This is a genomic window from Arthrobacter sp. StoSoilB5 (genome assembly GCF_019977235.1).
In the GTDB taxonomy this organism is placed as follows: Bacteria; Actinomycetota; Actinomycetes; order Actinomycetales; family Micrococcaceae; genus Arthrobacter.
Genome location: NZ_AP024646.1, coordinates 4134869 through 4250211, shown reverse-complemented (window position 1 = coordinate 4250211; position 115343 = coordinate 4134869). Strand labels below are relative to the sequence as shown.

Genomic DNA, 115343 nt, shown 5'->3' with positions numbered 1-115343 from the left:
GATTGTCACCATTGAGGATGCAGTGGAACTGCAGATCCAACAACAGCACGTGGTCAGGCTCGAGAGCCGGCCACCGAACACAGAGGGCAAGGGCGAGGTTACTATCCGGGAACTGCTCCGGAACTCCCTCCGTATGCGGCCGGACAGGATCGTAGTGGGCGAGGTCCGTGGGGGAGAGTCGCTGGACATGCTGCAAGCCATGAACACCGGGCACGACGGGTCCCTTTCAACTGTGCACTCGAATTCTCCCCGGGACGCCGTGGCCAGGCTTGAAACACTGGTTCTTATGGCTGGTATGGACCTGCCATTGCGCGCAATCCGTGAACAGATCGCGTCCGCCGTGAATCTCATCATCCAAATTTCACGTCTCCGTGACGGAACGCGACGCATCACCCATGTGACTGAGGTTCAAGGCATGGAGGGCGATATCGTCACCCTCCAGGACGCCTTTGTTTTCGACTATTCGGCCGGGGTCGATGCCCACGGGATGTTCCTTGGCAGGCCGGTATCTACGGGTATCCGTCCACGATTCATCGATCGCTTCACGGATCTGGGCATTCATGTATCTCCCGAGCTTTTTGCCGCTCCGCTGACGTCGACGCCAAGGACGTGAGTGCACCATGATGCTTTTCACGGGACTGGCCCTTATGCTCTCAGCCATCGTGCTCTTCGGGGTAGCTGTTATTCTGCCAAAGGCTCCCGAGGTCCCCTTGGACCGGAGGAGGCCCTACCAGTTGGGTCCAGGTTCCCACTTGACTCGATTTACCGGGTCCACAACTGATGCGCTTCATCGTGTGCTGACACAGCGAAACGTGCGGCTTTTCAACCGCGAAGAGCTGGACAATGCCGGCGTGCGAATGAGCCAGGCGGATTTCGTTGTCCTGGTGATTGCAGGCGCGGTGGTAGGCGCTTTGATTGGGCTGGTTGTCGGCGGCATTATCGGTGCCATTCTCCTCAGTGTTTTGGCACCCTTCGTGGCCCGGCTGGTCCTGAAGTTCCGGGCGGGCAAACGGCGTGACAAGTTCGATGATCAGCTTGGCGATACACTCCAGTTGCTTTCCGGTGGCCTACGGGCTGGCCACAGCATCCTGCGCGCCATCGATGCCGCTGCTACGGAATCGGTCAGCCCCACATCCGAAGAAATGCGCAGGGTCATCACGGAGACAAGTCTGGGAAGGGACTTGCAAGCCTCCCTGAACGATACTGCGGAGAGAATGCGGAACGAGGATTTCGTGTGGATAGCCCAGGCGATCCAGATCAACCGCGAGGTGGGCGGGAACCTTGCTGACGTGCTGGACCAGGTGAACGACACCATTCGAGAACGCAGCGAGATCAAAGGACACATCAAGTCCCTCGCTGCAGAGGGAAAGTTTTCCGCCTACATTCTGATGGCTCTTCCGGTGGGAATCGTCATCATGCTCATGATCGTCAACCCCGGCTATATGAATGTGATGTTCACGAATCCGCTCGGTTGGGGCATGATTGCCGCTTCCCTCATCTTTATGACCATTGGTGGTCTGTGGATGCGCAAAATCATCGACTTGAAGTTTTGAGGTGAACCTTGCACCCTTTCCTGCTTTTATCCTTATTGCTCGTTCCCCTGCCGAGTGCGTATTTCGCGTGGTCCCTTCTTTCAGCTGATCGTAGAACGCCGCGTGCAGTCCGCGAGCTGCTCTCGCGGGGTCAAATCGCCATTGAGGTGGAGCAACAAAGCAAGAGCGGGGCTTTGGAGCGCCTGGGCTACAGGCTTACCCCTGGAAGTTACGTCCAGAAACTGGACAGACTACTGTCGTTGGCCGGGCGTCCCGCCTCGCTCCCGCTTGGCCGAGTCCTCGCAGCCAAGCCGGCGCTTGGCCTTCTCGGTGCAATTTTCGGTTTGTTTATCACTACCAGCAGCCAGAGTGGACTCATCAAGCTTGTGGGAATCTTTGTTGTCCTGCTGGGATATTTCATTCCGGACCTGATGCTTTACAGCAAAGGTCAGGAACGGCAGAAGAAGATACAGCTGGAACTCGCCAACACCATGGATCAAATGCTCATTTCCGTCGAGGCCGGCTTGGGCTTCGAAGGAGCCATGGCTCGCGCGGGAGAAAACGGCAAGGGACCGCTGGCGGAGGAGCTTGTGCGGACACTCCAGGACATGCAGGTTGGTCGGAGCCGGCGCGAGTCCTATCTTGCCTTGGCACAACGGACCAATATTCCTGAACTCCGAAGCTTTGTGCAGGCGGTTATACAGGCAGACACCTACGGGATTGCCATTAGCCGCGTCCTCAAGGTCCAGGCGAAGGTCATGAGGGTTAAGCGCCGCCAGCGGGCGGAAGAGAAGGCAATGAAGCTTCCGGTAACAATTCTCTTTCCCTTGCTGTTCTTCATCTTTCCGGTCTTGTTTATTGCCATCCTGGGTCCCGCAGTCATCAACACCATAACGACGCTCAGTGGTGGATGAACCAGCGTGCTCAATTTGCGTAATAAGAAGAAACTCAACAAATCAGGAGGGGCTAAGGATTTGCTCAAGATCAGCACAAGATCGGTTTAAATCTGAGTTCAGGAAGTAGCATCGAGTTATGTTCAGTTCAGATTTCAGCGAGGTCGACGAGCGTGGGGACTCCGACCGTACCGGCCCGGCGAAGGGCTCCCCATGGATGCCCGCCGCCAGCAGGCGGCCGATACTGGACCTCGCCGAATTCCAACTGTTGGAAGATCAGGTGGGCGATCCGCGCACAGCGCGCATTTTTGCAAGCGACTTTGCGAGGCTCTGGCGAGTACGGTACGAAGCCCTCGCTGCCGCCGTCGAGCGTGGTGACGAAGCGGCAGCCCTGGACACGATCCTGAGCCTCAGGACCTCTTCCGCCATGGTGGGCGGCGTTCGCCTTTCGGTTCTCGCAGCCCAACTTGAGGAACATATTCTGAACGGTGAATTACGCGATGCCCAGCCTCTCCTGAATGACATTGCCGACTGTGGTCAGCGCACGGTCAAGGAGTTAAGGGAAAGCTACGTACTGAGGAATGAAAGTCCGGAACCGGATCCTATCTCCTAATCCGGTCTTTTTGGGGCCAGCCGATAGCCGACTCCCCGGATCGTCTGCAGAAACCTGGGATTTTGTGAATCTTCATGCAGCTTTCGGCGAAGATTGCCGATGTGAGTCTCAACAGCCCGTTCGTCGGCCTCGCTGATATAAGCGTCGTCGTCGTAATAGTCACCACGGGCAGCACGAACCAAGTCAGCCCTTGTCCGCACTTCCTCCGGGTTTCGAAGCAAATCCAACAGCAGATCGAATTCACTTCTGGTCAAAGTCAGGGGAGAACCATCAAGGGCAACAGCCCGGGACTTGTAGTTTAAGGACAATCCATTGTGTTCAATGAGGGCGTCATGCCGTCCATTTGAACGGACTAAACCACTGCTGGCGGCTTCTTCGGGCAAAGAAAGCCCAGTTCCCATGCGGGGCCGCCGCATCATCGCTGTGACCCTTGCTCTTAGCTCGCGCGGCAGAAATGGTTTCTTTACATAGTCGTCGGCACCCGTCAGGAAAGCGGTCAGTGTGTCCGGTTCATCGCGGCGCGCAGTGAGCATGACAACATACGCATCACTGAATTGCCGGATTCGCCGCAAAACCTCATGGCCATCCATGTCAGGAAGCCCGACGTCCAGTGTCACCGCCACGGCTTGATGATGTCGGACAACCTCGACGCCTTCGCGTCCAGTCGCGGCGGAATGGACTACAAATCCCGCCTCTCTCAGGATGGCGCCCACCAAGTTCCGGACGTCTTCATCATCCTCAATGACTACAGCAACCCCAGGCTCGCTCATTGATTCCCTCGAGTCGGCGCACATCCCCGCAAGCCCAGCGCAAAGCGGGAAGCGTCACCCAATACGTACGATACAAGCATTCCAGTTTTATAGCACCTAATATGTGAAATATGTGCCGTTCCCAACGTTCCGGTTTTACGCTCCGCCCCCTGCTCTTCCCGGAATCGGCGCGAAACGATATTTGGTCCGTGTCCCCCCAACGAAGGACTCTGCCTTGACTGAGCAGCCTTTGCTTCGCACAGCCGCCCGAATCTTCAGGAAACTCACGCCCAGAGCCCGGGTAGCCGTCTGCGAATTGCCTTTGACTCTGGTAGTTGCAGCATTGTTCGTCTCTGCCCCGGCCCTCTGGCCAAATCTCATTCAGAACGGGTTATTTGTCACCGGGATCCTCATGCATGGGATCCTTTTCCTGAGTTGCTTCCTGCTACCTTGGGAGCGGCTCTCGCCGGGCGCAAGCCTGGCCATCCCCGTTCTGGATCTGGTTGCCCTCGCATTCACGCGAAGTGGTGCCTACGGCTCTCTACCAGGCCTTGGGGTGCTCGCGCTTTTTCCCGTGATCTGGTTATCCGCCTCGGGTCTGCGAACCAGGTCCAGCCTCATTATCAGTTTCATGGGTCCTCTGGTCATTGCACTCCCACCCTTCATTTCGCACCTGCCTAAGCCGCCGTCCTCCGACATGTTCTCGGTTACCGTCTTGCCTCTGGTGATGTTGGCGGTGGCAATCACCATCCGGCTCTCCGGCTCGAATGCCCGGATTCAGCAACAGCGAGTCAGACAGCGCGACCAAGCCCTGCGCCAATTGCTTGCGGCCAGCAGGGACCGCGAAATGCTGCTTGCGACAATCCTGGACACGATCGACGTCGGAATTGTCGCCGTCGATTCCAAGGGCGAGACGCTTTTGACCAACACCCAACAAAAAGAATTCCATCGCGTGGCAACTCCGGCCCGGACCGGCGCAGCTCCTGCAAAGGACGAAGTCCTGATCTTTGGCCAAGACCGGCTGACGCCACTTCCACCGGAAAAGAGCCCTGTTCAAAGGGCAGTCCAGGGTGAAACATATTCCGATTACCTCGTGTGGTTCGGTACAGGAGCCGAACAGCGGGCCATTTCGACCGCCGCTCGCAGCATGAAATATGGCGTGGACGAAGGGTTCGGCGGTGCCGTCATTGTGTTCCGAGACGTGACCGACGTCGTTCAGGCCCTCGCGGCCAAGGACGAACTGGTTGCCAATGTCTCGCACGAATTCGGATCCCCGCTGACCTCGATCCTGGGCAACCTGGACCTGGTGCTCCGTGGGGATGAAGAGCTTTCCGATAGGGCAACCACCCGATTGGAAGTCGCCGAGCGCAACGCCGAGCGGCTCCGCGTCTTGGTGGATGATCTGCTCATGTCCGCCGCCGCAGTGGAGAGCATCCACTTACGGCGTACTGACGTTGCGGGCCTGGTTGAAAACAGCTTGGTCTCAGCCCATGCGCAGGCGGATTTTGCGAATGTGGGCCTCGTGGCCGATGTACCTTCACCACTGTGGGCTGATGCAGATCCGTTGAGGCTGGGACAGGCCCTGGATAACCTCGTGTCCAATGCCATCAAATACTCGCCAGGTGGCGGACGGGTTACCGTGCGGGCGGCTCGGAACGACGGATGGATCCAGCTGGAAGTTCAAGATACCGGCATGGGCATGACCACGGAGGAGACCTCCAAGATTTTCACACGCTTCTTCCGGACCGGCGCTGCCCGCCAGGCCGCGATTCCAGGGGTTGGCCTTGGACTGTCCATCACAAAGTCCATTGTGGAACGACACGGCGGCAGCATCACGTGCACCAGTAAACCGGGAAGAGGCAGCACCTTTACGGTTTCGCTTCCGGCCACCCCATCCCAGGAGAACATGAAGGCATAGGCCGTTCAGTGCATAAAGCCGCTACCGTCCCAGTCCCGATCGTATTTACCGCAACGGGTGCAGCGTCTATAACGACCGCTGCCATCTTCTGCCGACTCCACATGCCAGGCGTGACTCAAGTTCAGTTTGCACATGAGCATCTTGAGCATGGCGCTCTCCGTTCCTAAGCACGTACAACCCGCATACCGTGATTGCTTCGTGCCTCCTCAGTTTAGGCGTTGCGCCTTTTCGGTCGGTAGGACAATTGCGTTCGGGCATGCCCGGAAGATGTCCCGGAATGCCCACGATGTTCGGACCCGATGTCGTAGTCTGATGCGTAGTCGTGCCAGCTGCCGAGGAACGCGCCATGCCGGTAACTTTCATTGGGGGAATTGATGACGAATGACACGGATGGTCCGGCTTACGGCCAGCCGGACGTGCCAGCGGGGCCGCTGCAACAGTCGCAGCCCTTCGCGCAGCCAGGCTCACCTCCGTACTGGTCGTCGCAGCCCTTTGCGGCACCCGCTGCTCCGCCGACGCCACACCAGTACCAGCAGCCACCTTTTCAGTACCAGCCCTACTACCAGCAGCCCTTCCAACCTCCGTGCTTCGGGCCCCCGCCCTTCCCACAGAATCCTGCGCGGGAAAATTGGTCCAGCGGTTCCAACAAGCGCTTGGGTCCGTCCTATTGGATCGTGGGCGCATTGCTTGCCATACTTGCCCTCGCCAATGCACTGACTGGCAACGGCGAATCGATCCTGATCTTTATCGGCCTGGCAGCGTTGCTCACTGGTCTCTATTCGCTCATTTTCAAGAGACCCTCCTGGGCTGCGCTACCAAGTAAACAGGCGGCGATAGTGGTTGCCGTCGCCGGGGCGGTCTCGCTTTTCCTGGGCGTTATTGCTGCCGGAACTGAAGCGGCCCGTGATTCGGCGGCTACCGCTGCTCCGGGACCTGCGAGCACCATCCAAGACGGGACTATCCAAGACGGGACTATCCAAGATGGGACGTGGATTGTTGGGAAGGATATCGCCCCGGGAACGTACCGAACCATGAATGAAGTTACAGGCGCCTGCTACTGGCAGATCACGCGCCCGGGCAGCGGTAGTGACAGCTCCGAAGGAGCTGTGACGAGCGGGTTCCCCGTGGTGAAGTTGGTCAGGGGCCAGAGGCTGATAACAGAAGGCTGCGGAGGCTGGGCGAAGCTGTAGGTTCCGGAAGCTCGTGTCTTTGCAGCGGGACTCAGGGCAAGCATCCAAGGGAAGCGATCCCTCATGCGGGCCGCGGGCGCTTTTTCGCAGCCATCTCTTCCGGCCCGGGCAGCGCCTTGGTGGTGCGCCATGTGTCCAAGGCAATCACGGCGGCCAGCACTATGAGTGACAAAGAGACGGAAGCGAGGACGTCCGTTAGCCAGTGGTACCCCAGGTAGAGCCGGCTGATGGCCTGGGAGGCGATCCCTGCGACGGCGGCACTGAAGCCGCCAATAACGGCACCTATCCTGCGGCGCCGCGAAAAGACGAGGAATGCTCCCACCAGAAGGAAGTCGGATGCGCCGAGTACGTGGCCCGAGGGAAAGGAGTAGGTGCTGTCAGCGCCGAGCACCATGAGATCCATGGGCGGTCTTGGCCGTTCGACCAAACGCGTAATGACTTGGGCGAGGATCAAGCCGGTCAGCATAGCGCCAGCCAGCAAGAGGGGGCGCCAGAGTTTCCTCGCCCTGATTATCCAGATCCCGGTCACGGCCGCCACGATGATGGGCATCACTATGGGGCCAAAAATGGTGGCAAGGACACCCATGATCGTTGTCGCCGCCGGCGAGCGTTGGCTCACGAACCACGAGCTGACTGTTTCATCAACTGTGGCCAGATCTATTTTTTGCTTTACCTCGGCGAGGATGAGGAAGAAGGATCCGGCGCCGACCACCGCGAGGATAACCGCGATGACGTAAAGGACCTTTTGACTCCGGGGTGCAACGTATCGTTCCGGGATTGTGAGCTTGTCGTGAAGGACCCCGGATGTGTCTCCAGGGTCTCCGGGGGCGTTCGACGGCGGTCTGTCCGGGAAGGGCATATCACAGGATACCTGTTCCACCGGCGCAGGCGGTGGTCTCTCTCGGATCCAGCGACAGCCTTAGAGGTAATCCCCAACGTGGTCCCGGGCGATTTCCAAAAGAGTTGTGTGGAACGCGACCTCGGCGGGGGCATAGACCTTGTCCTGGCGTTGGGCAAGGAGCACCCGGCGCAGTGGGGCAGCAGCTCCGAGGCTCAGGACCCGGACGTCGGGGTGTTGGAGTGCGACGGCGGTTTTCGGCACCATTGCGACGCCCATTCCAACGCTGACCATGGCCTGTGCTTCCTGGTAGTCGTTGGCCAAGAATCCGATGGTGGGCTCGAAGCCGGCTTCGTTGGCCGAGCGTCGGAGGACTTCCACCACGGGGTGCGCGTCCGCACGCACGATCCAGGATTCCTTTTTCAGATCCTCCATCTTTACTTCATCGAGGTCGGCGAGGGGGTGTCCTTTAGCCACCAGGATGACTGTGCTTTCCTGGAAAACTTCGGTTGTCCGGATAGCGTCGTCATGGAAGCGATTCCAAGGGTAGTCCCAGAGCAGGCAAAGGCCGGTCTCTCCGGATTCGAGGTCCGAGACCAGTTCCTCAAAACGGGCGCTGCGGACGGACAGGCTGATGGCCGGGTATCGCTTCTTGAAAGCGCGGATCACGAGCGGCAAGAACGATCCGGCGAGGGTGGGAAACGTGCCCACTGTCAGGGACCCGCGTCGAAGTCCAGCGATCTGGTCCAGGTCGTTCCGGGCGGCGCGCATCTGTCCCACCATTTTGCGGGCGTGCCCGGCGAGCACCTGGCCGGCTTCTGTCGGCACCACGCCACGCGAGCGGCGGGTAAGAAGCGGCTGCCCTACTTCCTGCTCAAGCTTGCGCAGTTGTTGGGAGACCGCCGATGGCGTGTACAGCATCAGATCGGCCGCAGCAGTGATGGATCCTTGCTCCACCACCTCAACCAGCAGAGCCAACCGCCGGATGTCGAATAATTCCTGGCCATGATCATTAAGCATCAGTTAACTCTCCTCTTATTTTGGTTCATTCTATGCAATCCTGCGCGATTTCCCCTAGCTATTGCCCCGAAAGCAGCCAGTAGCCAAAATGTAGGCAGCCTTCAACAGCTCAAACCGCAGTGAATGAAGCATCTCTACATACCCCGTAAAATATCCAACATTGTCTTCATTTGTGATGCGGATCATTCTTCTTATAGGCCCCTGAAACCCAGAGCGGCATGAGGAGATGGACGGATTGCCATGAAGATTGAAGCGGAATGGATGCGTGGAGGCACCAGCAAGTGCTGGGTCTTCGAAGGTGAACACCTGGACGAAACCCACAAGGACCTCGACTCGTTGCTGCCCCGGCTTTTCGGCAGCCCGGACCACCGCCAAATTGACGGCGTCGGAGGATCAACCTCCACCACCAGCAAGGCCATGATTCTGCGCCGTCCCGCCGACCAGGATGTCGACGTCGAGTTCACCTTCGCGCAGGTCGGCATCGAGGAAGCGGCCGTGGACTGGGGGAGTAACTGTGGAAACTGCTCCGCAGTTGTTGGACTGTACGCGATCGAGAAGGGCTGGGTGACGCCCAGCGGTGACAACACCCGAATCGTCACGCGCAACACCAACACAGGCCAGATCATCATCCAGCGCGTTGCCACCCCCGCGGGGGCTCTGCCGATCGTCCCGAATGCGGAGATGCCCGGCGTCGTATTTCCCGGCTACCGGGTGGGCCTGGGCTTCAAGGATCCCGCCGGAAAGACGACCGGGAAGCTGCTGCCCACCGGCGAACCGACGGACACGATAAGCGCTGGCGGGACGCGCTGGACAGTTTCAATGGTCGACGCCGGAGCTCCGGTTGTGATCGTCAAGGCTGAGGAGCTGGGCCTGGACACCGCCCGCTTCGAAAGTTGGCAGGCGGGAGTAATGCTTCAGTTGGACACCCTGGACCAGATCCGGCGGCAGGCCGCAGTCCGCATGGGCCTTGCCCCAACCGTCAAGGATGCCGCCCGCGCTATCCCCAAGCTCGCGATAGTCGGTGCCCCCGGCGCGGGGGACACCGGCGATGTCAACGTCATGATGCTCTCCATGGGCAAGCCCCACCCGGCCCTGGCAATTACCGGAAGCATCGCCCTGACGCTTGCAGCAAGCACCCCAGGAACTGTCCTCAACAGCATCACGGGCAGTGAACCGCGGTCCATCCTGCGGCTTCGTACTCCTGCGGGCGTGATCGAGACCTGGAGCGAAGAACGCGACGGGTCCTTGTTGGTCGGGGTGGACCGTACGGCACGCACTATCGCCACCACTACCCTGCATCTCCCGGAACTCCTCGGCAGCGCCGTCGAGCCTTCCTTCGCATCAGCCGCCCAATAACATCCGCTGCTCAGTGAAATCAGCCCACTCAACGAGGAGTAAAGACCATGACTAAGACCGATTACCAAGCCGCCCCCACATCAGTGGATGATGTTCAGGAGGCTGGTTCCAAACGTCCCAACCGCAGCCGCCGTATCCTGCTGATAACAGCAGCCGTGATTGCTGTCCTGGGTCTGGCCGCTCTGATGTTCGGAGGCGCCATTTTCAACCCGGCGGCCACCTCGGGAACGGAGCCGACCTTGACCGCTACGCAGATCATTCCCTTGGTCATCCTCGTGGTCATGTTCGTTGTCGCTACCAAGTGGCCCCTGAACATCGGTGTGATGGGGCTGGTAGCCTCGTTCGGCGTCGGGTATTTCATGCTGGGAATGACCGATAAGGAGATCCTGGAGGACTTCCCGGCCAGCATCGTCCTGACGATCATCGGCGTGACGTACTTCTTCAGCATGGCAAACCGCAATGGAACCATCGACATCATCGTGCAGAACTGTGTGCGCCTCGTCAGGGGTAAGACGCTGCTGCTGCCGTGGGTCTTCTTCCTTATTGCTGCCGCGCTGACCTCGCTGGGCACGTTCTCGCCGGCCGCCGTCGCACTTCTGGCACCTGCTGCCATGGGATTCGCTTACGAGTCACGCATCCACCCCGTCCTCATGGGTGCCTTCGTCATCAATGGCGCACACGCCGGTGGGTTCTCGCCACTCTCGGTTGCCGGCGTCCTGGTCCACAACATCGCACATGACAACGGCTTCCCCATTTCCCAGGGCGGACTCTTCGCGGCGAGCTTCGCCATCAACCTGCTCCTCTCGGCACTCTCCCTGGCTTTGTTCGCGGTCTTGGGCAAGCTGAAGGACGGCGCCGGGGTCCAGAACATGGACCTCGAAACTCCCCGCACCACGCGGCCTCACGGCCAGCAGATCATCACGCTTCTGCTGATCGCCGTCATGCTCGTCTGCACGTTGGGCTTCCGGATGCCGATTGGCTTTGTTGCCCTTTCCGCCGGCCTGCTGCTGGCGCTGATCAACATCAAGGAACACCGGACCTTCATTGGCGGCGTTTCCTGGTCCACCGTCCTCCTGGTGGCCGGCATGATTACGTACGTCTCCCTGCTGCAGCATGTGGGAGTTATCGACACCCTTGCAGAGATGGCTTTGGCGCTCGGCGCACCGCTGCTGATCGCGTTGGTTCTCTGCTACGTGATCGGCGTCGGCTCTGCATTTGCCTCGTCCACAGCGCTGCTGACCGCCTTCATCCCGCTCGCCGGGCCGCTGCTGGCCTCCAGCACGTTGAGTGCATCCGGAACGGTCGCAGCCCTGGCTATCGCAGCAACCGTGGTGGATGTTTCGCCCTTCTCCACCGACGGCGCACTGATCGTGGCCAACGCCCAGGAGTCAGACCGTCAGCGCGTCTACAAGCAGCTGATGATCTACGCCGGTGGAGTGGTCCTGGTGGCGCCCGCTATGGCTTGGGCCCTCCTCGTTCCGACCGGCATCCTCTAAGCCGCACGTTTTCACATGACTGCCGGCAACTCCAGGTCGGTACGCGGAGGGACCCGCCCTGCATACCAACGCAACAGGTAACCCGACAGACGGGCGCAGGACTGGATGATCCCAACGCACCAGAGGCGGGGCCACCTAACAGGGTGGCTCCGCCTCTGTCGTGTCGGCAGCGAGAACGCCGACGGAGCTGGCACCGGCCCGTGCGGATGGGTGACGGCGGGCGTACTCTGGCCGCATGGAGTCAGAGGTGAGGACAATCGCTCTGCGCACCGGGATCAACGTGCCCTGTTTTGTGCAGGGTCACCTTGGTGAAGCGAACGACGACGGCGCGGCGCCCTTGGTCTTGTTGCATGCGTGGGGTGAATCCTGGCGGAGTTTTGAGCGGCTGATTGCCTCGCTGCCGTCCGTTACTCTGGTGGCGCCGGACCTACGCGGCCATGGTGGGGCCGACAAGCCAGAAGACGGGTACTCGCTGCCAGCGGTTGTGGAAGACGTAGTTGCAGTGTTTGATGCGTTGGGTTTCGCGAGGGCTCACGTCTTGGGTTCATCCAGCGGGGGATACGTGGCGCAACAACTCGCTGTGATGCATCCGGAGCTCGTGGCCTCACTGACTCTGGTGGGATCTCCCTTGAGCCTGCACGGGAAACCACCGTTTGCGAGCGAAGTCGAGGAGCTCACTGATCCAATTTCGGGGGACTGGGTCCGTGAGTCTTTGTCCTGGTACCGGCTGCTGCACACCGTGCCCGCCGCGTACATCGAGGACAGGGTGCAGGATGGTTTGGCCATGCCGGCAGCCGTTTGGAAGGCTTCCCTGCGCGGCTACTACGAGGCTGTCCCGCCATCGGAAGCCGGCACCATCTCAGCCCCGACGCTCATCCTGTGGGGCGCGCATGACCACCTGGTCCCACGACACCATCAAGAAACCCTTGCCAGCCGTATCCGTGGTGCTCGGTTAAGGATCTACGAGAAGACGGGGCACTTGGTGTTGTGGGAGTGCCCGGAGCGGGTTGCTGAGGATGTTGAGGGGTTTCTGTCGGGGGTTGCGGGGTAGGGGCGGCTGACCATTCGCTGGGACATATCGAGGTTACGAGGAGCGACTCTTAAACGACCGCGGCGGTTGCTGCGGAGGTCTTGCTTGCGGTGGCGTAGCCGGCCTTGCTGCCGGTCACGGTGACGGTGATGGTTTTGCCGACATCCCCGGTGACCGGGACGTAGGTCGCGGCAGTACCACCGGTGATGGAAACACCGTTGGCTTTCCATTGGTAGGTCAGGGTGACTGGGGATGGTCCCCAAATACCTGGTACCGCGGTGAGGGTCGATCCGACCTTGGCTGTGCCGGTGATGGTGGGTACCGGTGCCGGTCCCAGCGCTGGCAGGGCCACGACCGCCGCGGTTGCTGCGGAGGTTTGGCTGGCGGTGGTGTATCCGATCTTGCTGCCGGTCACGGTGACGGTGATGGTTTTGCCGACATCCCCGGTGACCGGGACGTACGTTGCGGCAGTACCACCGGTGATGGAAACACCGTTGGCTTTCCATTGATAGGTCAGGGTGACTGGGGATGGTCCCCACACGCCCGGTACGGCGGTGAGGGTCGATCCGACCTTGGCTGTGCCGGTGATGGTGGGCGCCGGTGCCGGGGCCAACGCCGGCAATGCAAGGACCGCGGCGGTTGCTGCGGAGGTCTTGCTTGCGGTGGCGTAGCCGGCCTTGCTGCCGGTGACAGTGACGGTGATGGTTTTGCCGACATCGCCGTTGACTGGCACGTAGGTCGCGGCCGTAGCGCCAGTGATCACGAGACCGTTGGCTTTCCATTGATAGCTCAGGGTGACCGGGGATGGTCCCCAAATACCCGGTACCGCGGTGAGGGTCGATCCGACCTTGGCTGTGCCGGTGATGGTCGGCACCGGAGCCGGCGACAACGCTGGCAGGGCCAGGACCGCGGCGGTTGCTGCGGAGGTCTTACTGGCGGTGGCGTAGCCGGCCTTGCTGCCGGTCACGGTGACGGTGATGGTTTTGCCGACATCGCCGGTGACTGGCACGTAGGTCGCGGCCGTAGCGCCAGTGATCACGAGACCGTTGGCTTTCCATTGATAGCTCAGGGTGACCGGGGATGGTCCCCAAATACCCGGTACCGCGGTGAGGGTTGACCCGACTTTCGCGGTTCCCGTGATGGTGGGTACTGGAGCCGGGGCCAACGCCGGCAGGGCAAGGACCGCGGCGGTTGCTGCGGAGGTCTTACTGGCGGTGGTGTAGCCGATCTTGCTGCCAGTCACGGTGACGGTCAGAGTCTTGCCAACATCCCCGGCTACCGGCACGTACGTGGCAGCGGTACCGCCCACCACCGCGACGCCGTTGGCTTTCCATTGGTAAGTCAAGGTCACCGGCGCGGGGCCCCAGACGCCCGGCCCCGCCGTAAGTGTGGACCCCACCTTTGCCGTTCCCGTGATCGTCGGAACCGGAGCCGGACTCAGCGCTTGGGCTGGGAAGGCCAGGTTGAGGGTCGTGGTGCTGCCGCTGACCATGGCCACAGGCTTTGCAGCAGCTTCACTTGTCACGTTCCCTGAATACAGGTCTCCCAGTTCCGGGTTCCCGGTGCTGACCTTGACCACATACTGGCCCGTGCTCAGTCCCGGAATTGAGTATTTGCCAGTGGAGTCCGTCCAGGAACTACGTGTGACGAGCGAGCCGTTGGTTGTATAGGCGTACACGGGAACACGGGCCACTGGCTTTCCAGCTTTGTCGAGAACAGTTCCACTGAGTGTGCTGCCGGCGGTCAGGGTCGCGTTGACGTTCAGGACTGGTTGTCCGGCTTGGACTGCCAGCGTGGAGGCCTGTCCTACGCCCGCCGACTCGGGTTTGTTCTGGTAGAACTGGGCTTCCTCGGTGGAGTAACCACTGGAACGGTTGAACGCCACCTTGTAGGACCCGGCGGCAAGCCCAACGACGCTGAAGTTGCCGGCCTGATCGGAATAGCCTTGCTTGACAGCTTTGCCAGTCCCGTCAAGGACCGTGACTGGTGAATAGCCTTGCCTGGACCCGGAGATCTTGCCGGCAATTGAAGCGCCGAGTTGGGCCGTGAAATTGACAGATGCCTTCTCCAGCCCTGCGGTCAGCGCCAAGGATGATGCCGTTTCAAACGAGGCTCCGCCATACCACTGGTCGGTTGCTCCGCTGCTGGAACCCTCAAGTTTTGCCTTGTAGGAGCCCGTGGGCAGACCGATGATCTTATAGCTGCCATCCGCACTGACCCTGGTCGACTCCACCGGCGAGCCGGCGTTGGTTGCCGAGTAGACGTGGACGTAGGCGTTGGCCGGAGTGATTCCGGCAGCAGCCGAGAGCTTGCCGCTGATGCTCGCACCCTTAACCAGGGTGGCGTTGACGCCGGCGAGATCTTGGCTATTGGTGAGGGTGACGGCGTTGGCCGTGGCGAAGGAGGCAGCGTTGGCGTGCCACTGGTCCAGGGCACCAGTCCCGTTGCTCGCGAACTTCAGTTTGTAGCTGCCTGCAGGAAGCCCGATGAGCTTGTAGCTGCCGTCCGAACCGACCCTTGCGGATTCCACAACGGCATTGGCCGAATCACTCTTGTAAAGCTCCACTCTCGTGTTTTGAACTGCTATGCCGGCCGGCGCGGTGATCTTGCCGCTGATGGTGGCGCCCTTGATGTAGGCGGCGTTGACAGCGGTGAGGTCCTGCCCTGTGGTGACGCTCACTGCCGTGCCCGTGGCGAAGGTAGTTCCGTTCTTGTACCAGAGATCAAGGGCACCGGTGTCGTATCCACCGAAGTTCAGTTTGTAGCTGCCGGCCGGGAGGCCAATGAGCTTGTAGCTGCCATCTGATCCGATGGATGCGTATTGCACGTACCAGCTGGGGTCGTCGGCCTTGTACGCATAAACGTAGGCGCTGGCCAGACTGACACCGGTCGGTGCGGTGATTTTGCCGCTGATCGTCGCACCCTTGACGAGGGTGGCGTTGATGCCGCTGAGGTCTTGGCCCGTGGTCAGAGTGACTGTGGTGCCGGTGGCGAAGGACGTAGCGTTTGCGTGCCACTGGTCCAAGGCCCCGGTGTTGTTTCCACCGAAATTCACTTTGTAACTTCCAGGGGGAAGCCCGATGAGCTTGTAGCTGCCGTCGGACCCGACCGAAGTGCTCGCGACGGACGAATAGGCGTTGTCGGATTTGTAGACGGCGACGCTGACACCGCCCAGGCTGACTCCGGCCGGTGCCGTAATTTTGCCGCTGATCGTCGCGCCCTTAACAAGCGTGGCATTGAGACCGATCAAGTCCTGACTGGTAGTCAGGGTGATGGACGTGGCGGTGGCGAAGGATGACGCGTTGCTGTGCCACAGGTCCTGCGCTCCGGAACCGGAACCGGAGAACTTCAGTTTGTAGTTGCCGGCCGGGAGCCCAATGATCTTGAAGCTGCCATTGGAACTGAGGACGGAGTTCGCGATCGGGTAGGACTCGGTATCGGACTTGTAGGCGTAGGCCCTGATAGTGGAAAGGCTCACGCCGGCCGGGGCGGTGACTTTGCCGCTGATCGTCGCGCCCTTGACCAGCGTGGCGTTGATGCCGGTGAGGTCCTGCCCGGTGGTCACTGTGAGAGTGGTGGCAGTTTCAAAGGAAGCGGCGTTGCTGTGCCACTGATCCAACGCCCCTGTCTCGTTTCCGGTGAACTTCACCTTGTAGCTGCCAGCCGTGAGGCCGCTGAACCTGTAGCTGCCGTCGGAACCGAGATCGGCGGAGCCCACGTTGTAGTCCTTGTTGTCTGTCTTGAAGAGCTCCGCGCGGGTGTTGGTTAGATTGACGCCGGCGGTTGCGGTGACTTTACCGCTGATGGTCGCGCCTTTGACCAATGTGGCGTTGACGCCTGCCAGGTCCTGGCCCGTAGTCAGGGTGACGATGGTGGCTGTGTCGAAGGAGGCGGCGTTACTGTGCCATTGCTCCAGGGCACCGGTGTTGTTTCCCTCGAAGTTCACTTTGTAGCTGCCTGCAGGGAGCCCAGTCACCATGTAAGTTCCGTCGGAACCGACGTACGAGTACGACGCGTAGGATCCCGGGTCATCGGACTTGTAGACATAGACCCTCGCGTTCGCAAGGTCGACGCCGGTTGGTGCGGTGACTTTTCCGCTGACAGTCGCGCTCTTCACGAGTGTGGCGTTTATACCGGTCAGGTCCTGGCCGGTAGTGACGGAGACCACCGTGGCGGTTTCGAACGACGCCGCGTTGCTGTACCACTGGGCCAAGGTCCTTGAGTCGTTACCGCCGAATCTCACCTTGTAGCTGCCAGCCGGAAGCCCAGTGAACTTGTAGCTGCCGTCGGAACCAATATAGGTGGAATCCACATACGTGTACTCGTTATCGGAACTGTAGATGGAAACCTGCAAATATCCGAGGCTGACTCCGGCCGGTGGCGTGACCTTGCCACTAATCGTCGCGCCCTTCGCCAACGTGGCGTTGATGCCTGTGAGGTCTTGGCCGGTGGTGACGGTGACCGCCGTCGCGGTTTCAAAGGAGGCCGCGCCGCTGTGCCACTGGGCGAGCGCGCCTGTGCCGCCGCCGTCGAACTCCACTTTGTAGCTGCCGGCTGGAAGCCCGGTGATCTTGTAGCTGCCATCGGAAGCAGGGTATGCGGAGCCGATGGTGGGGTAGGAGGAGTCGGATTTGTAAATCGCCACCCAGGTGTCGCGGACGTCTATGCCAGCGGGTGCTGTGATTTTGCCGCTGACGGTTGCGCCCTTGACGAGGGTGGGATTGATGCCGGTGAGGTCCTGACCCGTGACGAGAGCGATGACAGTAGCGGTGTCGAACGACGTGGCTCTTAGGTGCCACTGATCGAGTGTTCCTGTGCCATAGCCTGAGAATTTCAGTTTGTAACTGCCAGCCGCCAGACCCCTGAACTTGTAGGTGCCGTCCGGGTTGGCGTAGGCAGAGGCTACGGGAGAATAAGAATCGCTTGTCTTGTAGAGCTCTGCCCGCGTGTTGGTCAGGTCAACTCCCGCTGGCGCTGCGATCTTGCCGCTGATGGAGGCGCCCTTGACGAGAGTGGCGTTGACCCCCGTGAGGTCCTGGCCTGTGGTGAGAGTAATTGTGGTGGCGGTCTCGAAGGATGCCGCGTTGCTGTGCCACTGGTCCAGGGCGCCAGTGTTGTATCCACTGAACTTCAGCTTGTAGCTTCCGGCAGGGAGCCCAATGATTTTGTAGCTGCCATCAGAACTTACAGAAACCGACTTAACGGGGGAGCTGGAGAAGCTGGCGCTATAGGCGTACGCATACGTGTTGTAGCCCAGAGTCACTCCAGTGGGCACTGTAATTTTGCCGCTGATAGTGGCGCCCTTGATGAGGGTTGCGTTGATGCCGGTGAGGTCCTGGCCCGTGGTGAGAGTAATTGCCGTGGCGGAATCGAAGGATGTCGCGTTGCTGTGCCACTGGTCCAGGGCCCCGCTGTTGTAACCCGTGAAGTTAAGTTTGTAAGACCCGGCAGGGAGACCGATGAAACTGTAGCTTCCGTCGGAACCGACCCACGTGTAGCTATAGTACGAGCCGGCGTCGTCGGCCTTATAGAGATAAACGTAAGTATTAGGGAGGGTGACGCCGGCGGGTGCGGTGACTTTGCCGCTGATGGTGGCGCCCTTGACGAGTGTGGCGTTGACGCCAGAAGCGTCCTGGCCAGCGGTCAGGTTGATAGCAGTGGCGGTCTCGAAGGTCGCGGTGTTGTTATACCACTGCTCCAGGGCCCCGTTGCCGTTTCCTGCGAACTTCACCTTGTAGCTGCCAGCCGGAAGACCGATGATCTTGTAGGTCCCATCGAAGCCAGGGTAGGCAGACGCGAGATAGGACGATTCGTCGCTGGCCTTGTAGACGTAGATTCGCGTGCTTTGGAGGCTGACGCCGGCTGGTGCCGTAATCGTGCCACCGATGGTGGCGCCCTTGATAAGCGTGGCGTTGATTCCCGTGAGGTCCTGGCCGCCGGTTATGACAATGGCGGTCGCGGCACTGAACGACGCGGCGTTACTGTGCCACTGATCCAGCGCCCCTGTGTCACCGCCGGCAAACTTCAGCTTGTAGCTCCCAGCTTGCAGTCCAATGAACTTATAGGTGCCGTCCGAATTGACATATGCGGAGCCTACGAAGGAATTCTCCGAGCTTGCCTTGTAGAGCTCAACGCTTGCGCCGCTGACGTCGATGCCGGCAGGTGCGGAGACTTTTCCGCTGATGGTGGCGCCCTTGATAAGGGTGGCGTTGATGCCGGTGAGGTCCTGTCCGGCGGTGAGGGACACGGCGGTGGCTGTTTCGAAGGTCGCTGCGTTGTTGTGCCACTGATCCAGGGCGCCAGTGTCGTAGCCAGTGAACTTTAGTTTGTAGCTGCCAGCTGGAAGGCCGACGATCTTGTAGTTGCCGTCGGAACCAACGTACGCGGACTCGGCGTACGAGTCGCCTCCGCTGGTTGGGTAGGCCTCAACCTTGGCGCTATTGAGGTTGACGCCCGCTGGTGCGGTGACTTTGCCGCTGATGGTGGCTCCCTTGACGAGCGTGGCGTTGACCCCAGGGAGATTCTGACCGCTGGTGAGTGTGACGGCGGTGGCGTCGTCGAATGTGGAAGCGTTGCTGTACCACGTGTCCAGGGCACCTGTGCCGCTGGCCGAGAATTTCAGTTTGTAGCTGTCTGGTTGAAGTCCCGGCACGTTGTAGCTGCCATCGGAAGTGACCCAAACAGAATCGACGTAGAAGTCAGGCGAATTGGTTTCATACACCTCCACTCTCACATTGCTGAGAATGACGCCCGTGGGCGCGGTGACCTTACCGCTAATGCTGGCAGGTAAAGTTTCGGCTGCGGACGCCTGGAGGCCTCCTAAGAAAAACATCCCAGCTGCAGCAGCAAGAAGAACGGATATCCAGACACGCAGATTTGTAGCAAAGCGCAGCACAGGCCCCCCAATATGTACAAGCGGCTCCCAGAGGTGAACGAAGTCTCTGGGGCCGAAGCTCGTAATTTAGGCTTAGTGTAGCGATCGGAGCCACGTTTGCACTAAGAAGTCAAATAATGACAAAGGGGCTCGGGTATTCTTTGGCGGGGAACTGCCGCTCCTCCATTCTGAAGTTTGGATGTGCAGCTAAGCACCTTTCGCCGTGCACAGGTGTCGAATGAGAAGGCACATTCTTGGGGCGCTGCGCAGTTTGCTTAATAGAGAAGGAAACATTGGGGAAGACTGTGGGCAAAAATAAGAGTCAGCTTCGCACTTCCGTTGCAGCCTCGCGGCTTCCTGGGCTGTGTCTCGTGATGACGGCCCTTTCCATTCTGGCGTTTCAGCCTGGCGGACTCTTCAGATTCGTCTGGATCAAAATCACCGTAATGATATTGGCCGTTCTTTTCGGTGTTCTTTCGCCAGCGGGCGCCCAGGTTCCACGCTTGCTAAAGATCCTCGTGTTTTCCCTTGCGCTATGGATCCTGATAGCAATGTTTCTCTCGGGAAGCCCTTGGCCCAGCTTGGTCGGACGGTGGCCGCGGTACGAGGGCTTTCTTACTCTCGGCTTGTACTTGGCCATATTCCTGGTGGGCGCCAAGGTGCTGGGCGGAAGCAGATCCCTTCCTCAATGGAAGGCCCTGCGCCTTTCCTTGGCCGCCGTTTCTCTTCCCCTATTTGCCATTTCCGCCATGGAATCCCTTGGCCTGCGCCCTTTGGGTGGCGGCTTGGATGACCGTCCCGGTGCCACTTTGGGCAACGCAACGGATCAGGGGCTCATCGGGTTCATCATCGCGGGAGTCCTGTCCACACCGTCTTCCTCGGAGCAGGGCTGGCAATTGTGGCTGCGGCGCGCAGGGCTGGCGGCCAGCGCCGCCGTCGTCCTCCTCTCTGGGTCGCGAGCGGCTCTTGTGGGGCTCGCAATAGTTGCGTTGCATGCCGCGATCCTGTGGATGAGGAGCCGATTGTGGACAGGACTCAAGGCGGGCTTGGGTGCCGCAGCAGCCATTGCCGGCCTTGCGGTTGCCGCGCTCATGGTCCCGACCACGCGGGAGCGGTTGCTCTCTGCCGGAACCGTTGACGGGCGCTTGCTCCTATGGGAAAGAAGCCTTGCCTTGATAAGCGGCCATCCGCTATCCGGTGTTGGCCCAAGCGGCTTTGTGGATGGGTTGCCGGCATTCCTGAATGACGACTGGGCCCGAAGCGTTGGCGACACCTTCCCGACCGACTCTCCACACAACTGGATCCTGCAAGCTTTGGCCGCGGGCGGTGTCCCGTTGCTTCTTCTTGCACTGGCCTGCGCGGGGACCGCCATGTGGTTGTTCCGGGCGCGCCTCATGGAGACCCAAAATCCCGAGCTCAAGCGCTATCTGCTGGTGACTGGCGTTGCCATTCTGGCGTACTGGATTGCTCTCCTGACTCATTTCACGTCCATCGGAACCACCGCGCTGGTGGCGTTGCTGTGCGGTGGACTGGTGGGGCGCGACAGGGTCCCGGTTGCGTCCACCCCAGTCAGACCAGCCGCTACGTCGATAACGAGGTTCGGCCCCCTGCTACCGCGCGTCGGAGGGATCGTCCTCGCGTGCGTGTGCCTGGCCGTGGCGATGCCTGCCACCCTTGCGGAGTGGTCAATGAGCTCCGGCGCCCAGGCTGCCCGGTCCGGCGACCCTGAGCGGGCGGAACAGGCCTTTCGACTGAGCCACAGTCTTAGGCCGTGGGATAGCGACACGGCTTTGCTTGCGGCCCAGGCCTTTGCCGGGCCTGCAACAACGGGGGACCAGCTCTCAGCCCAGCACGCAGTTGAATGGGCGCGCCTGGCGCGGGAGGTTACCCCGCATTCCCAAGAAGCGGGGCTCGCACTTGCAATCGGCTACATCTACAGCGGCGAACTGGATGAAGCAAAGGCATTGCTGGACGAGTTGCTGGCCGAGGCGCCCTCGTCGACCAGTCTCTTCGTGCAGCGTGGCGTGGCGAATTTCGGACTTGGACGTACGGCCGAGAGCATTGATGACCTTCAAAGGGCAGCGACACTGGATCCGACGCTGGAGGAACCTTGGCGCGTTCTGTCGGCGATCTACCAGCGTATGGGCGACGATGGGGCCGCTCAGGCCGCGATGGAACGCGCTGAGACACTCAGTCCGTAAGCGTACGACGGCGTTGGACAACCTTACTGACAGATGCGCATGCGAGCTTGTCATTTGCAGCAAGTCTTCTGTCAAAAATCAGTCGATAAACCGGCAAGTCTGTGACTTCAGACTGCGAGTCGATCAGATAGACCGCAGGTTAACCCTTTGTAACTACTGTTAAGTACCCCTGCTGTGAGCAGGCCCTGAATGATATCGTCGTCCCTGGAGAGACAGCTGGGATTTCGGAACGCTATTCCATGGGGGATCTGCATCCGCAACATCACATGAATATCGTAATTCGTCTCAGGGGGGACAATTGAAGAAATCTATTGCAGCGCTTGCACTCGCAGGCATAATCGCACTGGCTGGCACCGCTCCAGCCGTGGCCACCACCTACCCGGCGCCGGGCAACGAGCAGGGCACCGTTTCCGACGGCAACATAGCTGCCGGCGAATCCATCACTTTCGCCGGAACTGGCTACATCCCCGGCGAAACAATTAATGTTTCGTTCGAGCGGACCGGCGGCAAGAAGGATTCGGACGGCGAACGGCCCGCTCCGTCCAGCTTCAGCGCTACTGCTGACGGCACCGGGGCTTTCTCCACCTCTATTACCTTCCCGGACAGTGGTAGATACACGATCAGCGCCGTTGGCGCCACGTCCGGCAACACGCGCTGGGCAGCCATCACTGTTAATGCCGGCAACGGCGGAGGCAAGGGTAACCACGGCGGAGGCAAAGGAAGCTCCGGATTCACAGGTGCTTCCAGCGTTACCGCCGTTGGCGACACCTCTGCCGATTCCAGCCTGGTCCTGTGGTCGCTGGTCGGCGGAGGCGCCCTGGCTGCCAGCGCAGCATCCGCAGCGGTGATTCGCCGCCGCGCCAAGAGCAAGGCTTAGGCTCCCGCAAGTAATACGTCTAAAAGGGGCAGGTGCCTCCCGGGAAACCGGAAAGCACCTGCCCTTTGGCTTGACCGGCTTATCGCATTTGCGAGGCGGGAGGATGCGTTCTGCGGGGTCAAGCGTGCGAGTTCAGGAAGTGACCGTTTGCTTCGTCGCTGTCGTGGAAGGGGTCGCCGTCCCCATTTGTGATCGACAGCAGCTGAGGCGCAAAATATTCGAGAGTTAACTCCCGTGCTCCGAAAGTTCACAAGAAAATTCTTAGTAAATTACATTTCTTGTGTGTAACCTTTGTAAAATCTGCCCATGACACATATGGGGAACTCTATTCGTAAAGCCGTAATTCCGGCCGCCGGGCTTGGGACACGCTTCTTGCCAGCCACGAAGGCAATGCCAAAGGAGATGTTGCCGGTGGTGGATGCGCCGGCTATCCAGTATGTCGTGGAAGAGGCCGTAAAAGCTGGCCTCACCGATCTTCTGATGATCACAGGCCGGAGCAAGCGCGCCCTGGAAGACCACTTTGACAGAGCCCCGGCCCTTGAGAGCACCTTGGAGCTGAAAGGTGACCAGGCACGTCTGGACGCTGTGCAGCACGCATCGGGACTTGGACCCATTCACTACGTACGCCAGGGGGAGCCGAAGGGACTTGGTCACGCTGTCCTTTGCGGCCGGCAACACGTCGGAGACGAGCCATTCGCGGTTCTACTTGGGGATGACCTCATCGATGAGCGCGATGAACTCCTGACTACGATGATGGATGTTCAGGCAAGAACGGGTGGATCCGTGATTGCATTGATCGAGGTGGAGCCGTCCCAGATTAGTGCCTACGGATGTGCCGATATTTCGGCAATCGAGGGCGAAGGCTTCATTCGCGTCAACAGCTTGGTAGAGAAGCCAAAGGTTGAAGATGCGCCGTCCAACCTGGCTGTTATCGGACGCTACGTCCTACATCCGGCGGTCTTTGATGTTCTGGAAAAGACGGCGCCAGGCAGTGGTGGAGAGATCCAGCTGACCGACGCGCTGCAGACACTGGCGGCAGCTGAAGGGGATGGCGAGGGCGTCTATGGCGTCGTCTTCCGCGGCCGACGTTACGACACCGGCGACAAGCTTAGCTATCTGAAGGCCGTGATTACGCTGGCGTCTGAGCGCGCCGAGTTTGGTGAGGATCTGAAGGCTTGGATGAAGGGGTTCATCGGTTAGGAATGCCTTCGGAGTAGGCGAATTTTGCGCGCCTCCTTCGGGCAACCAACAGCACTGCTGCGACCCCAATGACAGCCCCGAGTGTGTTCATGACAACGTCAACAACGCTTGAAAAGCGGGCTGTAATGAATAGTAATTGCCCGAGCTCCATGCACGTGGAAACTATGATTCCAAACCCAGCGATGACCCACCAAGCTCGTGTTGGGAAGGCCATAGAGGCAAGGATTCCGAGGGGAATGAACATAAGTACGTTCGCTGAGGATTCCACCACGTGGTAGTCGAGCCAAGACGGTACGCCGTGCCGATGAAGAAAATTCAACAACGTCGCCAGCGTATCTTGGATAGGTTGGTCCACTGGAGAAGGCCAAAAACCAACAACAGCCAAGCCCACCAGATATGCAATCAAAGCTATCCGCCAGGGGAGTGTGTTTTTCAATGGCACCTCAGGAAGTTCGGATAAGTGCCCAAGCGCTGACGCTGGCGGCGGCAACTGCCAGCAGTGCCAAGAGAACGTATTGGGGAAATTCCTGCGGCAGTGCCGGTACCCGGTATGCAGGTAAACGCAGCTCGAAATGCCTCCGTCGTCTACGCCAATGTCGCCCCATGATCATATGAATACCACAGAAGGTCTTGGATCAGGAACGCGAAAAAGAAAAGGATGGCTTGTCGACGAAACAATCTTCGTCGACAAGCCACCCCAGGTTTGAAGCGTTGTGTGTGCTAGACAGAAGCCTCGGTGTTCTTGGCGCGGCGGCGTGCGACCACCACGGATGCAGTACCGGCCGCCAAAGCGCCTGCGCCCACCAGAGACCACAGGATCAGGCTGGAGTCAGCGCCAGTGTTTGCCAGCGGAACGCCGCCAGTGTTCGCCAGACCCGTTCCCGTGCCAGAGTTTCCGCCAGTGTTGGAAAGGGCGGCTCCTCCGACGACCACGGTGACGGGACCAACAGTGTGACCTGACGTGTTGCCCCTAGCAGTCAGGGCGTATGCACCCGGAGTGTCGATGACGATGGGAGCCGCGAAGGCCCCGTTTGCATCAGCTACGGCACCCAGTGTCGAGGGCGCCAGCGGAATGCGGCCTGAGACGGAGAGGCTGCCGGCAGATACGCTGCCGCCGCTAGCTGCCGGTGTGCCGGTCGGCGTGACGGTGATCGTAATACCTTCACCAGGAGTAAAACCTGTGCCACTAAAAGTAAATGCTTCGCCCGGTGAGACGGATGCGTCGGAAACAGCTACGCTGGAGTTCGGCGCTGGGTAGTTGGTCGCGACGGCCGGAACTGCGCCGACAAGTGCAATGGAACCTGCAAGCGTAAGCGCTGCAAGAGATTTCTTCATGTGTGTCCCCCTGAGACCCGATTTGGTTACCACGTGTGTGATGGAGATTTCCGAGGCCCTGAGCGACCCGAAGGCGAAATCTCATGTGTTGCCCAGATAGAAACTTACCATTTCATTGCTAGTCGCGGCAAAGAAAATCCAATCCCGTTACAAAGGATTAACCTGCACGTCTCGGCTTATTCACAAGCCGACTCCGACGGGGCCTTGATGACATCCTTGACTAGCTGTGTTGTGGGCGTGACAACGATTTGCGGTTCAGCATGCTGGACGATGTGCCCAAAAGTGAATTCGACGTTGCTGCTTTGGCCTGGGGCTAGCTGGATGGTAGCTGTTCCGACAGCCCTCTGGCCGTGGCGCTGCGCCGCAAACGGAATTTTTGCGCCGTCTTTGACAACCATGTCAATATTCGACTGTGCCGGCCCATATGCAACTAGGTTGGTTTGCACTGATCCGGCAGGTACGCCATATGCCCCATCACCAGTCACATATGGCGGGAGAGATCTTGCAGCATCGGTCGGCGCGGTGTTGGTGTTCGTCACCCGTACCGTGATTTCGCGATATCCGTCCCGCGTACAGTCTTTGACCACTTGAACGGTGCGTTTCATCCAGTAGTCCATCTTCGCCCCGGTGCCGTCGTTGAAGTAGACACCAAACTCGGCAGGGGAAGTGGTGGTGCCGGAAATCAAACCGCCGAGTGTGTACCGGCCGATTGTGGCTTGTTCATCAGTCGACGCGGACCACAGGAGGATGCGGCGTTCCTGTACACCACGCGAGACGGCGTCCATGAGTTTCTTTGGGTCAGTTTTTCCCGACGAAAGGGCAGCGAAGATCTCTTTTGCCGCGCCTGCGAAGTAGACGTCCTGGCGATCCGGCTCGTCGATCTTCGCGTAGGAGTCCGACAACAACGTCCGCACCACGTTCTCCGCTGTCAGTTGAGCGGGGAGGCTGCGCCCGATTTCCTTCACTGCGGGGTCCGTCATTTGTACTGGGCCAGTCGCTCCCAATATGAAGCTGAGCGCTATCGGATCCAGTGACAGGACTCCATCCAGTCGCTCGCCCGTGCTCTTCTCCCACATTGCCTGCGCCGTGCTTGCAGTGGTCGGGAAGTCCGGTGTGAGGTTGACGTCTTGCATGAACTTGCCAACGCGGGCAGAGTAAATCGCCTGCTGCTCGGAGTCGATGGCCACTGGCGGGATGAAAGCTCCCAGGGCTGTCGCACTCGTTTGGGCCTCCAGCGTTAGCTTGCCTTTGTCGATATTAAGGACGGCCAGCGCGCCTGGAATTCCGCCCGAAGCCCGGGCCTCGGCGTTGTTTTGCATAAGGAGCAGATAGCGGCGTGGAGCTTCGGCGCCGAGCATCTCCGGCGCGAGCCTGGCTGCATCTGCGGCTGACTCCAAATCTCCCTGAAGTGAAGACAATTTCTCTCTTGCTTCAATGAGCGGCGCTGAAATCTGGGGAAGGAGACCGTCAACGTCTATGCCATTAAGGCGTTGCGCGGATTCTCTGACTGTGTATGCGGCTGCCTGTACCTTCGGTGCTGCGGACTGCAGTGGGGTGAGATCCATGCCTGTGGGATTGGGGGTCAGTGCATTCCAGTTGAGCGACTCAAATGCTCTCACGAGTGGAACTGCTCCTAGGCGAGCAACGTCGTCCGCGGAAGTAGCAACTTCACTGGCGGCCTGCATGTTGGGTCCCAAGAATGGGAGTACTGACGCGGCCTTCCACAGAGGATCGTTTGCAGCATCTCGAGCAGCCCCGGTGTGCATCACAAGCGCTTCAACCGTTCCAGCCGCGGACTCCGAATCATCCTTAGCGATCTGATCCTTGAGCGTTGGAAGTAATGCCGTGGCGGACTGCAACTCCGTCCTAAGTGTCGTCGCTTTGGCGCCCAGCCATAGTGCACTGCCAAACACGACAACAACAGCCGCTGCAGACCAAATGCCTGCGAGCCTGAGACGCCGTCGCAACTTGCGCCTTGAACGAACGGACTTGCCTTTAGTCTTGGAGGACATAGCCGCCACAACCTCATTTTCAGTATTCGAGTCAGGTCTTTGGTCAGTACGCGCCCGTGCTATGAAATACGGCCCTCGCTGTCCGCAGGATTATCACCAAGTCGCCCGCCAGGGACCAGTTTTCCACATAGTAAAGATCCAACCGGACGGAGTCCTGCCAGGAGAGATTTGATCTGCCGCTGACTTGCCAAAGACCTGTAAGCCCTGGCTTAACTAAGAGGCGGCGACGAACGTCGTGCTCGTAGGCCTCCACTTCGCGGGGTAGCGGAGGCCGTGGTCCCACTAAGCTCATGGACCCAGCAAAGATATTGAATAGCTGTGGGAGTTCATCCAAGCTGTATTTTCGGAGCGCACTGCCGACCCGCGTGATCCGGGGGTCATCTCTGATCTTAAAAAGAAGACCCTTACCTTCATTGCGGTGCTGTAGGTCAGAAAGCCTGGCCTCTGCGTCCACAACCATCGAGCGGAACTTGACCATTTGGAAGAGACTGCCTTCCATCCCCACACGAGCTTGCTTGAATAGGACGGGCCCCTTGCTGTCGGCCTTGACCAGCAGGGCAATGAGGCCCATTAGTGGTGCCGTCACAATGATGAGGAAGCCTGAAACAAAAATGTCAAACAGCCGTTTGGCGACGCGTTGCCCACCTTCCAAAGTTGGAGTCGTTACGTGGATCAGTGGGAGCCCAGCCACTTGCTGGGTGTGAATTCTTGGACCGGCAATATCTGTCAGAGCTGGGGCCATAATCAGCCCTATGTTCCTCGCCGCGAGTTCCCATCCGAGTTGTCGAATAGTTTGTGGGTGGAGTTGGACGCCGGCTGAGACAGCCACAGCATCGGCCCGGCACCGGTCGATTGCTTCGAGGACCGCTACTGGTTCTGTGCCGGAGCCAAGAATTGGCAAGCCCGAATTGGGTTCGATGCTTGGCTGGTCGCGAGCGCCGGGCGTATATGCGGCGACCGGCAAATACCCGGCGTGCTTCGCACCATGCAGCGTAGCAGCGAGATGTGCAACTGCGCTTGGACCACCCAGCAGAAGGAGTCTGGACATACTCCCACCGCTTTGCCGCGCAAGACTCAAATGCTGGCGCAGAAGCCATCGCGCAAGGAGGAGGCCCACCAGCCCAACGGGAAGGGCGACGCCCACGTAGCCCCGTGCCGTTTCGAACCTGAAAACGTAGGAGAATATGGCAATGAGTCCGAAAAGCCACAGCGAGGCGGCCGCAACTCTCTTATATTCATCGGGTCCCGCTCCGAGGATCCGACTCTGCCTGCTATTCCATGCCCCTAGCATGAGCCACCAAGCGGCCGCCAAAGCCACTGAAAGCCAAAAGTAGTTAGGTTCCTGACCTGTCAGGAGGAAGTCCGTCTCAACGCCAAAACGTATTACGTATGCTCCTGCTACGGCCCAGCCGATGACAAAGGCGTCAACAAACTTCAGGAGTCGCGATGTCCGCGGTCGCCAATCAGATCCCGTCCCCAATTATCGTCCCCATGAATAGATGTTTGTTCGCGCCAAGGGAGGTCCCCATCGTCAGGATACAGGCGCTCCACCAGTCATCAACATTATTGCGGTATCTGGTGCCGTAGCTTGCGCGGTCCTCCCTGGCTCTGAGTCATCGACGCGGGCTTCAACAGGATGAGCAGTTCAAACAACGCCAGCTCGATGCTCATGCGATGCGTGTCACAAACGCGTCAATTGCCTGACACGAATCGTATGCTTAGATTTGCCAGTGCCCGAGCGTGATAGGACTAGTTGATCCACCCTTGGGCCGCACTGGTATCGACTCATAAATTAGAATGGCGTCACGTGCTGTCTGCGTCAGCCGCTCGTCTCAATGGCAATGCAGAGTGTCAATAGCACTCGGAACAATGGGGAAATGTGAAAGAATCGCCTACGCCGAGCAGGGTACCGACAGTGGCCATCATAGGAACCCGCGGTTACCCGAGTTACTACGGAGGATTTGAAACGGCAGTCCGCAAACTTGCGCCGTTTCTTGCGGACAGCGGTTGGGATGTCACGGTCTACGGACGCAAAAACGTAAAGACTGATGACCGGGATCGCGATAGTAGAGTCCGCGTCGTTACAACGGGTGGAATCGAGAACAAGTCGCTAAGCACTCTTAGTTTTGGCTTGACGTCTTGCCTTCATGCAATGTGGACCCGGCCTGATGTTGCACTCGTCATGAACGTCGCCAACGGCTTCTGGCTCCCGCTGCTTTCATTGCGTGGTATTCCTACGGTTGTCAACGTCGACGGAATTGAGTGGGAACGAGCCAAATGGGGGCGCTTAGCAAAAGCCGTGTTCCGACTTGGTGCCAAGATGAGCGCTCGATTTGGAAATGTGCTGGTCGCGGACTCCAAAGAGATCGCTCGTCGATGGCAACTGGACTTCTCGCGTTCGAGCTTGTTCATACCATACGGGGGAGAGGCCGGAACCGCAGAGTCCAAGGCGGATACTCTGCCGAACCGTGGATACGTACTTGCCGTTGCGAGGTTCGTGCCTGAAAACACAATCCCGGAGTTTCTAGAGGCTGCCGGCCGGCTTGCCACCGACCATGATGTGGTTATCGTTGGTTCCTCCGGCTACGGTGGGCCGCTTGAGGACGCCGTGCGGCTCCTGGTCGACGAAAATCCGAAGGTGCATTGGCTTGGCCACATATCTGATGATCAACGACTTTTGTCCCTTTGGAAGCACTGCGGGACATATTTCCACGGCCACAGCGTGGGTGGAACTAACCCGGCCTTGGTACAGGCAATGGCGAACGGCGCCCCCACCGTTGCTCGCGATACTGTCTATAACAGGGAGGTGCTCGCGGGCGCCGGCGTATTCTGCGAACCAACACCGGATGCCATCGAAGCTGCGGTCCGGGAGGTAATGGGCTCGCCGGATATCCAGCAAAAGCTTTCTAATGCGGCATTGGCCCGAGTGCGTGACGGCTACACATGGGAAGAGGTTTGCGGAAGCTACGAGGAGGCACTCCGTGTGCAAATTCATTCGAAGGGAAAGATTAAGGTGAAACCTTGAGGATCCTAAGATTCGAGGGGCTTTCGCCGTCTGCTAACACCGTGGCTACTATGCAGATGTTTGCTCGATTGGCCCCCATGTTACTGCGCGGGGCTGCGCGGAAGCCTTGGCTGAAACAATCGCATGGACCACTCTTCGTAGGCCGCGGAGCCCGGATAAAGAACCCTCAGTTCATCTCGCACGCAGGTCGACTCGTCATTGAGGACTTTGCCGAGGTACAAGGTCTAGCAAAGTACGGGCTCAATTTCGGTCTTGACGTTTCTATCGGCCGCGGCACACAGATTCGACCTTCAAGTTACTACGGAGGAGAAGTCGGCTTTGGGTTGTGGGTCGGTGACCGTTCGAGTTTTGGAGCCGGCTGCTTCATCGGATGTTCAGGTGAGATTCGCATTGGAAATGATGTAATGCTTGGACCTGGCGTGAAGCTATTTTCGGAGAATCACGAATTCAAAGACCTTTCGCGGACAATCAAGTCTCAAGGCGTCGTGCGCGAGTTCCTTACCATTGGTGACGATACCTGGGTCGGAAGTGGCGTAACGATCATGGCCGGTGTGACAGTGGGCCCAGGAGCTGTTATAGCTGCCGGTAGCGTCGTCACCCGCGACGTGCCCGCAAACGCGGTCGTTGCCGGCGTTCCAGCCAAGGTGTTGAGGTCACGTTGAAAAACGAAGCCGACAGTACTGGATCGTATATATTTCTGCACTCCTCAAATGAAATGTATGGTGCAGACAAGATATTGCTCGAAGTTCTGCAATCGTTGCCTGAGAGGGATCGAGTTCATTCCGAGGTCTGGCTCCCGGATGATCTGCCCGGATCAGACAGAAAACTAACCGCTGAGCTGGACCTCTTGGCGATTCAGAATGGCATCGAAGCTCTGCCAGTCCTACGGCGGCGGTATCTTACGCTGCGGGGTATCTTTCCGCTCATGGGGCGAACCTGGAGGACATTCCGGGCATTGAGAAGGTCAAAACCCGAGCTTGTTTACTGCACGACGTCCGCGATGGTCTTTTGCTTACCCTTGGCGAAACTTGCAGGTGTGAAGAAGACCGTACTTCACCTTCAGGAGATATGGACCCCAAAGGAAGCTTGGCTATTGGGCCTAGCCGCTAGATTTGCAGACAATATTCTATGCATTTCAACTGCCGCCAGAGCGTCTCTTCCAGAGCCACTGAAGATGCGATCAAGCCTTCTCACAAATGCTCACCGCGAAACGAGTGCACCGATGGTTCCGCATGAATCATTGAACGGCCCGCTGCGCTTCCTTGTTGCGAGCCGCTGGAACTCTTGGAAAGGCCATGCGTCACTTCTCAGTGCATGGGACACCGCGACTAACCCTCCTGGTGACTTAATCATCTTGGGTGGACCTCCGTCAATGGGGAACGGCGTGGACGTACGCGGAATTGCTGGCGGTCTCCGCCATTCTGCATCGATATCAGTCGTCGGTGAAGTAAGTGGCATAAGCGACTACCTCGATAAGGTCGACTTCCTCGTGTTGCCGTCGGATAAGCCTGAGCCATTCGGTCTTGTACTATTGGAATCATTCGCGCGCGGCCGCCCAGTGATTGCAAGCCGAGCTGGCGGTGTTCTGGATATCGTCGTTGACGGTGCAAACGGACGGCTCTTTGAGATGGGAAACACTGCCCAACTGCACGATATCTTGGCCGGGGTAAACAGGGAAAAAGCGATTGCTCTAGGCCGGCAAGCCAGGAAAGACTTCGAGGAACGATTCTCCATTGAGTCGTATCAGGCCAGGTTCCGAAACCTTTGGAATGAAATTGTGAGGGATGGATAAATTGGTCAGCACTCCCAAAGCGAACCTCGTTTATTGGTACGGTCTGGATGAAATGCCCGAAGACGGTGGTGGGCTCCGGGCTATCGCTTGGTATAAGGCACTCAACGAGCTCGGCTTTGAAACCACCATACACCGCCTTCGATCTGTTGGTTCTGGTGTTCAGAATCTGAGCTATCTCAGAAGCCTAAAGAAGGCTCTCGTTCCAATGCCCCTTGAGACGCGTCTTGATGGGCTAACCTCAGCAGAACTGAACGTCATTACCGTTCCGTCAGTATTCAGATCTGCGGCACGAACCCTCCCCCTGTCATCCTTGGTGTTCGACTGGATGGACCTGTGGAGTGTAAATGCGCGCACAATGGGGCAGTCTAGTTTTGTGTCCAGACCTGGTGGCCTTATCCAAAGCAATTTCTGGTCTTCACGGCAACGCACGTTGGTGCGCCTACCGATGGCAAATACGTTTGCTGGCTTCGATGATAGGTCTTCCATGGGTGCCGGTATGGATGGTCTCAACTACTGGATTCCTACACCGATAAGTGCCCCAACATTGGCTAGGAAATACCCCTCCGCTGGCAGGACTCGGGTAGGATTCATTGGAAACTTTGCATATCCGCCTAATGTTATGTCCTTGCGTTCATTCTTTACGAAGTTTAATTCTAATATCTTGGACCACCAGGTCGAGATAGTAGTTGCAGGATTTGGTTCGGAAGTTGTCAAGCAGTGGAATGTCCCTGCGACAGTGGTCGGGCATGTTGCGTCGCTTTCAGACTTTTACAACAGCATCGATGCTGCGATCGTTCCCATTGACCACGGTGGCGGAATCAAAGCAAAAGCCGTTGAGGCAATGGCCTATGGAGTTCCTATATTTGGGACTCCGCACGTGTCATCTGGCTTTGCTCCTGAGTGGGCGCCTTACATTTCGGGATTAGAGAATCTATTTGTAAATCCCACGATATTTCCCCCATCTCCCCCGCGGGATGAATTTGAGAATCAGTTTAGTCAAATGGCATTTACCGATACTGTACGACAAATGCTTGTTTCCGCAGGCAAACTATAACTAGGCGAGTATTTTATGCGGTTGTATTTACAAGGCTTCAAGCTGTGGCTTGGCTTCTTGGTCGGTCGGGTTCCTGTCCATGCTTTTCGTCTCTTAATGTACAAGCGAGTATTCGGCGTGCGTATTGGTGAAAAAACTTCCGTTCACTGGCGTTTAGTTTTTTTCGCTCCCCAGGGAATTGAGCTCGGCAGCAATTCCATAGTCGGGAATGATTGTTTCTTTGATGGTCGCCTTGGCTTGACCATTGGCAACAACGTAAATATTGGTGGACATGTTCAAGTATTTACCGTCGGGCATGATCCCCAGAGCGAGTCCTTCGGCACCAAAGGAGGTCCCGTTCAGATAGGTGACAGAGCGTACATAGCGACCAGAGCGACAATCCTCCCAAGTGTTGTAATCGGTGAAGGTGCGGTTGTTGCCGCTGGCGCCGTGGTAACTAAGAATGTACCACCCTTTGCTATTGTTGCCGGAGTACCCGCGGTGGTAATTGGTGAAAGGAATCGTGAATTAGGCTATGTTCTTGATTTTCACATGCCATTTCAATAGCGGCCAAGTTCGAAACTGACAGCGAGGGAAGCAGGTTACAAATGGGCGCACGAGTTTTAGTCCTATGGGCGAATGGAGAGTCCAGCAATCTCGGCGTTCGTGTCTTGGGTGACGGCGCGGCGGCGCTGGCCCGACGTGCATGGGGAAATGATTCAACGGTCGATTTTCAGAGCTTTGAGTTTGGCCCTTTAGGGACGCAATTATCCGGAAAGATCGTATTGCGGGGCCTGCTAACGGGAAGTAGAGCACTATCGCGCCGGATGTCAATGTATGACGCGGTGATTGATACGGGGGCGGGCGACAGTTTCACGGACATCTACGGACTTAAGCGGCTTGCAATCATGTACTACACGCGACATGTGGCAAAACGTGCTGGAGTCCCCGTTGTACTGGGTCCCCAAACTATCGGACCCTTCAAGTCTTTCCTCGGACGGGCCGCTGCGAAGCGAACCCTGCGCGACGCTCGCACCGTGATGGCTCGTGACAGTACTAGTGCGACCTTCGCTGCTGAGCTTGGTAGAGACGTGGACTGCTTGGCCACTGACGTAGTCTTTTCACTTCCCACGCCTCCCGAATCGTCGGAGGCCACGAGTGACGTTGTGCTGAACGTTTCGGGGTTGCTGTGGAGTACGGATACCCACGGTTCGAGCGCGGCCTACCAGGAACTCACGCGACAGGTAATCCAAGGCTGCTTGGCAGCGAACCGCCGAGTGACTCTTATGGCGCACGTCATCGACAATCCTTCGGTTGATAATGACTTACAAGCAATACGGCCGCTAATTGCTGAGTTCGGCGATGCAGTTGAAGTCTTCATTCCGAAGGAATTGAGTGAAGTGCGTTCATTTATTTCTGGTTCAAACATTGTCATAGGTGCGCGAATGCATGCTTGCCTTAATGCGCTTTCGCTTGGTAAGCCTGCTATTCCACTGGCTTATTCCAGAAAGTTTGCACCACTCTTGGCTGATATAGGCTGGCCATACACAATCGAGCTTAACAGTGACTCTGCGATTGCCGATAGGGTGTTGGCACTTATCAGCGATGATCGACTCCTCGCTGAAGCCAAACAAGTGCGAGATAATGCCAATTCGCGTCTTGAGAATGCAGCTTCGCATCTGGCCGATCAAGTTCAGGTTTAGTCGTGGCTACGCCTCAAGAGGAATTCGACCGAGTCGTTGGATCTGTCGTGCAGAGTGGAAACTGTTCTGGGTGCGGTGCTTGTGCTCTGATCGATAGAGGCACATCCATGGAGCTTGACGACTCAGGGTTCAACCGCCCTCGCCGTCTGCTGCCGCTTCGATCGGTAGCACCGAATCCGGTCTCAGAGCTGAAGCATTCATGTCCGGGGCTAACGGTGCGGCGTCCTGCAAAGCCCCTTCCAGACGCCGACATGCAGTTCGAGCCCTCTCTTGGGAGGACAATCTCCAGTTGGCAAGCGTGGGCTGCGAACGACCAGGCGCGATATCGCGGCAGCAGCGGAGGAGTACTCACTGCATTGGCGACCTGGATGGTTGAAACCGGAATGGCGGCACAGGTCATTGGAGCGGCTGCGGACCCAGCGGCGCCCGAGCGGACTGTAGCCGTGGAGCTCAGGAACGGGAACGATCTACTGCGACAATCCGGATCCCGCTACGCACCTGTGTCCATAGCAAGTAAGGAACAAGCCTTATCCCCATCGTCCGTGGTAGTTGGGAAACCTTGCGAGGCTTCTGCTCTACTTCGAATCATGGATGGCAGGGGTCAGCGCGAACGGCCTCTCCTAATGTCCTTCTTCTGTGCCGGCGTGCCTAGCCAATTCGCCACAGAACGCCTGCTTCGTGAAATGGGCATTCCCGAAGGCGCTCCTTTAAGAACCTTGCGCTATCGTGGCCATGGCTGGCCGGGAGAGTTCTTTGTCGAGACTAACGAGGGCCTCACAGCGGCGGCTACTTACGACAAGTCTTGGGGGGAAACGCTTGGTCCTTCAATGCAGTGGCGTTGCAAGATTTGCCCAGATGGTGTGGGAGAGAGCGCCGATATTGTAGCCGGAGACTTTTGGAAAACGGATACTAAGGGCTACCCGATTTTTACAGATAGCAGCGGCGTCAGCGCATTGCTCGCAAGAACGCGTCGTGGACATGATGCCATACTTGCTGGAATTGCAGCGGGGGTAATCGTAGCGGAACCCCTGGAGCTGAGGCAGATTAGTGCTATCCAACCCCTTCAAGTAGATCGGCGAGCGACGTTATGGGGCAGGATCGCAGGACGTAAGGCCGCAGGATGGGCAGTTCCTAATTACAGCGGCTTTGGTTTGATGCGATTGGGTATACAGGATCCACTAAAGACCCTACGTTATTTCTACGGCTCGTTCCGTAGATCTTGGATGGAAAAGTACCGTGCGCAGTAGGAGTGTCGTGGGCGGCAACCGAATTAGCCGCCGATGAGGGCGGTCTTACATCTAGCTGGGAATGTGGCGCCGGTTTTGGCTGGCTTGGTAACAGCTCCACTTACGGCACGAAGCCTCGGCCCCGCAGCCCGGGGTGAACTCGCTATTGTCTTGTTGATTTCTGTCTTCGTGGGGCTGGTGGGGGCCTTGGGGCTCGGCCTCCTCGCGCGTCACGATGTTGCCGCTAATCCTGGAACTATGCACGAGTGGAGTAAGCGCGGCCGCAGAATCTCGGGTTTTTCCGTGACGGCCGCCTTGGTAGTTGGTGTTGGGTTGGGACTAGGCCTTGGCCTAGGGTCGGAGGAATTGATCGCTACGGCGGTTCTATTCACTCTGGCCGGCATGAGTGCAAGCAAGAGTGTCGACGCAAACATCCTAATCGTGTCTGGATACACTAGACAGTTCGGAACTGCGAATCTGGCTGCGTCAGCCACGATATGCCTGGGAATAGTTGGAGCATTTGTCGCAGGAGTTTTGACCCTCTGGCTAGTCATCGGACTAAATGCTGCATCACTCGCTGTGCAGATGATCCTGATTGTTGTACCCCGTGCTGAATTGCTCAAGAGGACACCGCCAGAAGGGTTGGCGCATGAGCGGTTTGGGTCACTCGTGCGGCGCGCCTGGAGAGCATGGCGCGCCCAGGTTACCGAGGCTCTCGTCATTCGCGCGGACAGCATCTTGATCATGACTCAAGCAAGTGTCCAAGTCGTCGGCTTGTACGCTGTAACAGCGCTTATTCCCCAAATCGCATACCAAGTCTTTCAGACCATGATTCAACATTCGTATGCCATCGCACCGCTTGTCCGGATAAGGGAGCGTACGCGCATTTTGTGGCAGGTTTGTATAGTCGTGAGCCTTCCCCTGTCGGCCGCGGGAGGTTTAGCTGCGTTTATTTTAGTTCCGATACTATTTGGGCCGTCCTTCATTGCTTCACTTGAGTGGTTGCTTCCGGCCTGTATGGTTGCAATCGGTTTGGCCGGGTTAACTCCAATCCTTCAGCATTTTGCCGTATCGGGTAGTGACTCGTGGTTTCCGATCGCGCTGCTGGTCGGAGCTACGGCTTCTGGGTTGTGCGGGGTCGTGGTGAACACCGCCACAGGCCTGGTTGTTCTTGCAGTCATGTTTCTCGTGACCGCAGGCATCTACGTTTATCTCGTAGCTGGGCCGAAGATGTTCTGCGTGTCTTGGCTATCGATCCGCCATCTGTTTTGGCGTGAACGATAATCAGGCTTCGAGGAGCAACGGTGTACCGTCAGAGCGATCGCGTTTGGAGTTTCTTTGAGTGGATCTGAACAAGACGTCCTGACGGTGACTTAGTATGCTGGGCGCCGAATGTGAGTCCGATGAGTAGCCACCAAAGCGTGCCCAGGCCGACCCAAGCATGAAGGGCAAGGTAGAGCCCCGAAGCGGTTACGAGAAAGGCGGCTTGACCGTAGGTGGACGCTAGCCTTTGAGGTTGAACCAACCCAAAACCCAGGGCCAAGAAAGTGACTAGCCCGATCCAGCCGAAGTCGAACACCGTGAGCGCGAGTTCAGAGTCGACGGTTTTTGCTACGTCAAGAGGGCCAAATAGACTAGCTGCAAGATAGGTTCCTTCGGGCAGACCCGATATTCCCCATCCGAAAGGTTGTTCGAACAGAGATCGAACTGCGAATGAGTAGAGGGTGGAGCGGTATTCGGCACTGGCATCGACAGCCGTGGAGCTTTCTAATTGTTCAGAACCACTGCCCAGCAGGAGTGCATAAAACGCAACAGCGGCTCCAAGGCCCACCGTCACTTTGAGAACTCGTGTAAATCCAGTTCGGAGGGCACTGAATCGAACTGTGATCCGAAGAAGTGCCCAAGTAGCAAGCAGGACGAGCGCTCCCCGACTATTGGTAGATAGGACACTCGCAACAATGACGACGTAGGCAGCGAAGCGAAGCCAGTGCCAAGGGAGAGCCTGACTTACGAAGGGCATAGCGCACACCAGCAAGACGGAAAGTACGAGGGGATGTTCGGCAAAAACGATACTTCGAATGGAGCCATCTCGAACCAGCCGGTCAGCATTTTCGTAAGTGCCCGCGACCAGGAAATTGGCTGTCAGTCGCTCAAAAATTGCTAGCAGCCCCATGAGAAGACTAACGCTTACATATGTTCGCGCTACAGTTATCTGTTTGTCTGACCCTGATATGAGAAAGCCCGCCAAAGCGGCCAGCGGATACAGGAGTGTATATCGAAATAGGGGGTCGCTCGCGGAACCGTCCAGAAGCACTTGCCCAGTCACAAAAATAACCCCGCATACTGCAACGCATCCAATGCAAATGAACTTGGCCCGGCGACTAACGTTCAGGGTGTTTTCGCAGAATAGTGCCACCACGCCCAAGACTAGGAATGACAGGAGGGCAACACGAACTGGAGCCTGGGTCTGCGCATATCCAGCGGCGTAAATGAGCGTGGTAGTGCAGAGAATACACGAAGTGAAGAGCCACCCGCGGAGCCAGACGCAGACGATCCAGATTCCTGCTACCCCCACCGCCGCATACAGTAGTACTTCACTCATGGAGCGTCCGCATGGTCCCGATAACCGCCGAAAGTCGAAGGACGCCGAGCATTGGGAACCCAAACGTCGCTCTGCGCAATTGTCTGTTGTTGCAAGCTTATTTGCGGCGCCACATACTCAAAACTCACGCATACAGAACTAAGACCTGAAGAGCTCACAGGTGTCCCTCGTTCATTTTTGTATCGCCAAGCATTTGGGACTCCCGAAAGCCGTCCTTGATCCATGATTTGGCAGCGGCAACAGCCGCGATGCTTTCTCGGGACTTTGATTGCACGCCGTCGCTCGGATGCAGTGCCATGAGTTTGCTGCGGACTGAAATGTCAGCCATGACAACATGACGGCGCCAGGTGCCCATATAACGTTCTGCAAGGATCACGCGATTACGAATTGCTAGACTTCGGCTCGGTCCATTGGCGGTTTGTTCGACAACTGCGTCAAGATTCACCAGCACTGGAATTCCGGAAGCCCGACATTTCAGACCAAGTGCTACGTCCTCCATATACATGAAAAATTCCTCAGGTACGCCACCCACCAGGCGCCAAGTTGACGTACTCATAATGAAGGCTGCGCCGTCAACCCACTGAACCCTACGAATCCCTCTCCTTGATTTCAAAGTGTCGTGCTTCGGATAGTTTAAGGGGAAGGAAAATGTTCCCCCGTTCGACCATATCGTCTCACCTCCGCTCGCCGCTTTCGTAACGAGCTTAGGAGCCACAATGTGCCCGTCCGGGTATCGGGATGCAGTTTCAAGCAGGAGGTCCACAGCACCCTTGCGGAATATTGTCTCGTGGGTGCACACCAAGACCTCGGTGATCGAAGGTATCGAGGCGACGTGCTGGAAACCGCGATTTACGCCTCCGGCATATCCGCGATTTTGTCCGTCATCCAGGATTGTTGCTAGGCGGTGTAAAGGGCTGTCATAAAGCGACGAGGAGTTATCGATAATAAATAGTCTGTTGGGTTCGAAGAATTGACTAAGATTCTCGATCGTTAGGTTCAGTGTTTCATGGCTTTTGTAGTGGACAACTACGGCCGCGATATCAGAAGGCATTCTCACGGGGATCCAATCGCTCGTTAAGTCCAGTAATGACCTGCATCGCCCTCTCGGGGGGGTGAGTCCAGAATTGGCTGTCGATTATCAGTGCTTCGATCTCCGGCGAGAACCGGCTTGCTTTGATCGGCTTTCCAGGGTTGCCAGCAACGACCGCGAAGTCTGGTACGTCGCGAGTAAGGACGGATCCTGCGCCCACGACAGCTCCTATGCCAATACGCCTGCAACCAGGGAGGAGTGTCACATTAGCCCCGATCCACGCATCATGACCGATCCAACATGACTCGCGGGTTACATCCTGATCTGCTCTGGCAAGGCCTAACGCTGGGTTGTAGAACAGAGGATGAAGTGCCGCATGATGCAGAGGGTGAGCGGCTCCGAATCTGCGCACGTTGGGGCCAATTGAGACATAATCCCCGATCTCGGTGTTTCTGTCACAATGGCCAACTGTTAGCAGCGAACCGTAGCTGTAATTACCTACTCGTATCCCGTGGTATTGCTCCAAGATATCGCGCAATGTAAGCGAGTACATGTCTCCGCCCTCGGCCGCCACCACTCTCTTGAGGAGATGCGAACGGAACGGAATCTTCGGATAGATGCCGGCGAAGGCCGAGCCGATCCAAGAGCGACGCATGGCAGTCATTCGTAGGTTTCCTCCACGGCGCAGAAACGATTTCTCGACCGCATCCGTTTGTTGTGCTTAGGCAAATCATGCGAACTGTGGGCCGCAGAGCTCACTAGGACGACCTAGCTTTGGTCGTGACGTTCGGCGGAGACCATGCGTGATCGTGACCGAGCGGGCGGTGACGCAATTTTTGAACGTTCGCCGCGTTCACCTGCGGGGGAGGTGTCATGTGAGATTGGTCGCCAGTCAGCGGATCGTGCACTCGTCAAATGGAGGTCGTCGTGGCTGTAATAAGTGTAGGAGTATGCATCGGCTCCCTTAACCGGCAACTGGTTGAGGACGATTCCCAGGACGTTTGATCCCACCATCGATAGCGCTCCCAATGACTTCTCAAGGTCTTGGGTTCGAACCTTCTGAGTTCCGGCGACTACCACGACTCCGCCCACGTGCTGCGATAGGACTGCTGCGTCAGTGACGGGAAGGAGGGGGGGAGCATCTATTACGACAGAGTCGAATGCCCCCTCCAGTCGTGTGATCAGTTGCTTCATCTCGTCTGACCCCAGCAACTCACTTGGATTCGGCGGGACTTGTCCCGATGTGAGCACGTAAAGACTGTCCGTTCCCCATGGCTGGAGCAGTTCGTCGACATCTGCCGATCCGACCAGGGCGGTGGTGAGACCCGCGTTGCGGTCGAGTCCCAAATATTCATTCACCATGGGCCGTCGAAGATCTGCGTCGACAAGGCAAACTGATTGTCCAGCCTGAGCCAAGGCTATCGCCAGATTGGTTGCGGTAGTACTCTTCCCTTCGCCGGGGAGCGAGGACGTGATGAGGACTGATTTCCCGTGTCCGGCCACATTGGCAAATTGAAGGTTCGTTCTAAGCTGTCGGAAAGACTCGGCTCGGGGACTTTGAGGCGCCGTCTGTGTCAAAAGAGGCTTCTTGGCAGCGTCTTGATCGAAAGCTATACCGCCCAGCAGAGGCGCGTCCGTGACGTTGCGGAGGTCTGCCTCTCCGCGTATGCGGTTGTCCAAGGTAGTCCGGAGCACGGCCAGACCAATGCCAAGGGCAAGCCCGACTAGGAATCCGACAATTAGGTTCATACGAGTATTTGGAGCGGAAGGCGCCGACGGTGCCTTCGCAGGTTTGATCACTGACAGCCCTACGGGCGAAGTTCCGCCTGTTTTTGGCTTCTCGAGTGAGTCCACAACCTCGATGAGGCTGTTTGCTACGGCCTGTGCAATCGCTGCAGCCTGTACCGGAGAGTGATCGGAAACGGAGATATTGATAAGTACCGTGTTTACTTCAGTGCTGGCCTTGACCCGCGGTGCCAAATCTTCAGGGCTAACGTCCAAACCCAGTGCGTCGATTGCCGGCTGCAGAACGATAGGCGAGCTCACGGTCTTCACGTAAGACTGCACACGGGCCTGACTGAACGTGTTTCCCTGCTGGAGTTCTAGCACCGAGCCCGAACTCTGGATAGCAACAAATAACTGAGTGTCTGCTGAATACATGGGCTTCGAAAGAACCGATGCGGCACCACCGATTAGGAGGCCAGTCAGCGCTGCAGCGACGATCAATATCCAGTTGCGGCGTAGGAGGCGCAGGTAGTCGCGTAGGTCCAAACCGGTTTCCCCCGTGTTGATTTCCAAGTTGGCAAACGTCGCACGCCACTGGCGTCTCAGGATGCATGGTCGTTGTCATTGTACCCGCCACATGTTTCCAATTTAGTTGTCGCGTAACGGATGTGTCTGCCCCAAGAAAGTATTCGTTGGTCTGCTCTCTTCGTTTCCGATCTTGAGGGGCGCCGCGACGGCGGTAAGGAGTTTGTTCCTCTCGGCCTAATGGCACGAATCTTGCAAGAAGCTCCCATTTCATTTCGCGATGGCGCTAGCGCGGACCGGCGGACTGGACTACAAGGAGTCTGAGGCTCGACTTCGCCGGCGACGAAAACAGTAACGCCCCTGACGGCCATCGCGGTTCTAACCGCGTATTGTCGTTCAGTGAGGAGGTAAGGCGATAGTGCTCGCTTCACGTTGCTTGCACTTTTCGATGAAACGAAGGAGGCAGGACGCGTAGCCACCGGCGGATAAGCGAGGATCTTACGAATCTGCACCCGACAAGTACTGGTTCAGCCTTACGCTTGCCAGTCCTGGACTGTATCCGGCACGGCTAATCTTGTCGAGGGTGAGAGTGCTAACAGGCGGCCTGGGAGCAGCGAGCTTACCGCGGAAATACTCTTCTGTCGTTACCCCCGATACTTTATGCGGCGACTCACCGACGATGTCGTACACGCTTGCGGCGATTTTCGCCCATGAATGCGGCTCGCCATCGTTGCTGAGGTTGTACGTTCCGTAGCTGGCGCGTGTTTCCAATAAGTGACGGATGGCGGAAGCGATATCTTCTGCAAATGTAAGCCGCCCGATCTGATCATCCACAACTGCGGGCTCAACTCCCCGCTCCGCGAGGAGAGCCATGGTGCGGACGAAGTTGCTGCCGTCACCAATTACCCAGCTTGTGCGGAGGGTGTAGTGCTTGGGCACGACGCTGACTACGGCGTCTCCGGCGGCTTTGGTTTGACCGTATACGCCGAGCGGAGAAAACGGTTCTTCCTCTGAATGTGTTTCCTGGACACCGTCGAAGACATAGTCAGAGGAGACATTCACTAGCGTTAGATCATGTTGGATGGCTAGCTTTGCGAGCCTTGCTACGGCGGAGACGTTCGTTTGCCAAGCGGCTCTTCGGCCTTCAAGGGTTTCGGCGGTGTCCACGGCGGTATACGCCGCTGCATTAATGATGGTGGCGTAGGACTTCCAGTCACGTGATTCAAATGAGTCCACGGAGTTAAGGTCGAATTCGGCGCGACCCGCAAACTCTATAGAGGCGTCGGCCTTGAACTCCTCACGAAGCGCCTTGCCGAGCTGACCGTTCGCGCCGAGCACCAGGGTCCTCTTAGGAGCCATTGCATCTACGTCACGGAGTCTCGGGTGGGCCTTGTCCTTCTCAGAGAGCTCAGCTTGGGAAAGCGGAATCGGCCAGTCGATGGCTATCGTCTCGTCAGCCAAATTCAGGAATGTGTACTGGTCTTGAGCCGAAGCGCTCCAGTGGTCATTGACGAGATAGGTATAGGCCGTGTTGTCTTCCAATGTTTGGAAGGCATTTCCGACGCCTCGGGGAATGAAGATTGCCTGGCTTGCATCGAGGGTTGCGGTGAAGGCGGCCCCGAACGTTGGGCCTAATCTAAGATCGACCCAAGCACCAAATATCTTGCCACTGGCGACCGATACGAACTTATCCCAGGGTTCAGCGTGGATGCCACGTGTTGTACCAGCCTTTTCGTTGAACGAGATGTTGTTCTGAACAGGCTTGAAGTCCGGGAGGCCCAAGGACAGCATCTTTTCTCGTTGCCAGTTCTCTTTGAACCAGCCGCGATTGTCGCCGTGGACCGGAATGTCGTAGAGGATGACGCCTGGAATCGGTGTTTCGGTGCGGCCAAGCTTCTTCGAGAACTCGATTGACATGGCTATTGCCCCTGGTTCTTGTATTTGGCCTCGGTTTGAGCCTTCTGGGGCCGCCACCATTGTTCGTTGTTCCGATACCACTCGATCGTGTCCTTGATGCCGACCTCGAAGTTGGAGAACTCCGGCCTCCAGCCGAGTTCGGTGCGGAGCTTTGTGGAGTCAATGGCGTACCGAAGGTCGTGCCCAGGGCGGTCCACAACGTGATCGTAGGCGTCACGGCTCTGGCCCATGTGTTCCAAGATCAGTTCCACAACGTCTTTGTTGTTTCTTTCGCCGTCGGCTCCGATGAGGTACGTCTCACCTAAGCGGCCCCTGTCGACGATTGCAAGTACTGCCGAGGAATGGTCGTTGGCGTGGATCCAGTCGCGCACGTTCAGCCCCCCGCCGTAGAGCTTGGGCCGGACGCCATCCAGGATGTTCGTGATCTGACGCGGGATGAACTTTTCCACGTGCTGGTAGGGGCCGTAGTTGTTGGAGCAATTGCTGATCGTGGCCTGCAAACCGAAGGAACGTACCCAAGCACGGACAAGGAGATCAGATCCCGCCTTTGTCGACGAATACGGGCTCGAGGGATTGTATGGGGTGCTTTCGGTGAAGCGCTCTGGGTCGTCCAGCTCGAGGTCACCATAGACCTCGTCAGTTGAGATGTGATGGAACCGCTTATTGTGCTTCCGGGCTGCCTCAATGAGTGTGTAGGTGCCGATGATGTTTGTATCGAGAAAGGGGCGCGGATCGCGTAGAGAGTTGTCGTTGTGAGACTCAGCAGCGTAATGAACGACTATGTCATGTGATTGGACGAGCTCTTCGACAACCGGACCGTCGGCGATATCGCCCTGTACTACTCGGACACGATTGCTGGGCAACCCCTTCAGCGACTCCAAATTTCCAGCGTAGGTGAGCTTGTCCAGGACCGTGATTTCGTGGTCTGTGTGCTCAACGACAAAGTGAACAAAGTTTGAACCAATGAAGCCGGCGCCGCCGGTTACGAGAATCTGCCCCATGACGCATAACCTTACGGGTTTGCGGATGCCCATACGAACACGGAATGATCTGACCATGCGAGGAATCATCTTGGCTGGGGGAACTGGTTCGCGGCTGCATCCGATCACCCTCGGCATTAGTAAGCAACTTGTCCCTGTCTACGACAAACCGATGATTTATTACCCTTTGTCGACTCTGATTTTGGCGGGGATCCGCGACATTCTCATAATCACGACTCCGCATGACAGCGAGCAGTTCCAACGTCTGCTGGGAGATGGGTCTCGCTTTGGTGTGAACCTAAGTTACGTGGAGCAGCCTTCCCCCGATGGTTTGGCGCAGGCTTTCACACTGGGTGCGGACCACATCGGTGGCGACACTGTGGCCTTGGTTCTCGGTGACAATATCTTTTACGGCCAGGGCATGGGCACTCAACTGCGTCGATACGCAGACGTCGACGGCGGCGCAGTTTTCGGGTATTGGGTAAAGGACCCCAAAGCCTATGGCGTGGTCGAGTTTGATCAAAACGGCCGCGCAATCTCGCTGGAGGAAAAGCCGGAGTTGCCCAAGAGCAACTACGCCGTGCCCGGGCTCTACTTCTATGACAACGAAGTGGTGGACATCGCGCGAAACCTTAAGCCGTCAGATCGGGGCGAGCTTGAGATCACGGACGTTAACAAGACGTACCTAGAGCGCGGAAAACTTCAGGTCGAGGTCTTACGAAGGGGAACCGCTTGGCTGGATACGGGAACCTTCGAGGACCTGAGCGACGCGTCCAACTTCATTCGGACCGTTGAGAATCGCCAGGGCCTGAAGGTCGGTTCACCGGAGGAAATCGCTTGGCGCTCCGGGTTCCTCACCGATGATGAATTACGTCAGCGCGCTGAACCTTTGGTTAAGAGTGGATACGGCTCGTACCTCTTGGGGCTTCTCGAAGCTAAGCAGTCCGAGCCGGAATCCGTCCCCCTTCACTAGCTTCGTCGATCCAAGCCAACTAGGCGCGTCCAATCTGGACGAGGCTCGTCATCAACCATGTCTCAGGAGCGCTGGGTAGTGGGTCACCAATATCCGAGCGAGGCCAGTGTCAACTAGGCAGGGGCTGTGTGCTGAGCAAGTAGTGCCCCCTGAAAAGACAGGTACTGACTACTCGGGTGCTTCGTTCCCAGAGTTTCTAACCTCAAAGAATGATCACTCTAATAGATCCGGGCGAGGGGTTTCCGGAGCGACCAGTGCGTCCGGCAAGCGAGGGCGTCCAAGATGCCGCGTGGACAGTACTGTCCATTACCGCCGCCCTCATACTTCTTCCAATAATCGCGGTGGACGAAACAATCCGAGCGCTCTTTCCCTCAATGCGGAGAAGCAAAGCCATCTACTGACAATGCCTGGGTCACGAGGGAGTACCAACTTCCCTGGACTCGTGAGTGGCTTCTTTGCGTTCGCACACCGTGAGGCGCCTCTTCGCTAGCCGACGAGCTATTTCAGTGCATCCAGCGTCACGAATCGCCCTTAGTCAGCACTGTGTCCTTGAACCGTAATTAGGTACGCAGGATCCGCGCCCGTAGGGTCCTCTGTGCCTTCGACTCACTGAGGACCGTCATGCCCGACTCATCGCCCCTGCTTACCATCGTCCTTGAAGAACCTGGGACCCTGGACCGTGAATCTGCAACCTACCGGCGACTATTAGCTGCCCGACTGCGCTACGAATCGCAGCTCGCCGTTATTCTTGTCGAGGAAGCACTCACAACCCACGTCGTCACAAGGCTCTGCAGCACCATCGAGAGCAAGTACGTAATGTTCATGAGGACGTCGCAGCAGCTTGCGTCCTCCTACGTGACAACCGTGATGGATTACCTCCGGCCGCGGAATGTTTATCTGGCGGAGCCGGTACTTTATGCGGGTGCCATCCCCAAGAACGTGGCATTCACCAAGCTTGACGATGCCTATCGGTATGCCCGTGACACTGACGTCTATGGAGTCGCCTTTAACACTCGTCGTCTTGCAGTCGCCCTTGAAGCCATCGGTGATGTTGACCGGTCAGCACTCTACCTGGGCTATCGGCTGTACTGGTCAATTGGGACAGTAAAACCCCTAAACACAGGATTTTCCGTAGCCTCAGATACTAAAGCGGCTATCGGCCTTCATGTTGACTCCGAAGTTGCCCGTTTGATTCCGCTGATCCCGAGCGCATCGAAGGAGATGCGTGTCTATCTGATTCGGTACTTGGCGCTCTTCTTGCGCGGCCTGCGTTCACGGAAGTTCACGCAGGTCAGCTTGGCCCACCTGAGCGAGATGGTCCGCCGTTACCGGCTGGTTGACCTTGTCAGATTCGTGGAACCACTGCAGCCGTTCGAGGCTGCATGGATTCGGTGGTTGGACGATCCGTCAACCGATCCTCACCTGTTCAAACAACTAAGCCACCGTGATTCCTATGTGCACTTCAAGGAAGGCGAGTCTGTGAGTGAAGATGCGCTGTTGCTGTACCAACTGCGCCTTGGAGCCCAAGTTCTGACCATCGAAAAGTCGTACGAGCCACGCGATCTCAGGCCTGGATATTCCCGGCCCAATAGCTACGACTTCTACAGTCGCCCCATCGGACCGAGTTCAACAATTCTCTTTTTCGACCGGCCGTTCCAAGCGGACGACAACGCCGAACACCTTTACGACTACTTCATACGGACCCATCCCGAGTTCACGGAGGCGTACTTTGCCCTCAACCCGAAAGCGGCAGACTGGGCTCGGTTGGAGGAGAAGGGATTCAAACTCATACCCATCTTCACCAAGGACTTCTATGACAAGTTCCTGATCTCCGACCTAGTGGTTTCATCCCAGATCTACAACATCAGGTACCGGGGGAAGTCCTTCGCGAACTCACGGTTCGTGTACCTGCAGCACGGCATCCAGTTGAACGACATGACTGATTGGGTCCTGTCCAAATACTTCGACGTATTTGTCGCCACGGGCAAACTCGAAGCAGACTACATGGGTGGCCTGGCCCCCGTGGAGACCCTCAATTCAGGCCTTCCACGCTTTGAAGCCCTCGCCCGGGAGAAGTCGGAAGCGTCACATCTCCTGTTCATGCCCACCTGGCGGTTCAACCTGCACCAGACCTCGGCAGAGAACTTCGCCAAGTCGGAATACTTTCGAGCAATAGACTCGGTAATTTCCGACCCCTCGCTGCTGAGATTCCTTCAGAAAACGGACCGCGTCCTGCACGTGAAACTGCATCCAAACGTGGAAAGGCGCTCAAGCCAGTTCAGATTCTCCGACCGCGTTGTGCAGTCCCATTTGGGCTATCGGGAGGCCATAGCCTCGGCAGAAATGGTGTTCACCGACTACAGTTCCGCGGTCCTCGACGCGGCTTTCATCGAGACGCCGATTGCCTACTACCACTGGGACGCAGCGGACTTCTTCCGGGACCAGCCCTACGAAGCCCGGGTGGACTACCTCGAAGACGGCCTGGGTCCGGTTTTCCATGAACACTCCGAACTGATCGATCACATCGTGCAAGAGGACTATCTATGCCCCAATGAGCAATTCAAAAAGCGCCGCGAACGGTTCTTCCAAGGTGTGAATCCAACCAGCATCAACTCAACAATCGTGGACAGGATGCTGAGCCTCTAATGAATATCACTCGACACATCAAACGCCGGTTTTACGCTCTGGGCAAGACCGCAGCTTACTCGTCGTTTGGAAACGCGACGGCTCGAACGCTACTTGCATCCCCAACAAACTCACCTGCACGGCAGTTCATCAGAGCAAAGGGCTTGGAAGGAAGCATCCGCAGAGTTGCGTCCGAAACCCTGCCCCAGGGGACGTTCTTCGCAAAACTAACCATCGGAAGATGGCAACAACACAAGGGCGTCAGCTTCCGGCTACTTCAAGGCTCGGAGGTGGTCTACGGCAATAAAATCGAACCGCCGGCTCGAGGGTTCCCACTCGAATACCGGAACATTGTGGTCACGTCCGACGATCCTTCCAAGTTCACTTTGGACATCGACGCTCCCTATGAACTGAAGATCGGCAAGGGAGCGTTCACGACACCCCAGCAGGTGAAGTACGACCAACAGTATGGAGTGAAACAGCACGGAGATGTCTTTTACTCACTTCGCGGGAACACCACCAACCCCACACGAATGCTCATTACATTCCCTGGCTTTGGACCGTCAACCACCCGGATCTCATACGCCGTCAGTTATCTCAAAGGAATCACGGACACTGACCTGAAGGACACCCTGATGGTGTGTTTCCAGGACCGCTACCTTAGCGCCGGGTCCTACATGATGGTGGACAGTGCAGGCCGGCCCCTCTATCGCCGTGTGTGCAGTGCAATAGATGGGTTGCTTCACCGGTTCAAGATCGATCCGGCCGAAATCCTCTTGTTTGGAGCCTCCAAGGGCGCCAGCATCGCCATCCATTATGCGAAGGAATACCCGGGCGCGCAGCTGCTGCTCGCCGTTCCGCAAATGAACCTGCCGTACTACTTCAGCAAGCCGTTCTTCCGGGACAACATGTTCAGGAATAAGGCACTCCGGGATATTGAACAGCCCGAGGACCGCCTGCGTCAGTACTTTGCCGAGGGTCGGAAAATTGACTACTTCTATACAAACTCGGACGAGCTCAGCAACCATTCACTGATCGAACTTGTTCATGACGTGCCGAATCTGACGAAATACAGGATCGACGGCGGTCACTCAGACGTCGCGCGCGCGGCGCTTCCGGCCATGCTGGGCATCATCCGAGGCTTCCTCCGTGGCGGCACCGACCACCAGGAATTCTTGTGCGAAGAGGTACGGGAATTCCACACGGACGGTGGTGTCCAACTCCAGTTGCGTGTAGATTCCACGGCAGCAAAAATTACCCGCGCCAATTGGTTTGTGGAGGGCTGGCTGGGGAGAACGCGGTTCATGCAGATCATGTCCGAGCACTCCTACGACTTCGTGAAGTTCACGTCCGAGAAGCAACAACTCTCCACCGCAATCGATCCAGTCCAGGAGCTGTTTTCCGTTGTTGCGAGCGGAGCCGACGGGACGGTTTCGAGGGGGACTTTGCCCGAGCCCGTCGCGCTTGGGTCCGTCGCAGAGGCTCCAGAGATCGAACCACAACACATCCTGTGCGCCGATCCGCTGAACCTAGCCGTCGAAGATCCCAAGGAGTACGTCGTTCTGGAGGGAGACCGCTTCAGCCGCTTCCGCTATCGAAGCTTCGCAGCCGATACTGGCGGCGACACTATGGAAATCCACTTTGTGGGAGATGCCGAAGCGGATGTTTCGTCCGATCCCAGTGCGTCGGGCTCGCATCGAACCTCTCATGTGGCCGTTGTAGAGCCGCTGGACGGGTGGGATTTGGCTGACCTTCTTGTACTGCGATTCGTGATTGCTGCCGGCGTCGAGCGCGTCTGCGTTGTCATTCACGAGGACGTTCCCGACCCTGGCTCTACGGACCTCTTCAACGCCCTTGATTGGCCGGAGATTTCTGTGGTGAAGAAGGCTCGGCGAGAAGCGGCGGCCCCGGTCCTGGCAGTACACTCCTAACCAACGAATACTCCCCTGCCCGGGCGAGGACGGCAAACGAAACGCCGGCGTCATCCGCCGGATGATGGCCAAGCCGAGAGGCACGCTGGACACCATTTTGTCCGCGTTGAAGAACATCGGCAGCGGCCAGCCGATCATCGTCGCGGCAATGGAGGCTGCAGCGGAGCGTGGCGCCAGGAGGCGCAGTGGCCCAACAGGAAGCAGTTGCCACCACGACTACACCCTAAGCCAGGAAGGCGAGGACATGGGCGACCATGTGGCCTTACGGGCCACTATGCAGGCCAAATATCTGGCAGGCAGTCATCCGAACGCATTTCAGGTGGGTATCCGGCGTTTGTCGGGCTGATGGCCATCCCGCCCGGATGCCGACCTGTACTTCGCTGGGCCTTCCTTTCTTGCTGACCAGACCATCCCGGGCTTTATCTGATTGGAGACTGACCGAGATGGTCAACAGACTCCTCTGTTGGTGAAGATCTGACCATCCCTCGCGTCCCTGACGACGTAAAAGTCGATGACGCAACCGCCCCTGATCGCCTTCAGGAAGCGGAGCTTACTGCCACGTATGTCACGTTCGTTGACTCGGTAGCGGGCCTGCCGTTGGTGGATAAGCACGTCATCATCAAGGTTGACCAGCCACGGATGAAATCGCTGCCATTGTTGTGGAGGACATCTAATGGCGTACATGAAAGATGACGAGGGCGACCGCCTGGACAGCATCGCCATAGCCGGGGCCAAACCGTCCACGATCGCGACACGGATCTTCGGCGGACGCACGGGCACCTTCAACAACACCACGGCCAAGACCTTCCAGATCACCACGGAACTTGCGCAGCACTTTGACGCTGTCCGCGTCTTGTTCGCCAACACAGATCTACTGATTTCCCACTCCATGCGCTCGGTAGCAGTCTCTGTGATGGCAGACAAGACCGACCTGAATAATGCCTCCGGGGCATGGGTCACTGGCAGCCGCAACAGCATGTCCCGCGTCTATGCCGAACTTTCCCCTGGTACCGGGAGGATCGCATACACCGCAACCGACTGGATCAGCATCTCAAGTCTTGCCCGCACAGATGGCGGAACTAAGCCGCTGCTTGCGGCCCGCGCCTTCATGCAGGCCAACGCCACGCCTCCCCTCTATGGCGATGGCACTGACAGCCTCACGAGCTGGGCCAGGCGCACGGACGGGCGCATATGGGCGGCGCGGCATCAGGACGGCGTAGCTGTTACATCAGGCTTCACTGACACTACGAACCGGTCACAGTCGCCTATTGTCGGCTTCCAGTACCTAGCCCGCGGCAAGGTTGTAACGGTGGCGGCTGTCGGGGACTCCATTACGGATGGGCGCGGAACACATCTCCATGAGGGCTTTGTCCTGCCCGCCATTGAGGCACTATCCAGCATGTCCGGCACGGCCTACGAATACATGAATTGCGGATGGTCCGGCAGGCCATGTCAACGTTCGGAGAACGCGCAATTGACATCCTGCACTCGGGCATCAAGCGGACGTCCTTGTTATCCCCGCGGGGTCACCTAACGATGTATCCACAACGATCACTATTTCCTCACATCAGCGCCTTCCGGGCGCAGCGCTCCCGAGTCGTTGCCGAAGCACGCAAGGTTGGCGTGCCAGGGGTCATGTGGACATGGCTCCCATCCAACACGGCAATGAACAACTACGGCGCTACCCGGCGCACGCATACAATACTGAGTGCGCACGGCATACAACACTGAGTGCGCACGGCATACAACACTGAGGTCGTCGCACAGGCTGGCCTCGGGCTGTTCATCGCAGACGCTGCAACCGCCGTGAACGGCATAGCCAGCGGCGGGCAGGTCCAGATGGGCGGCACGGTCTAGACCGACGGCATTCACCCGAATGATACCGGAAATGCGCGTGTGCGCGATGTCATCAAACCAGTCATCGCGCACACCACGAGGGCATCATGACAGTCCCTAAAAGCGACCTCCCTACGTGGGTTACGACAAACACGGATACGCACGTTTCCACGGCGAGCCGGTTGGTGTACGCGGGCACGCGCGCAGGTCATGGACCATCGCCCCAGCATCGCCCACGTCGCGCTCAAGTGACGCACAGTGGTATTGGATCAGCGTCCGAGGAACTGCCGCGCCCCTGACCCTGACCCGTTCGAACGCTGACACGTTCAACGCCGCAGCGGGGTCTCTAACCTCCATCACGATCCAGCCTGGCCATTCTGTGCTCCTGGTCCCCTCAGGATCAGCGGCATGGGAAGTCCACGGATGGACTCCCAGCCTTGCCCAGGCAGTCACCGCTTCTGCCGCGTCCACCCTCACCCTCGCCCGCGATGCCTCTGTGTACATCTTCAATGGGACAACCACGGCGTGGACGCTCCCCACGCTGGCGAACAACACGGGGCTGACCTACCGAATCAAGAACAGGGGCGGCGGCGCGATCAGGCTGCATAGGGCTGGTTCAGACCAGCTCTATGACACGGCGGCTGTCACGAGCATCACCATTGCTGCGGGCGCATCAGCGACCATCATCAGCGATGGCACCTACTGGCTGAGCCTCTAGACGATCCTGATTCGTTCCAGGATCAAGTCCAGGATCTCCTTGTGGCCTTTGTCGTTGGGGTGGAAATTATCAGACGGACCAAGCCACGTGGGAGTCTTATCTGGCCCCCACGTGTCCTTGCGTTCGTATGACTTTGTAAGGTCAACATACTGGCCCCCGTTGGCTTCACAAACCTTTTGGATTTCGAAGTCGTAGGGGTCGGTAATCGCTTGCCCGCCACCACCCCACGCGCCAACGCAAATCATCTGCACATTCGGTGAGCGCTTTACGTTCCGCACAAGGTTTGAGTAGTCCTTGTTGAACTGGTCGACGGGTGTCCGCTGTGTGTCATTGGTCCCCAGTTCGAGAATTGCCAAGTCGATTCCAGAGTCAGGAACACTCAACACGTTCCCAGCTTTGAACAAGGCGTTCGCGTCAGCTTTGGTGGCGCGCTGTTCTTTGATCTCGCCGTGCTTCCGCAGTTCAGCGTTCAGCATGGGACGGTAACCCTTGTCCTCGGTGCTGCTGTAGAGGCTGTAGCTCAGCGAGTCCGCTGCGTAGAACACTGAAAGTGGACGGTCCTTGGGGAAAGCAAGCTTGATGATCCTGGCCTCGGCAGCCGCCTCAGCGTCTGCCTTCATCTTGTCTTGGACCTGCTGCCCATACGCGTCTGCCTTCTTCTGGATGTCTGGGTCACTAGGAGCAGCGGAAGGCGTGCACCCAGTGAGCAACGCGGCAGCGACAAGGGCAAGGGCAATGCGTTTCAAAGAGTCCCCCAAAGGAAGTGGTTCAGCCGATGTTCGTGTCAACCAGAGCAGCCGTCACAAGGCGGTGCATCTCGAAGGACGCCGTCTTCTAGTCCGGTTGGCGACTGGCCTGTTCGGCCCATTGCCATGCCTGTTCTGGGCTGCATCCATCCCTGTCGCGATGGATGCAAGAGCAATCAGCATGGTTCCCCTGAAATCAGTAGTTGGCCTCATTATAGGTTGGCGATGCCGGGCTACACCCAGTTCGTGACGCGGGTAACTGGCACTGCAGGGTTGCCTGCCACCACGGTATTCGCGGGTACGTCCTTGGACACGACAGACCCGGCTGCAATCACGGCGCCGTCACCGATAGTGACGCCTTTGAGGATGATCACTCCTGTGCCAATAAGCACGTGGTTACCGATCTTGATGGGCTTGATGGGGTTGCTGGTTCGCCGGTCCTCATAGGTGAGTGAGTGGAAGTCCGAGTCGAGGATCTGGACCCGCCACGAGATTTCGCACGCTTCGCCAATTTCGACTGCACCGGCAACGTTGATGACAGATTGGGCGCCAATTCGAGTCCTGGCACCAATGCTCAAAGCCGCTGGCGATCCCTTGCCGACCACAGCCACAAGGGTGTCTTTACCGATGAAGGCACCCGGCCCAGCCGCCACGGCGCCGTTCACTGTCTTGATCTTTGCCCCGCGACCCAGCCTCAAACCGTACTTTCGGCCGCGGGCAACACTCTCAACAGCTTGGATCTTCCCCCAGATAGTCATGAGCACAATCCTAAAGGGCTAGACGGCTGGTACCTCAGCAGTTGAAAGGGATCTGATCTTGCGGGCTGGGACGCCCGCGTAGAGACTGTGAGCCTTAACATCTTTCGCTACCACCGCGCCTGCTGCGATTATCGCCCCTGCCCCGATATTTACGCCGGGCAAGATAACTGCTCCCGCCCCGATCCACGAGCCGTCACCCACAACGATAGGCGCGGACGTTGCGGCGCCGGCCCTGCGCGACGGACCGCCAACCTCGTGCGAGCTAGTTGCAAACGTGACATTCATGGCGATATCACAGTCGCGGCCTAGCGTGATTCGTGCCGTGGTGTTGAACATGCAGCCGTGATTTACAAAGCTACTCTCCCCGATGCTGACCCTTGAGCTCCCAAACCAGACGCCCGGGGACACGTAGCATCGTTCCACGTTCATCCCGTAGGCACGAAGGGCACGCCACCGTAGCGGTGTAGGAAATAGTGGGGAAGCGATAATGGAGTTCAATACAACATCCCGATAGATGCCTGGCCATAGTCGATTAATAATCCCCATGGCCCAATGATATGGGCAACATAAGACCTGTTATGCCCGTTACAACAAGCGATCGACCTTCTCGGCTGGTTGCTGGGAGGGGCCTTTTCCTTGCGCGGTGAGGACTTCGGCCGCCCGCCAATCCTGGCAAACTGAACGGGCTTAATGCCGCCACCATGATCCGGCTAAGAGCCTATGGAGAACGACGTGGATAAGCCAGCCTTGGTCTGCGTGACGGCTTCTATGATTGAGCCTGTCATGGGCTTACCAGCAACGCGACCGTATTTACGTACAGAAATTGTACAGATCTTCGGTCGAGGTTGAAGTCCTCGCGGCCCGGTTCTGTTAGCTCCCCAAGCCCTTGGCTGTCACGTAGGCTGCAAGCTTGTCCTGGCCAATGGCTGTGGCGATTTCCGAAATGGCGGCATTGTCCGCCAGCACGATCGACTGACCATCCATTGACGTGCCCACGCCCAGGTTGGGCAGGGTGAACATGATGGTGTCCTTCTCGCGGAGATCTTTGAACTGTAGAGCGAGTCCACCGATGGTGGCGGCGTCGAAGTCCTTATCAACGCTGATGTAAGGGGAGATCGCGTCCACCATGTTGTTGACCTTCACCGGGTTGGTGAGGGTGTCCCGGGAGATCGTCTTGCTGATGACGGCCTTGAGGAAGAGCTGCTGGTTCTTGACGCGCGTGTAATCGGAATCAGGGAACGACTTCCGCTCACGCACAAAAGCCAGCGCCTTCTCGCCGTCGAGCATGTTCTTGCCCGCCTGGAAGGTGACCTTGCCCTTCAGCACGCTGGGGGTGAATCCCTGCTTGATGTTGACTTCCACGCCGCCCAGCGCATCGGTCAGTCCCTTGAAGCCCTCGAAGTCCACCATCGCAACGTGGTCGATGCGCTGCTGGAAGAGCGACTCCACGGTCTGAACGGTCAGGGCAACGCCGCCCTGAGCCATGGCGGCATTGATCTTCGCTTCGCCATGACCCGGAATGTTCACCCAAGTGTCACGCATGATGGAAACTGCGAAGACGTTCTTGCGGTCCGCCGGGATGTGGACCCAGATCAGAGTGTCGGTCCGCTGGTCTGTCGGGGCGGAGTCATCCGTGTCCACTGACCTGTCCGCGTTCTTGTCCTTGCCCATGACAAGGACGTTCATGGCACCCGTGACGTTCTTGGTGGGTCGCGTCGCCTCGTCCGGGAAAGCATTCTCGATCTTGGTGGTCCCGTTGTTGAACGTCTGCGCGAGATTGTAGATATAGGCGCCGCAGACTAGGCCTATGACCACCACGGCTGCCGCGAAGCCGAGGAGTACGTTTCGAGCCGTCTTTTTGGAGCTCTTTTGACGTCGCGGACGGGAGTCTGTCGCAACGGCTTCGGTATCAAGGGGATGCGTCATGTATTCCTAGAGTTGGCAGCAGCAGAGTCGATTCTAACAAATGGACAAACATGCCAGATCCGGAGCTAGCCTTTGGTGCCCCGGGAAGACTGCTCTGTGTAGATGCGTTGCGAATAGAAAGCGTCGTTTTCCGCACCCCATTGGTTGGTGACATTGACGGTGTAGTAACGGCCGGCAGCCAGGGTTGTTTTGCCAACATTCACGAGGATCATTTCCAGTTCCGGGTTCATGCCGCTCTGGACTCCGTACGCGGTATTTGTGCTTGTGGGCTTCACGGTTTTCACGACGCGTTGCCCGCCTTTGGTGGTCCACTTCACTTGGGCGTTGCCACCTGAAAGATTGAAGCCTGTTATCCGCACTTGGCCGGTGGATGCGTCAAAAGTCGCGTCGGTAATAATTGGCGTTGCAATTCCAGCCTCCACCTGGGCTTTGAGGGGAACGCCCGCACCAACGCAGGTGTAATACGAATCCCACATGAAAGAAATGATCTTCTGCGCGTTGGAAAGCTGTTGAAGCTGCCGATCGATCCTGGCTTTGGAGCTTTGCCCGCGGAGACTGTCACCGCAAGGGTTGGAGGCTGTGGCCGGAGCCATGCCCTCCAAGTTTGCCCACAGAACTGCGCCCGTTCCGGAAATGCCCGCAGCAGCTGCCAGGAAATAATCCCGAATAGGTGCCACGTACTTACTGCTCCACGAGCCCTTACCTACGATGCTCTCCGCATAGCGGTCCACCGCCGAGTTCGCTTCGTTCGACTGAAACGCTCCTCCCTTGCCGGTTCCCATGCCGTCTTGGATGGCGATGTTCAGAATGAGTCCGCTGGCCGTTTGGGCAATTCTGCGGATCCCGTTTCGAGCCTCCGTCAGGCTGATACTGAAAGCGCTGACCCGCGCGTCAAGGTAGGGACTAATGATTGCGCCGCGCGTGGGGAAGATTCGATGGATGGCCTGGTTCTGCATCCGGTACAGATCCAGGATGGGGTCGAAGGTGTGGCCATCGGTGACGGGCATTTCTGTGCTGTGATAGAAGCCAGCCAGGCCCTTCACGTTATTTGTGGCTGCCTGATATTGAAGGAAGCGCTCGGTGAAGAGCGCAAGTGTCCCCTGATAGGAAACGTCAGGGAGGTACGCCGTATCCGTTCTCTTTACGGGCAGGGGCAGGCCGGCATAGAACTTCATGCCCAGTTTCGTGGCCGCTAAGGCGAGGGAAGCCGCTGGATCCATGCCACCGGCCGCGCCACCCCCTGCAACAACCACGTCATACTTCCCGTTCGTAGACGTGCAGCCGCTGCCTTGGGCAGGGAGGACCAGCACAACGAATGCCTTGCCTTGGCTGGTGATCCTGCGGTCCTGAGGACACTTCACGGCTTGGCTGCTCCATACGCTTCCGTCGGAGTACGTGAAATAACGGTTGACCTCCAGAGTTCCTGCAGCAGCCTTGGCGCAATTCACTCCATCGATGACACACTCCTTGGGCAGCGTTGCCAAGGTAGCTGGCGCGAGGGGCGTTCCAAAAGTGATGACAGTGTCAGCGCCTGCTGTTTTGATTTCAGTGAGCTTCTGGGTGTTTCTCGAAGTGTTGGGGGACGCGAAAACGAAATAGCCGCCAATTGGGTAGCTTGCCGGTTTCGGCGCCCGGGCAGCCGGAGTTGGCTTCGGGGCCGCTGGGGGCTGTTTATCCTGGGCTGGTGGCGTCGCCTCGGTGCCAGGGCTGGGGGCAACCAAAGCGGTTCCTCCAACTCCGGCTGTGAGCACAAGTGCTGCGAGGAGGACTTTGATGCGTGGACGGCTTCCGCGAATGAGCGTCATGAATTCCTTGGGGTCGGCATCAGCAGACGATCCTACGGAATCAAATGACTGTTATCCATACGCTAGACTAAATCGGGCTGCCCTCCTGCTGTTGGTGGCCGCGCCGACCCTCATTCAGGGTGGACGCGCTGGAACGGACGCTACTAGCGTTCTGTACGACATATCAACGGGGGGAAAGTTGGGCACCGGAATTAAAAGTGTTCAAGCCGCACTTGTGGTCATATTGATGGCTCTTCTTGGCTTTTTTGCCACCCAGCCAGCCATGGCCACCACGGTAACCAGCCCTGGCACGGACACGGAACAACCGGCCGAACCATCGCCGACGCCCGAGCCTACATTCCCGGTTGTCATCCCGCCCGTTATTGAGCCTTCTTCGCCTCCCCCCACTTTGGAACCTGTTTCTCCGGCACCTGCCCAGCCTTCCGAAGAGCCAGCTCCCGCGCCCGTGGTACCGCCCGTCGTCGAGCCCGTCGCTCCGCCCGCGGAAGTACCTCCCGTGACTCCTCCTGCTACCTCGCCCGTTCCTGCTCTTCCCACGGATGTTGCTATCGAGAACTTCGTTGTAGAGCCCGAGGTTCCCGTGGAGACCGACACGGCCACCGCCGAGGCAACCCCTACCCCTACACCGACTCCTACCAAAACCGCCGCCCCGCCAGTTGTCAGCGCAGACATCACCGGCCCGTTGAAGGTAGCCCTGGCCCCCGTCGCGGAGAACAACCCCCTAGTCCAAGGCCTGACGGTCTTGGTGTTGCTGCTGCTGGGCCTTGCATACTTCCGTGCACTGCGCTCAAAGGGGATCCGCGGACCCCGCCTCAACGGCAAGTAGTCCATGGATACCTCCCTCCCGAGGGACGCGGCTGCCGTAAATCCTCCATTCCCGTTGCGTCTAATGCTGCTCACCCATTCGTATTGGCCGGAGCACAGCCCCCCGCAGCGCCGTTGGCTGTCCCTGACCCGGGAATTCCGGAAGGCAGGCTGGGACGTCGACGTCGTCGCTCCCGTGGCGCACTATCCAAACGGCAAGCGGGATCTGCCCAGGCGAAAGGCCGGATTCGCTTTTGCCCACCAAGAAGGTCCGCACGGCGAAACTATCAGGCGCGTGCCCTACCTCCGGCACCTTGGCACATCGCCACTCGCGCGCTTCGCTGACCAACTCTTCTCCGCTGTGATGTCCGTTCCCATAGGTTTGGGCGGCAAGAAACCGGACGCGATTCTCGCCACCGCGCCGAGCCTGCCGACTCTGGCTACTGGATACGTACTTTCGCGACTTCGCAGGGTGCCTTTCATCGTCGAGATGCGGGATGCCTGGCCGGACCTGGCCCGCGACGCGCGAATCGTGCAAGGCAGCGTCAAAAGCCTGGTGGAGCGTGTGGTTGAGTTCGTCCAGCAGCGGGCGGACCTGGTTGTCACGGTTACCGACGGCTTTGCAGAGACCCTGCGGGACCGCGGCATCAAGAACGTCGTCACCGTGAGCAATGGCCTCGATCTAAACTCCATGCCTTTCCTTGAGCCCCCGGCCTTGGAACGGGACGTCTTTCATGCCGTGTACCTCGGGAATCATGGCAAAAGCCAGCGCCTGGACATCCTCATCAGGGCAAGTGCACTTCTGGGCGAGGGATTCCACCTGACATTGGTAGGTCACGGCACCAGCCGTCCGCAATTGGTGAAACTGGCCCGCGAACTCAACGCGCCCGTGACCTTCTTCCCTTCATTGCAGGGGCAGGCAGTCATGGACAAATACCGTGAAGCCGATACGTGCATCGTCTCCCTGCGAGATGACTGGAAGTCGTTCGAGACCACTGTCCCGTCCAAGACCTACGAGGTTCTGGCCATCGGCAGGCACGTCACCGCCGTGGTTCGGGGTGAAGCTGAACGCATCATCATTGAAGCCGGCGGAGGCGACGTCGTCGCGGCGAACGCAGAAGCAGTGGCGCAGCTATGGCGGGAGCTTTCCGAGGACCGAAGCAGGCTGGCCTCAGGCACCAGCGGACGAGACTGGGTCAGGGACAACGCCGACTACGCGCAGCTGGCCCTGCGATACATGGACTCAATAACCTCGTTGATCAGTCCGGAGCCAGCCGATGCTCGGGGGACTAAGTGATCCAAATCCTCAAGAACATTGCGCTGACTGCAGGAACCGTGTCAGAGCACCTCACCGAGTCGCCGTTTGTTTTGTTCCTCCAGGTCCTTCGCCGACTGCCGTCCAGGATCGTTAGGCCGCTGGCTCGCTTCGTGGCCAGGTTGGCGCCCAATTCCGCCCGTCCTCTCTTCCTGCTGGCCAGCCACGCTGCGGGGGACACTGCTGGACTTACCCGTCGGTTTGAGCATGCTGTCCGCGCCGGCCTTGATGGCGAACGCGCCCGAAGGGCTGCAGAAGTAGCCATCGCTGCCGGCCAGCCAGCGTGGGCGGATGTCTTCCTGCCCCTCGCCGCAGGGGCGACGCGGACTCCGGCGACCCTCGCCAGGCGCAAGTGGTACGACGGCGACATGAGTGGCGCCGTCGTCGTCCTCGCTGGCGAGCCGGGCGGGACTGGAAAACAGCGGCAGCGGCTTGAGTCCGAAGTCCGCGTCTTCCAAGGGTGGCGTCCGCAGCTGACTGCGTCTGCAGTGAAACCGCAACCGCGCAGGGTCCTGCACCTGCTGACGAATTCCGTGCCGCACACCGGAAGTGGCTATGCCCGGCGCAGCCACTCGATCCTCACCGCCCAACAGGACGCCGGTTGGGAAGCCATGGCCGTAACCCGCCTGGGTTACCCCGTGCAGATCGGCGCCTTGACAGCGCGCCAGTATGACGTCGTCGATGGCGTGCGCTACGAACGTCTCTTGCCTGCCCGGATGCAGCCATCCATGCATGGTCGCTTACAGCAGCAGGCCGAAGGCATCTTGTCCCTTGCCCGAGACTTCAGGCCGTCGGTTCTCCACACCACCACACACTTCGTCAACGGCCTGGTGGCCCGGGAAGTTGCAAAAGCCCTGGACGTCCCCTGGGCCTACGAGGTCCGTGGGCAATTGGCTGACACGTGGGCCTCGACGCGCGGCGAGGAAGCTCGCCGGAGTGAACGGTACAAGCTCTTTACCGAACGCGAAGCCGACGTCATGCAGAGCGCGGACCTCGTGGTGACGCTCGGCGAATCCATGAAACACAACATCGTGGCCATGGGCGTCCCGGACAGCAAAATCCTGATATGCCCCAACGCCGTGGGCGGCGCGTACCTGGAAGAACCGCTTAATCACGGCGATGCGCGGCGGGCTTTGGGATTGGACCCGGACGGGCTTTACATCGGGACAGTAAGCAGCCTTGTCGACTACGAGGGCCTCGACGATCTGGTCACTGCATTTGCGCTGCTTGCGCCACGACTGCCACAGTTGAAGCTGGTTTTGGTCGGGGACGGCACTGCCGCGCCCGCGCTTCAGGACCAAGTCCGGCGCTTGGGACTATCGGAACGGACCATCTTCACGGGGCGTGTCCCTCCGGAGCAGGCTCGCCTGTACCACTTGGCGCTGGATATTTTTGTGGTTCCACGCAAGGACTTGGCTGTTACCCGGGCCGTGACGCCGCTCAAACCTGTGGAGGCCCTGGCCGCCGGCCGGCCTGTGGTGGCCAGCAACCTGGACGCCTTGCGGGAGATAGTGCACGACGGCGTAAACGGCAGGGTGGCGAACGCTGAAGATCCCGGGGGACTGGCTGAGGTGTTGTACGAATTGCTTGATGATGACGGTTTACGGAAGCGGCTTGGCGCCGCGGGCAGGCAGGAAGTATTGGCCACGAGGACGTGGCAGGCAAATGCCCAGGCATACATCCGGGCTTATGAAAATTTGGGCGTCTAACTACGTAAGGAGGGTCAGCTGATGTCGGCGAAGAAAGCACTACTGCCCGAGCCAGCACTGGTACAACCACTGGCTGTGGACATGCGCCGCCTGACGCGCGTTGGTGCGCGCCCGGGCTTTCTGGACTATCTGGTTCAGCTCTGGGACTTCCGTGAGTTCATTTTTTATGACGCCCGCGCCAGGGTGCAGAGCGGCACGCGACGAGACCGCTTGGGTAGCGCATGGTTGCTGCTCAACCCGATCTTCAACGGCCTGACGTACTACGTTATTTTCGGCATCCTGCTCCAGACCAGCGGCGGCATTGAGAATTACGTCGGCTATCTGGTGATTGGAATCTTCATATTCCAGGGCACATCGGGAGCCATAACAAGCGGTGCCCGTTCCATCCACAGCAATAAGTCCGTGGTCCAGGCTTTCAATTTTCCCAGGGCCACTTTGCCGATCGGCATGAACATCCGGGAAATGATGTCCAACGTGCCGCTGATCCTCGCGATGCTTTTGATCATTACCCTGATCCCGCCGGTCGAGAAAATCACGTGGCTGTGGCTACTGATCATCCCGGCACTTTTGCTTCAGTCAGTCTTCAATCTTGGCGTGGGACTGATTCTGGCCCGCATCATTTCGCGCGTCCACGATGCTACCCATCTACTGCCGTTCTTCATGCGCGCGTGGATGTATGGCTCCGCAATCTTCTACTCCTACGAGAAGTTCGTGACACACCCCGACCTTCTTGCCGTTCTAAAGATGAACCCGTTGTTCAACGTCATCGACATCCTTCGGGATTGCATCCTTTACGCCGAATCACCCACCTGGCAGTCCTGGGCGACCCTGGCCGTCTGGGCATTGGGTGCACTTCTTGTGGGTATGGTCTTCTTCTGGCAAGGGGAGGAGTCCTATGGTCGCGGATGAGCAAGTCCTGGAGGTTGAAGGCCACCCGTGCGTGGTGGTTGACCGTGCTGCGATGGAATACCGTGTGGTCACAACGGACTCGGAAGCAGTTGCGCAAGAACGCCGGGACACCAGTTTCCTGAGCCGGCTGGGCCGCAGGCCAAACACCGTGACGGTACGCGCGCTTTACGAACTGTCCTTGGTGGTTGAACGCGGCGAGTCCGTGGGAATCATCGGCCGCAACGGCTCTGGCAAGAGCACTCTGATGAAACTCATAAGCGGTCAGATGCGTCCAACCTCCGGAGCGATCTTCGCTTCAAGTACACCGATCATGCTCGGTGTGAATGCTGCGCTGATGCCCGACTTGTCCGGGCACCAAAATGTGGTCCTCGGCTGCCTAGCCATGGGCATGAGCCGGCAGGAAGTCGAGGCCAAGTTCGCGAGCATCGTTGAACTCTGTGGGCTGGAAGATTCCATTTACCTGCCCATGAAGTCATATTCATCGGGCATGGCCTCGCGACTCCGCTTCGCCATCGCCGCGAGCATCGACCCCGAGATTCTTCTGGTGGACGAAGCCCTGAACACTGGTGACGCCCAGTTCGGCGATCGAAGCAAGCGTCGGATGGACCAACTGCGCGAACAGGCTGGCTGTGTCTTCCTGGTCAGCCACTCCCTGGACACCATCACCAAGATGTGCAGCCGGGTCCTCTGGCTGGACAAGGGACACCTGATCATGGATGGCGAACCGGAAGAGACCGTTCGCGCTTATCAGGACTTCACCGGTAATTTGGCCAAGGGAAACAACCTCTCCGCTGCACGTGTCCGCGACGAAGCTCGTGCCAATCTGCAAATGACTGAAGTCCTGGCAAGGAGCAAGATGCGCAGGAGCCGGGCATGACGGGTTTGATTTCGAATGTTCGTACCGCGGCATGGCATCTCCGGCATGGCGGCCTGTCACAGTTGCGATCGTGGTACCGCCGCCAGCGCGCACAGTCCCCGAGCGGCGTGCGGAACGCGCAGGGGACCATGCTCCGCAGCGGGCTTTCCTTTGCGCCCTTCGAATACCCCTCCGTACCTCCCCGCCGAGATGACCTCACAGTGGGCGTCATTCTGGATGACTTCTCCGGCAAGGCTTTTGCCTATGAGTGGAACGTGGTTTTCCTGCAGAAGGACACTTGGCTGCAGCAGGTCAAAGAACAGGCTGTTGACTTCGTGTTCGTCGAGTCGGCCTGGAATGGCAATGCCGGTTCGTGGCAGTACCAGCTCTCGGGGCCTAACGGACCCAAGCCCGAATTTCTTGAGCTGATCCGATGGTGCCGCGAGCAGGGCATTCCCACCGTTTTTTGGAACAAGGAGGATCCGCCCCACTTCGAGGACTTCCTTCCGGCGGCACGTGAGTTTTCTTTTGTCTTCACCTCTGACGAGAACAAACTCCCCGATTACCGGGAGGCCTTGGGGCATGACCGGATTGCGGTCCTGCCTTTCGCGGCCCAGCCTGCCATCCACAACCCTGTCCGGCCCTCCAACGGCCGGCATTCCCGGGACGTCGCCTTCGCCGGCATGTACTTCGCCCACAAGTACCCGGAACGCCGTGAGCAGTTGCAGCTCCTGCTGGATGGGGCGATCTCTGGTTCTTTGAAGTTCAAGAACGGTTTGGAGATCTTCTCGCGGCAGTTGGGCGGTGACCCGGACTACCAGTTCCCGCCTCCCTACGATTCGCACGTCGTCGGGTCACTGACGTACGACCAGATGCTGACGGCATACAAGTCGTACAAAGTGTTCCTCAACGTAAATTCCGTTGTTGATTCACCGAGCATGTGTGCCCGCCGCATCTTCGAGATCACAGCTGCTGGAACGCCTGTAGTCACCACGTCGAGCCCGGCCCTTCCCAGGTTCTTCCCTGACAGTGAAATTCACAGCGTGGACACCACTGAACAGGCCTCGGATGTTATCAAGGCACTCTTGCGAAGTACCGAACTCAACGATCGCTCGGTGCACCTTGCCCAGCGACGGATCTGGGCGGAGCACACCTATGCCCACCGCGCAGAGGAAGTCGTGGCGGCTGCTTTGCCTCGCAGGTCCCAGCCTGTTGAACCCCAGACGGTCAGCGCGCTGGTTTCCACCATCCGCCCCCAACAGTTGGAGCACGTCTTCAGCACCGTTGCTTCGCAGCGCGGAGTGGACGTTGAACTGGTCCTCCTGACTCATGGGTTTACACCTGAGACCTCCACGATTGAGGGGCTTCGCGAGAAGTACAACGTGCCCAAGTTGACTCTTCTCGAAGCGCCGGAATCGCTCAGCTTGGGAGCTTGCCTGAACCTTTGTGTCGCGGCTTCCAAGGGCTCGGTTCTCACCAAGATGGACGACGACGACTACTACGGTCCGGACTATCTGAAGGACCAGTTGAACGCACTCATGTATTCCGGCGCTGACGTGGTGGGCAAGTTCGCCCACTTCATGTTCATCTCAAGCCGTAACGCTGCTGTGTACCGCTTCGGACACATGGAACACAGGTTCAGCCACATGGTGATGGGTCCAACGATCATGGCGAACCGCTCTGTCTTCGAAAAGAATCCATTTGAGGAGAGAAGTCGCGGCGAGGACACAGCGTTCCTCAACGCGGTGACCGAATCAGGGGGACGGATCTACTCCTCCGACCGATACAACTACTACCAACTCCGGAACGGCTCAGGACACACTTGGACTGCTTCCGACGACGAACTTCTCGCCTCCGGAGAGGTCAAGTTCTGGGGAAACCCTGCAGAACACGTCACGCTCTAGCCAGACTCACGATTCTTTAAACAGCTGTAAACAAAAAAGGGGAACTTTGCTTTGAACACCATCAATCGAGTGGCCGTCATCGGCCTCGGATACATTGGCCTCCCGACGGCCGCCATCCTTGCAACCAACGGGATCGAGGTAATTGGTGTTGACGTTAACCAGCGTACGGTTGACGCCGTCAACGCTGGACAGGTCCCGTTCGTGGAGCCTGACCTCGGAGTCCACGTCTCCGGCGCCGTGAGCCAGGGCCACCTGAGCGCCAGCACGTCAACTCCCCAGGCGGACGCCTACATCGTTGCTGTGCCCACGCCGTTCAAGGAAGACCGCTCCGCTGACCTGAGCTACATTGAGGCCGCAGCCCGTGGCATCGCGCCTCAGCTCCAAGGTGGTGAGCTCCTGATCCTGGAATCCACCTCCCCTCCCGGCGCCACAGAGCACATGGCCAACTACATTCTGGACCTCCGGCCGGACCTCAGCCTTGATGGTTCCGACTCGAAGCCTGCCATCCTCGTGGCACATTGCCCTGAGCGAGTCCTTCCGGGACGGGTCATGATTGAACTCGTCACCAACGACAGGATTGTGGGCGGCATGACCGCTGAGGCAGCAGAGAAGGCCAAGCATCTCTACGCCGTCTTCTGCCAGGGCGAAATCCTCACCACGGATGCCGTCACCGCTGAAATGGCCAAGCTGGTGGAGAACTCCTACCGCGACGTCAACATTGCTTTCGCCAACGAGCTTTCTGTCATCAGCGACAAGCTGGGTATCGACGTTTGGGAACTGATCCGCCTGGCCAACCACCACCCGCGCGTCAACATTCTGCAGCCGGGTCCTGGCGTCGGTGGACACTGCATCGCCGTGGACCCGTGGTTCATTGTTGCAGCGGCTCCCGAGGAATCCCGCCTGATCCGTACGGCACGTGAAGTCAACGACTCCAAGCCGGAGTGGGTCTTCCAGCAGGTCCTGGCCGCTTTGGAGACGCTGCCCGGCACGGCAGAGGTGTCAGTCCTGGGACTCGCATTCAAGGCCAATATCGACGACCTCCGCGAATCACCCGCCATCGAGATAGCAGCACACCTCGCCGACGCCCTGCAGGATCGTCGTATCAACGTTGCCGAGCCGCACGTGGAAGAACTCCCCAAGCAGCTGGCTAATCGCAGCAACGTTGAGCTCGTTTCGATCGAAGATTCGATTGAGCGCTCAGAGGTTGTTGTTGTCCTGGTGGACCACGATGACGTCAAGGCCGTTGCGCCGGAGCTGCTGCAGGGCAAGATCGTCATTGATACGCGTGGTGCGTTGACGCTTGAAACCACGCCGGCGTCAATCGCTGTCTAAGTTCCCCCAGCTGGTTCCACTTGTTTGCAGCTTCAGCGAGCGAAGACATGAGAGTTGAGAATGACGCGCGCACGAAATATTGATCCGAAGGTCCATGCGATCACGGGCTATCCCTCCATTGGTGCCTTCCTTGCCGCCCGTGAAATCAGGGGTGGCTACCATGTGATTGATCATGGGGGATTGCCTATTGATGTCCTGGTCCAGAACCGCGGGCACAAGACTACGGCCGTTTTTCTCCATGGCGCCGTGCGTCCGGAGTACAGGCTGCCCATGATTGCTGGCCTTGGCGTCTCCCGTGAGGTTGCCGTCAACAGGATTTTTATTTCTGATCCCAGCCTCATCATTAGCCCCACCATGAATCTTGGTTGGTACGCGGGTAACTCAAAGCAGCGCCTGCAGCAGATTCTCCAAGACATCATTGCCAAGATTGTTGGGGCGTTTGGCAGCGAGCGGCTCGTCTTTTTCGGTACCTCTGGGGGCGGGTTTGCGTCCCTGTACTATTCCTCGCAGTTCCCGGGTTCGCTGGCCATCGTTGCGAATCCTCAAACAGACATTGCCAAGTACGAGCCCATCCCAGTGGCCAACTTTGCCGAAACATGCTTTGAGGTGACTGGTAGCGATGCCATGGAGAAACTTCCTCACAGTGTGACCACCGACCTCGTGAAGGTGTACAGCAAGCCACTGGAGAACACGGTGGCATACATGCAAAACAGCACCGATAAGTTCCATATTGAACGTCACAGGAACCCGTTTGTTGAGAATTTGCATTACAGCAATGCCGTTTTGGAGTTGATGGGTGACGATTGGGGAGACGGCCATGCAGCCCCTCCCAAGGCGCTCATCACAGATGTTTTGAACGTAGCGGCAAGTGATGACTGGGCGGCAGGACTAAAGGGACTGGGTTTTGCACCGCCGAGCTTCGAAGGCATGGACACGGCAACGCGTCGAGGACGGCGAGTTCGCGAGTAGCCCCCTTACGAACTATGGCCGACGACGTCGAGGCAGCCCCAGCCGGACGACGACGCACGGTGCGCAGAAAACTAAATACTTCCCAGAGCACTTCGATGCACGAAACGACTTAACGGAGCATTGCAGAATGTTAAGACTCAAAAATGACTCACCGCTAACCAGGTTCCTCCGATCGCCCCGGGGGATTCTTGGGATAGTAGTCGGCGCCCTGATTTTCGCTGGCGGCCTTATTGCGTATTTTGAATCCGGAAACCTGGGATTTTTCCTGGTTATCCTCGGGTTGGCAGTAGCTGTTCCCGTCCTCTTCGAAGGAACCCACGCAGTACGGCGTTCGCTGAACACCGCGCGGCAGACTACTCAGAAGACCGCGGAGCAGACGCGCGCCGCGATATCGAATATCGCGAGGTCGGCGGATTCGATCGACAAGCGTGTTCGCCTGAACGAAGCTGACGTGGCCAAGCTAGCGTCCACAGGAAGCCATTCCAAACACGTCGTCACGGAATCACTCCAGCCGCTGGAGCAGATTCGCGATTGGGTCGGGATGACGCGCCAAGCAGAGGGCCGGAACATTTCGATTGCCGCCGCGAGCGGGATCTTTGAGTCGATCAGTCACCATTTGCCCGCAACGGTGGTTCATATCGGCTCCGGAACCTCCACTGCGTGGATCGCAAATTGCCTGGCGCATCTTCAGCCGAGGCCCTCGCTGGCCGCGGGATTGGTTGACTCGGACGAGGAACTTGCCGCTTTCCGTGCAGTTTCCGGTGCAGCCCAATCGGACGAGCGCTCAACGTGCAACCTGCTTCCCGCCGGGCCCGTTCCGGCGGCGTCCCTGTCCGGCATTACGGCACACTCGGCGGACATGGTGGTCATCGACTTCGGCGGTATCACCTCAGGGAGTGTATTGACTGACAACATCCCGGGACTCTATTTCCATTGGCTCCGGCCCAACACACCCGTGGTTATCGTCGATTCGACAGCGATCGATGTTCGCCCGGCCGTCCAGGCCTTCCTTGAGGCCCATCCTCGACTCTATGTAAAGACCATGTCGAAGTCGTACAACCGCGCAGAATTGATTGGAGCGTGAAAGTGACGAACTCGAGCGACGTCCACCTTGGCCTGAATAACCTGGTAAACAATTCGTTTGGGCAGGAGATCTCCTACGGTCTCCCTGCTTCCACCCGCGATCTTCCGTCCGTTGGCGTGGTCCTGGACGAATTCTCTACGCAATGCTTTGCCCCTGAAGCGCGGCTCTGGCCGATATCTGCAAGGGATTATGCAGAGGCATTGGACCGTCTTCGTCCTGAAGTCCTCCTGGTTGAGTCTGCATGGAGTGGGAATGATGGTGATTGGGCCTTTCAGATCACCGGTCCCAACGGTCCCAGACCCGCCTTCTATTCACTGATCCAGGAGTGCCGCCAACAAGGCATCCCTACGGTCTTCTGGAACAAGGAAGACCCACCCCACTTCGAGGAATTCCTGCCTGCGGCCAAGGAATTCGATGTGATCCTGACGTCCGAAGAGTCGCTCATTAAGGACTACGCTGCCGCAGCGGGGCATGAGAACGTGGCAACTCTGCCATTCGCCGCGCAGCCGCGTATTCACAAGCCGCTCCGCGACTCACAGTCCAACGTGGGAAACGTAGCGTTCGCCGGTCAGTACTTTGCACACAAGTTCCCCGAACGCCGTGAGCAAATGAACCTGTTGTTCCCGCCTTCGGCAGAGCTCGGATTGTCGATCTACTCCCGGGCACTCGGCGGCGACCCGAACTACGCGTTCCCTGAACCATACTCACAGTTCGTTGTGGGTTCCCTGCCCTACGCCTCTATGGTGAAGGCCTACGGTCACCACAAGGTCTTCCTGAACGTAAACTCTGTTCCGCAGTCCAAGAGCATGTGCGCGCGGCGGATCTTTGAGCTGAGCAGCAGCAAGACCGCCGTAGTCAGTGTCGAATCAGAGGCCATTTCAGGGGCCTATGCCGCCGACGAAGTCTTCACGGTGAGAACGCAATCCGAGGCAAAGGAAATTCTCGGGCGTCTTGTGAAAGATCATGACTTCCGCGAGCGAGCCACTCACAAGGCTTGGCGCCGCACCCTGGAGCAGCACACCTACGCCCAGAGAATGCGGCAGATCTACTCCATGGCCGGGCTTGAGTGGAAAGTTCCTGGAGACGGTGTCACAGCTGTTCTCGTTTCGTCCTCGTTGTCTTCCTTGGACCGGCTCATCAGCCAGGCCAAGGAACAGACAGTCGAACTTGAAAACGTTGTGGTGGTTTGCCGCGTTGGACTGCAAGACTCAGAAATTCGTGAAGTATTGGAGCGCAGGGGAGTTGCCGAATCTGCTGTCATCCTCAGGACTCCGCACGACATTAAGAGTTTCCAGCCGGCTTCCCCATTCGTAGCCGTGTTTTCTGAAGCCTTTGATTATGCTCCCAACTACCTCAGTGATTTGCGGCTCTACACGCTTCACCACGACGAGTCCCGCGTTACTGGCAAGGCTGTTACCGGCACCGCCAGGAAACCGGATAGCGCCTATATTGGCGATGGCTGGCCTGAAGATACCGAAGGCTTCCGCGTCCTCTCTGGTGCATGGATATCGCCGGCGTCAGCTGACTGGAAGCCTCTCCTCGTGCAGGAAGCCATGGCTCCCGGCTCGCTGTTTGAGTCTTCCGAGCTGGTCAGTATCTCTGATCGGTTCAATGTCCGCGAGACCTCTACCAGTTCAGATCCGTCCTGGACGGTTTAGGGAGACATCATGAAAATTGCTTTGTTTGATGGCATTGTCGAAACGCACGTCGCGAGTTCCCTTGAGCGGGCCCTCGTGGCCGCCGGTCATACCGTTCTGAACACGGGTAAGGTCGGCCACGGATACAAGTTCGCGACTGATCCCGCCCAGTTGCACGTCCTCAACGCAACTCTGGACAAGGTCATCGACTTTCGTCCTGACGTGATCTTCGTCTTCAGGCCCGCCAGCTTGCCGATGCCGTTGCTCGAGCGGGCAAAACGGACTGGGGCGCGCATGGTTGCGTGGCTCTCGGATGATCCCGTCTTGTGGGATCTCTCCTACGGGCCAGTAGTCGATAACTACGATGTGGTTCTCCACTGTGGCACTGCCAGGGTTTTGGATTTCTATGAGTCCATGTTTGGTCGTCCCACGGGTATCAACTTTCCGTTCTGGACGGACCAAGCCGCATTCCCCTATGTCTTCGGCTCTCAGCCGCGGGAATCCGACGCAATGTTCTTGGGCAACGTCCATGACGAGGTTCGTCGCACCAGATACTTCGATTTGGGTTCGCTCTCTTCAAGTATCCGTATTCATGGCAGCGTGGGTCGCGACTACTATCACATCGGTGGCGGGTTCCTGGATAGTGACGAGGAAGTGGTTGAGGCAGGTGCCAAGACCGGGCTTGCGATCAACATTCCGCAGTATTTCCGCGACCACCTGGGCCTCGAAACCTGGTTTGACGGCTTGGATAAGCTTGGCTTCTTCCAGTATCCGAGCCGAGTAATCCAGTACGCCGCAATGGGTATCCCGATCGTCTCAGTGACGCCGGACGCCGACGATTTGGCCTCTTTCCCCGAGATCATCTGCGTCGATTCGATCGCGCAACTGGATGTCACCCTTCAATCCTTGCTCGCATCTTCTTCCTTGGAAGATTTGAGCCACTCAACCCACGATCGGTTCCTCCGTAACTACTCCGCTGCGGCCCGTGTCATGGCTTTGGAATCCGTCCTCTCCGACGATTCCTGGAAAGACTTGGACGCTACTGAGCGCAGCCTGTGGTTCACGCAGTTTGACGCGGTCGAGGCCGGCCGCGAGCAAGCTGAGCCCATGCCGTCCCCGGAGATTGCTGTTCCCAACGAGCGCATCGAATTAAGCGCCACTACGAAAGCTCGCTCAATTGCGGTTCTGGGCGTCGGATTCCGGAGAGTGACGTCCACTTCGTCCGTGGCCATGAGAGCGCTGCAGAATCTGGGACACAACGTAGTCGCGCTCGACCTCGCTCAGTACAAGAGCGTTCTTGTACCGGATCCGAACAACGAGTTTAAGTTTGTCATCAACGCTGCCAAGTTCATTAGCTCTGTCAAAGAGCTTCCTGAATTGCTCATCATCTCGGCGCTTGATTGCAGCGTTACGGAATCGGGAAGGGACGATCTGCTCGCGGCAGGCGTTCGGCTTGCGGTGATCGGGGATGAGCACGCCAAGGGTGGCGAGAAGGTTAAGCGCTTGGCGTCCAGGGTGGATTACCTTGGCATGTTGAACGAAACTGTGGCCTCGGGACTCGTGAACGATGGTTTCGAGTCTGTGGAGCACCTCCCGCATCTGGTGGACCATGCGTTCCGGGTTGCGACGGACGAGGTACGCGAACGACAAGAACGCGTGGTAGTTGCCGGAAAGCGGAGGCTGCACCTTAACAAGCAGGCTGCAGCGTTTCGCGACTTGGCCGACTGGCCTTCGGCGGAACTCTTCATTGAGGAGTCACCGGAAGAATTCGGCGACCTTGATCTGCTAGCGGCTGCGCTGAAGTCCACTGTTGTTGTCGCGCCCTTTGACGCGAGTATTCCTGGTCCGCTGCCAAGTGAAGCTTTGCCGTTCGCCATGGCGTCAGGGTCCCTGGTGGTGGTGCCCCGCGGAGTGGGTACCATGAACATCGCTCCTGCTGGCATCGCCTCAGTGTCCGTTCGGGAGAAGGGCGAGTTGGCCATGAAACTCGCAAGGTTGGCCTCGTCCAAGGCGAGCACCGACAGAATCCTTGCTGCCGCCCGAACTGCGGTCTTGGGGCCGCTGAACGCTGAACGAAGGTTTGAGGGACTGCTGGCGCACGTTTTCGGTGCCGAAGCAGCAGCGTCCGACGTTCCGCAGGTTGATGGCGACAACGGTTTTGGGGGGCAAGAAGGCAATTGGACGCTCGGTTATGACCGCAGGTCTTTGGTGGTTACCCACGAGCTCATCAGGGGTAAGGGCACTGACCTGGTTGCAACGGTGGCTCACGCCATAAGCGATGAGTCAGCTGGATTGTATATGCTAACCGTCAACGTCGGTAAACATGTGGCGTACGCAGAGGTGCTGAAGAAGTCCCCAGCTAGCCGGAGTCTGCGTGTCCATGTTCCCAAGAACCAGAAAACCCCCGAGGTAACCTTCGCAATCGTTCCAACGTCAAAGTCCCTGAAGGTCCGGCCCGCGGCGTTTCCATCGGCTGAGATCAGCAACCTTGAATGGGCCGGTGCTCTTGGAAATGTGAATTCATTGGTGACTCTTTCTACCTCACCGTGGGGCACCGGGAGCGCCCACCGCTAATCGGTGACTGCTGACATAGAAAGACGCCTTCTGCCCAAGCCAGGGCAGAAGGCGTCCTTTATTTAGTCGCGGTCCTTAACCACGGTCCGAATAGAAGGCGTCATTCCGAACGCCTGACCCGTTGACCACGTCAATCATCACGTACTTTCCAACGCCCAGCGAGGTGGGGCCGAGCTTGGCGGTAACTGATTCAAGGCGTGGGTTGATCCCAAGTTGACTGCCGTAGCCAGGGTTGTAGTCAGAAGCAGTGACAGTCTTCTCGTATGTCCGGCCATTGACGTCCGTCCACTTCACCGTCACGGTTCCACCACTCAGGTTCTGCCCCGTGACCAGAACATCCCCGTTCCCGTAGAAAATCGAATCAGTGATGACTGGCGTCATGTTGCTGGCTTTGAAGCGTTCCGCCAAGGGGGACCAAGTACCCGTGCATGTGTAGTAGCCGTCCCACATGAAGGAGATAACCTTCCTGGGGGCGTTGCCAAGTTGCTGGAGTTGCCGGTCAACCCTGGACTTTGTTGTTTGGCCCCGCAGGTTGGTATCACAGGGATTCTGACTCGTCGCTGGCGCCATGCCCTCAAGGTTTGCCCATAGCGTCGCTCCTGTGCCGTCCACCCCTTCAGCCGCGGCCGCGAAGTAGTCGCGAACCGGTGCTTGGTATTTACTTCCCCAAGTGCCGCTTCCCACGATGGAGGCGTTGTAGACATCCACGGGACTGCTCGCCTCGTTGCCGAAGAATGCGCCGGACTTGCCTGTTCCCATGCCATCTTGGATGGCAATCACAAGATCGTTATTTCCAGCCGTCAAACCAATCTTTTCCGCGCCGTCACGAACCTGGGTGGTGGTTAGGCCGCCGGACTTCCGCCCGTCCAGGTAGGGACTGACGAGGCCGCCTCGATCCGGGTGTATCCGGGCTATAGCCTGGTTCTCTATGCGGTAGAGGTTCAGGATGGGGTCGAACGTCGTTCCGCTGGTGACAGGCATCTCGTAAGAAAGATAGAACCCACCGAGTCCGGATACGTTAATGACCTTGGCTTGGTAACGGAGGAAGCGATCTGTGAACTGCGTAAACGCCGGAAGGTAGGAGACGTCCGGAAGGTATGCATAGTCCGTACGCGCTACCGGTATTGGCAGTCCGGCGTAGTACTTCATTCCCAGCGATGTGGCGGTCTTGGCGAGCGAGACGTTTACTCCGGCTGTTCCGGAGGCGGTCGCACCACTGACAACTACTACGTCGTAAAGTCCATTCGACGATGTGCAGCTGCTGCCTTGGTTGGGCAACACGAAAACAGTGAACGGTTTGCCATTACCTGTGAGTGAGATGTCGCGGGGGCAGACGTGTGAGGGCGCGCCCCACAGAGAGTTGTCTGAGTACGTGAAATATCGATTGACCTTTACATCGGCGGCTGCCGCTTGGGCGCAATTAGTCCCATTGACCTTGCAGTCGGTAGGAATGTCGGCCAGAGTAGCCGGCTTGATGCGCGATCCAAACGTCACCACAGTATCTCCGCCCACCGCTTTGATGTCGGAGAGTTTCTGCAAATTGACGGCGTCGCTGCTGCTTCCGAAAATGAAGAAGCCGCTGATTGGATAAACGGGCGGCACTGCAGCGTGGGCGGTGGGGCCATTCAGTGCTCCGGCTACCAAGACGAAGGCCATCAAGAGGATGACCGCTAAATGCCGGAGGCTGTCGTTGTAGAAGGTGAGTGTCTGTGACCTGAACTTTGCCACGGCGGATCCTTGGACTCGTAGGGTGAGACCTTGGACCTATGGCAAAAGGATGTCGTTCAGGAGCACCAAACTCAAGGACTTGACGGTAACCTTCAAGCTTCCCATGGGTCGAGTAAAGCGCGTGGAACTTTTGACGGCCCCGTTACCGGGGCCGTCAAGGCTAGACAGAGACTGTCATGCCGAATTCGTCAATGCGCTGCCCTACACCGAGCAGTTCAGCGATCGCCGCGACAGTGCGCTCAGAGGCCCGGCCGTCACCATACGGGTTGACTGCGTTGGCCATGGTGTCGAAGTGATCGGCGTCGTTCAGGAGGCGGTCCACCTCAGTGACGATTCGCTCTTCGTCAGTACCAATGAGAGTGACCGTGCCCGCAACAACGGCTTCGGGACGCTCAGTGTTTTCACGCATGACCAGAACCGGCTTGCCAAGGCTGGGAGCTTCCTCCTGGACTCCGCCGGAGTCGGTGAGGACGATGTGTGCCAGCGACAGCATGCGGGTGAATTCCCCATAGGCCAGCGGCTCAGTCACAACAACATTCGGCTTGCCCTCGAGGGCAGGCAGCACGGCTTCGCGAACCACCGGGTTCTTGTGGGCCGGAAGGACGATGACAAGGTCCGGTTCAGCGTCAGCGATGCGGGCCAGGGCGCGGCCGACGCCGCGCATGGCATCGCCTTGGTTTTCGCGACGGTGCGTGGTGACGAGAAGAATCTTGCGGCCGCTGGCTGCGAGTTCCTCAAGCTGCGGGTCGGTGAAGGGGATCTGCTTGTCCACGGTGGTGAACAGCGCATCGATGACGGAGTTGCCCGTAACAACGATGTCCTTGGCAGGAACGCCCTCGGCGAGGAGGTTGGCACGGCTGGTGGAAGTGGGGGCAAGATGCAGGGTGCTGATCTGGCTGGTGATCTTGCGGTTGGCTTCTTCCGGGAACGGCGAAAGCAAGTTGCCGCTACGAAGGCCGGCCTCGACGTGGACCACGGGAATGCCGTGGTAGAAAGCGGCGATTGCTCCCGCGGTAGACGTCGTCGTGTCGCCTTGGACGATCACGGCATCCGGCTTGTTGGCAGCGAACAGCTTGTCCAGACCAGTCATGGTCCGGGTCATGATGTCAGTGAGCGACTGGCCGGGCTGAAGGATATCGAGGTCGTGGTCCGGCGTAATGCCGAACAGCTCGTTGACCTGGTCCAGCATTTCGCGGTGCTGGCCGGTGACAGTGACGATGCATTCGAACTCGTCTGATTCGTGCAGGGCATGGACGATGGGTGCCATTTTGATGGCTTCCGGTCGGGTACCGAAAATGGGCATAATGCTGGGCACGTTTTCCCCCAAGAGAGCGATCTTGCGACAGACAGAGACTTCCACATCCTATCGGAGCTGACCGCTGAGCCAGAATCGAAGCCAGGGTTGCCTCCTGAGGGCTAGCCGGCAACCAGAAGGATAGCGAGCAATGCTGGCACGGCCACAACAACCAGGACTACAAGAACCAGTGCCACCCGACGCTTGAACTGTTGCTGCTCGGAGCTCTTGGTTGGGACTATCGGGACTGGGGCTGAGGAAGGCCTCGGATGGTCGGTTATCGGCGCAGGTGGCGTCCGGACAGGCGCCGAGGGGAGCTGAAGCGCCAGACGCCGGCGCCTAAAGTGACGGCCCGCTGGAAGCGGGCCCACTGGTGTTGGACTCACCTTGTGCACCTTCCATGGACGGTCGCTTGGCGACGTGTTTTCTGATAGTTCCTCCCTCTACCTTAGTGAGAAGAACACTCCGGCTGCACCCACGCGTCGATGAGCCCACCGGTTTCGACGACGAATCGGTCCAGCCAGGCTGGGGCCGAAAGCTCGGGTTGCGAGCCGACCATCTGGATTTCCGCTGACGTACATTGCCGCATCAGGGTGCCTGCCCGCACGAGGTGGTAGTCGGACGTGACCACCGTGACAGACCTCCATCCGTTCTGCGCGATCAGGCCTGCCAGGCCCCTGGCTTCACCCCGTGTATTGAGCGGCGAGGGGCGGAAACAAATCAGGTCAGGTTCGTCGTCCTCGTGGCATAAAGCGTCACCCTCAACATTGCCGGCGAGGCCGGTAGTCGAGACCACCAAAACCGGAATGTCCAGGCTTTCCTGAAGTTCCTGGGCCACCGGAAGCCGTTCCTTGCTTAACCCACCCAAAACCACGATCGCATCAGTGCGGTGCGGAGTGGCCTGGGGAGGGCTGTAAAAGAACTGGAACGCCGTGATCAGCCATAGGAGGGCGACCGCCATAACCGCTACCAAAGCCCGCGCTACGACGCGCGTGACGGAGGCAATTTTGAGGGGCACGGGGACAGTCTATGGTCCCGGAATGTGTGTTCCTCACGCCGCTTGGAGTTCCGAACTCAACTACCGCGTATCAACGTCCTCAAACACCAGGAAAGTTTGGGTGTCCAGGATGCCGTCCATGGACTGCAATTGGTCGAAGATCACACGGCGCAGGTGGATGTTGTCCGTGGCACGGACCAACAGGATGACGTCAAAGTCGCCGCCCACCAGGGCGATGTGGTGAACCTCGGGAATCGCACGCAAGTGCTCCTTCAGTTCCCGCCAGGAGTGCTGTTGGACCTTGAGGGTGACGTAGGCGGAAGACCGCAGGCCTGCTTTGATCGGGTCCACCAATGCCGTGAACTTGGTCAAAACCCCCTCGCCGGTGAGCCTGGCAATACGTGAATAGGCGTGCGCCCGGCTGATGTGCACGTTCTCTGCCACTTGTGTGATGGACATCCGGCCGTCAGTTGTGAGCTCGCGGATGATGTCCCGGTCAACATCATCCAGGGGCACGGCGGTCTGCTCCGCCTCGGTCTCGCTCACGTGGTCTCCAATTCGTCTACAGGACTGGCTCGTTACCCAGCTCACATTTGCAATTCGTCTTTCAGAATAGCCACTTCCTGCATGCTCTTCCATGATTTGAACGAAAGCTGGATACGAAACAGCTGTCCGGAACATACTGGAAGCACATAGTGGCTAGAGAAGGACGGACCAATGACGATCCACGCAGACCACTCTGCGCCGGAAACGGCAGTAGAGGACCAAGCTGCTGACGTTCGGAGAAAATTCGGAATCAGCGTTGAGGACTATATGCTGCCTGCCCGGCACCAGATTCAGATGGTGAATCCGGACGGCACCCTTCGCTCCCACGAAGAGCAGGGCACCGAACCCGGCCACGAGTACCCCACGCCGAGCGATGCTGAACTGATGGCCGCGTACGAACAGCTCGTCGTCGGACGTCGTGTCAACGATCAGAACTCCGCGCTCGTCCGGCAGGGCCGTATGGCTGTGTATCCGTCGAGTCACGGACAGGAGGCTTGCCAGGTGGCGGCCGCCATGTGCCTCAGCGAAGGTGACTGGCTCTTCCCCACTTATCGCGACGCCGTCGCAGTGATGACCCGCGGTGTGGACCCTGTTGAAGCTATGACAATTTTCCGTGGCGACTGGCACGGTGGCTACGACCCCAAGAAGCACCACGTCGGGATCCAGTGCACCCCGCTGACCACGCAGCTGCTTCACGCCGTCGGTGTCGCGCATGCCGCCAAACTCCGCGGTGAGGACACCGTGGTGATGGCAATGTGTGGCGACGGCGCCACAAGTGAGGGTGACTTCCACGAGGCCCTGAACTTTGCTGCCGTCTTCCACCTGCCGGTCATCTTCTTCGTGCAGAACAACAAGTACGCCATCTCCGTTCCGCTCAGCCACCAGTCCGTGGCGCCGTCGCTGGCCCACAAGGCTGTTGGCTACGGTATGGCAGGTGAGCGGGTTGACGGCAATGACCTCGTCGCGCTTCTCGCCGTGATGGACCGTGCCGTGAAGCTTGCCCGCGAAGGCTCCGGGCCTCTCCTGATCGAGGCCCACACCTACCGCATGCAGGCGCACACCAATGCCGACGACGCCACACGCTACCGTCCGGACAGTGAGGTGGCCGAGTGGCAGGCGAAGGATCCACTGACCCGCATGAAGTCCTATCTCACCGACAAGGGACTCCTTGACGACGCCGCCAATGACCGGATCGCGGAACATGCAGAAGCCGTCGCAACGCAATTGCGCGAAGGCCTCGGCGAAGACGTCCCTGTACAGCCGCTGGACCTCTTTAAGTACGTCTTCTCCAAGCCCACCCCGCAGCTGAAAGAGCAGTCTGAACTGCTTGCCGGCGAACTCGCCCGCGCTGAAAGCGCCGAAAATCACGGAACGGAGAGCGCAAAATGAGCCCCACAGTAACTACCTCCGTCAACGGCAACGTCAGCGCCGCCACGGCCAGCGCCGCCGCGTCCGCTGCAGCTACCGCTGAGGCCACCGGCCCTCAGTCCATCACCATGGCCAAGGCGCTCAACACAGCCATGGCCGATGCTATGCGCGCCGATTCGTCTGTCCTGGTCTTCGGTGAGGACGTCGGCATGCTGGGCGGCGTCTTCCGCATCACCGATGGCCTCATGGCCGAGTTCGGCGAACAGCGCTGCTTCGATACCCCTCTGGCAGAGTCCGGAATTGTTGGCATGGCAGTTGGCATGGCCATCAACGGGATGCGGCCTGTCATTGAAATGCAGTTCGACGCCTTCGCCTATCCGGCTTTTGAGCAGATCGTCAGCCACGTTGCCAAAATGCATAACCGGACCAAGGGCAAGGTCAAGATGCCCCTGGTCATCCGCATCCCCTACGCCGGCGGGATCGGGGGAGTGGAGCACCACTGCGACTCTTCCGAGTCCTACTACGCCCACACCGCAGGCCTGAAGGTTTACACGCCAGCCACTGTGGCCGACGGATACCGGATGCTACGTGAAGCCATCGACTCCGATGACCCCGTGATGTTCATGGAGCCCAAAAAGCTCTACTGGTCCAAGGACCAGGTGGACTTGGACGCCTTGCGCGCAGAGCACGACGCCGGCACCTCCACCGAGGGCCGTGCAGCTGTTGCCCGTCCAGGCACTGATGCGACGCTGATCGCCTACGGCCCGTCGGTCCCCACTGCGCTCGCCGCCGCAGCTGCCGCCGCTGAGGAAGGCCGCTCGCTTGAGGTCATTGATGTCCGTACCCTCGTCCCCTTCGACGACGAAACCGTCTGTGCGTCCGTGCGAAAGACCGGACGCGCCGTCGTGATCGCCGAGGCGCATGGCTTCGCATCCGTGTCCTCCGAGATCGTGGCCCGCGTCCAGGAGCGTGCGTTCCACTACCTCGCCGCACCGATCCGCCGCGTGACTGGCTTCGATGTCCCGTTCCCCTCTCCCAAGCTGGAGCACTACTACCTGCCAAGCGTCGACCGCATTCTCGACGCCGTCGACGACCTTCAATGGGAGGACTGACCATGAGCTCAGATATGCAGGTATTTCGCCTGCCGGACCTGGGGGAGGGCCTCACCGAGGCCGAACTCGTGAACTGGCTCGTCGCTGTGGGTGACGAAATCAAGGTCGATCAGCCGATCGCCGAAGTGGAAACAGCCAAGTCCATGGTGGAAGTGCCCTCGCCTTATGCAGGTACAGTGGCCGAGCTTCACGGTGAGGCTGGCCAAACGCTCGACGTCGGCAAGCCGCTGATCTCGATCGCCCGTTCAGGCGCTGCTCCCGTTGCGCCGGAAACTCCCTCCACTGCCGAAGATGCGGTCTCGACCGGGGTGGTGGCTTCCCCTGAGGTTGATGCTGCCGCCGAGACGTATCGCACCGAGGAGAAAGCCGGATCTGGAAACGTACTCATCGGATACGGCACTCCTGGTGGCGTGACTAGTGGCCGGACGCGCCCGCGGAAGGCGAGCCTCGCCGTCGTCGATCGCGAAACGGAAACCCGGGCCGAAGCCCCGGTTGCTGCCGAGCCACCTGTCGCCGGAACGCGCATTCCCGGCAAGCTCAGTGCGGTTATCTCGCCACTTGTCAGGAAGATGGCCCGGGACCACGGTGTTTCCCTTGAGACCATCCAGGGCTCAGGTGCCAGTGGGCTGATCATGCGCCGGGATGTGGAAGCTGCGATCTCTACGCCCGAAGCTCCTGAGGCTCCTGGTGCTCCCGCTTCAGCGCCGGTTGCTGAGGGTGACCTCGACTCCCGCACCGGGCTCGCTGTCTCGGCCCGTACCCCAGTCCGCGGAGTTCGCAAGGCAGTCGCCGCGAACATGACCAAGAGCCGCACGGAGATCCCTGAGGCGACGGTCTGGGTGGATGTGGATGCCACGGCATTGCTTGATATGCGGGCTGAACTGAAGAAACGCGCTCCGCACGACACACCCGGTCTACTGGCTTTCATCGCCCGTTTTGTCACTGCTGGGTTAAAAAAGTACCCGGCCCTGAATACGCGCTTTGAAATCGGAGAAGACGGCTCTCAAGAGATTGTCGGTTTTGACGGAATCAACCTCGGTTTCGCAGCACAGACGGATCGGGGGCTGGTGGTCCCGTCTGTCCGGAACGCTCACCAGCTGAGCGCTCGCGAATTGGATGCCGAGATCCGGCGCTTGACCACCGTGGCGCGTGACGGCAAGGCTACGCCCACAGAGCTCGGTTCGGGCACCTTCACGCTGAACAACTATGGCGTGTTCGGCGTGGACGGCTCCGCCGCGATCATCAACTTCCCAGAGGTTGCAATGCTCGGCGTGGGTCGAATCATCGATAGGCCGTGGGTGGTCGACGGTCAGCTTGCGGTCCGCAAGGTTACCGAGTTGACCCTCGCCTTCGATCACCGCGTGTGCGACGGCGAGACCGCGGCCGGTTTCCTCCGGTACGTCGCCGACGCCATCGAGAACCCTGGTGGAGCGCTCGCAGATATGTAGGCAGAAGGGGGCGGCGTGGGTTGACGCCGCCCCCTTCTGTGTGCGCAGTTACTTCACGGCTGCCGTGATTGCGTCTCGCATGTGGTGGTAAACCGCGTCCACGTAGTGATACGGCGCGAGGCCCCACTGATGCCCCGCCGCGGCCTTTACGACATCCTGGCCGATCGACAGCACGCTGCAACCTTCCTGGCGGAGGTGGTCGAAGTAGCGCTGGTACACCTTGTTGTACGTTGCAGCGTAGAGGCCTCTGTAGACGAGGCCGGTAACTCCGCTATCGGATGCTTCAGCCCACTCTGGAGCCAGGACGAGCATCGGACGTCCTGTTTCTTTGATCTTCCGCACAACGGTGGATGCGGACTTTGACCAGAGCGCAAAGTGTTCCTCCGAGCCGAACGCAATGAGCCGGGGTTCACTGGGTTGCTGCTGGAGAAGCTTGCTTTCCCCCAGCTCCCAGCTATTGGTGACGTATGAACCCTGTCCGAGTTCATAAGTTCCCAGCCGCTCGTCCACGAGATCCAGCAAAAACAGGTCAGTGGCGCTTGCCGACCGATCAATGGTCTCGAAGAGAGTTGAGCGGATGTCATTTCGCACACATTGCTTCTGGAACTTGGAGGTAAGTGAACTCTCGCCACGAAGAACGCCACGAGGGGAGGCTGCACTGATCATCCCTTGGCGGGCGACGTATTCGACTATGGACCAGTCTTTGTCGAGGAAAGGGTACGTGTCGCGGGACACGCAGCTGCCGTAAATGAACAAGCCGGGCAAGATGAACTCCCACATTGTCGGAAGAGAATTCCCCCAGCCTAGCAAGACAGGGGTGCGCTGTTGACACGCGCATATGCGGTTGACGACGGGTCCAGCCTCATGCCAGCCGGTTCGTCCGGGGCAGATCTGTTCGGGTATCTTGTCTTAGTGGGGAAAATAGAAGGCTTCGCTGAACGCCGTACTTATGCGTTCGACATGGGCTTTGGGTTCTGCGAGCTGTGTGCCGAAGCGTTCCTTCTGAGCGGTCAAAACGACGGACCTGACCACCCGTGTCCTACCCGGCCCCGAATCATTGACCCTTCAAAGCACATGGTCACAAACTACAAGGGTGTACAGGCGTTCCTTAATACGGCCATGATCCCGCCTGGATATCAGATCATCGTGGAAAACGGCCTTCCCATCGATGTCAACTGCCAAAACCGGGGTTTCGATACCACCGTGGTCTTCTTCCAAGGTGCTATCGACCCGTCATGGACGCTCCCGGCTTTCGGCGGCATGGGCGTCTCTTCCGACGCTCACGTGAATCGAATCTTCATCTCGGACCCAAGCCTGGTCCTGACGGACCGGCTGAACCTCGGATGGTTCGTCGGCAATTCACGCATGAACATCCAGAAGAACCTACTGGAAATCATCAAGCACATCGTGGGCACGTGGGGAGAGCAGCGACTGGTCTTCTACGGCGCATCAGGCGGCGGCTTTGCATCACTGTTCTTCTCTGCACATTTCCCCGGCTCGCTGGCCCTTGTTTCGAATCCTCAGACAAACGTTGCCAAGTACGAGTTGCCGGCGGTTGAGCGCTTTGCGGAAGTTTGCTTCGGCGTCAAGGGCGAAGACCCTATGTCCAAGCTCCCGGACGACGTCACCACCAACCTTGTTGAGCTCTATCGGGAGCCACGAGGCAACGTTGTTGCCTACATGCAGAACAGCACAGATTTCTCCCACGTTGAGGATCACATGAATCCTTTTCTGGCGGCATCGCACCCAGACAACGAAGTCCATGTCCTTCTTGGGGACTGGGGAAACGGGCACGTCGCGCCGCCCAAGCCCATTCACGTCGAGGCGCTAACGGTCGCCGCAAGCCGCGACTGGCAATCCGGACTCGCCGCCATGGGTTTCGAGCGTGTGCAGCCAACGTCTAAGGATTAGTAGACGCAAGCCTGGCGCATAGTCCTGCTCTTTGTCGGGCAAATCTTGGACGAATCCTCGCAAAAGACTTGGCAGAAGTGCTGCCAACTCTGCGTACAATTTTCTGTGGGGGTCAGCTGGTGGTCTCCAGTTGCCCGCGGCCAGCCGTACCGTGCTCAGTCGCCGTTCTAGGATGCCCAACGATGGTAAAAAACTCCCCAATGCGATCCTTGAGGACTGTCGGCTTCGCGCTGGCCACGCTCCTCATCACTGGGGGACTGGCTGTACAGCCGGCAGTAGCGGGAGATAGCGACATCATCCCGAGCACCCCGCAATCACTCCGTCCGGCACCTGAGGTGGCAACGGACCAATTTATTGTCGGGTTACGGGACAACGCCAAAGCGGCTGCGGCTGCCGTGGAGCAAGCCGCCGGTCATGCGGCTATGAAGCTCGGAGTCGTTGCCGAGAGCTCGCACCCGAATGCAGCGGGCGGGCATGTCATCAAACTAGCCAAGGCCCTTTCAGGGACAAAAGCCGAGGACTTCCTGAAGACCCTTCGTGCGGATCCCAACGTTGCCTACGCCGAAGCCGACGACATCATGCAGGTGGCGGCTGATCCGAACGATGCCTACTATTCCACTCAGTGGGATCTTTCGGAGGATTTGGCCGGCATTCGGGCTTCCGGGGCGTGGCAATACAACCATGGTGAAGGCGTGGTCGTCGCAGTAGTGGACACCGGGATCACCAGTCATGTGGAGCTCGACGCCAATGTACTGCCTGGCTACGACATGATGTCCGATGCCGCCGATGCACGCGATGGGAGCGGTAGGGACGCGGATCCTACCGACCCTGGAGACTGGTCGACAGCAGATGAATGCGCGGTGGGCAGCCCGCAGATAAATTCCTCCTGGCACGGAACCCACGTTGCGGGCACAATCGCTGCCATCGGGAACAACACTTACGGTGTGACCGGCGTGGCCCCGAAGGCAAAGATCCTTCCGGTGCGGGCGTTGGGTGCCTGTGGCGGGTATTCATCCGACATCGCAGATTCAATCATTTGGGCTGCAGGCGGCGTTGTTAGCGGGGCTCCAATCAATCCCACTCCGGCGCGAGTTATCAACCTCAGCCTTGGTGGTATCAGGCCCTGTTCTGCCACCTATCAAAACGCCATCAATTTCGCCTACAACGCTGGGGCAGCGGTCATCGTTGCTGCTGGAAATTCCAACCGTCCCGCGGCCGACTCCAGCCCGGCCAACTGCCAGAATGTCATCACCGTTGCGGCTAGCGACAGGACGGGAGCGAAAGCGAAGTACTCCAACTACGGGAGCGTCGTTGATGTAGCTGCTCCCGGCGGCGACATGAGTTCCTCGGCTGTGAACGGCATCTTGTCCACCTCCAATTCAGGGACAACCACGCAGGCAACGCCTGGCTATGCGTTCATGCAGGGAACCTCCATGGCTGCCCCTCACGTGGCGGGTCTTGCGGCTCTCCTTTTCTCAGCGGAGGGCAGCTCCTTGACTCCGGAGCACCTGGAACAGCAACTGAAGGAGACATCGCGGCCCCTTCCTGCTGGCTGCCCGGCCGGATGCGGTGCCGGTCTAGTCGATGCAACCGCGGCGCTCACCACGTTTGGCGGGCACCTGCCGGTGACGCCTGCGCCCATAGTATTCACAGACCGGGACGGCACCTCGAACGATACCTACACGATTCCCGCCACGGCCGGCGCTGAGTATTTGGTTGGCGGAAAGGTTGTTGCCGCTGGCGCGTATCCGGGCAGCGGGGCAGTGACTGTTACCGCAAGGGCACTTGCGGATTATTCGTTGGCCCCTGCAGCTGTGGCCGAGTGGAAGTTCACCTTCAAGACCTCCATTCAAAAAATCACTGATTTCGACGGGGACGGCAAGAGCGACGTCCTTGCCAGGGATAGCGGCGGTGTTTTGTGGCTGTACCCAGGCAACGGTTCTGGTGGCTGGCTTGCCGCCCGCAAGATTGGTGCAGGCTGGAATGCCATGACGTCCATTGAGTCACCGGGTGACTTCAACGGTGACGGCAAGATGGATGTCATCGCCCGGGATGCGAACGGTGTTTTGTGGTTGTACCCGGGCAATGGTTCCGGCGGTTGGTTTGCTGCCCGCCAGATCGGTTCCGGTTGGAACGCGATGGCCGCGATCGAGGCACCTGGTGATTTCAATGGGGACGGCAAGGCGGATGTGATTGCCCGGGACGCCAATGGTGTCTTGTGGCTGTATCCAGGTAACGGTTCCGGCGGTTGGTTTGCTGCGCGGCAGATTGGTTCAGGGTGGAATGTCATGACCGCAATCGACGGCCCGGGCGACTTCAACGGGGACGGCAAAGCTGATGTTCTTGCGCGCAACGCGTCCGGTGCTTTGTGGCTCTACCCCGGCGACGGTTCTGGTGGTTGGCTTGCTGCCCGGCAGATTGGTTCCGGTTGGAATGTCATGACCGCTATTGAGGGCCCGGGTGACTTCGACGGGGACGGCAAGATTGATGTTCTTGCCCGCAACGGGTCCGGGGTGTTGTGGCTCTACCCTGGTGACGGTTCTGGTGGTTGGCTGGCCGCCCGGCAGATTGGTTCCGGCTGGAACGTCATGACAGCCATCCTGTAGTCCGCGCCTGAGTTCGTCTGTCACCGGGTCATTCCGGCTTCTCCCAGCTCCACGTGCCGATGCCCTTGCGCTTGCGGATAGGCTCGTAGCAACCGGATTGAGATCCTCCTCCGTCTCGCCTAGGAAGCCAGTCCCTTGATTAGCGCTGCAAATTGCATGACGGCCTCGTTGCGTTTGCGGATATTTATCCCCCTGTGAAGGCCTCGGTGAAGGTCCCCAACGAATCTATCCACGTCAAGCCTTCGGACTTTGTTCATGAGTTTGGAGTGCTCCTCGGATTCGAGGAGAGTTGCTAGATGCCGCCCGAACAGTTCCGTTACCGTCATCGTCATGTCATGACCGTACGAGGCCAGTAGACCGAACTCGTGGTCGTAAATGTGATCTTCATCGGTTGGAGTCGGCTCCAACCAGGTGAGCGCTGTTCCGATATCTTCCGCGTCCTTCGTCTTGAACCACTTCGAGCGGTCGGCCAGGGCTTCCAGCTTCAGGACCACCTAAAAGGCTGGGTCCACCACGCGAACGGTGCCCAGCTTGGGAAGAACGAAGCAATCCGCGGCCTTGAACGCCGTTCTGTAGCCGAGAACGTTGATTTGCTGGTCGCCCCTCGGAGTTTGGACGACTCCGATGGGATCCTCTAGTTCTCCGAAAGGAATGACATCTACTGGGACGTTCTCGACGCGGAATCGGATCGCAGACTTGCTGCTGTCGAGTAGCTTATATGTCGTATTTAGTTTTTCGATGCCGGTCCACGACTGTAGGGTCAGCGCCACGTCGATGTCGCTTGTGGTACTGAGCTCGGCCGGATCCTTCCCGAAGCTCCGATGGTGTAGGTTACGAGCCTCAGCACCGACCACCATGAAGTCGTCCGTGGTCAAGTCTGTTTGCTGAAGTACTGAACCTACAACCGAGCCCAAGGGTTCAAAGTACGCCGCCGCGTAGCCACTGAAGTTCAGGCTCCTCCTGAAGGTAAACATGGGCTGCCTCCTGTTCACGGGGATCATGGGATGAGCTTAAATCGGCGTACACAAGCAATGGAGGCGCCGTGTCTTGCTCCCGTGCTCTATCTGGCTCATCGAGAAACTCACGTGGCGGACTCTTCCAGAATCGTTTGCGTATCTCGACATTGGGATATTCACTTTTCCTAAGCCTGCCAGCCCGAATCAGATCGGCGCTGAGCTCTGCAACGTATACAGCCCTTACTCGCGGCCGGACAAGCCCTGGAACTGCGGATCCCCCGCTAAGAGTCGCATTGGCTTCCACGACCTCAGGTAACGGTGTCTCCATCGCGGCGATGTGCAGCGAAGGTCCTAGTCGATTCCGATATGCGGCTAGCCAGGCTTGGGCGATAATATGCCGCCCTGAACCTATCCAGCGTCGTTCGTGCATCATGTCGATTTCCTCGAGATGGCGAAGGGTTCGCGGGACGAGTCCGAGCGAGACCCCCGCGACTTCGGCAATGATCCGGGAGGGCGCAGTTGGAAGCTTGGGCCAAGTCAGTATGCAGAAGACCAGTTGCGCGGTCTTCGTTGAGGTGAGGTCAATAGAGCGGCCTCTATCGTGCTCTCGGAGCCACTCCTTAAAGGGTTCTTCCGATTTGGGCCCCGAATGGCGTTCGACCTCGAGGACTATCCCGGGCGAACGAATACTAATTCGCCCAGTGAGATCGGCGTGGTTGACGGAGAGTCTGCGAAGTTCCGAACTCATAGCAGGACCGATTCTTGGAGCCAGGACGAAATCGGCGCCAATTTCACGAGCGACCGCCGCGCTGAGGCCGATCGGCAAGGGGTATTCACCGATTTCGACAGCGGACTGGGTGAAGTCCAGACCCTCCAAGGAGAAGAACAGCAAGTAGGTTGGGAAATCCGTGCCCGCTTTCATTGGACCAAGATCAACGCGCCACCCCCTTCGACGACACATCTCTTGGAAGGCGTAGAACATCAGGTCGTGATCCATGTTCAATATTTTAACCTGTTCAATCAGATTGAACAACGAGAATTTTTGAACACTTCCAAGGACGCCGCTGTGCCTGTCTTTCGGCTTCTCCCAGCTGCGCATGGGTAGAATCGAGGCCTGAACATCGCCGGATTGCACTGGATACGGAGAACTCATTGTCAGCTTGGCACGAACTTGGCACGGACAACTACGTCTTGGAAACCGAGGGATCCTTACTCAACACCGGGCTCGTAGTTGGCAGTGAGCTCGCCATGGTCATTGACACCGGATGTGGCCCGCGCCAGGGCCGCGAGATACTTGCTGCTGTCCGGGAAAAGACCCAGCTTCCGCTGGTGGTAGTCAACACCCACGCGCACTACGACCACTTCTTCGGCAACGCTGTTTTTGCGGACGACGGCGTGACAGAGTTTTGGGCGCACGCCAACTGTGCGGCAACCATTGAGCGGGACGCCGACAACCAGCGTCGCTTCGTCACCACGAACGAACCGGAGATGGCCGCTGGGGAGGGCGACGCCGTCGACATCGTTGTTCCGAACGCGATCGTTGGCGACCAGCCGGTTCTGGTGGACCTTGGCGGAATTACGGCGACACTGTTCTATCTGGGTCGCGCCCACACCGACGGTGACCTCCTGGTGGGGACCAACTCGACGCTCTTCGTAGGCGACCTCGTCGAGCAGGGAGCCCATCCTTCGTTTGAGGACTCTTATCCCGAGGAATGGGCAGACGTCCTCCGGCACATCTCCGCTTTGCGTCACCGCTACGAATTCCTGGTCCCTGGCCACGGCAAGCCTGCGAGCGACGAATTCGTCAAGACCATGGCCGACACCATGAGCACCGCAGTGCGGCAGGCAACCCAGTCCATCCGCGACATGCCCAACGATGCCACCAAAGCCATCCCGGTGCTGCCTTATGGACCTGAGCAGTCGCGCTGGTTCATCAAACGGCTCCAGGAGACCAATGCCCAGCACGGACGGGCTGCGGGCGGATCCCTGGCGACGCCTGACTTTGGACCCGAGAAGACTGGCTTTTACCCTTCGTCATAAATGAAGGTTGCTTATAAATTTGTCATCTTGATTACTGCCTCCCCATGGACTATTGGGTAACACCAGTCCTAGGATGAAGTCGACCATCGGTTTGCGGCTACCTGGGGGGTGTCGAGATGAAGGCCATTCGCGCAATTCCGCGCGCTACTCAGATTCTCCGCTCCGTCATGATCGCTGGCGCTGGTACCGCAATTTGGATGGCCTTGTCCGCGACGGCGGCCAACGCCGATTCCGGGATCACCGATAATCACTCGTTGCTTGGTGGAGTGACGTCTTCGGTGTCTTCAACTGTTTCATCAGCCGACGGTGTCAGTACGCAGGCCAACAAGGCGCTCGGTGCCACAACGGGTGCGGCTAAGAAGGCTGTTGGGTCAGTTGCAACTGCCGCCACACCAAAGGCTTCGGGACCCGCGGTCAGTATCCCGGTACCGAACGTACCGCTTCCCGCTCCCGCCAAAGCCGTTATCCCGACGCAACCGATAACCGTGCATGTTCCTGCTGTAACTCCGGTGGTTGGGCAGGTGGCTGACTCCACGGACAAAGTGATCGCCACGGTCCCCGTGATCAAGCAAGTAGTTCCCGGGGACACGGTTGGGAGCGTTGCTGACAGGCTGGTCAAACCTGCCACGGGCAGCATTGACGACACCGTTGAAACCGTTCTTCCTCCAGTGAATGATGTCCTGGAGCCCGCTGGGCTGGACCCGGTGACGGACGTGACCAACCCGGTTGGGGCGCCCATCGTTAGGGTCATCGACAGCATCCTGCCGCCTCTCGGCAACGTCCTGCCTCCGGCCGCTGGACCCGGAAACCTGCTTCCACCGCTATTGGGCGGCGGGGCTATACTCCCCGAAACGCCAGGTGCTGGGGATATCCAGCCTCCCGCCGTCGGTACTTCGCCGGCAGCGACTTCAGTCGCCGACGACTCGGCCACGGAATCCGCTGGCCTGCCCCTAGGGACAACCCCGCCCACCTTTAATGCCGGCGTTTCACTGACCTTTGTTCTGGCGCGAGGTTTTGCTCCTGCTTCGTCTGGAGCCGTAACCGGCGCCTCTGCCATCGTCGAACCTGAGGCTCCAACCGAACTGCCTGCTGACCCCGACGCGGCACCCCTCGGTGTCATTGGCGCGGGCTCGGGTACCTCACAAAATGGGCCACCAAGCCCTGCAGCAGCCTTCCTGCACGGTGCGTTGATCGTTCCTGCAGACTCACTTTCTGGTCCAGCAGCGGCCAGCAATGAAGATCATCCAAAGCCGGTGTCCTTCGATCCCGGCTCATCTCCTGACTAGTTCCCCAGCCCAGCCGCGCTTCTACATGCGGCCGATGGTTAGCCGGACGATCCGTGATGGGACGTCTTTGGGAACACGACCTTCAGGAGAAGATCACAATGAACTCGACAATTCGCAGGTGCCTGATCGGCACATGCTTTGCCGGAGGCTTGATCGCCCTCGGCGGGACCGCGGCCAACGCGGCAGATACGACCAGCGGAAAGGACGGCATCCTTTCCGGTACCCAGGTGGTGGCACCGGTGACAGCGCCAGTCAACACAGGCGCAACGTCATTAGCCCTTGTGGGAGATTCTTCCTCAACCACAAAGGCGCCAGCAGCCGCTCCGGCTGCACAGACAGCGCCAGCTGCCAGCACCACCGGTTCCAACGGCGTTGGCTCCGGGACACAGGTAGTCGCGCCCGTAACAGCGCCCATAAACCTGGGCTCGTCATCAGTGGGTCTGCTGGGGGGCTCCACTGCGACGGGCCCAGCCAAACCTGCCGCTCCAACTGCATCAAGCAGTTCGACGCCGGCGGCTGGCACCAACGGTTCCGGCGGCACAGCCTCCGGTACCCAAGTAGTTGCACCGGTGACGATCCCCGTAACTGTGGGATCGACGTCGACGGGTGTCCTGGGGGACTCATCGGCAACGACATCACCAGCAGCAACATCAGGTTCTGCGCCGGCCCAAGCGCCAGCGCAGGCAACAACGTCGGGGGGAGATAGCATCGCATCCGGCGCTCAGGTAGTGGCTCCGATATTGGTCCCTGTTAACATCGGAGCCACTGCCGCGGGTGTGGGTGGAGATTCATCTGCCACGTCCGGCGCACCCTCGAATACAGGCAGCGCACCTGCTGCCGCTACTCCGGGTGCAACGACCAGCGGTTCTGATGGTGTTGCTTCCGGGACTCAGGTGGTTGCTCCGGTTACCGCTCCGGTGACTGTTGGTTCGACCTCCGCGGGTGTGCTGGGTGATTCCTCTGCCGGCACAACTGATACTTCCGGTGGGACTGCACCGGCGGGAACGTCGGGTGCTAAGACCAGTGGATCGGATGGCATTGCATCCGGGACTCAGGTGGTGGCTCCGGTTACTGCCCCGGTGACTGTTGGTTCGACCTCCGCGGGTGTGCTGGGTGATTCCACTGCCGGCACAACTGGTACTTCCGGTGGGACTGCACCGGCGGGAACCGCACCAAGTGGCACCACGAGTGGGAGTGACGGGATTATCTCCGGCACGCAGTTGGTTGTTCCGATCACGGCTCCTGTCGCCATCGATTCCACTTCGCTTGGCATCGGTGGCGCTTCGGTAGGATTCATCACGCCTCCCGTGGTGAATCCTCCGGTTGTGAATCCGCCCGTGGTCAACCCTCCCGTCGTCAACCCGCCAGCGGTTAACGAGCCGGGCGGTGCTGGACTTGGCGTTGGCGGTGCTAACCCTGGCACCACCAATCCGGGTGTCGAGATCGGTGGTGCCGGATTCGGCAACGCTGGCATCGGGACGACCGGAATCGGTGGCACTCAGCTGGGTGGCAGCCTTGTAACCGCAGGCGGCACGCAAGGTGTGCTGACAGCAGGCGCTGCAACCGGCGTCGGGGGTTCCAACTCCCTGGCCACTACGGGATTGGACGGCAGCTTCACTCTCTGGGCAGTTGGCCTTCTTCTAATGGGCCTGGCGCTGTCAGCAGGCGGTCATCGGAAGGCAACCGCTAACCGCATCTAATCGCCTGGACGAGGCCTAGTCTCGCGAGCAGTTGTCGCGGTTCCGGATCTCCGGATCTGCGACAACTGCGAGGCGGCTGGGTTGGAGTCCTAGGATGAAGGGGATGACAACTACCCAAGAAGAACAAAACTTCAGCCTCCGCAGCATTGCGCTACCGGCCTTCGGGCCAGCGCTGTTGTTCTGTATCGGCGAAGGGGCGGTTCTTCCGGTGATCGCGCTCTCGGCGCGTGACCTTGGAGCATCGGTAGCAGTCTCGGCGTTGATCGTCACGCTAATCGGTTTGGGATCCTGGCTCTTCAATATCCCGGCATCGCTGATCACCATGAGGTTCGGCGAACGTTGGGCAATTGTCGGGGCAGGTGCCGTAGGAGCCCTTGCCCTCGGCGCAGCAGCTTTCGCTCCGCAGATGGAGCACGGGATCTGGCTGCTGGCCGCGGCTATGACCTTGGTGGGCATGTCTGCGAGCGTCTTCAACCTTGCCCGCCAGAAGTACCTCACCGAGGCTGTCCCCGTAATGTTCCGCGCTCGTGCGCTCTCCACTCTGGGCGGTGTCACGAGGATCGGCATCTTCATCGGTCCGTTCATCGGTGCCGGCGTGATGCAGTTCGCTGGAATCAGCGGGGCGTACTGGGTTGGTTTTGTCGGGATGATGCTCGCCGCTGCCTTGTCGCTCACCATCCCGGACTTGGAGGCTCCCGCTACGTCCGACGGCGGACCAGTCGTTCCAGCGTCAACGCTGCGAAACGTGGCCGCTTCACATGCGGGTGTCTTCCTGTCTGTGGGCTTCGGAATTCTACTCCTCAGCGCGCTGCGTGCTTCGCGCCAAGTTGTCATCCCGCTGTGGGCTGATCACCTGGGCATGGACGCGACACAAGCCTCCCTGATCTACGGCCTCTCGGGAGCCATCGACATGTTGGTGTTCTATCCGGCAGGGAAGCTCATGGATCGCAAGGGACGGCAGTGGGTGGCGGTTCCGTCCACGGTGATCATGGGAACGGCGTTGATCCTCATCCCGTTTACGGGTGGGTTCGTGCCGCTGTTGTTGGCTGCCCTGCTGATTGGCTTTGGCAATGGCATCAGCTCCGGGTTAATCATGACGTTGGGCGCTGACTTCTCACCGGACAACGGAAGGAGCCACTTCCTTGGCATCTGGCGCTTCATTGCTGATTCGGGTGCTACAGGTGGACCGGTACTCTTATCCGCCCTGACTGCTGCCATTTCGCTCGCCGCTGGCGTCTGGGCTACTGGCGTCCTGGGCTTCGCAGCGGCAGCCGTGTTCGCCGTCGCAATACCCAGGCTGAAGCATCGACGGAACTACTAACTCCAAATCTTAGATGGGTTCCCGGGCGGCGTTCCTTCCGGACCCTGTTTGCGGCTGCCCAGCTGGCAAATCAACCCATTCAGGGTGTTTCCCCGCCGAGCAAGGCTCAAAGTAGGTCAGGAAGCCCCGCGTTCCTGAGTGGTCCACGGCAATAGTTGGTTAGTTGGGGATGGCTCGAACCATGTTGTTGCGTTTCTCGTGGGTCAGTTCGACCAGCCCGAGTTTTTCGAGCAGCGGCGGGAGGTACATACCAAAGCGGCCGCGGTATCCTTTGCGGAGCCCGTACCACCCGGATACAGGGTTCATGGGGTCCCGTCCCCATGCCTCAACGCTTCCCTCTGGTGCTGGTTTATTCTCATCGGCCGCGCCCAGAGGCACCCAGTCTTGCTGCTCACGGAGCCAGGTGGACAGATCCTCGATGGCTCGCAGGTGATACTTCAGGGTGGTCGATCCTACTTGGCAAACAAGGGCTGGCGGGTCTGACTCCGGGTCGCTGTACATGGAGTACTCCGACGAGCCCGGTGCCGTGACCAGCACCCATGGGTCTTCTTTGGTTCCTTCAGCAGTCATGACAGGTCCTTTCCCGCGTCCCCGGTTTCAGCGTAGAGGAGTAAGGCTCCCGCACCTACAGCAGGATGGCCGTTTACTGATGTTGGTTTAACAGGGAAAAATCCGCCTAGGAGATTGGCTGGCGGGAGCGCCGGAGCGAACGTCCCCGAAGAATCTCTGCCGCGCCGTATCCCAGGCCAAGGACAATCATGCTGCCCAGCCACGCCGTCGACAGGAAGATCAGGACCATCCAGTTCCTGTCCTCGACAGGTTTAAGCGACTGCCCCGCGACGACTACCTGTTCCCCAGCCGGGCGCGCTACCACCGCCATGCGTAGACCCGGCTCCGGCTGCCAGGTCACGGCATCGGATCCAGTCCGTCTTGCCGCCTCGAGGACTCCGTCAGGAAGGACGGGAAAGGACCCATGAAGGGCGGCTGTGCCGGACATCGGTTTGTTATCCGCCCCGTAGACAATGACGAAGACACCGCTGTCAGGATTCAATTCCAGCGGCGGCGCAGTTGGCGCCGGAGAACCAATGGCTTCAACCCGTGCTGCAGCAGCAGCCGTCGGCGCATCATTCGCTGCGCGGCGGCCCAACTGCTGCAGCGTGACGTAGGCACTTCCGAAGATGAGAGTGACGATGACGGCTGCGGCCAGCCAACCGATGACCCGTTGCATTCCTCCATCTTCGGCCCAATACGGCCAAGACACACGAAGATGCCGAAAAATGGGCATCCAGACCCAAACTCACAGCCCGGCCTGGGACTTCTTAATGAGTTCTTAATTGCCCTCGCGAGAATTGGAAGAACGATACGTCCTGCCGAAGGGTCCCATGTTGCCGCAACCTACACTTCCCCCAGTACCCCTACAGCGGCTGCCAGCACCCAAACACTGGCTTGCCGTTGGGCTTATGTTGGTGGCAGTCGTCATCGCAGTCGGGCTGGCGGTCCAGGTCGTGCCAGGGTTTACGTCGGCTGAGCTGACTGTGGATCAGAACTTCAGCCGCAACCATAACCCTGTCCTGACCGGTTTAGCCCTGGCTTTTAACCTGCTGTTCGAGCCTGTGGTGGGAGCGATGGTGGTGCTCGCTACAAGTCTGTATCTCCTGCTGATTCGACGTTCCCCCCAGAAAGCTGTGCTGTTTGCCCTCACAGTTGGTTCGGGATGGTTAAGCTGCCAACTGTTCAAGGTGGTCATCGGCAGGATCCGGCCCGACCCGGCACTCTTGTTGGACCCGCTGGCGCCGGAGCCGGTATCCAACAGCTTTCCCAGCGGGCACACCTGTCTGGCCGTCGCCCTGGCCTTGGCAGCGTATTTCGTGGCCCGGGGTACCCGAGTGGAGAAGCCCGTTCTCTGGACAGGAATGATCCTCGCAGTGATCGTCGGCTGGTCCCGTGTCTACATCGGCGCGCACTATCCACTGGATGTCATGGCGTCGTTTCCGGCGACCATTGGCGTCGTCGTGTTGATGGCTGGTCTCTGGAACCGTCAAGCACCATCGATCGTGGCCCGGTTCCAGTCCGCGAGAGACCGGCGCGCAACAATGGATTCGTGACCACTGCAACCAAGCCATCCCTGCTCCTGGTCGAAGACGACGTCGTCCTCGGGCCGCTCATCGCCGAGCTCCTTGAGCCGGACTACCAGGTTCACGTCGCCGTCGACGGCCATGAAGGCCTGCATCGGGGACTCTCCCGGATCTGGGATGTGATGGTGGTGGACCGGCGCCTGCCCGGCATGGACGGCGTCGCGCTGATTGCCGCGCTCAGGTCCAGGGGTATCGCCACCCCTATCCTCATACTCACCGCCCTCGGCGCAACGGAGGAGAAGGTCAGGGGACTCGACGCCGGCGCGAATGACTACATGACCAAGCCCTTCGACCTCTTGGAACTGGGAGCCCGGCTAAGGGCGTTGACCCGCAGCTACCAGCAAGAGGTCAAGACCTTCAGTATTGGAGACTGGGAACTGGACCCTTCTTCCAGGTCCGTCCGTTCCATTCACGGATTCCGAACCTCATTGACGGCCAAGGAGAGTGAATTGCTGACTACGATGGCCGCGCAACCGGACCACGTGTTCACACGGGAAGAGCTGATCAATGCCACCTTCAGCCAAGGTGAACTGCCCGGAGTGATCGACACCTACGTCCACCACCTGCGTCGGAAGATCTCCAGATCGATCGTCCGTACCGTGCACGGGGTGGGGTACCAGATCGGCGACGCGAATGACTGAACATCCTGCTCCTTTGGGCCAGGACCAGGCATTCCTGCGTAGGACATCCATGAGAATCGCCCTCGGCATCAGTGCCGCCTGCGCCGTTCTGGTCCTCTGCCTTCTGGCGGCGTCCACGCTTTACCTGCTTAACCAGTCCGGCAGCCCGGAACCGGCTGAACCCGGCGCCGTGTACGCCTATCTAGATACCAACGATCTGATCAAAGCCATGATCATCGCAGGAGCGGCCGGCATCCTTCTGGCCGGGGGCGTTGGATGGCTCAGTGCACGCAGCGCGATCCGTCCGCTGGGTGAAGCGCTGGCCATGCAGCGGCGTTTCGTCCAAGACGCGAGCCACGAGATGCGCACGCCATTGGCCATCCTGGACGCCAGAGTTCAATTGGCGCAGCGCGGCACAGAATCGGATTCACCGGCCGGGCAGGCGTTGGCGCAGATCCGGAGCGACACGGCCGCGCTGACGGCGATAGTCAACGAACTCCTGGAATCCGCCATCGGAACAGGACAGCAACCGGACATAGCCCTGACCAACGTCGCCGGTGTTGCCCAGGACGTGGTGGACAGTATTCGCCAATTGGCCGTTGACCGAAGCATCACCGTGGATTTTTCCAGCATGGGGCAAGCGCGGACCCTTATTGCTCCTCAAAGACTGCACCGTGCAATCCTGGGTCTGGTCGAGAACGCACTCGTCCATACGCCGCCGGGAGGCCAAATAACGGTCGCCACCACCGTGGCCGGAGGCCAGGCCATGATCACCGTGACCGATACGGGTCCCGGCATCACCGGCATTGACCGGGCTCGGATTTTTGACCGATTTGCCCGAACAACCCATCAGGGCGGGGGCCAACAGCAACGCAGCTTCGGCATTGGGTTGTCCCTTGTTCGCGAGATCGCCGTCTCTGCGGGCGGCTCCGCGGACGTGGCCTACGCGGGCCCGCATGGTACCTCCATGAGGATTACACTGCCCGTAGCAACGACAAATCCAGGCCTCCCACGGGAAGGTGCGGCCCAAAGGTCCCTCCGCCGTTGGCCTTCACGACGCCGGTAGACGAATCACGGGTCCAACGGCGCTGGACGCACCTGAACAGCGGCACGGGAAGCGATGACTGAAACGGCGGTGAAAGCACCGGCGGCCATGATCCCGGCCAGGACCACAATCTGGAACCTCCCGGCTTCATGGGGTGAAACACCGCCGAAGATCGCCCCGACAAAAGCACCCGGAAGAGTAACTAGCCCCGTAGTCTTCGTTTGGTCAATGGATGGAATCAATGCTGAATAGACGGCGCGACGGGCCAATTCCAACGTTGACCGGCGAGGTGTCGCGCCCAGGGCCAACCACCCTTCCACTTCCTCCCAGTGATCACGGACGGCCTCCGAGAAACGGCGACCGGCCAGGGTCGCCGTGGTCATGGCGTTGCCGATGATGATGCCACCAATCGCCAATGCATAACGTGGAGTCAGCGCAACCGCGCCGCTGGCGAAGATGACGCCGAGCGTCACGGCGACGCCCAGCCCCATGGATCCGCCAACGAGGCCAAGGGTTTTCCAACTCCACCCGATTCGCCGGGCAGCAGTCGTTGCAGCCACAGCAAACATGATCAGCAGTGCCAGCGCCACGAAGCCGGGACTTGAGATGACACCGCTGAGGATGACACTGATAGCTGCTAACTGAACCGTCCCCCGCAGGATCGCCAACGCTGGCGCCCACCTGTAAGGCACTTTATAGGCGGTCAGCGCTGCCGCGGTCAGGGTCACGAGGAGAACGACCCCCAGCAAGGTCGGCCCCAAGGCCTCAATCGTCGTCATCCGGTCAGCCTAGTGTCAGGAAGAAAAGTCTGCGGGACTTGTGGTCAGGAATGGGCCGAAAGGGCGTAGCCTGAGTTTTGAGGATATTCGCTCCTGACGCCGGGCCATTCCGCGGCGCATCTTGGCGCCACCCGCCTGGCGGCCGGGTTCGCTCAAAGCACGTACACATTCTGTGCGGCCTTCACATTCAATTTCACTTGCGCTAAATCGCAGCGAGTCCGATCCAACTAACCCATCATTGAAGGGCAGTGCTGATAAGAATGCACATCAGGGAAATTTGGAACCAGCTATCTCCGGATACGCGGCAATGGCTTATCGACAATCCCGGGAGCATGATCATCCCGCGTACGGTAACGGCCAAGCTCAACCATGAAAGTGGTGAGGATGGTCCTGTCGACGGGCACGGAGGCACATTGTTGACCGAAGATGACCGGGAATTCATCCATGACCAAGCACGGGCCAGCAAGGATGAGCACGCGGGGGATCCCAGGTTCTTCGATTCCGTACGCCCGGAGGACTGAGGCACCCAAACAAGCGGCCGGTTCCACGCCGGCCGCGCGACTGGAGCGTCGCTCCAAAGGTAAGCTGTCGGCGTCGAGCGTTAAACCGCTGGTTCCTTAGCGCTTCCTGGCCGCCAAGCCGAACAGCCACGTCCCACCAAGCGCGGACAGGTATCCGGCGAGGACTATGAACGCGGTCCCGGACCAGAAGTAGTCCACGGTGCTGTCGGCGCTGAGTCCCGGCATTACTTGGAGCAGTGAGTAGCCTGCCACGATAGCTGCCAGGAGTAAGGCAATGGCGGTGAGCCATACCCAGAGCCGTGATGCAGCCCAGTGCTCGCCGTAGCCCTTCCAAACATTCCAGCTGCTTCCGGTGCGGAGGATCAGCCAGCCGGCGGGCAGCATGACAGCGCCCACCACAAGGAAGGCTGCTACGACGTCGGAAGGCCGGTGCCATTGATTGATGAGCGTGGAAACTCCAGTGGCCACGGCGAACGTGCTGCCAAGGAAGCCTGCCAGGGGCCGCCAGCGGGGCGAGACCATGAGGAAGACCGCCGCAGCAGCAGAAGCTGCCAACGTTGTGTGGCCGGACGGCAGTGAGTTGAGTTCAAGTGTCTGCACACCGCGGTCTGGCCTGTCGGGGATAAAGAACTTGAGTACCTGGGTAGCCAGATTGGCGGCGATGCACGCGGTGATGGCAATTCCTGCGGCGGTCCAACGGCGACGCGCCACCGTCACGAAGAGCACCACCAAGGTGGCGATTGCCAATGACAGGATGGGCAGCATATCCAGGAATTTCGTGGAGGCCCTGCCCGCAGATCCGCTCAGTTCGGTGGCCTCGACCAATGCTGACTCGTCGATGAACTGACCCATGGTGGTCCGCACGAAGAAGTAGTACGTGGCAATCAAGCCCAGCATGCTGGCGATGGTACCGAGGCAGAAAAGCAGTCCTGTACCGAAACCGGGCTTGCGACCTTGTGCTGACCGGTCAGGGGACATTGCCAGGGAGCGGGACTGCTGGGAACTCATTGAATCTAGACTGCCACAGTTCGCTGGAAGGCTCATGTGAAGATGCCTCTGGCGTGGCGTATATATCAATAAGGCGCCTTATGGTCAAGGGTAAATCGGCCTACTCTTAACGTATGGAACCTACTACAGGCCTAATGCTGGCGTTGCTGGCTGTGATTGTCTGGCTGGGGATAACCATTGTGCCGCTGATGCTGCTGGCTCCGTCGCATTCTCGGGAAGATGGGACCTCCGCGAACCGGAGAGGCCGCCGCGAGGGTCACAAGAGGGCGTTTTCGGGCGCGCGACCAGTCTTCTCGCACTCATCCGCGAGAACGCGATCGATGCGCCATCCTCGTATCCAGCACTGAAAACCTATCCAGCACTGAACCCCCACCCAGCACTGAACCCCCGTCCGGCTGTGAGCCGGAGGAATTAACGTGGCGCCGCTTTTGTCGGTGACGAAGCCACCGCTCCACGCTGCCCATGGCCCGCGTCGCAGTGGCCCAGTAGGCCACGCCCACGAGCAATGATGCCGCAAGGGCCAGTCCCTGGTTGGCCTGTTCAAAGAGCGGATACACGAGCCAGTGCGTGACGTAGATATACAAGGATGAGCTGGCCAAAAGTGCCGTGATGCGGTGCAGGCCACGCGGCACGGGCAGGGTAGGGATCCAGAGCAGGATGAGGAAGCCGGCCAGGATAGTGGCGCTGCGGTATTCGTTGCTGAAGGACCCTGGAATCGTCAGGAGGGCGAAGGCGGTCATGGCAGCGCGTTGCCACCGCTTTCTGGATACAGCAGCAGCCCATCCGAAGGCGAACAGCCACAGGACAGGCCCTTGGCCAGGGTACGGCAACTCGATGACGTCGAAGCGCTGCAGGAGGTCGACACCGGCCAACGCGAGAGGAAACGCCCACGGCCATCTGCGCAGTGCACGGTCTACCGCGGGTATGGCCAGCAGGACAGCCAATCCGACCAGGATGTGAACCAATACTTCGACAAACCAGAAGCGGGACATGTCAGTCCACCCCTGCGGGCCCACGAGCGAGTTCAATAAGAGCACGTTGTGCCAGCCGTAGTCGTCAGTGACGGCGAAGGCGGCGCCGATGACCACGACGCTGGGTATGACAATCCGCGCCACGGCACGCAACTGCCGACGGAGCCGTTCCCGCCGGGATCCCGTCAGCTGGAAACGGGCAAAGTTGTAGCCAGCCACCGCCATAAGCACGTGCGCGGTGCCTTCCCAGGAGAAGAATTTGATGTGCGTGGCCACGATGAAAATGATGGCCACCGCACGCAGCACGATCCCCGTTTCCATGCGTGCCGACAACTTCCCCCGCCATGTACGGAGAAATCCCTTGCCCATGGCACCCGCATCTTCCCGGGTTCGATGAGCTGTGGGCTCAGATGCCGGGACGAGCTCGCAAATGGGCATCAGGTGCCACCCTTGAGGGATGCGGCCCAGCGCGCGCTCAAGCCGGACTGACGCAGCTACATAGGAGAGCGAATCTCCGCCAAGGGAAACGAAGCTGTCCGTCTCTGCGATGTCCTGGCGTTCCAGGACGTCTGCGAAGATCTCACGAACAGTCTCTGTCTCAGGCGCGGGTTCCGAGGACTGTGCCCCGTGGCCCCGCTCGGACTGCGCAGACAATGCGAGGATGGCCGGATAATCAGGCTTCCCATTGCCGAGCCGTGGAATGTCTGGCACCGAATGCAGCTGGACGGCTGCGCGCGGTAGGCCCAGATCCTGCGCCAGGCTCTTGGCTACCAAGGCGAGATCGTGGTGGCCCTCCACCGCGGCGACCACAGCGTCGTCGGAGCCGGCGGCAGCGGCTGTTAGTCCAAGGTCGGCAAGGAGCCGTTCCACCCGTCCCAGGTCAACGCGTAGACCAACGATTTTCACGAATCGGCTGCGCCTGCCAACGATCTCATAGAGCTCATCAGGTCCAAGCCGGGCAAGGTCCCCCGTGTGGAGCTCTGTGACTTCCCGCCCAAGGGCCAGGTCTTCGGGCTTTTCTGCGTAGCCCAGCATGACATTCGGGCCTGTGTAGACCAGCTCATGGTCGTCCAACCCCGGGACCGGTTCGAGCCGGAATTCTCCGCCGGGAATCGCGACTCCAATGGCCTGTGGATGCTCCGCCGCCAGGTCCGGCGGCAAGTAAGCCATGCGGGCTGTGGCTTCGGTCTGCCCGTACATGACAAAGAGGTCCCAACCGCGCTCCCGGCCCAACTCTGCATAGGACCGGACGCGCTCCGGAGTAAGGCGACCTCCGGCCTGCGTGATGTAGCGCAGGCTCGGAACGTCTATGTGCTCGAATCCCGCACGGTCCAGAAGCTCGAAGGTGTAAGGCACGGCAGCGAAGGAGGTCACCCTCTGGGAACGGACCAAGTCCCAAAAACAGGGGTCCACTACGGAGAGGTCCGTCAGCGCCAGAGATGCGCCTACCAGAAGATGGCTGTTCACCACGCTCATCCCATAGCAGTAGGAGAGGGGGAGTGTTGTGGCGGCAGTATCGCTGGGGCGAAGGTGCAAGTACTGTGCGATGGCTGCCGCGTTCGCCTGGATGGAAGCCCCGGAAAGGCGAACGAGTTTCGGTGATCCCGTGGAGCCTGACGTGCTCACCAGAAGCGCCAGATCCGGGTGCAACTGGTGTGTTGTCTCGTGTCGGCGCACTTCCACAATGGGTTCACTGTTGGAGGTCCGGGCAATGATGTCTGGATCGTAGGCCGCGATGAGTGTTTCGGCTGCTTTTCCGCCGCCCGCGGGCAGGATAAGCAACGGATGGCCTGACGCCAGGGCGGCGAGATACACAGTCAGGGACGGCAGGGTGTTGTCGGCTTCAAGGGCGATCAGGCGCCGCGCAGGGCCGAGTCTGCGTGCCATGTCCTCCACTCGCGCGGCAAGGTCGCGGTAGCTGATGGTGCAATCCCCGGTGCTGATGGCTGTGCGGTCGCCGAAAGACGCCAGGTTGGTGGCGAACGAGATTCGGGCCACATCCGGTTGGGTAGTCACGGGTCAATGTAACAAGGTAAACCTAACCTAACTCAACTGGATAATGCCTTGGCGAAGAATCATGACGCGATTGGCGGCTCCCCCGCAGAGTACTGTCGTGAGGCCGCCGCAACACTCCTGTGACGGTTGACACGTGTTAGGTGACCGGAATAGGCTTCCTCACACGTGTTAGGGAAGGAAATCTACATGCCGGGAACCAATGGGGCTTTGCGACAATTCACACGCAGAACCGCCCTCACAGCCCTCGGTGCTGGGATAGTCGGAGCAACAGCGGCGTCGTGGCCGCGATTGACTGGGACGGATATTCCAGGCCGGGGAGACAATAGCCTCAGCATCGCCATCATGGGCACCGCCGCAGACGCCGCAGCGCGTCAAAAGGTCATCGACGCCTTCGCGAAGGTCCACCCCGAGATCAAGGTCAAGGTCCAAGCCATCCAGGCCGTGGACTGGAAGGACTTCTTCACCAAGATCCTCACCATGGTGGCAGCAGGCACGCCGCCGGACGTTGTGTACGTGGCAACGGAAGGCGCCCAGCTCTTCGCCGAGAAGCTGGCCCATCCGCTGGACGAGTACCTGCGCCGCGACGCCGAGCACATGAAGGAGTACTTCGAGGACGTCCACCCCAGCCTGGTGGAAGCCTTCATGTACAAGGGCAGCCTGTTCCAGCTCCCTATCGACTGGAACGCCGCCAACATGTACTACAACACCGCAGCATTCCAGCAGGCCGGCCTTGAACGCCCTGCCGACGACTGGACGCACCTGGACTTCCGCAGCACGCTCGCTGCGATGAAAAAGGCCAAGCCACAGGACTTCACGCCCTATTACTGGACCAACCGACTCTTCGGTGGAGTAGTGCCATGGCTGTATGCCAACGAGACGAGCTTCCTCAAAGAAACCAAGTCCACCGGCGGCGAATGGCTGTGGGATGGCTTCTATGGCAACGATCCCTCGCGCAGCCTCCGCTCCGGCGGTTACCAATGGCTGGAACCCAACGCGGACGATCCCCGCGTCTTCGAATCGTTCGACTACCTCCGCGGCCTGGTGAAAGACGGGCTGGGTGTCCGGCCCGAGGAAGGCGGCGGCAGTGCACTGATTGGTCTCTTCGCCTCCAACAGGATAGGTACGACGCCGGCGGGCGGCTATTGGGTGCAAGGCCTCCACGAAGCGGGAATGACGGAAGATGGATTCGACGTCCAGTTCTTCCCGAAATGGCGAGGTCAGCGGCACCAGTTCGGCACGGCAGGCTACGCCATCATGAAGACCGCCAAGGACAAGGACGCAGCCTGGGAATGGGTAAAGTTCAGCTCCAGCCTGGAGGCCATGAGGATCGTGTTCCCCACACCGAACACCACTCCCGCCCGCCGTTCCATGGTCAACGAACAGCTCTACGCAGGCACCGGCCCGCGGAACTGGAAGGTCTTCTACGACACGCTTGACCGGTTCCCCACCACAGGTCCCATTCCGGCACCACCCCAGCAGGCCGCCGTCGAGACGGCGCTCATGAAGAACGTATCCCTGGCTGTCAGCGGGGACGAGCGCCAGCTCAAACAGGCCCTCGAATCAATGCAGCGCGATCTTGAACTGGCCCTGAGGAGGCAGCCATGAGCACCGCAACCAGTACCCCCACCGGGACAGGGAAGCAGCCGGGCAGCCGTCAGGCCACCCACAAGCACAGCCAACCCTCCAAGCGTGGCCGCGTCCAACAACGCTGGCTGCCATGGGCCTTCCTTGCCCCGACCATCGTGGGCATGGGGATCTTCACCCTCCTGCCGATCGTCGCTTCGGTGGCGCTCGCCTTCTTCCGCTGGGACATCATCTCCGCGCCGACGTTCGTGGGCTTCGATAATTTCGCCGAGGTAGTCCAGGACCCGACGGTGCGCGTCTCGTTCCTCAACACCATCGTGTTCGTCATCGTGGCCGTCGCCCTCCAGTTGGGACTCGCCCTGGGCTTGGCCATCATGGTGCAGGAGAAGCTCCCGGCCTGGCTGCGGGTGTTCTTCCGCTCGGCCTTCTTCTTCCCGCTGATTCTTTCCGCCGCATCGGTCTCCATCTTCATGCGGTACCTCTTCAACGAGCAGTTTGGCGTGGTGAACTGGCTGTTGTCCCTGGTCGGCGTGCCCGCAGTACCGTGGCTGACGACGCCAGGGGGATCGGCCGCCGTCGTAATTCTCGTGTACGTGTGGCAGAACTTCGGCTTCTCGTTCCTGCTGTTTGTTGGCGGGCTTGCCTCGATCCCGGTTGAAACCTATGAGGCCGCATCGATCGACGGTGCCACCGGGTGGCGCAAGCACTTCTACGTCACCCTGCCGCTGCTGAGCCCCACCACCCTGGTGGCCTCGGTGATGGCCATCATCAACGCCCTGCAAGTGTTCGATCAGCCCTATGTGCTCACACGCGGCGGGCCCGGCGACTCAACGCGCACCGCCGTCATGGTGATCTTCGAATCCGCGTTCCAACGCCTCGAATTCGGCCAGGCCTCGGCGATCGGCGTGATCCTGACGCTCATCATCATGGCCATCACCGCCGCGCAGTTCCGGCTCAGCAAACGATTCGTCTTCTACCAGTAAGGCCCGCCATGACCCTCATTTCAGATCGTGTTGAAACCACGGCGCCTGTAGTTACGCGTAAAAAACGCGACTGGTCAGTTGCCGGGCGCGTCGCCATCTTGCTGATCGCATCCGTCTTTGTCCTGGGCCCCGTCCTCTGGACGTTATCCACCTCGCTGCGGCCGCCGTCGGAATCCTTCAAACTGCCGCCTGCCTTCCTGCCGCTGAACCCCGATCTCGCGTCCTACCAGCAGGTGTTCAAGCAGCTCAACATCGTGGGACTGGTACTGAACAGTGCCCTTGTGACCGGACTGATCGCCGTCGGACAGATGGTGACCGCGGCACTGGCTGGTTACGCGTTCGCGCACCTTCGTTTTAGGGGACGGGGCGCCCTGTTCTCCATCGTGCTGGCCACCATGATGGTGCCCGCCCAGGTGACGATCGTGCCGGTGTTTATGCTGATCCGAGGTGTTGGGCTCTCGGACACGCTGCTCGCGTTGATCATTCCGGCCATCCCGACGGCGTTCGGCACCTTCCTGATGCGCCAATACTTCATGGGATTGCCGGGTGAGCTCGCTGAGGCCGCCGCTATTGATGGCGCCTCACCGTGGCGGACCTTCCGCTCCGTCTACGCGCCGCTGGCCATGCCGGGCCTGGCGATCGTGGGCATCCTGGCGTTCAACTTCCACTGGAACGAGTTCTTCAGGCCACTCATCATGACCATCTCCGAGCAGAACTTCACACTGCCATTGGGACTGGTCTCCCTCCAAGGCAACCTCGGCACAGGAAGCATCTCCGTGGTGCTCGCCGGCGTCGTACTCTCCATGATTCCCGCGCTGGTGGTGTTCATGTTCGGCCAGCGCGCACTGCAGGACGGACTCACCGCCGGAACGGGCAAGTAGCTCCACTCATTATTGAAAGGGTTCCAGTGACGGACCTTGCACTTTTTAGTTCCCTTGTTTCGGCTGCCAGCCATCCGGATCCGGCGTTCCCGCGCTTCCACCCGCGTCCCGCCCAAGGCTGGATCAACGATCCCAACGGCGTCAGCTACATCAACGGCCGATACCACGTCTTCTTCCAGTACAACCCGGAATCTGCCCGACACTCGCAGATCCAGTGGGGCCACGTGAGTTCCCCCGACCTGATCCAGTGGGAAGAACACCCCGTAGCTTTGAAGCCGCAGCCCGGAGGTCCGGATTCCGCAGGCTGCTGGACGGGCGTGGTGACCTCCGATGGTGGCGTCCCGACCGCGGTCTACTCGGGCGTCCGCGATCACGGAGGGCACTCGCAGGTAGTCATTGCCCGCGGTTCCTCGGACCTGGTGACGTGGGAGCAGACCGGGCACGTTGCTGCGTCAATGCCCTCCGATCCTCTGGTCACGGCCGTGCGCGATCCCTTCATCTTCCGCTTCAACGGGGCTCGATACGCCCTCCAAGGAGCGGGCCTGTCTGATGGGCGCGCCGCTCTGCTGCTGTACACAGTGGAGGACATGAATGACTGGCACTACGAGGGGATTTGGCTAACCTCCGCTGATCCCGTGGCTGCCGTTCACACGCCTGCCGAGATTTGGGAGTGCCCGCAGTTGGTGCAGGTGCCTGACGCGTCGGGCGGCTCCGCGTGGGTGATGATGTTCTCGCTCTGGCTGGCTGGCGATGACCACGAGCACGCCAACGGGGTTGGGCACCTGATCGGTTCCCTTGCCTCGGACCCCGCGACGGGGCTGCCTGTGTTTGTGCCGTCCTCCGGTGGGAAGTCCGATCTGGGGCGCGACTTCTATGCACCGCAGGTTGTCCAGCTCTCTTATGGTTCCTCTGGTTCTTCGCCTACGGCGTTGTTGTGGGGGTGGGCCAACGAAGGTCCCGGACGGGACGGCCGCCGCGGCCGCACCCAGGAGGAAATCGACGACGCCGGGTGGTCGGGTGTGCTGACACATCCTCGCGTTCTGTCCGTGGTTGACGGGGCGCTGGCCGTTTCTCCTGCGCCCGAGGTATTGGCGTACAGGGGTGCTTCTGTTCTTGGGGGTGCTGCGGGCTCGGTGGTGGTTCCCGCGTTTGCCGAAGTGCTGGTGACGGGTGGTGATGTGCCTTCCGGCGTTGTGGAGTTGGCGCTCGTTTCGCATCCAGAGACCGGCTCCGGGGACAACAGGCAAGTGGTCTACTCGGGTTCCCTGGCCGCGGGGGAGGAGCTTCGGATCTTCATCGATGCTTCCCTTGTGGAGGTGTACCGCACGGGTTCGGTCGCGACGACGCTTCGCGCCTACCCGGCGGCTGGGGAAGAGTGGCAGCTCACCCTGCCCGCCGGCGCAACCGCCGACGTGTGGGAGTTGACTCTCCCCGAGTAGGCGGCAGGCCGACGTCGTGCGTTGTGGGGCCTGCTCTGCGTCCCCACCCCCTCCCTAACTTCGCAAGCTCAGCCAGGGAACCCGGGTGGTGTGGGCCCTATTTGACGTGGCAAACCCGCTATTCCGTTGTTGCCCGACAACGGAATAGCGGGTCAACGACGAACTACTCAGCGCGTGGGCGCAGGGCCGGTTGATTCCCGGATAACCAGCTGGCAGGGGACCATCGTTTCCATGGTGGTTTCCGCCGTGTCTTCGGCGGTAGCGCCCTCGATCTTGTCAAGGAGCGTCGTCATGGCCGCGCGGCCGATCTCACGCAGCGGCAGGGCCATGGTGGTGAGGGCGGGGACCATGGTGTCGGCGATCCGTTCTTCGTCGTCGTAACCCATCACCGAAAGATCCGCCGGGATGCTGAGCCCTAGACGGGCTGCGGCCAGGGCAACGCCGATTGCCAGACGGTCATTCGCGCACATGATGGCCGTGGGCCGCTCGGCCGGGGACACGCCGTCGAGCAGTTTCATGGCGCCGTGGAAACCGGCGTCGATGTCCCAACCCGCCATGGTGATCCTGTCCGCGCGAACCGACAGGCCGGCTGCGGCATACGCATCCCGGTAGCCCTCAACTCGCAGGGGAGCGGCCGGGGACTCCTCAGCGCCAGCAAGCAAGGCGATGTCCCGATGGCCCAACTGCAGCAGGTGCTCGGTGGCTTCCCTGCCGCCGGTGACTTCGTCCGGGATGACGTGATGGAGCTGAGGCTCGGGGCTGTTGTCGTAGCAATTGGCCAGGACTGATGGGACGCGCAGCATGCCGTGGGGCACATCGAGCGGCTTCAAACCCACGGTCACGTACATGAGCCCGTCCACCTGCCGGTCCAGGAGGGTTTCAATTGCACTCTCATCCCGGGCGGCGTCGCGCTCGGTATCCATGACCACGGTGACGAAGCCCCGGCTGCGGGCGACATCGTCCGCGCCGCCGATGATATTGCCGTCGAAGGGGCTGACCACAACTTCGTCGGAAACGATGCCGATCACGCGGGAGCGTTGGTTCCGCAGGCTGAGCGCGATCGCGTTGGGGGAGTAGTTGAGTTCCTGTGCGGCAAGGCGGATCCGGTCCTGGCTCTCTTTGGCCACATTGCCGTCGCCGCGGCCATTGAGCACCAGCGAGACCGCACTCCTGGACACCCCCGCCCTTTTGGCGACGTCCAGGGCTGTGGCCTTGCGGTTCATCGGGAGAGTCCTTCCATCCTTCATTTTTCAGCAGTCTACCTAACGCGTGTGAGGACGGCGCCCAAGATGCAATTCGGATGAGTCGTAGGGAGATATAGGCAGTAGGCGGCACCGGTTCAGGGAAGTGACGCTTATGCTGGCACCATGGCACGCACCGCTAGAGAGCGCATTGAAAGTGACCCTGCTTCCTCCAGTATTTACAAGGCAATCACGGATTCACTCTCCGAGTTGGAAGGCTGGGAAGTACAGGAGAACGCCTCATCCTTCCACGTCACGCACGGGCGCGCGTTTCTCGGGATTCATCCTCGTCGTGGTGGCATTCTGGTCAACATAGTCCTCGAGAGCGAGATTGAGTCAGATCGTGTTCACCGGGCTGAGCGCGTGTCGAGTAACCGGTGGCACAACGAGGTCATAGTGAAGGACGTCGCTGAAATCGACGGTGAGTTCCTGACCTGGGTTCGTGCGGCCTACGCACTTACTGCATGAATCGTGTCCTTGATTGGCGCCAAGACCTTAGGCGTTTATTGAATAACCGATCTGGGAGTACAGCGATTGCATCATTGCGGACATCCAGATGCCGGCCACGATCATGGACAACACGAATGTGCCAATGAGTGCCCACACCGGCCACATCCCACGGCCAGGGGCAACCTTCCGGACAATCACCGTGCGGCCAATGACATACACGGCGGGACTCAGGAAGCACCATGCCCAATGGAAGGGGCGGACGACGCCGGAACGGCCCAGCCGCCGGTGGTCCAAGTAGGCCATCAGGACAGATACGCCATAAATGATGACCCCTGACGCTTGGAGCAGGAAGTAGCCCGGTGTGTAGAGCGACATTGGGTCGATGGTGGTGGCACCCTGCCTGGTGGTGATCATTCTGAACTCCGGCTGCCAGGTAAGCATCAGAAGGATGCTCACCAGCGGCAGCAGCACCACCGTCCAAATGAAGGGGTTGTACACAGGCGTCTGATTGCTGATCAGCACACGCTGGAGCGGCATGAACTGCTGGCTGGCAGGTGCCAAATGCGGAGTCCATTGCACGCCGTCCCACCAGCGCATCTGCTGTGGAAAAGAAGGATCCGGGTACCAGCCGGCCGGCGTCATGGAACCATTGGGTGCGTGCGTCATATTTCCCCCGAATAGAGTCGTGAATCAGAGGATAGCGCGGTTCCATCCTTCCGTTCGGATTGCAACCCTCCCTTAGCTTTCGTGGCGGTGTAAGGATGGAAACATGACGTTCTTCGACGATCTTCCAGAGCCACCCCAACGTCCGCGCCAACCCCAGCCCCTCCGCCCAGGCTGGTCCGGTCCGCCGTCGGACGAGCTGCCTGGCGTGGTTCACATCGGCGAGTTCGTTTACAACAGCCGGCAGATAGTGATGGCGCTGAAGCTGGTTGAGGTGTATTCCACGGGATGTACTTTGGACTTGGTGTGGTCAGTTCGCCGCGGTGACGAGTCGGACCGCGAATGGCGTGACGTCATGGACCAATCCTTCAACCATCCGCGTTCAAGCCTCGATACCGGGACGGGATTGCAGATAGGGGTCGCTTTCCCCGATGGGCGCAAGGCAGTTGCAGCGATTCACGGGCCGTCGATGTACGAAGGGGCGGACGACGTCACAGGTCCCGTGCTGACTACTCTGGGCGGTGGCGGGGGGAGCAGCAATGATGAAATCGTTCAATCCACGGCCCACTACTGGCTGTGGCCTTTGCCGGTAGAAGGTGACACCCAGCTAGTGGCTCGGTGGGACGCGTTGGGCATGCCGGAAAGCTCCCTTACCTTGTCCGGTGAGCAGCTGAGCGATGCACTGGGCAAGATCCGGAAATACTGGACGGAATAGTTGTCCACATAGCCATATTGGCCTGCCGTTCTCGTCGGGAGCCGCCGGTACAGTGGCAATATGCCTGCTCGCCTCCCTGATTTGCCGTCGCTCGAAGAACTCCTGGACAACGCCCACGTCGTTTCACTGCCCATGCGCGTGAAGTTCCGCGGCATCATGGAGCGGGAAACACTCCTCCTGAGAGGGCCGCTGGGTTGGGGGGAATTCTGCCCCTTTCCGGAATACGACGACGACGAATCCTCCCGTTGGCTCTCTGCCGCCCTGGAAGCGGGCTGGATTGGTTTCCCTCCAACACTTCGGGACAGCATTCCCGTGAACGCCACCGTTCCCGCAGTCCCCGCCGAACGCGTGCCGGAAGTACTGGATCGGTTTGGCCGCGTGGATGCCGTCAAGATCAAAGTTGCTGAGCGTGGGCAATCTCTCGCCGACGACGTCGCACGGGTCACCGCCGTGCGCGATGTCCTCCCAGACGCCGCCATCCGCGTCGATGCGAACGGAGGCTGGGATGTCGGCCAGGCTGTAGAGGCACTAGGCAGATTGTCTGTTGTTGGACTCGAATACGCAGAGCAACCCGTACCGGACATTGAGGGTCTGGCTGAGGTGCGCCGTCGCCTTGCCACCGAGGGAACGCCCGTCCTGATAGCCGCAGATGAAAGCGTCCGGAAAGAAACCGACCCCCTTCGCGTTGCGAGGGCGGGTGCTGCGGACCTGATCGTCGTCAAGGTAGCGCCACTTGGGGGAGTGGTACGCGCCTTGGACATCGTCGCCCAGGCCGGCCTGCCCGCCGTCGTCAGTTCCGCCCTGGATACCTCCATCGGGATCCGCGCCGGTCTGGCGCTCGCGGCCGCGCTGCCTTCGCTGCCATACGCCTGCGGGCTTGGCACGGTTTCGCTCTTCGCCTCGGATATCACCCTGGATCCCTTGCTAGCCGACGACGGCGCCATCCGCCTTCGCGAAGCCGTCGCCGATCCCGGGCTGCTGGAGCAATACGCGGCTCCGGTGGACCGTCGCGACTGGTGGCTGGAGAGGTTGCGACGCGTACATTCCACGCTTGCGTCCTCGTGGGAAAGCATGTTCACCGAAACTTAACCAGAGTGTCCTCTCGGATTCGGATTGCGCTGAAAGGCTCAGCGGGAACCTCGTACATACTCTGGAAGGTCCCCCATGTCTGATACCACCGGACGCTCGTTCCCACTGCTGCCCATGTTCGGCCACACCAAAGGCAAGCGCAGTGCCGTTACGTGTGCGCTCAAGTGCGACAACGCCTGTGCAGGCGACGTTTGCAACACCAGCTCCAACGGCTACTTCCGCGACATCGCTTCAACGGCAATGACCCGCCGCGCCGCCCTGGGGCTTGGCGCCGCCGGTGCGCTCGCCGTCGTGCTTGGTAGTGCAGTGACGGGTGCCGAACCTGCGGTCGCCGATGCCGGCAACGGATTGTCGGACGCGGCCAAGCAGGGCTTCGGGAAGTCAAAGCTCCAGTTCACGGCAATCAAGCCCGTTGATGCCGCCGTTGACGCTTTTACAGTTCCTGAGGGGTTCGACTGGAAGCCGATTATCCGCTGGGGTGACCCCCTTTTCGCCGATTCGCCGGCCTTCGACCTCAACGCCCAGACTGCTGCTGCACAGGCACGCCAATTCGGCTACAACAACGACTACACGGACATCATCCCGGTACCCGGGTCCAAGGACCGCCGTGCCGTACTGTTCACGAATCACGAATACACCAACGAGAACATTATGTTGCCCGCAGGTTTTGACGCCGCCGAGGCCCGTGCCATCGGCCGGGCAGGTCATGGCCTGACGGTGGTGGAATTGGAGCGAAAGAACAAGAACAAGCCGTGGAACTACGTTCAGGGCGCACCCCTGAATCGCCGCTACCTCACGGACACGGTCTACGAGCTCACTGGTCCCGCCGCGGGCAGCAACCTGGTCAAGACCATCGACGACCCCGCCGGCCGCTGGATCAAGGGCACGCTGGGCAACTGCTCCGGCGGTACCACTCCCTGGGGAACCATCCTCTCCGGCGAAGAGAACTTCAACGGCTACTTTGCCGCACCAGGGACCAGCGACAGCGACAAGCGCTACGGCATATCTGCGAAGCCGACCACACGTCAGTGGGAACTCGACGAGCCTCGCTTCGATACCCGCAACGCTGGCTACGCCAATGAGACCAACCGCTTCGGCTGGATCGTGGAAGTGGACCCGTTCGACCCCACGTCCACCCCGAAGAAGCACTCCGCCATGGGCCGCTTCAAGCATGAGGGCGCCAACGTGATTGTCGCACCGTCAGGCCAGGTGGTGGCGTACATGGGTGACGACGAGCGCTTCGATTACCTCTACAAGTTCGTCTCCAAGGGCAAATACCAGCCCGGTGACTCAGCGGAGGCCCGCAAGAACAACATGGGCCTGCTGTCCGAAGGAGATCTCTACGTTGCCCGCTTCACGGGGGACTCCCCGGCAGCGGAAGTCGACGGCACGGGCAAAGTCCCCGCAGACGGTGCCTTTGACGGCACTGGCGAGTGGTTGCCGCTCGTGGTCAACGGCACCTCCGCCGTCCCCGGTATGTCCGTCGCAGAGGTTCTCGTCTACACCCGTCTTGCCGCTGACAAGGTTGGCCCCACCAAGATGGACCGCTGCGAAGACGTCCAGCCCAACCTCCTCACCGGCAAGGTTTACGTGGCCTGCACCAACAACTCGGACCGCGGCAAAGCCGGCAAGGAAGGGGCCACCGAGGTCAACCCCCGTACGCTGAACCGCGACGGCCACATCGTGGAAATCACCGAAGGGCCGGAGCAGACGGGCACCAAGTTCAACTGGACCTTGCTGCTGGTGGCCGGTGACCCCGCCAAGAACACTTCCACATACTTCTCCGGATTCCCGGCGGACAAGGTATCCCCGATCTCCTGCCCAGACAACGTGGCGTTCGACTCCGTGGGCAACCTCTGGATCTCCACCGATGGTGCACCGTCCACCATCGGCTACGCAGATGGGCTGTTCAAGGTCACCCTCGAAGGCGCAGAACGCGGAAAGGTGGAGCAGTTCCTCGCCGTCCCGCGCGACGCCGAGACCTGTGGTCCGATCATCCACGATGAGGAGCGCACTGTTTTCGTAGCCGTCCAGCACCCGGGCGAGGAAGGTACGTTCGCTGCGCAGAACTCTTTCTTCCCGGATTACGTGGACGCTGGAGCCACGCCCGCCGCCGGTGCGGTCCGGGCTCCGCGCCCCTCGATCGTTCAGGTGTTCCGCAAGTAACCTATCCGACGGAATCGCTCTCCCACCCGCGCTGATGGGTGGGGGGCGTTTCCGTCCTTCCGTTGCGCTCTCACTTCCTGCGGGTTTTTGACGGATGTTCTCTCACTTCCTGCGGGTTTTCGACGAATGTTCTCTCACTTGCCACAGTGGGGGCGATTCCTCTCGAAGCCCGGATGTGAGAGAGGAACCCGTGGGTTTCGGTGGGATGTGAGAGAGGAACCCGGGTGGCGGTGGGATGTGAGAGAGGAACCCGTGGGTGGCGGTGGGATGTGAGAGAGGAACCCGTGGGTGGCGGTGGGATGTGAGAGAGCATTTGGGGTCCGGTCTACGCCAATAGACTGGAACAGTGACTTCCCAGGACTCTCTGACATCCATCGCCTCCGCCAGAATTGCCGTCACGGCGTTGCTCGACGGCGGCGTGCGGCACGTGGTAGTGGCGCCAGGTTCACGTTCTGCGCCCATGGCGTACGCCCTGGCCGAGGCGGAAGCTGCGGGCAAAGTTCTCCTTCATGTCAGGATCGATGAACGAGATGCAGGATTCATGGCCCTTGGCCTTGCCCTCGCAACCGAAGCGCCCGCCGCCGTCCTGACCACCTCGGGTACCGCCGTCGGGAACCTGCTGCCAGCTGTGATGGAGGCCAACCACTCAGCCGTACCGCTGGTGGTCGTCTCCGCGGACCGGCCGGAGGAACTTCACGGTACCGGGGCGAACCAGACCACAACCCAGCTGGACCTTTTCGGCGAACACGTTCGCTTCGCCGTCGACGTCGCCGCGGGGGACAGCCCACAGCGGGCAGTTGCCACTGCGCTGTACGCGGCGACCGGCGCCCTTGAGGACACCCCGCCGGGACCCGTTCAAGTAAACCTCGCGTTCCGCGCCCCGCTTGTTCCCGATGCCGGCGATGCACTCCCCGCCGCCGCTGGTCACAGCATTTTCCATTACGACGCCGGTCCCCAAGCACTGGATCTCCCGCCGGCATCCACCGACCTCGCCGAGCGACGCACGGTGGTCCTCGCAGGTCACGACGCCGGTCCCGTGGCCGAGGCCTTCGCACGCGCCCATGGCCTTCCGTTGCTCGCGGAACCTTCATCCAATGCGCGGTTCGGGCCCAACGCCGTGGGTCCATACCGCGTGCTGCTGGAGCACTTCGGCCCGGATTCGGCCACCCCGATCGAGCGCGTAGTCCTGTTCGGCCGGGCCACCCTTTCGCGGCCCGTTGCTGCGTTGTTGGCCCGCCCCACCATCGAATCCGCCATCTACCAGCCGGTTCCCGTGGCTTGGTACGAGGCCGGGCGACGCCGCGAGACACCTATCGAAACCCTCCCTGAGCTGGCAGAGTTTGCCGGCCGTGGCTCTGCCGAGTGGCTGGATTCCTGGCTCTTGGCAGGGGCCGCCGCCCAACATGCCTTGGACGGAATACTGGCAGGGGAGTCCACGGCCAACGGTCCTTCGGTCGGAGCCACCGTCTGGGAGCACTCGCGCGGCAAACTGGTACTCGGATCCTCCAACGGCATCCGCGACGTCGACCTCGCCGGCCAACCACACCCCGACCCCATCGCCACGGTTTACGCCAACCGCGGCCTCGCGGGCATTGATGGCACCATCGCCACGGCCACAGGA

Annotated in this window: 94 protein-coding genes (2 of these 94 running past the window's edge); 60 read left to right on the top strand and 34 right to left on the bottom strand. The window is 59.4% G+C overall.

The window, feature by feature from the left end; genetic code table 11:
• From LDN75_RS19200 to LDN75_RS19185, 4 genes are all read left to right on the top strand, one after another.
• A protein-coding gene (locus LDN75_RS19200) for a CpaF family protein (protein WP_223934290.1) crosses the window boundary here: on the top strand, positions 1-613 show its 3' end. The gene continues 905 nt to the left of window position 1, outside the view; 613 of the gene's 1518 nt are visible here — the last part of the coding sequence; its start codon lies off the left edge, out of view; its stop codon occupies positions 611-613.
• Positions 614-620: 7 nt separating this feature from the next.
• Positions 621-1553 carry a type II secretion system F family protein gene (locus LDN75_RS19195; RefSeq protein WP_223934289.1) on the top strand — a complete coding sequence of 311 codons (933 nt, stop codon included), beginning with the start codon at positions 621-623 and terminating at the stop codon, positions 1551-1553.
• Between the two features lie 8 nt (positions 1554-1561).
• The gene (locus tag LDN75_RS19190; RefSeq protein WP_223934288.1) at positions 1562-2446 is read left to right on the top strand and encodes a type II secretion system F family protein; all 885 of its coding nucleotides are present in this window, start codon (positions 1562-1564) and stop codon (positions 2444-2446) included.
• Between the two features lie 118 nt (positions 2447-2564).
• Positions 2565-3038 carry an Hpt domain-containing protein gene (locus LDN75_RS19185; protein WP_223934287.1) on the top strand — a complete coding sequence of 158 codons (474 nt, stop codon included), beginning with the start codon at positions 2565-2567 and terminating at the stop codon, positions 3036-3038.
• On the opposite strand, the gene LDN75_RS19180 is transcribed toward LDN75_RS19185, so the two are convergent.
• Positions 3035-3808, bottom strand: a complete 774-nt coding sequence (locus LDN75_RS19180) for a response regulator transcription factor (protein WP_223934286.1) — start codon at positions 3806-3808, stop codon at positions 3035-3037. The two genes, LDN75_RS19185 and LDN75_RS19180, sit on opposite strands and share 4 nt — an antisense overlap.
• 214 nt (positions 3809-4022) lie before the next feature.
• On the opposite strand from LDN75_RS19180, the gene LDN75_RS19175 reads away from it, so the two are divergent.
• A complete protein-coding gene (locus LDN75_RS19175) occupies positions 4023-5705 on the top strand; it encodes a HAMP domain-containing sensor histidine kinase (protein ID WP_223934285.1) in 1683 nt (560 codons plus the stop codon).
• A 374-nt stretch (positions 5706-6079) separates the two neighbouring features.
• The gene (locus LDN75_RS19170; RefSeq protein ID WP_223934284.1) at positions 6080-6895 is read left to right on the top strand and encodes a hypothetical protein; all 816 of its coding nucleotides are present in this window, start codon (positions 6080-6082) and stop codon (positions 6893-6895) included.
• Between the two features lie 61 nt (positions 6896-6956).
• Here LDN75_RS19170 and LDN75_RS19165 read toward each other — a convergent pair whose 3' ends face one another.
• Complete coding sequence (locus tag LDN75_RS19165; protein ID WP_223934283.1) at positions 6957-7754, bottom strand: phosphatase PAP2 family protein; 798 nt, start codon at positions 7752-7754, stop codon at positions 6957-6959.
• A 60-nt stretch (positions 7755-7814) separates the two neighbouring features.
• Entirely contained in the window at positions 7815-8753 is a 939-nt protein-coding gene (locus tag LDN75_RS19160; protein ID WP_223934282.1) for a LysR family transcriptional regulator, read from the bottom strand.
• Between the two features lie 240 nt (positions 8754-8993).
• Here LDN75_RS19160 and LDN75_RS19155 point away from each other — a divergent pair, with 240 nt between their 5' ends.
• The 3 genes from LDN75_RS19155 to LDN75_RS19145 all read left to right on the top strand — a co-directional run bounded on the left by LDN75_RS19155 (position 8994) and on the right by LDN75_RS19145 (position 12656).
• Complete coding sequence (locus tag LDN75_RS19155) at positions 8994-10109, top strand: PrpF domain-containing protein (protein WP_223934281.1); 1116 nt, start codon at positions 8994-8996, stop codon at positions 10107-10109.
• A gap of 47 nt (positions 10110-10156) precedes the next feature.
• Positions 10157-11605 (top strand): SLC13 family permease, encoded by a 1449-nt coding sequence (locus tag LDN75_RS19150; RefSeq protein ID WP_223934280.1) that lies wholly within the window; start codon positions 10157-10159, stop codon positions 11603-11605.
• Between the two features lie 247 nt (positions 11606-11852).
• Complete coding sequence (locus LDN75_RS19145) at positions 11853-12656, top strand: alpha/beta hydrolase (protein WP_223934279.1); 804 nt, start codon at positions 11853-11855, stop codon at positions 12654-12656.
• A 49-nt stretch (positions 12657-12705) separates the two neighbouring features.
• Here the strand turns inward: LDN75_RS19145 and LDN75_RS19140 are convergent, their stop codons facing one another.
• Positions 12706-19356 carry a carboxypeptidase regulatory-like domain-containing protein gene (locus LDN75_RS19140; RefSeq protein WP_263422334.1) on the bottom strand — a complete coding sequence of 2217 codons (6651 nt, stop codon included), beginning with the start codon at positions 19354-19356 and terminating at the stop codon, positions 12706-12708.
• 671 nt (positions 19357-20027) lie between these two features.
• On the opposite strand from LDN75_RS19140, the gene LDN75_RS19135 reads away from it, so the two are divergent.
• The 3 genes from LDN75_RS19135 (at position 20028) to galU (ending at position 23787) form a co-directional block, all read left to right on the top strand.
• The gene (locus LDN75_RS19135; protein ID WP_223934277.1) at positions 20028-21710 is read left to right on the top strand and encodes an O-antigen ligase family protein; all 1683 of its coding nucleotides are present in this window, start codon (positions 20028-20030) and stop codon (positions 21708-21710) included.
• A gap of 298 nt (positions 21711-22008) precedes the next feature.
• Positions 22009-22587, top strand: a complete 579-nt coding sequence (locus LDN75_RS19130) for a hypothetical protein (protein ID WP_223934276.1) — start codon at positions 22009-22011, stop codon at positions 22585-22587.
• A 306-nt stretch (positions 22588-22893) separates the two neighbouring features.
• Complete coding sequence (galU, locus tag LDN75_RS19125) at positions 22894-23787, top strand: UTP--glucose-1-phosphate uridylyltransferase GalU (RefSeq protein ID WP_223934275.1); 894 nt, start codon at positions 22894-22896, stop codon at positions 23785-23787.
• Here the strand turns inward: galU and LDN75_RS19120 are convergent.
• From LDN75_RS19120 to LDN75_RS19105, 4 genes are all read right to left on the bottom strand, one after another.
• Positions 23777-24142, bottom strand: coding sequence for a VanZ family protein (locus LDN75_RS19120; RefSeq protein WP_263422407.1), 366 nt, complete (start codon positions 24140-24142; stop codon positions 23777-23779). The genes galU and LDN75_RS19120 overlap by 11 nt on opposite strands.
• 365 nt (positions 24143-24507) lie before the next feature.
• Complete coding sequence (locus tag LDN75_RS19115; RefSeq protein WP_223934274.1) at positions 24508-25122, bottom strand: LPXTG cell wall anchor domain-containing protein; 615 nt, start codon at positions 25120-25122, stop codon at positions 24508-24510.
• Between the two features lie 176 nt (positions 25123-25298).
• Positions 25299-26741, bottom strand: a complete 1443-nt coding sequence (locus LDN75_RS19110; RefSeq protein ID WP_346347148.1) for a DUF4012 domain-containing protein — start codon at positions 26739-26741, stop codon at positions 25299-25301.
• A 436-nt stretch (positions 26742-27177) separates the two neighbouring features.
• Entirely contained in the window at positions 27178-28614 is a 1437-nt protein-coding gene (locus tag LDN75_RS19105) for a sugar transferase (protein WP_223934272.1), read from the bottom strand.
• A gap of 435 nt (positions 28615-29049) precedes the next feature.
• Here LDN75_RS19105 and LDN75_RS19100 point away from each other — a divergent pair, with 435 nt between their 5' ends.
• From LDN75_RS19100 to LDN75_RS19065, 7 genes are all read left to right on the top strand, one after another.
• Positions 29050-30159 carry a glycosyltransferase gene (locus LDN75_RS19100; protein ID WP_223934271.1) on the top strand — a complete coding sequence of 370 codons (1110 nt, stop codon included), beginning with the start codon at positions 29050-29052 and terminating at the stop codon, positions 30157-30159.
• A gap of 485 nt (positions 30160-30644) precedes the next feature.
• Positions 30645-30821 (top strand): DapH/DapD/GlmU-related protein, encoded by a 177-nt coding sequence (locus tag LDN75_RS19095; RefSeq protein WP_275959791.1) that lies wholly within the window; start codon positions 30645-30647, stop codon positions 30819-30821.
• The gene (locus LDN75_RS19090; protein WP_223934270.1) at positions 30818-31951 is read left to right on the top strand and encodes a glycosyltransferase family 4 protein; all 1134 of its coding nucleotides are present in this window, start codon (positions 30818-30820) and stop codon (positions 31949-31951) included. The genes LDN75_RS19095 and LDN75_RS19090 overlap by 4 nt, the downstream gene beginning before the upstream one ends.
• Before the next feature lies 1 nt (position 31952).
• On the top strand, positions 31953-33005 hold the full coding sequence (locus LDN75_RS19085) for a glycosyltransferase family 4 protein (protein WP_223934269.1): 1053 nt from the start codon (positions 31953-31955) through the stop codon (positions 33003-33005).
• A 117-nt stretch (positions 33006-33122) separates the two neighbouring features.
• Positions 33123-33551 (top strand): acyltransferase, encoded by a 429-nt coding sequence (locus tag LDN75_RS19080; RefSeq protein WP_223934268.1) that lies wholly within the window; start codon positions 33123-33125, stop codon positions 33549-33551.
• A gap of 41 nt (positions 33552-33592) precedes the next feature.
• A complete protein-coding gene (locus LDN75_RS19075; RefSeq protein WP_223934267.1) occupies positions 33593-34687 on the top strand; it encodes a polysaccharide pyruvyl transferase family protein in 1095 nt (364 codons plus the stop codon).
• A gap of 1760 nt (positions 34688-36447) precedes the next feature.
• Entirely contained in the window at positions 36448-37197 is a 750-nt protein-coding gene (locus LDN75_RS19065) for a hypothetical protein (protein ID WP_223934265.1), read from the top strand.
• A 28-nt stretch (positions 37198-37225) separates the two neighbouring features.
• Here the strand turns inward: LDN75_RS19065 and LDN75_RS19060 are convergent, their stop codons facing one another.
• From LDN75_RS19060 to rfbB, 6 genes are all read right to left on the bottom strand, one after another.
• Positions 37226-38086: a hypothetical protein gene (locus LDN75_RS19060; protein ID WP_223934264.1), complete on the bottom strand. Its 861-nt coding sequence runs from the start codon at positions 38084-38086 to the stop codon at positions 37226-37228.
• A gap of 583 nt (positions 38087-38669) precedes the next feature.
• Positions 38670-39566 carry a glycosyltransferase family 2 protein gene (locus tag LDN75_RS19055; protein ID WP_223934263.1) on the bottom strand — a complete coding sequence of 299 codons (897 nt, stop codon included), beginning with the start codon at positions 39564-39566 and terminating at the stop codon, positions 38670-38672.
• Positions 39556-40209 (bottom strand): CatB-related O-acetyltransferase, encoded by a 654-nt coding sequence (locus tag LDN75_RS19050; RefSeq protein ID WP_223934262.1) that lies wholly within the window; start codon positions 40207-40209, stop codon positions 39556-39558. The genes LDN75_RS19055 and LDN75_RS19050 overlap by 11 nt, the downstream gene beginning before the upstream one ends.
• Positions 40210-40313: 104 nt before the next feature.
• Positions 40314-41816, bottom strand: coding sequence for a polysaccharide biosynthesis tyrosine autokinase (locus tag LDN75_RS19045; RefSeq protein ID WP_223937634.1), 1503 nt, complete (start codon positions 41814-41816; stop codon positions 40314-40316).
• Between the two features lie 477 nt (positions 41817-42293).
• Positions 42294-43712, bottom strand: a complete 1419-nt coding sequence (locus LDN75_RS19040) for a bifunctional dTDP-4-dehydrorhamnose 3,5-epimerase family protein/NAD(P)-dependent oxidoreductase (RefSeq protein WP_223934261.1) — start codon at positions 43710-43712, stop codon at positions 42294-42296.
• A gap of 2 nt (positions 43713-43714) precedes the next feature.
• On the bottom strand, positions 43715-44713 hold the full coding sequence (gene rfbB, locus LDN75_RS19035; RefSeq protein WP_223934260.1) for a dTDP-glucose 4,6-dehydratase: 999 nt from the start codon (positions 44711-44713) through the stop codon (positions 43715-43717).
• Between the two features lie 55 nt (positions 44714-44768).
• Between rfbB and rfbA the strand changes: the two genes are divergently transcribed.
• The 7 genes from rfbA to LDN75_RS19005 all read left to right on the top strand — a co-directional run bounded on the left by rfbA (position 44769) and on the right by LDN75_RS19005 (position 52775).
• A complete protein-coding gene (rfbA, locus tag LDN75_RS19030; RefSeq protein ID WP_223934259.1) occupies positions 44769-45665 on the top strand; it encodes a glucose-1-phosphate thymidylyltransferase RfbA in 897 nt (298 codons plus the stop codon).
• A gap of 621 nt (positions 45666-46286) precedes the next feature.
• Positions 46287-48311: a CDP-glycerol glycerophosphotransferase family protein gene (locus LDN75_RS19025; protein WP_223934258.1), complete on the top strand. Its 2025-nt coding sequence runs from the start codon at positions 46287-46289 to the stop codon at positions 48309-48311.
• The gene (locus LDN75_RS19020; RefSeq protein WP_223934257.1) at positions 48311-50221 is read left to right on the top strand and encodes a hypothetical protein; all 1911 of its coding nucleotides are present in this window, start codon (positions 48311-48313) and stop codon (positions 50219-50221) included. Before LDN75_RS19025 ends, LDN75_RS19020 begins: the two co-directional genes overlap by 1 nt.
• A gap of 61 nt (positions 50222-50282) precedes the next feature.
• Positions 50283-50567 (top strand): hypothetical protein, encoded by a 285-nt coding sequence (locus LDN75_RS19015; protein ID WP_223934256.1) that lies wholly within the window; start codon positions 50283-50285, stop codon positions 50565-50567.
• Positions 50568-50894: 327 nt separating this feature from the next.
• A complete protein-coding gene (locus LDN75_RS19010; protein WP_223934255.1) occupies positions 50895-51755 on the top strand; it encodes a hypothetical protein in 861 nt (286 codons plus the stop codon).
• Positions 51756-51952: 197 nt separating this feature from the next.
• Positions 51953-52078: a hypothetical protein gene (locus LDN75_RS24205; protein WP_263422333.1), complete on the top strand. Its 126-nt coding sequence runs from the start codon at positions 51953-51955 to the stop codon at positions 52076-52078.
• Positions 52079-52193: 115 nt separating this feature from the next.
• Complete coding sequence (locus LDN75_RS19005; protein WP_223934254.1) at positions 52194-52775, top strand: hypothetical protein; 582 nt, start codon at positions 52194-52196, stop codon at positions 52773-52775.
• Here the strand turns inward: LDN75_RS19005 and LDN75_RS19000 are convergent.
• The 5 genes from LDN75_RS19000 to LDN75_RS18980 form a co-directional block, all read right to left on the bottom strand.
• The gene (locus LDN75_RS19000) at positions 52772-53521 is read right to left on the bottom strand and encodes an SGNH/GDSL hydrolase family protein (protein ID WP_223934253.1); all 750 of its coding nucleotides are present in this window, start codon (positions 53519-53521) and stop codon (positions 52772-52774) included. The two genes, LDN75_RS19005 and LDN75_RS19000, sit on opposite strands and share 4 nt — an antisense overlap.
• A gap of 233 nt (positions 53522-53754) precedes the next feature.
• On the bottom strand, positions 53755-54279 hold the full coding sequence (locus LDN75_RS24240; RefSeq protein WP_275959790.1) for an acyltransferase: 525 nt from the start codon (positions 54277-54279) through the stop codon (positions 53755-53757).
• 18 nt (positions 54280-54297) lie between these two features.
• Positions 54298-54564 (bottom strand): DapH/DapD/GlmU-related protein, encoded by a 267-nt coding sequence (locus LDN75_RS24235; protein WP_275959789.1) that lies wholly within the window; start codon positions 54562-54564, stop codon positions 54298-54300.
• A gap of 585 nt (positions 54565-55149) precedes the next feature.
• Positions 55150-56205 (bottom strand): LCP family protein, encoded by a 1056-nt coding sequence (locus tag LDN75_RS18985; RefSeq protein WP_223934252.1) that lies wholly within the window; start codon positions 56203-56205, stop codon positions 55150-55152.
• A 65-nt stretch (positions 56206-56270) separates the two neighbouring features.
• Positions 56271-58010, bottom strand: a complete 1740-nt coding sequence (locus LDN75_RS18980) for a DUF4434 domain-containing protein (RefSeq protein WP_223934251.1) — start codon at positions 58008-58010, stop codon at positions 56271-56273.
• A gap of 226 nt (positions 58011-58236) precedes the next feature.
• Between LDN75_RS18980 and LDN75_RS18975 the strand changes: the two genes are divergently transcribed.
• The 11 genes from LDN75_RS18975 (at position 58237) to LDN75_RS18925 (ending at position 73103) form a co-directional block, all read left to right on the top strand.
• Complete coding sequence (locus LDN75_RS18975; protein WP_223934250.1) at positions 58237-58836, top strand: hypothetical protein; 600 nt, start codon at positions 58237-58239, stop codon at positions 58834-58836.
• Between the two features lie 3 nt (positions 58837-58839).
• Entirely contained in the window at positions 58840-60111 is a 1272-nt protein-coding gene (locus LDN75_RS18970) for a glycosyltransferase family 4 protein (RefSeq protein ID WP_223934249.1), read from the top strand.
• Positions 60108-61838: a glycosyltransferase family 4 protein gene (locus LDN75_RS18965; protein ID WP_223934248.1), complete on the top strand. Its 1731-nt coding sequence runs from the start codon at positions 60108-60110 to the stop codon at positions 61836-61838. The genes LDN75_RS18970 and LDN75_RS18965 overlap by 4 nt, the downstream gene beginning before the upstream one ends.
• 21 nt (positions 61839-61859) lie before the next feature.
• Positions 61860-62747, top strand: a complete 888-nt coding sequence (locus LDN75_RS18960) for an ABC transporter permease (protein ID WP_223934247.1) — start codon at positions 61860-61862, stop codon at positions 62745-62747.
• Positions 62734-63624, top strand: a complete 891-nt coding sequence (locus tag LDN75_RS18955; RefSeq protein ID WP_223934246.1) for an ABC transporter ATP-binding protein — start codon at positions 62734-62736, stop codon at positions 63622-63624. The genes LDN75_RS18960 and LDN75_RS18955 overlap by 14 nt, the downstream gene beginning before the upstream one ends.
• The gene (locus LDN75_RS18950) at positions 63621-65507 is read left to right on the top strand and encodes a glycosyltransferase (RefSeq protein WP_223934245.1); all 1887 of its coding nucleotides are present in this window, start codon (positions 63621-63623) and stop codon (positions 65505-65507) included. The genes LDN75_RS18955 and LDN75_RS18950 overlap by 4 nt, the downstream gene beginning before the upstream one ends.
• 51 nt (positions 65508-65558) lie before the next feature.
• A complete protein-coding gene (gene wecC, locus LDN75_RS18945; RefSeq protein WP_223934244.1) occupies positions 65559-66839 on the top strand; it encodes a UDP-N-acetyl-D-mannosamine dehydrogenase in 1281 nt (426 codons plus the stop codon).
• A gap of 60 nt (positions 66840-66899) precedes the next feature.
• On the top strand, positions 66900-67808 hold the full coding sequence (locus LDN75_RS18940) for a hypothetical protein (RefSeq protein ID WP_223934243.1): 909 nt from the start codon (positions 66900-66902) through the stop codon (positions 67806-67808).
• 127 nt (positions 67809-67935) lie between these two features.
• The gene (locus LDN75_RS18935; protein WP_223934242.1) at positions 67936-68892 is read left to right on the top strand and encodes a hypothetical protein; all 957 of its coding nucleotides are present in this window, start codon (positions 67936-67938) and stop codon (positions 68890-68892) included.
• Positions 68893-68894: 2 nt separating this feature from the next.
• Complete coding sequence (locus LDN75_RS18930) at positions 68895-70550, top strand: glycosyltransferase (RefSeq protein WP_223934241.1); 1656 nt, start codon at positions 68895-68897, stop codon at positions 70548-70550.
• A 9-nt stretch (positions 70551-70559) separates the two neighbouring features.
• Positions 70560-73103 carry a hypothetical protein gene (locus LDN75_RS18925; RefSeq protein WP_223934240.1) on the top strand — a complete coding sequence of 848 codons (2544 nt, stop codon included), beginning with the start codon at positions 70560-70562 and terminating at the stop codon, positions 73101-73103.
• Between the two features lie 75 nt (positions 73104-73178).
• Here LDN75_RS18925 and LDN75_RS18920 read toward each other — a convergent pair whose 3' ends face one another.
• The 4 genes from LDN75_RS18920 to LDN75_RS18905 form a co-directional block, all read right to left on the bottom strand.
• Positions 73179-74831: a hypothetical protein gene (locus LDN75_RS18920; RefSeq protein WP_223934239.1), complete on the bottom strand. Its 1653-nt coding sequence runs from the start codon at positions 74829-74831 to the stop codon at positions 73179-73181.
• 160 nt (positions 74832-74991) lie between these two features.
• Positions 74992-76146, bottom strand: a complete 1155-nt coding sequence (gene wecB, locus LDN75_RS18915) for a UDP-N-acetylglucosamine 2-epimerase (non-hydrolyzing) (protein ID WP_223934238.1) — start codon at positions 76144-76146, stop codon at positions 74992-74994.
• A gap of 427 nt (positions 76147-76573) precedes the next feature.
• A complete protein-coding gene (locus LDN75_RS18910; protein ID WP_223934237.1) occupies positions 76574-77143 on the bottom strand; it encodes a YdcF family protein in 570 nt (189 codons plus the stop codon).
• Positions 77144-77203: 60 nt separating this feature from the next.
• Positions 77204-77668 (bottom strand): Lrp/AsnC family transcriptional regulator, encoded by a 465-nt coding sequence (locus LDN75_RS18905; RefSeq protein WP_223934236.1) that lies wholly within the window; start codon positions 77666-77668, stop codon positions 77204-77206.
• Positions 77669-77839: 171 nt separating this feature from the next.
• Here LDN75_RS18905 and pdhA point away from each other — a divergent pair, with 171 nt between their 5' ends.
• The 3 genes from pdhA to LDN75_RS18890 are packed head-to-tail and all read left to right on the top strand — an operon-like array spanning position 77840 to position 81596.
• Positions 77840-79057 (top strand): pyruvate dehydrogenase (acetyl-transferring) E1 component subunit alpha, encoded by a 1218-nt coding sequence (gene pdhA, locus LDN75_RS18900; protein ID WP_223934235.1) that lies wholly within the window; start codon positions 77840-77842, stop codon positions 79055-79057.
• Complete coding sequence (locus LDN75_RS18895) at positions 79054-80148, top strand: alpha-ketoacid dehydrogenase subunit beta (RefSeq protein ID WP_223934234.1); 1095 nt, start codon at positions 79054-79056, stop codon at positions 80146-80148. Before pdhA ends, LDN75_RS18895 begins: the two co-directional genes overlap by 4 nt.
• 2 nt (positions 80149-80150) lie before the next feature.
• A complete protein-coding gene (locus LDN75_RS18890; protein WP_223934233.1) occupies positions 80151-81596 on the top strand; it encodes a dihydrolipoamide acetyltransferase family protein in 1446 nt (481 codons plus the stop codon).
• Between the two features lie 48 nt (positions 81597-81644).
• On the opposite strand, the gene LDN75_RS18885 is transcribed toward LDN75_RS18890, so the two are convergent.
• A complete protein-coding gene (locus LDN75_RS18885; protein WP_223934232.1) occupies positions 81645-82361 on the bottom strand; it encodes a DUF6270 domain-containing protein in 717 nt (238 codons plus the stop codon).
• 60 nt (positions 82362-82421) lie between these two features.
• Here LDN75_RS18885 and LDN75_RS18880 point away from each other — a divergent pair, with 60 nt between their 5' ends.
• Both LDN75_RS18880 and LDN75_RS18875 read left to right on the top strand, forming a co-directional pair.
• Positions 82422-83507, top strand: a complete 1086-nt coding sequence (locus tag LDN75_RS18880) for a hypothetical protein (protein ID WP_223934231.1) — start codon at positions 82422-82424, stop codon at positions 83505-83507.
• A gap of 182 nt (positions 83508-83689) precedes the next feature.
• Positions 83690-86113, top strand: coding sequence for a S8 family serine peptidase (locus LDN75_RS18875; protein ID WP_223934230.1), 2424 nt, complete (start codon positions 83690-83692; stop codon positions 86111-86113).
• A gap of 119 nt (positions 86114-86232) precedes the next feature.
• On the opposite strand, the gene LDN75_RS18870 is transcribed toward LDN75_RS18875, so the two are convergent.
• Both LDN75_RS18870 and LDN75_RS18865 read right to left on the bottom strand, forming a co-directional pair.
• On the bottom strand, positions 86233-86607 hold the full coding sequence (locus LDN75_RS18870; RefSeq protein WP_223934229.1) for a hypothetical protein: 375 nt from the start codon (positions 86605-86607) through the stop codon (positions 86233-86235).
• Positions 86608-87114: a hypothetical protein gene (locus LDN75_RS18865; protein WP_223937693.1), complete on the bottom strand. Its 507-nt coding sequence runs from the start codon at positions 87112-87114 to the stop codon at positions 86608-86610.
• A gap of 604 nt (positions 87115-87718) precedes the next feature.
• On the opposite strand from LDN75_RS18865, the gene LDN75_RS18855 reads away from it, so the two are divergent.
• The 3 genes from LDN75_RS18855 (at position 87719) to LDN75_RS18845 (ending at position 90395) form a co-directional block, all read left to right on the top strand.
• Complete coding sequence (locus LDN75_RS18855) at positions 87719-88174, top strand: hypothetical protein (RefSeq protein WP_223937692.1); 456 nt, start codon at positions 87719-87721, stop codon at positions 88172-88174.
• A 47-nt stretch (positions 88175-88221) separates the two neighbouring features.
• Entirely contained in the window at positions 88222-89109 is an 888-nt protein-coding gene (locus tag LDN75_RS18850) for an MBL fold metallo-hydrolase (RefSeq protein WP_223934228.1), read from the top strand.
• Positions 89110-89225: 116 nt separating this feature from the next.
• Complete coding sequence (locus LDN75_RS18845) at positions 89226-90395, top strand: hypothetical protein (RefSeq protein WP_223934227.1); 1170 nt, start codon at positions 89226-89228, stop codon at positions 90393-90395.
• A gap of 82 nt (positions 90396-90477) precedes the next feature.
• Here LDN75_RS18845 and LDN75_RS18840 read toward each other — a convergent pair whose 3' ends face one another.
• Positions 90478-91104: a hypothetical protein gene (locus LDN75_RS18840; protein ID WP_223934226.1), complete on the bottom strand. Its 627-nt coding sequence runs from the start codon at positions 91102-91104 to the stop codon at positions 90478-90480.
• A gap of 31 nt (positions 91105-91135) precedes the next feature.
• Between LDN75_RS18840 and LDN75_RS18835 the strand changes: the two genes are divergently transcribed.
• Positions 91136-92095: a hypothetical protein gene (locus LDN75_RS18835; RefSeq protein ID WP_223934225.1), complete on the top strand. Its 960-nt coding sequence runs from the start codon at positions 91136-91138 to the stop codon at positions 92093-92095.
• A gap of 103 nt (positions 92096-92198) precedes the next feature.
• Positions 92199-93416, top strand: a complete 1218-nt coding sequence (locus LDN75_RS18830) for an MFS transporter (protein WP_223934224.1) — start codon at positions 92199-92201, stop codon at positions 93414-93416.
• Between the two features lie 159 nt (positions 93417-93575).
• Here the strand turns inward: LDN75_RS18830 and LDN75_RS18825 are convergent, their stop codons facing one another.
• Both LDN75_RS18825 and LDN75_RS18820 read right to left on the bottom strand, forming a co-directional pair.
• Positions 93576-93986: a DUF6855 family protein gene (locus LDN75_RS18825; protein ID WP_223934223.1), complete on the bottom strand. Its 411-nt coding sequence runs from the start codon at positions 93984-93986 to the stop codon at positions 93576-93578.
• A 106-nt stretch (positions 93987-94092) separates the two neighbouring features.
• On the bottom strand, positions 94093-94644 hold the full coding sequence (locus tag LDN75_RS18820) for a hypothetical protein (RefSeq protein WP_223934222.1): 552 nt from the start codon (positions 94642-94644) through the stop codon (positions 94093-94095).
• Positions 94645-94876: 232 nt separating this feature from the next.
• Between LDN75_RS18820 and LDN75_RS18815 the strand changes: the two genes are divergently transcribed.
• Genes LDN75_RS18815 through LDN75_RS18805 form a run of 3 tightly spaced genes read left to right on the top strand, consistent with a single transcriptional unit; the run spans position 94877 to position 97237 of the window.
• Positions 94877-95521, top strand: coding sequence for a phosphatase PAP2 family protein (locus LDN75_RS18815; protein ID WP_223937632.1), 645 nt, complete (start codon positions 94877-94879; stop codon positions 95519-95521).
• Positions 95518-96192 carry a response regulator transcription factor gene (locus LDN75_RS18810; protein ID WP_223934221.1) on the top strand — a complete coding sequence of 225 codons (675 nt, stop codon included), beginning with the start codon at positions 95518-95520 and terminating at the stop codon, positions 96190-96192. Before LDN75_RS18815 ends, LDN75_RS18810 begins: the two co-directional genes overlap by 4 nt.
• Positions 96185-97237: a HAMP domain-containing sensor histidine kinase gene (locus LDN75_RS18805; RefSeq protein WP_223934220.1), complete on the top strand. Its 1053-nt coding sequence runs from the start codon at positions 96185-96187 to the stop codon at positions 97235-97237. The genes LDN75_RS18810 and LDN75_RS18805 overlap by 8 nt, the downstream gene beginning before the upstream one ends.
• Positions 97238-97242: 5 nt before the next feature.
• Here LDN75_RS18805 and LDN75_RS18800 read toward each other — a convergent pair whose 3' ends face one another.
• On the bottom strand, positions 97243-97995 hold the full coding sequence (locus tag LDN75_RS18800; RefSeq protein ID WP_223934219.1) for an ABC transporter permease: 753 nt from the start codon (positions 97993-97995) through the stop codon (positions 97243-97245).
• A 260-nt stretch (positions 97996-98255) separates the two neighbouring features.
• On the opposite strand from LDN75_RS18800, the gene LDN75_RS18795 reads away from it, so the two are divergent.
• Positions 98256-98516, top strand: a complete 261-nt coding sequence (locus LDN75_RS18795; RefSeq protein WP_223934218.1) for a hypothetical protein — start codon at positions 98256-98258, stop codon at positions 98514-98516.
• Between the two features lie 96 nt (positions 98517-98612).
• Here the strand turns inward: LDN75_RS18795 and LDN75_RS18790 are convergent, their stop codons facing one another.
• Together LDN75_RS18790 and LDN75_RS18785 are read right to left on the bottom strand one after the other, a co-directional pair.
• Positions 98613-99524, bottom strand: coding sequence for a phosphatase PAP2 family protein (locus LDN75_RS18790; protein WP_223934217.1), 912 nt, complete (start codon positions 99522-99524; stop codon positions 98613-98615).
• A 299-nt stretch (positions 99525-99823) separates the two neighbouring features.
• Positions 99824-102511, bottom strand: a complete 2688-nt coding sequence (locus LDN75_RS18785) for an AMP-binding protein (RefSeq protein ID WP_223934216.1) — start codon at positions 102509-102511, stop codon at positions 99824-99826.
• 186 nt (positions 102512-102697) lie between these two features.
• On the opposite strand from LDN75_RS18785, the gene LDN75_RS18780 reads away from it, so the two are divergent.
• From LDN75_RS18780 to LDN75_RS18765, 4 genes are read left to right on the top strand one after another with little or no spacing between them, the layout of a single operon-like run.
• A complete protein-coding gene (locus LDN75_RS18780; RefSeq protein ID WP_223934215.1) occupies positions 102698-104116 on the top strand; it encodes an extracellular solute-binding protein in 1419 nt (472 codons plus the stop codon).
• On the top strand, positions 104113-105078 hold the full coding sequence (locus LDN75_RS18775) for a sugar ABC transporter permease (RefSeq protein ID WP_223934214.1): 966 nt from the start codon (positions 104113-104115) through the stop codon (positions 105076-105078). Before LDN75_RS18780 ends, LDN75_RS18775 begins: the two co-directional genes overlap by 4 nt.
• Positions 105079-105086: 8 nt before the next feature.
• Positions 105087-105959: a carbohydrate ABC transporter permease gene (locus tag LDN75_RS18770; protein WP_223934213.1), complete on the top strand. Its 873-nt coding sequence runs from the start codon at positions 105087-105089 to the stop codon at positions 105957-105959.
• A gap of 26 nt (positions 105960-105985) precedes the next feature.
• Positions 105986-107398 carry a glycoside hydrolase family 32 protein gene (locus tag LDN75_RS18765; protein WP_223934212.1) on the top strand — a complete coding sequence of 471 codons (1413 nt, stop codon included), beginning with the start codon at positions 105986-105988 and terminating at the stop codon, positions 107396-107398.
• 167 nt (positions 107399-107565) lie between these two features.
• Here LDN75_RS18765 and LDN75_RS18760 read toward each other — a convergent pair whose 3' ends face one another.
• Positions 107566-108621: a LacI family DNA-binding transcriptional regulator gene (locus LDN75_RS18760; protein WP_223934211.1), complete on the bottom strand. Its 1056-nt coding sequence runs from the start codon at positions 108619-108621 to the stop codon at positions 107566-107568.
• A gap of 144 nt (positions 108622-108765) precedes the next feature.
• On the opposite strand from LDN75_RS18760, the gene LDN75_RS18755 reads away from it, so the two are divergent.
• Positions 108766-109107 (top strand): DUF5655 domain-containing protein, encoded by a 342-nt coding sequence (locus LDN75_RS18755; RefSeq protein WP_223934210.1) that lies wholly within the window; start codon positions 108766-108768, stop codon positions 109105-109107.
• A gap of 27 nt (positions 109108-109134) precedes the next feature.
• Here LDN75_RS18755 and LDN75_RS18750 read toward each other — a convergent pair whose 3' ends face one another.
• Positions 109135-109755, bottom strand: coding sequence for a DUF2510 domain-containing protein (locus LDN75_RS18750; protein WP_223934209.1), 621 nt, complete (start codon positions 109753-109755; stop codon positions 109135-109137).
• A 103-nt stretch (positions 109756-109858) separates the two neighbouring features.
• Between LDN75_RS18750 and LDN75_RS18745 the strand changes: the two genes are divergently transcribed.
• From LDN75_RS18745 to menD, 4 genes are all read left to right on the top strand, one after another.
• Positions 109859-110467, top strand: a complete 609-nt coding sequence (locus tag LDN75_RS18745; RefSeq protein ID WP_223934208.1) for a hypothetical protein — start codon at positions 109859-109861, stop codon at positions 110465-110467.
• Positions 110468-110527: 60 nt separating this feature from the next.
• Complete coding sequence (locus tag LDN75_RS18740; RefSeq protein ID WP_223934207.1) at positions 110528-111556, top strand: o-succinylbenzoate synthase; 1029 nt, start codon at positions 110528-110530, stop codon at positions 111554-111556.
• A 75-nt stretch (positions 111557-111631) separates the two neighbouring features.
• The gene (locus LDN75_RS18735) at positions 111632-113722 is read left to right on the top strand and encodes a PhoX family phosphatase (protein ID WP_223934206.1); all 2091 of its coding nucleotides are present in this window, start codon (positions 111632-111634) and stop codon (positions 113720-113722) included.
• 346 nt (positions 113723-114068) lie between these two features.
• Positions 114069-115343, top strand: the 5' portion of a protein-coding gene (gene menD, locus LDN75_RS18730) for a 2-succinyl-5-enolpyruvyl-6-hydroxy-3-cyclohexene-1-carboxylic-acid synthase (protein WP_223934205.1). The gene runs 435 nt beyond the window's last position; 1275 of the gene's 1710 nt are visible here — the first part of the coding sequence; its start codon is at positions 114069-114071; its stop codon lies off the right edge, out of view.

Excerpts from the sequence above, each read along its gene's own strand:
- LDN75_RS24235 (WP_275959789.1), bottom strand. The coding sequence starts at position 54,564 with ATGAATGTCACGTTTGCAACTAGCTCGCACGAGGTTGGCGGTCCGTCG.
- LDN75_RS18745 (WP_223934208.1), top strand. The coding sequence starts at position 109,859 with ATGACGTTCTTCGACGATCTTCCAGAGCCACCCCAACGTCCGCGCCAA.
- LDN75_RS18970 (WP_223934249.1), top strand. The coding sequence starts at position 58,840 with ATGGATACCTCCCTCCCGAGGGACGCGGCTGCCGTAAATCCTCCATTC.
- LDN75_RS18825 (WP_223934223.1), bottom strand. The coding sequence starts at position 93,986 with ATGACTGCTGAAGGAACCAAAGAAGACCCATGGGTGCTGGTCACGGCA.
- rfbA (WP_223934259.1), top strand. The coding sequence starts at position 44,769 with ATGCGAGGAATCATCTTGGCTGGGGGAACTGGTTCGCGGCTGCATCCG.
- LDN75_RS18890 (WP_223934233.1), top strand. The coding sequence starts at position 80,151 with ATGAGCTCAGATATGCAGGTATTTCGCCTGCCGGACCTGGGGGAGGGC.
- LDN75_RS18950 (WP_223934245.1), top strand. The coding sequence starts at position 63,621 with ATGACGGGTTTGATTTCGAATGTTCGTACCGCGGCATGGCATCTCCGG.
- LDN75_RS24240 (WP_275959790.1), bottom strand. The coding sequence starts at position 54,279 with ATGACTATCTGGGGGAAGATCCAAGCTGTTGAGAGTGTTGCCCGCGGC.
- LDN75_RS18770 (WP_223934213.1), top strand. The coding sequence starts at position 105,087 with ATGACCCTCATTTCAGATCGTGTTGAAACCACGGCGCCTGTAGTTACG.
- LDN75_RS18795 (WP_223934218.1), top strand. The coding sequence starts at position 98,256 with ATGCACATCAGGGAAATTTGGAACCAGCTATCTCCGGATACGCGGCAA.
- LDN75_RS19195 (WP_223934289.1), top strand. The coding sequence starts at position 621 with ATGATGCTTTTCACGGGACTGGCCCTTATGCTCTCAGCCATCGTGCTC.
- LDN75_RS19025 (WP_223934258.1), top strand. The coding sequence starts at position 46,287 with ATGCCCGACTCATCGCCCCTGCTTACCATCGTCCTTGAAGAACCTGGG.
- LDN75_RS18735 (WP_223934206.1), top strand. The coding sequence starts at position 111,632 with ATGTCTGATACCACCGGACGCTCGTTCCCACTGCTGCCCATGTTCGGC.
- LDN75_RS18955 (WP_223934246.1), top strand. The coding sequence starts at position 62,734 with ATGGTCGCGGATGAGCAAGTCCTGGAGGTTGAAGGCCACCCGTGCGTG.
- LDN75_RS18815 (WP_223937632.1), top strand. The coding sequence starts at position 94,877 with ATGTTGGTGGCAGTCGTCATCGCAGTCGGGCTGGCGGTCCAGGTCGTG.
- LDN75_RS18985 (WP_223934252.1), bottom strand. The coding sequence starts at position 56,205 with ATGACGCATCCCCTTGATACCGAAGCCGTTGCGACAGACTCCCGTCCG.
- LDN75_RS18925 (WP_223934240.1), top strand. The coding sequence starts at position 70,560 with ATGAAAATTGCTTTGTTTGATGGCATTGTCGAAACGCACGTCGCGAGT.
- LDN75_RS19040 (WP_223934261.1), bottom strand. The coding sequence starts at position 43,712 with ATGTCAATCGAGTTCTCGAAGAAGCTTGGCCGCACCGAAACACCGATT.
- LDN75_RS18940 (WP_223934243.1), top strand. The coding sequence starts at position 66,900 with ATGACGCGCGCACGAAATATTGATCCGAAGGTCCATGCGATCACGGGC.
- LDN75_RS18975 (WP_223934250.1), top strand. The coding sequence starts at position 58,237 with ATGGCTCTTCTTGGCTTTTTTGCCACCCAGCCAGCCATGGCCACCACG.
- LDN75_RS18760 (WP_223934211.1), bottom strand. The coding sequence starts at position 108,621 with ATGAACCGCAAGGCCACAGCCCTGGACGTCGCCAAAAGGGCGGGGGTG.
- LDN75_RS18875 (WP_223934230.1), top strand. The coding sequence starts at position 83,690 with ATGGTAAAAAACTCCCCAATGCGATCCTTGAGGACTGTCGGCTTCGCG.
- LDN75_RS18895 (WP_223934234.1), top strand. The coding sequence starts at position 79,054 with ATGAGCCCCACAGTAACTACCTCCGTCAACGGCAACGTCAGCGCCGCC.
- pdhA (WP_223934235.1), top strand. The coding sequence starts at position 77,840 with ATGACGATCCACGCAGACCACTCTGCGCCGGAAACGGCAGTAGAGGAC.
- LDN75_RS18805 (WP_223934220.1), top strand. The coding sequence starts at position 96,185 with ATGACTGAACATCCTGCTCCTTTGGGCCAGGACCAGGCATTCCTGCGT.
- LDN75_RS18980 (WP_223934251.1), bottom strand. The coding sequence starts at position 58,010 with ATGACGCTCATTCGCGGAAGCCGTCCACGCATCAAAGTCCTCCTCGCA.
- LDN75_RS18820 (WP_223934222.1), bottom strand. The coding sequence starts at position 94,644 with ATGCAACGGGTCATCGGTTGGCTGGCCGCAGCCGTCATCGTCACTCTC.
- LDN75_RS19180 (WP_223934286.1), bottom strand. The coding sequence starts at position 3,808 with ATGAGCGAGCCTGGGGTTGCTGTAGTCATTGAGGATGATGAAGACGTC.
- LDN75_RS19010 (WP_223934255.1), top strand. The coding sequence starts at position 50,895 with ATGGCGTACATGAAAGATGACGAGGGCGACCGCCTGGACAGCATCGCC.
- LDN75_RS18775 (WP_223934214.1), top strand. The coding sequence starts at position 104,113 with ATGAGCACCGCAACCAGTACCCCCACCGGGACAGGGAAGCAGCCGGGC.
- LDN75_RS18800 (WP_223934219.1), bottom strand. The coding sequence starts at position 97,995 with ATGACGACGATTGAGGCCTTGGGGCCGACCTTGCTGGGGGTCGTTCTC.
- LDN75_RS19050 (WP_223934262.1), bottom strand. The coding sequence starts at position 40,209 with ATGACTGCCATGCGTCGCTCTTGGATCGGCTCGGCCTTCGCCGGCATC.
- LDN75_RS19185 (WP_223934287.1), top strand. The coding sequence starts at position 2,565 with ATGTTCAGTTCAGATTTCAGCGAGGTCGACGAGCGTGGGGACTCCGAC.
- LDN75_RS18750 (WP_223934209.1), bottom strand. The coding sequence starts at position 109,755 with ATGACGCACGCACCCAATGGTTCCATGACGCCGGCCGGCTGGTACCCG.
- galU (WP_223934275.1), top strand. The coding sequence starts at position 22,894 with ATGACACATATGGGGAACTCTATTCGTAAAGCCGTAATTCCGGCCGCC.
- rfbB (WP_223934260.1), bottom strand. The coding sequence starts at position 44,713 with ATGGGGCAGATTCTCGTAACCGGCGGCGCCGGCTTCATTGGTTCAAAC.
- LDN75_RS18840 (WP_223934226.1), bottom strand. The coding sequence starts at position 91,104 with ATGCTATCTCCCCCCGACGTTGTTGCCTGCGCTGGCGCTTGGGCCGGC.
- LDN75_RS19160 (WP_223934282.1), bottom strand. The coding sequence starts at position 8,753 with ATGCTTAATGATCATGGCCAGGAATTATTCGACATCCGGCGGTTGGCT.
- LDN75_RS18780 (WP_223934215.1), top strand. The coding sequence starts at position 102,698 with ATGCCGGGAACCAATGGGGCTTTGCGACAATTCACACGCAGAACCGCC.
- LDN75_RS18790 (WP_223934217.1), bottom strand. The coding sequence starts at position 99,524 with ATGAGTTCCCAGCAGTCCCGCTCCCTGGCAATGTCCCCTGACCGGTCA.
- LDN75_RS18935 (WP_223934242.1), top strand. The coding sequence starts at position 67,936 with ATGTTAAGACTCAAAAATGACTCACCGCTAACCAGGTTCCTCCGATCG.
- LDN75_RS19165 (WP_223934283.1), bottom strand. The coding sequence starts at position 7,754 with ATGCCCTTCCCGGACAGACCGCCGTCGAACGCCCCCGGAGACCCTGGA.
- LDN75_RS18960 (WP_223934247.1), top strand. The coding sequence starts at position 61,860 with ATGTCGGCGAAGAAAGCACTACTGCCCGAGCCAGCACTGGTACAACCA.
- LDN75_RS19060 (WP_223934264.1), bottom strand. The coding sequence starts at position 38,086 with ATGGGGCTGCTAGCAATTTTTGAGCGACTGACAGCCAATTTCCTGGTC.
- LDN75_RS19115 (WP_223934274.1), bottom strand. The coding sequence starts at position 25,122 with ATGAAGAAATCTCTTGCAGCGCTTACGCTTGCAGGTTCCATTGCACTT.
- LDN75_RS19075 (WP_223934267.1), top strand. The coding sequence starts at position 33,593 with ATGGGCGCACGAGTTTTAGTCCTATGGGCGAATGGAGAGTCCAGCAAT.
- LDN75_RS18845 (WP_223934227.1), top strand. The coding sequence starts at position 89,226 with ATGAAGGCCATTCGCGCAATTCCGCGCGCTACTCAGATTCTCCGCTCC.
- LDN75_RS18855 (WP_223937692.1), top strand. The coding sequence starts at position 87,719 with ATGGCGTTCGACCTCGAGGACTATCCCGGGCGAACGAATACTAATTCG.
- LDN75_RS18755 (WP_223934210.1), top strand. The coding sequence starts at position 108,766 with ATGGCACGCACCGCTAGAGAGCGCATTGAAAGTGACCCTGCTTCCTCC.
- LDN75_RS19155 (WP_223934281.1), top strand. The coding sequence starts at position 8,994 with ATGAAGATTGAAGCGGAATGGATGCGTGGAGGCACCAGCAAGTGCTGG.
- LDN75_RS19170 (WP_223934284.1), top strand. The coding sequence starts at position 6,080 with ATGACGAATGACACGGATGGTCCGGCTTACGGCCAGCCGGACGTGCCA.
- LDN75_RS18865 (WP_223937693.1), bottom strand. The coding sequence starts at position 87,114 with ATGATCCCCGTGAACAGGAGGCAGCCCATGTTTACCTTCAGGAGGAGC.
- LDN75_RS18830 (WP_223934224.1), top strand. The coding sequence starts at position 92,199 with ATGACAACTACCCAAGAAGAACAAAACTTCAGCCTCCGCAGCATTGCG.
- LDN75_RS19015 (WP_223934256.1), top strand. The coding sequence starts at position 50,283 with ATGATGGCCAAGCCGAGAGGCACGCTGGACACCATTTTGTCCGCGTTG.
- LDN75_RS19055 (WP_223934263.1), bottom strand. The coding sequence starts at position 39,566 with ATGCCTTCTGATATCGCGGCCGTAGTTGTCCACTACAAAAGCCATGAA.
- LDN75_RS18740 (WP_223934207.1), top strand. The coding sequence starts at position 110,528 with ATGCCTGCTCGCCTCCCTGATTTGCCGTCGCTCGAAGAACTCCTGGAC.
- LDN75_RS19020 (WP_223934257.1), top strand. The coding sequence starts at position 48,311 with ATGAATATCACTCGACACATCAAACGCCGGTTTTACGCTCTGGGCAAG.
- LDN75_RS19150 (WP_223934280.1), top strand. The coding sequence starts at position 10,157 with ATGACTAAGACCGATTACCAAGCCGCCCCCACATCAGTGGATGATGTT.